Genomic DNA, 115,343 nt, shown 5'->3' with positions numbered 1-115,343 from the left:
TTGTCTTCGAGGTCTGCATGCCTGCGCGGTGCTGGATGGCACCGGAGATGCCCAGTGCGACGTAGAGCTGCGGAGAGACCGTCTTACCGGTCTGACCGACCTGGAACTGCCCCGGGTAGTAGCCGGAGTCGACGGCCGCGCGAGATGCGCCGACCGCTGCGCCGAGCGAATCGGCCAGTTCTTCGACGACGCTGAACTTGTCCGCGCTGCCGACGCCGCGTCCACCGGACACGACAACGGTGGCTTCGGTGAGCTCCGGGCGGTCTCCGCCGACGATCGGATCACGCGAGGTGACCTTGACGACGCCGTCTTCCTGAGCCGGAACGTCGACGGTTTCGCGGGTGCCCGCACCTGGCTTCGGCTCGGCCTCGACCGCGCCTGGACGCAGAGAGAAGACCGGTACGTCGCCGTTGGCCTTGGCCTCGACGGTGAACGCGCCACCGAAGATGGAGTAGGTGGCACTTCCGTCGCCCGCTACTGCGATGACGTCGTTGTGCAGTCCCGAACCCAACCGAGCAGCGAGGCGTCCCGCTACTTCCTTGCCCTCGATGCTGGCTGCCGTGATGATCGCGGCGGGCGAGACCGACTCGGCCAGGCTGGAGAGAACGTCGACCTTCGGGGTGATGATGAACCCGTCGATGTCGTCGGACTCTGCGGCGTAGATCTTTTCCGCACCCGCTTCGGTGAGTGCGTCGGCCAGCTTGTCGGTGGTTCCCGCCGGGCCGGTGACGACAGCGGACGGCTCGCCGAGAGCGCGTGCCGCGGTGATGAGCTCGGTGCTGACCTTCTTGAGTGTTCCTTCGACGTGCTCGACGAGCACGAGTACTTCTGCCATGGCTTGCTCTCCTTAAGTGGTCTGCGGCGCTGGTTGGGGCGGGATCAGATGATCTTCTGGCCTACGAGGTAGGTAGCGATCTTGTCGCCGCCGTCGCCCTCGTCGACAACCCGCTCGCCTGCAGTCTTGGGAGGCTTCGGCGTGGACGACGTCACGGTCGTACCCGCGTTCTCGACTCCGACGATTCCGTCCTCGACGCCGATATCGGCGAGAGTGATGGTCTGCACCGTCTTTTTCTTGGCGGCCATGATGCCCTTGAAGGACGGGAACCGCGGCTCGTTGATCTTCTCGGTGACGCTGACAATGGCGGGGAGAGGTGCTTCGAGTCCGAAGATGCCCTCGTCGGTCTCACGCTCGCCGGTGACCTTGCCATCTGCGACGCTCATCTTGCGCAGCTGCGTCAACGCGGGGATCTGCAGGTACTCGGCAATGATTGCCGGAACTGCACCGGTGCGACCGTCGGTCGCCTCGTTGCCCGCGATGATGAGATCGGCGGGCTCGTCGTTCTCGAACGCGACGTTGCCGAGTGCTGCGGCGAGTGCGTACGCGGTCTGGATCGCGTCCGAGCCGTGCAAGGAAGGATCGTTCAGGTGTACCGCGCTGTCGGCGCCCATGGAAAGCGCCTTGCGGATGGCGTCGGTGGCGCGATCGGGGCCTGCGGAGAGAACCTTCACCTCGCCGCCCTGGGACTCCTTGATGAGCAGAGCCTCTTCGACTGCACGCTCGTTGATCTCGTCGAGCACTGCATCGGCGGCTTCACGATCGAGCGTGAAGTCGCCGTCGGTGAGCTTGCGCTCGGACCACGTGTCGGGAACCTGCTTGATCAAAACAACGATGTTCGTCATGGGTCTGCGTCGACCTCCTGGTCATGTGCCGCTGATTCGTCGGGTAAATCGTGTGGCGCTTATGGGTTCTTGCTGTTCTAGGCCCTGCCGTAGATTACCCCATGTTTAGTTACTGGTGGGTAACTTACCGCATTTCCGATCTGACCATACATCCGCCCCGCCCCCTCCGACCGCACTGCCGATGGTTGTCGCGTCGCACGAGGCACTACCCTCTCGTCGGTGACCGATTCATCATCAGCCGAGCAGACTGGGATCCCCCAGTCCGAGCCACTCCCCCTCACCGGCGAGCGCACCGTTCCCGGAATCGCTGAGGAGAACTACTGGTTCCGCCGTCACGAGGTCGTGTACGAGCAGCTGCTCGCGCAGTGCGCTGGCCAGGTGGTGCTCGAAGCCGGTTCGGGAGAAGGCTACGGCGCCAACATGATTGCCGACGTAGCAGCCTCGGTCACCTGCGTCGATTACGACGCCTCAGCAGCCGCGCACGTGCGTGATCGTTACCCGCGGGTCGGCATGCTCCGGGGCAATCTGGCGCAGCTGCCTCTCGAGGACGCCTCCGTAGACGTCGTCGTCAATTTTCAGGTCATCGAGCATCTGTGGGATCAGGGACAATTCCTCGACGAGTGCTTCCGGGTGCTCAAACCTGGAGGTGTGCTGCTGATCAGCACCCCCAATCGCATCACGTTTTCACCGGGCCGCGACACGCCGCTCAATCCGTTCCACACTCGCGAACTCAACGCAGGCGAGCTCACCGAACTTCTCGTCGACAGCCAGTTCGAGGTGCAGACGATGACCGGCGTTCACCACGGAGAATCACTGCGTGCGCTCGACGCGAAACACGGTGGGTCGTTCATCGACGCACAGATCGAGCGCGCTCTCGCGGGCGAACCCTGGCCCGAGGAGCTGACGGCCGACGTAGCCGCGATCACCACCGCCGACTTCGACATCCACCCGGTCGACATGGATGCGAGCCTCGACCTCGTCGCCGTTGCGGTGAAGCCTTCTTCGAATTCGTCGGCGAGCCCGATCGCACCGGTGAGCGGGTGAGCACAACCCAGGCCCAGGTGACCGAACCAGGAATGTTCGCGCTGGTTCTGCATTCCCATCTCCCATGGCTCGCCAACCACGGTCGGTGGCCCGTCGGCGAGGAGTGGCTCTACCAGTCGTGGGCGGATTCTTATCTCCCGCTGACCGACATGCTGACCTCGCTTGCCGAGGAGGGCCGCACCAACTTGTTGTCGCTCGGCATCACGCCTGTACTCGCAGCCCAACTGGACGACCCGCATTGCTTGTCCGGGATGCATCATTGGCTCGCGAATTGGCAGCTGCGAGCACACGAGGCCGCAGATCGCGAACTGTCGATTCGTGAACACCGTTCTGCTGCAGCAGCACTCGAACTGTTCGAGAAACGTTGGCGACATGGCGGATCTCCGGTTCTGCGTCCGCTCGTCGACTCGGGAGCCGTCGAATTGCTCGGCGGCCCGCTGGCACATCCATTCCAACCATTGCTCGACCCGCGACTCCGAGAGTTCTCGCTTTCCCAGGGGTTGTCCGACGCGCACCTGCGGTGGGGTACGCGGCCACGCGGCATCTGGGCGCCCGAATGCGCGTACGACCCTGGAATGGAAATCGGTTATGCCGACGCGGGAATCACTCACTTCATGGTCGACGGTCCTGCACTACGCGGCGATACGTCGCTCGGTCGAACGGTGCGCGATTCCGATGTGGTCGCCTTCGGTCGCGATCTCGATGTCAGTTATCGAGTGTGGTCTCCGAAGTCCGGTTACCCCGGCCATGCGGCGTACCGAGATTTTCACACCTACGATCACGCGACCGGCCTCAAGGACAAGCGTGTGACGGGACGAACCGTCGACTCGGCCGACAAGGCGCCCTACGACCCGGCCGCGGCCTCCGCTGCGATCGACAAGCACGTGGCCGACTTCGTCGCTACCGTCCGTTCTCGACTGCGCAGTGAGTCCGCTCGCATCGGCCGCCCCGCACTTGTCGTCGCAGCCTTCGACACCGAACTCTTCGGTCACTGGTGGTTCGAAGGGCCGGTATGGCTCGAACGTGTCCTGCGCGCTCTGCCGGAGGCCGGCATCGATGTGGGAACCCTGGAGAACGCCCGATCGAGGGGGTATGTCGGCTCACCGGTCGAGTTGGAGAAATCTTCGTGGGGTTCGGGCAAGGACTGGCGCGTGTGGAACGGCGACGCCGTGTCGGATCTGGTCGCGCTGAACGCCGAAGTGGTCACGACCGCCATCGACACCGTGCACGCGAGCCGCAACGGGAACCCTGAGCCCGAATTGCGCAACCGGGTCAACGACCAGATTCTGCGTGAGACACTCAACTCGATCGCAAGCGACTGGGCCTTCATGGTCAGCAAGGACTCGGCCGCAGGTTATGCACGCCAGCGAGCGCACGTTCACGCGCACGCGCTCCGGGAGATCGCCGACGCGGCGACCGGCGGTCGGGCAGAACTCGCCACCGAGCTCGCGGATCGATGGAATCGGGCCGACGGGCTCTTTCCGTCGCTCGACGCCAGGCGGTTGCGCACGGATCGGCCGTTCGGAGGAGAGCGCTGAATGAAGATTCTGATGGTGTCGTGGGAATACCCGCCGGTCGTGGTCGGTGGGCTCGGTAGGCACGTTCATCACCTCGCGACCCAGCTCGTCCGCGGCGGCCACGAGGTCGTCGTCCTCGCGCGCCGGCCCACGGGCACCGATGCATCGACACACCCGACCCAGCATCGAATCGAGGACGGCGTTCTCGTCGTTGCGGTATCCGAGGATCCGGCGCACTTCGTGTTCGGCGAAGACATGCTGGCGTGGACTCTCGCCATGGGGCATGCGATGGTGCGTGCAGGAATCGCGCTCGGCAAACCGGGCCTCGGTGACGGCTGGCAGCCGGACGTGGTGCACGCACACGACTGGCTGGTGGCGCACCCGTCGATTGCACTCGCCGAGCACTACGACGTTCCTCTCGTCTCGACGATTCACGCCACCGAAGCCGGTCGCCACAGCGGATGGATCTCGGGCGCGGTCAACCGGCAGGTCCATTCGATCGAGTGGTGGCTTGCCAATGATTCCGACGCCCTCATCACCTGCTCTGCGTCCATGAAGGACGAGGTGACCAGGTTGTTCGGCGTCCGCGACGCCTCCGTCGCAGTGATCAGGAACGGCATCGACATCCGGACCTGGAGCTACCGACGCCGCGAGCCGCGGCAGGAGCCGGCGAAGTTGCTGTACGTCGGGCGCCTCGAGTACGAGAAGGGCATCCAGGATGCGATCGCAGCGCTCCCCCGGATTCGTCGCAGCCATCCCGGCACCACCTTGCACATAGCCGGGGAAGGCACCCAGTTCGCCTGGCTCGCGCAGTTGGCGCGCACCCACCGCGTGTCGCGCTCGGTGTCGTTTCTCGGCTCACTCGACCACGCCGAGTTGCTCGGATGGCTGCACGGAGCCGACGCTATCGTCCTCCCCAGTCGGTACGAGCCGTTCGGCATCATCGCACTCGAAGCGGCAGCGTCCGGAACGCCTCTCGTGGCGTCGACGGCGGGCGGCCTCGGCGAGGCCATCGTCGACGGCGTCACCGGTCTGTCGTTCGAGCCCGCCGACGTCGCCGGTCTCGCCGCAGCTGTGCGTCGGGTTCTCGACAACGTCGACGCCGCACAGGAGCGGGCAGCAGCAGCGCGCGACCGCCTCACCGTCGACTTCGACTGGAAGCACGTGGCCGACGAGACAGCCCAGGTCTACCTGGCGGCCAAGCGCAAGGTCCGCTACCCGCTGGCCCGTCCAGTCATCGTCGAACGAGCGCTACCCGAGCGAAGCTGAGTCACCCCTGGCCGCGTCCGCAGCCCGCAGAGCCTTCTTTCGCTCGATGTCCTCGAGGGCCGCGATGTACTTCGCGCGGTCTGCTGCACCGGCCTCCCAGTCCGCCTTGCGATTGCGCACGACCTTCGCGGGCGCGCCGACGGCAATGCTGTAGTCCGGGATGATGCCTTTGACGACGGCGTGCGCTCCCAGGACGCAACCGCGTCCGACGCTGGTCTCGCGCAACACGGTCACCTTCGCCGCGATCCAGGTGTCGGGCCCGATACGCACCGGTCCCTTGACAATTCCCTGATCTTTGATCGGCGTCGTCACGTCGTCCATCCGATGATCGAAATCGCAGATGTAGCACCAATCTGCGACGAGAGTCGACGCACCGATCTCGATGTCGAGATAGGTGTTGACGACGTTGTCCTTGCCGAAGACCACCTTGTCCCCGATACGCAAGGAACCTTCGTGACACCGGATGGCATTGCCGTCCCCGATATGCACCCAACGGCCGATCTCCAGCCTCGACAATTCCGGCGTCGAATGGATCTCGACGTTCTTGCCCAGGAACAGCATTCCTCGAAGAATTACGTGCGGATTGGCCGCTTTGAACTTCGCGAGTCGGTAGTACCTCACGAGGTACCAAGGCGTGTAGGCCTTGTTCTTCAGAACCCACCGAAGGGAGTCGAGTGTGAGGAAGCGTGCTTGATCCTCGTCGCGTCGTCTGGATCCTCGCCAGCGTGTACGCAGCGGCGCGTTCCACATGCTCGTCATACCGAGTCACCCTAGTTCGCCGGGAGTGGAGCCTGCGGAATGACCCAGGCAAGCCGGGAGTGGAGCCTGCGGAATGACCCAGGTATCAAGTTGCTCCCGGACCAACTTGCCGGTCGAGGCGCGTGCCCGTTGCCACGGGCGGGCGGGATAGTCTTCTCCCTTGACGCGTGTGGGCGAGTGAACGACGAGGGAGCGAGAAAAGGTGTTTGGCGGCAGAGCTGACTTCGTGCGCGCGGCCGGACTCGCAACGGTCGCTGCGCTGGCGGTCGTCGCGTGCGGCGGCAACTCCGGATCGATCGACGCGCTCGCGCCCGAGGGATGGCCGGCGGCTCACGGAGATGCCCGTAACAGCAACACCACCGAACACGAGGGTCTGTCGGAAGTCTCGCTCGACTGGTCGCGCCCACTGGGCGGCGCCGTCGTCTCGCCGGTGTCGATCGCGGCCAGCGGCCAGATGTTCGTCAGTTCGTACACCGAGTCGGGGTGCAACCTTTTCTCGTTCGAGATCGAATCGGGCAGGAAGCGTTGGTGCAATCGTGTCGGCCCGTCGGTGGCAACCGCGACGCCTCTCGTCGACTCGGTTGCGAATGTCTACATCGGCGACGACGGTGGATTCTCCTCGTTCAACGAGCACGGCCAATTACGGTGGCGCACTCCCACCCACGGGGTACCACGTTCGGCTCAGTTCCTCGGCGACGGAAGCGTTCTCGCGGTCACTCAGCTAGGCCAACTGAACGTGTTGGACACACAAACCGGGAAGACCGTCGTACCGATCCACGATCTCATCGGGCTGCCGGACTTTCTCGCCTCCCCCGACACCGATTTCCTTCCGCCCAACTCGGGTCTGGCCGAGTGTGGCACTGGTTCGCCGGCTTGCCCAATTGCGGCGGCGCCGGCGGTCGACCTCGATGCGTCGGACATTTTCCTCGTTCTCTGGCGCAACGGTGCAGTTGCGCCGCAGCTGGTCTCGCTCCATTACGACGCGACGGCAACGCCCGCGATCACCGAAAGGTGGTCCTCCGAACTACTCCCGGCAGCGGCGATCTCCAGTCCCGTTCTGTCGAGCGATGGCTCGACTGTGTACCTCGCCGACGTCGACGGACGGCTCACCGCGTTCGATACCTCCGACGGATCCTCCCGGTGGACGTTCGGTGCCGGATTCGGTGCGTCGGGCGCTCCGTCGGTCTCGTCCGACGGAACGATCGTCCCCTCGGGCGGCACAGGCATGCGCGCCGTGCAGGACGACGGTGACCGCGCCAGTGTGATCTGGGAGCGAAACGAGCTGCGGCAGTCGGGAACTCCGATTCAGACGCAGGACGGGTCAATCGTCACCGTGATCGGACGGGGCGACGAACTGGTGCTGACCTCGCTCGATTCCGCATCGGGCGACACCGAGTCGGAGCAACCGCTTCCGAGCGCAACTGGATTCACGGTCGGCACGTCCGTCGGACCCGACTCGCAAGTGGTCACTTCCAGCTATCTCGGCGAGATATACACCTACACACCGTGATCGGATCGTCCGGGTTCCCGGGCCGAGCACACGAACGCCACCGCCGATCGATCGATGCGGGTGATGATCACCGACAACGGAACCTCGCCCGTTAGCTTGAGTCGAGGTCGCAGGTTCGCGGGATCCACGTCGACTCCTCGAACGAGAATCTCGACCGATCCGCACCGATATGCTGCCAGCGCGAGGCGAAGCGCCTTCTCCGAGAACTTGATCCGTTCGAGGACGCGAAATCCGTTGACACCGTCGGGAACCGTGTCGCCGGTGAGGTAGGCAATTCGAGGGTCGAGTTGCCAGAGTCCATGCCGGGCCGCGTAATGGCGAACCAGGCCCGCGCGAACCACCGCGCCGTCCGGGTCCACGATCCACGCGCCGGGCTCGGCAACCTCGATGTCGTCCGGTTCGGCATCGGTCACCTCGAAGCTCGATCCGTTCGAGGACAGCACCGATGCCCGACGGGTTATCCCGGTGCCCGCGAGACCAGCCGACCACAGACACGCCTCGCGGACACCACCGTCGAGTGACACCAGTTCGATCTCACCGCTCCAGCCGAGCCGGTCGAAGTCCAGTCCCGGAGCGCATTTCACGACGAGATCCCGCCCCGCGTACTGCTGCAGCAACGATGGAAGCGGAGGTTCGAGCTGTGCCGGGTCGTGGGTACGACGTCCGCCCGTTCGCCGACCGGGGTCGGCGAGCACCACGGTGTCGCGACTCGTCGGAGTCAGTGCGTCCGCACGGAACACCGCCGCCGCCGGTACGTTGTGCGCGGCCATCCGTAACCGTACGAGGTCGAGATCGCTTCCGAGAACGGCCCCAGGCGTCTTTGCCAATGCCGCGAGCTCAGAGCCGACCGAACAGGTGACGTCGTGTACGTCTCGACCGGACAACCGTTCTGCACGACGTGCGGCAACGATCGACGGGGTCGCCTGCTGAACAGCCTCGTCGGTGAGCAACCACTCGTCTGCCTGCGCGAGTTTGGTGCGTGCTCGCCGCCTGAGTGTGGTCGTTTCCACCAACGGCGCCGCATGGTCGTCGTGGGAGCGACGGACGGCGGCGAGATCACTGATCATCGACGCTTTCGTCAGAGGCAGTTGGTCGACCCGGCGCAATGCTGCGACGCCGACATCGCTGATCAGAAAGTCGATGTCGGCGTCGGTGAACAGATAGGGCATCTAAGTGCCGAGGATCAGTCGGACTTCACTCCGGTGATCATCACGTTGTAGAAAAATCCTCGCGGGACCACGTGCTTGAGTACGTTCTCGTCCACCCAGCTCAAGGTCTTCCACCCGCCGAAGGCAAACTTCGCCCAGTTCCATCCGAGCTTGCCCGCGGGTACCGCTGCTTCGAACGTACGTACCGGCCATCCGAGCAGAGCGGCTGCAAATTCTTCGGTTTGTGCCTGAACCTCGACGGCACCGGCGCTACGCGCGATGTTCTCGAGGTCGCTCGGATCGAACGTGTGCAGATCTACGACGGCTTCGAGTGCTGCGGCGCGCGAGGACTCGTCCAGTTCTTCCTGCGGCTTGCGCCAACTCGCCAGGAACGGCAGCTTCGTGGTTCGCGTGGTCGCTTCCCAGGTGAGCCGCCCGAGCCATCGTGCGTAGAAGTTCCCGACCGTGGTGGGTTCGCCTGCGAAGACGAAACGTCCGCCGGGCTTGAGCACGCGAAGAACCTCACGAAGAGACTGCTCGACGTCCGGAATGTGGTGGAGCACGGCGTGGCCGACGACGAGGTCGAATGTGTTGTCCTCGTACGGGATGGTCTCGGCGTCCGCGACTCGGCCGTCGACATCGAGCTTCAGGTGCCCTGCGTTGCGGAGGGCGACCTTGACCATGCCCGGCGACAGGTCGGTCACCGAGCCCTTGTCGGCGATACCGGCTTGCATCAGGTTCAACAGGAAGAATCCGGTGCCGCAACCCAATTCGAGCGCGCGTCCGTACGGGAGTGCGTCGTGGGCACTCGGCTGACCGATGACCGCCTGATCGAAGCGTCCGCGCGCGTAGTCGATGCAACGCTCGTCGTACGAGATCGACCATTTGTCGTCGTACGTCTCCGCTTCCCAATCGTGGTATAGGACCTGCGCGAGCTTGGTGTCGCTTCGCGCCGCCTCGACCTGTTCAGCCGTGGCGTGCGGATTGGGTGCGGGGTCGGCGGGCGCATCCGGTACCACATGCAGCGTGGTGTCGGACTTGCCGTCGTGGGGGCTTGCAGTCATGAGGGCAGCCTACTATCCGGTAGAAAATGAACAAGTTCTAGTTTGGCGCGCGGTGCTCAGTTCCCGGTGAACTCGGCTTTGCCCGGTCCGTTCGCGATGAACGATTCCATGCCGATGGTCCGGTCCTTCGTCGCGAAGAGCGCTGCGAACTGTTGCGCCTCGATCTTCAATCCGGTGTTGAGGTCGGTGTCTAGCCCCTGATCGATCGACGCCTTGGCCGCGGCGAGTGCACGCGATGCGCCCTTCACGAACTGTGACGCCCACTTCTTGGCCGCGTCGAACACGTCGTCCGGCGCGACGACCTCGTCGACCAGTCCGATGCGTAGGGCTTCCTCGGCACCGACGAAACGGCCCGTGAACACCATGTCCTTCGCCTTGCTTGGACCGACGAGGCGAGCGAGGCGCTGCGTTCCGCCGCCGCCGGGAATGACTCCGAGTAGCGCTTCGGGAACGCCCAGCTTCGCGTTGTCGCCTGCGATGCGGCGGTCCGCGCCGAGCGCGACTTCCAAGCCACCGCCGAGGGCATACCCGGTGATCGCGGCAACGACCGGCTTCGGGATTGCCGCGAGCGAACCGAGGGCCGATTGGAGATCGCCGACGATGTCCGTCATCTGAGCCGTTGTCAGTTCGGCCATCTCCTTGATGTCCGCACCGGCCGCGAATACCTTCTCCCCGCCGTAGACGATGACTGCCTTCACGGAGGAATCGACGGTCGCCGCGCGCGCCGCAGACCTGATCTCTTCCTGCACCTGACGGTTCAACGCGTTCATCGGAGGGCGGTCGAGGCGAATGACGCCGATGCCGTCGGATACCTCTAACTTCACGAACTCAGCCATGTGCGCACACGCTACCGGTGCGGCGTCCGGCGATCGGTCCACGGGTGTGCGCTCCCGGCGTAGTACGCATCCTGGCCGGGGAAGTCGACACGCAGTTGACCGTCCACGTGGTAAAGGTCTGGCTGAATCGCCCGGATTTCGGGTGACGCCGCGAGGCAATCGGCGACATTTGCGTACTCCGTGAGCCCAGCAAGTTGACTCCACGTCGGCGGCAGGAGAATCGTGCGGCCGTCCTGCCACTCGCCGAGCGCAGCGTCGAGCGACCGCCACCCCACCGACGCAGCTTCGCTCGTCTGTCCGTCGGCGTGCTGGCCTGCCGGTTGCACTGCAACGAAGAATCTGGTGTCGTACCGGCGCTTCTCCCCCACCGGGGTGATCCAGTTCGACCATGGACGAAGAAGGTCGGCTCGAAGTACGAGCCCGTTCCGGGTGAGGAACTCACCGAACGTCTGCTCACGCCGCTCGAGCTTGCCGCGGTCGTCGGCGTAGCTGCTCGTGTCGGACACGACGCTGTCGGCAGTCGGTCCGGCGAGCAGAATGCCGCATTCCTCGAACGTTTCGCGGGCTGCAGCGCACACGAGCGCAGCAGCTTTGCGTTCGTCGACGCCGAACTTCTCTGCCCACCACGCTGGATCAGGTCCTGCCCAGGCGAGTTCCGAATCCGCGTCGGAAATGTCGACGCCTCCGCCGGGGAACACCGTCATTCCACCGGCGAAGGCCATACCGCCGACACGCTCGAGTAGGAAGACCTCGATGCCGTCGGCCGCGTCGCGCACGAGGATCACGGTCGACGCATCGCGGACTGGCGCCGGTTCGGGCCGCGGAACTTCGGTGGAGACCATCTTCGGAAACTACAACGCCGCTCCGCGGGGGTGTTCACCGGCGGTGCTGACCGGCCGCCCGTGTACGCCGTGCGAAGAATCGACCGTCCACGCGATCGAGAGTGATCGACTGGCTGAATGCCTCGGTGAGGTTCTTCGCGGTGATCACGTCCTCGACCAGTCCCTGCGCCACGACACCGCCTTCTTTCAACAGCAGCGCATGGCTGAAGCCGGGCGGGATCTCTTCGACGTGGTGGGTGATCAGGACGGTGGCGGGTGCGTCGGGATCGGCCGCGAGATCGGCGAGGCGGGCCACCAGTTCTTCGCGTCCACCCAGGTCGAGACCGGCGGCGGGTTCGTCCAGGAGGAGGAGCTCGGGGTCTGTCATCAAGGCGCGTGCGATGAGAACGCGCTTGCGCTCACCTTCGGACAACGTGCCGTACGTACGATTCGCGAGATGCTCGGCGCCGAGGCTTTCGAGCATCTCCACCGCCCGTTCGGTGTCCATGTCGTCGTACCGCTCACGCCAGCGGCCGAGGACGCTGTAACCCGCCGAGACCACGAGATCGCTGACGGTCTCGTCTGCCGGGATGCGGTGGGCAAGCGCGGAAGACGAAAGCCCGATGCGCGGCTTCAGATCGGCGACGATGGCCTTGCCGATCACTTCACCGAGAACATGGGCGACGCCGGACGTCGGATGCACCTCGGCAGCCGCGATACGCATCAAGGATGTCTTTCCTGCGCCGTTGGGTCCCAGCACCACCCATCGTTCGTCGAGTTCCACCTGCCAGGTGACGGGACCGACGAGGGTCACACCGCCTCGCCGAATGAGAACGTCCTTGAAGTCGATGAGCAAATCGGGATCCGGTTCAGACACGATGTCCATCTTGTCGCACATCCGAGCTGCTTACACGGCAGGATCTCCATGCGTGTCGTCGAATTTTCATCACACCGCCTCCGCCAGCAGACCAGCTCCTGGATCGCCGTTCCCTCTGGGCGCTACCGCCGTGGAAGGTGGTACTCAATTTGCGGTCCACTCGCCCGAGGCCGACGGCATCGAAATCTGCCTGATCGACGACGCCGGTGGCGAACAGCGTGTCGAGTTGCGCAGTCGGACCTTCGGAATCTGGCATGGATTCGTACCCGGTGTCGAGGCGGGCGCGACGTACGGCATCCGCGCGCACGGACCGTGGGATCCTTCTCGCGGCCGTCGTTTCAACGAGCACAAGATTCTCCTCGACCCGTCGGGGCGAAAGATCACCGGTCGTTTCGGAGACGCCGCAACTCTGCTTCCCTACGAAGACGAACCTTTCGGTAGACCGAGCTCCGTCGACTCGCTCGGCCACATGCCTCTGTCCGTGGTGACCTCAGGTTCACTGCCCGGGCTTGCCCAGCGCCGGCCCGCGGTCCCCTGGGATCGCACTGTGCTCTACGAACTCCATGTCGGTTCCTACACCGCTCGCCACCCGGAGGTTCCCGACGCACACCGAGGTACGTACCTGGGCATCGCAGCGCCCGCCGTACTCGACCATCTGACTCGCCTCGGCGTCACCACTGTCGAACTGCTTCCAGTGCAGGCGATGCTGACTGAACCCGATGTGCGAGCACGCGGAATGCGTAACCACTGGGGGTACTCCACGGGCGCATACTTCGCGGTCGATCCTCGGTTCGCGTCGGTACCCGGTGAAGAGATCACCGAATTCAGAACAATGGTCGACGCCCTGCACGCCGCCGGCATCGAGGTCGTCCTCGACGTGGTCTACAACCACACGTGCGAGTCGTCGGTCTCGGGGCCGTCGATCAGTTGGCGAGGGCTCGACGCACCCGGTTATTACCTGCTCGACGGTCGCGGATACGACGTGGACCTCACCGGATGCGGAAACACGTTGGACTCGGCATCTCCTGCCGTCGTACGCATGGTGTGCGACAGTCTCAGGTACTGGGTTCAGGAGATGGGCGTCGACGGCTTCCGCTTCGATCTCGCCAGTACGCTCGGCCGTCCGGGCGGATGGCGATTCGATTCACGTGCACCACTTCTCACCGCCATCACGACCGATCCGGTTCTCTCGCAGGCCAAACTGATCGCAGAACCGTGGGATGCGACGGGAGCTGGGTACCAGGTCGGTGGATTCGGCAGTATGTGGTCCGAATGGAACGACCGCTACCGCGACACCGTCCGTAGGTTCTGGTCGGGACAGACAGGGGTACGAGAATTGGCGTCGAGACTTGCGGGCTCCGAGGACATCTACGGCGGAGGAACCCGAAAGCCTTGGGCTTCGGTCAACTTCGTCACAGCGCACGACGGCTTCACCGCAGCTGATCTGGTGTCGTATTCACACAAGCACAACGAGGCCAACGGCGAAGAGAACCGCGACGGAACCGACAACAACATCTCGGTCAACCACGGTGTCGAGGGGACGACGGACGACCCGGACATCCTCGCAGCACGCGCACGGCATACGCGCGCACTTCTGGCAACGCTGACTTTGTCCACGGGCACTCCGATGCTGCTCGCGGGAGATGAGTTGGGCCACAGTCAGTTCGGAAACAACAACGCATACTGCGTTCGGGCCGACTCCCCGGCGGCGGAGTCGTGGGCGGTCGATTGGTCGACTGCGGACACCGAACTCGTCGCGTTCGTTTCCAGATTGCTCCGCATTCGCGCAAGCGCGCCGTCCCTCCGGCAGCAGGAGTTCTTCATCGGCCGCGACACTCCGACCGGCCGCCCGGATCTCGTGTGGTTCGACGCCACGGGCAACGAGCTGAGCACCGAATCGTGGAACGACGAATCCGTTCGGACGCTTCAGGCCTGGGTCGACGGCGGCGACGTGCGCTCCTACGAACCGGACGGCTTACCCGTCGACGACGCCAGCTCATTGTTGATCGTGCACTCCGGCGGGCCTACCGAGATATCACTGGCCTGCCCGGCCTGGGCTGCGCGCAGGTTCGTTCCCGTCTTCGATTCTTCCACTCCCGAGGGCGTTCCGGCCGATACATCGGCTGTGGAAGCAGGCTCGACGATTGCACTGACAGGTTCGACGGTGCTGGTCCTGCGGAGCGATGGAAAGTAGGTCATGAACACCTGCACCAGCGGACCGATACCGAATGCGTACAGCACCGTTCCCACTCCGACGTTGCCGCCCAGCAGCCATCCGGTGGCGACGACGGTGAGCTCGATCAGTGTTCGAACGAGCCTGACGGACAAACCAGTTCGCGCCACCAACCCCGTCATCAATCCGTCCCGGGGCCCCGGTCCCATGCCTGCGCCGATATAGAGGGCGGTCGCAAACGCGTTCATGACGATCCCTGTGACCAACAACGCTGCCCGCAGAGGCAGTGCGTCGACCTCGGGCAACCACGCAAGCGACACGTCGACTGCGATCGCGATGACGACCACGTTGCTCACCGTTCCGAGACCCGGCATCTGGCGCAAGGGGATCCACGCGAGGAGAACTGCAAGGCCGGTCAGCGCCGTGATTGCGCCGAAGCTCAACGGCAGATGCCGACTGACCCCCTGATGAAAGACATCCCAAGGATTCAGTCCCAGACTTGCGGTGACCATGAGCGCCATCGACAACCCGTAAAGCCACAGGCCGACGTAGAGCGCCGACAGACGGAGGGTCAATTCCCGGACTCGTTCGAACGATCGCATGCACCCAGTCTGGACCTCCACTGGCGCTCACAGAAACATCCAGTTTCGACTCAGTGGACCCCGACGAGAAGTGTCTCGTACTCAGGGTTCCAGAGCGGCGATGACGGTCATCGAACCTGGGGCCACCTCGGTGAAGCCCGCATCCCGAACTGCTACGGCCAAACCGGACTCCGCCGAGGTCCGTGCACGCCGCCATTGTGCCTCGTCGGCCTCGCGTACCGAGCACACGAAGCCGGCCGCTGCCCAGTGCGCACACTGCTGCTCGGTCATTGCTCCGGCAAGCAGCATGGACGCGTGACCGACCTGCGCGGCTGCTTTTCCGACGGTCATCTTCAACGCCGGATCGACCCAGAAGACCGGGACGCCGTCGAGCGCGGGCCCCGCATCGTCTGGTTCGAGGTCGGTGCCCCCGATCTGCAGTCGCTTGATCCGTGAGTCGAGATCCCCAACTCGTCCCGGCACCAGAGCCCTCGCCTGAGCACCGCCGACGTCGATCGTGATTCCTGGCACTTTCTGCGCGGCATCCCACTGCGCGCCACGCGCGCGACGGGCGACCTTTCTGATTCGTGCGCCGGTCCACGCCAGGAATTGGTCCTCCCAGGCGCCGCCAGTGCCGACCCGTTCGTCGAGGCACAGTGCCACTGCTGCAGATGCCGCGGCTTCGAGGAGTCGGCTTCGGGCGGGCGGATCGATCTTCGGGATATGCAGTACGACGGGCATCGCCAAAACGTCTGCCGGATCCGGTGGATCGGTGCGTCCTCCGTACCCGAGGGCAAGAACGGCATGCCGCTGGGCCAGTGTGCTCAGCGGACGCTCGTCTCCGAACTCGTCACTCACAGGATCGGTACGCGTCGGACACCACCGTCGATCGCGTCGGCTGCCTCGATTTCTCCGCGGGTAACTCCGAGCATGAACAGGACGGCATCGAGGTAGGGGGTCGAGATCGCCGTGTCCGCAATCTCCCGCAACGCGGGCTTGGCATTGAATGCCACGCCCAGGCCGGCGGCGGTGAGCATGTCGATGTCGTTCGCTCCGTCGCCGACGGCCACTGTCTGCTCCATGGGAACGCCGGACTGAGCAGCGAACTCGCGCAGAGCTGTCGCTTTGGCAGCGCGGTCGATGACCTCGCCGACGACGCGACCGGTCAGCTTTCCATCGATGATCTCGAGCGTGTTCGCCTTGACGAAATCCAACTCCAGTTCGTGGGCCAACCCCTCGATGACTTGACGGAAGCCGCCCGACACGACGCCACAGGAAAACCCGAGCCGACGGAGGGTACGGATGGTGGTGCGCGCGCCCGGAGTCAGTTCGAGTTCCTCGCCGACTTCGTCTATCACCGACGCGTCGAGGCCAGCCAGGGCTTGCACACGCTGATGCAGCGACTCGGTGAAATCGATCTCGCCGCGCATCGCGGATTCCGTCACCAGCCGAACTTCTTCTTCTCGGCCTGCTTTAGCCGCCAACATCTCGATCACCTCACCCTGGACGAGCGTCGAGTCGACGTCGAAGACGATGAGTCGCTTGGATCGTCTGGCAATTCCCGCGCGTTCGACAGCGACGTCCACCCCTACACCCGCAGCGATCTCGGACAGACCGGTCCGGAGCTGGCGATCGGCGTCCGGCGACGTATTGGTTGCCGTGACCTGTAGTTCGAGGCCCGTCACCGGATAGTCGGCGACCCCTCTGATCGAATCGATATTGGCGCCCTGCCTCGCCAACTCACGTGAGATGGTGCTGAACGCCCGTGCGGTGACCGGGCGCCCCAACACAACGACGACATGTGTCGCCAGGACGCGTTTGCCGACAGGATCAGCCCCGATCTCGACATCGACGTGAACGCCGACGGTGGACATCGCTTCTTCCAATTCCTCCTGAAGTGCCTCTGGATCGTTCGGACACGACAGGAGCACTCCGAGGGTGAGTCGGCCTCGGATCACGACCTGCTCGACGTCGAGCAAGCTGACCATATGGCGCGAGAGCGCCGCAAACAGCACCGAGGTGACGCCCGGCTTGTCCGGGCCTGTCACTGTCACGAGTACGACGGTGTCCGATGCCGGCACCGGTTCTCCCTTCCCTGTGCGAAGGCGTCCGCATACGGGCGCTCTCGAAGTCTGGTTCTTCTCGCCTGAGATTCTTGCAAGCGAAGAGCCCCGCCCGGGGACCGGGAGGGGCTCTTCGCGACTGTCGTATGTCTACTTCGGATCTGGATCGCCTGAATGTTCGTGGTCGCTGGTGGCGAGTGGTTCGCGTCGTGCCTTCTCGAGGACTTCGGTGGTGTGTCCGCCATGGCTACCAGGCCCGACGTGGGCTTCGGCGCGTAGGCGTTCGACCATGTGCGGGTAATGCAACTCGAACGCCGGCCGCTCCGAACGGATCCTGGGCAGTTCGGTGAAATTGTGCCGCGGCGGCGGGCAGGAGGTGGCCCACTCCAACGAATTGCCGTACCCCCACGGATCATCGACGGTGACGACCTCGCCGTACCGGTAGGACTTGAACACATTCCACACGAACGGCAACGTCGACGCACCGAGCACGAACGCACCGATCGTGGAAATGATGTTGAGCGTCGTGAACCCGTCCGAGGACAAGTAATCCGCGTACCGACGCGGCATACCTTCGTTACCGAGCCAATGCTGAACCAGGAACGTGCCGTGGAACCCGAAGAACGTCAACCAGAAATGCCACTTCCCGAGGGTCTCGTCCATCATCCGCCCCGTCATCTTCGGGAACCAGAAGTAGATACCCGCATACGTAGCGAACACCACCGTCCCGAACACCACGTAATGGAAGTGCGCGATCACGAAGTAGGTGTCGGTGACATGGAAATCGATCGGCGGACTGGCGAGCAACACACCGGACAGACCACCGAACAGGAACGTGATCAAAAACCCGATGGAGAACAACATCGGAGTCTCCAACGTCACCTGCCCACGCCACATCGTGCCGATCCAGTTGAAGATCTTCACACCCGTCGGCACCGCGATCAGGAACGTCATGAACGAGAAGAACGGAAGAAGCACCGCACCGGTGGCATACATGTGATGCGCCCACACCGCGATCGAGAGCGCCGCGATGGCGATCGTCGCGTAGATCAACGTGGTGTACCCGAACATCGGCTTACGCGAGAACACCGGGAAAATCTCCGACACGATCCCGAAGAACGGCAACGCGATGATGTACACCTCGGGATGACCGAAGAACCAGAACAAGTGCTGCCACAACAACACACCACCGGTCGCCGGATCGAACAGGTGCGCACCGAGATGACGATCCGCCGCCAACCCCAACAACGCCGCCGTCAACAACGGGAACGCAAGAAGAATCAGGATCGAAGTGACCAGAATGTTCCAGGTGAAGATCGGCATCCGGAACATCGTCATACCCGGAGCACGCAAACAGATGACCGTGGTGATCATGTTTACACCACCCAAAATGGTGCCCAAACCAGCAACCGCCAACCCCATGATCCACAGATCGGCACCCACACCCGGCGAATGCAACGCCGAGGTGAGCGGGGTGTACGCAGTCCACCCGAAATCAGCAGCACCACCAGGAGTGATGAACCCTGCAGTGGTGATCAACGCACCGAACAGATACAGCCAGTAGGAAAACGCATTCAACCGGGGGAACGCCACATCAGGAGCACCGATCTGCAACGGCAGAATGTAATTGGCGAACCCGAACACGATCGGCGTCGCATACAACAGCAACATGATCGTGCCGTGCATGGTGAATAACTGGTTGTACTGCTCGTTGGACAAGAACTGCATCCCCGGCACAGCCAACTCGGCGCGCATCAACAACGCCATCAACCCACCGACCAAGAAAAACGCGATCGACGTCGCGATGTACATGATCCCCAACACCTTGGGATCAGTCGTCGTCACCGCCTTGTGAAGAAAAGAACCCTTCGGTCCCATCCGCGGCGGAAAAGGCCTCACCGCCTCTACAGCGGGAGTTGGCCTAGGCGCTAGGGCAGTCACTGATCCTCCTGAAGATGCGTTCCGTCTCCACTTGGAGACAGCACGTCCTGGTGTCTTGCGCTCCTCGAATCCTAGACCGTGCGGATGCAGCACGCCGAACCGGTCCTACCGTGTGTCGTATTGGGGTGTCACGCCAGCATGGGGGCCAGATACGCAGTCTCCGAGTAAGGCTCCACTAATCTCGTCCGCGTTCGGTTGCGGGCGATTCCGCGGGCGTCGGACACGCTGGATAGGGTGTGACCGCATCCCACTCGCGTTAGGAACCTCACTGTTGACCGAAAAGTCGTCTGTGCATGCCATCGCCATCGCCATCGCAGTTGGCGCACTCGTGCTGACTTCTGGCTGTGCGGGCGCGTCCTCGACCGGAGACGATGCGTCGACGATCGTACGAAGCACCACCAACATCGCAGGCGCAGGCGTGGTCGGAAACGATCGCGAAACCGTCGGACTGTGTCCGGAAACCGCACCCCTCGACCCGACCGGCGTCGACGGCGACGTCCGACCCGTCGGCCACAGTGAAGGAATCACCGATGTGCCGGCCGATCCACTGCGAGTCGTGGCGCTGGGTTCTGCCGCACTGGACGCCACCTGCGCATTGGGCGTGTGGGAGCGAGTCGTAGGCGCATCGACGCTCGATCCGGCGTTCCGCGGAGACGGCGATCAGGAGCTGTATCTGGGTACCGGAATCGCCGAGATTCCTTCGGTGGGACCCGTCGGCACCCCTGACGTCGACGCGATCGCTCAACTTGCTCCCGACTTGATCCTCGGCGCCGACTCGCTGGGGCCCGATCTGTACAACTCGCTGACCGACATTGCACCCACTGTCTTCACCTCGACCGACGACGGATGGAAAGGCGCGTTTCTCCAAACCGCGGCTGCCCTCGGACGGGGCGGCACAGCCTTCGAGGAACTGGCAAGTTTCAGCGCGGACGCCGAGCAGGTCGGCCGCGACGTGAACGCCACCCAGACTCAAGCGTCGGTCGTCCGATTTCTTTCGGACTCTGCCGAAACCGACGGCCCCGAAACGTTCGCGAGTGAGGTGCTCGCCGAGGTAGGCGTCCAGCGACCCCCTTCGCAGCGCGACAACTCTGCCTCGGTGACGGCCGAGAACTTGTCTCCCGCCGAAGGTGACATCGTGTACGTCCGTTTCGACGGCGACGACGGCGAGACCTACGGAAAGTCCGTCATGACCAACGCAGCCTGGGAGGATCTCGGGTCGGCCAAGGACGGGCGCATCTTCGTAGTCGACGACACCGTGTGGTCGGGAAGCGGAATCGTCGCGGCCCGTGCAATCCTGGCGGATGTGTCGAACTCACTCAACGCGTACGTGTCCTGACGTGCCGATCCCCGAGTTCGTGCTCGCTCTGCGCGAGAAGGTCGGAACCTCACCCCTCTGGCTGTCGGGTGTGAGCGCAGTCGTGGTCGACGCCGACGGTCGCATTCTCCTCACTCGTCGACGGGACAACGGTCAATGGGCCGTCGTATCCGGCATTCTCGAACCCGGCGAGGAACCGGGACCCGCAGCCCTTCGCGAAATCCGCGAAGAAACAGGTGTCGACGCCGAACTGGTCCGACTCACGGGCGTCGACGTCACCGAGCAGATCACCTATCCGAACGGTGATGTCGCGCAGTACCTCGACATCACCTTTCTCGCTCGTCACATCGCAGGCGACGCCTACGTCGCCGACGACGAAAACCTTGCCGTCGAGTGGTTCACTCCCTCCGCTCTGCCCGAAAACCTAACGGGCACTTCGCGTCTGCGCATCGAGCACGCACTCAGCGGCACTCCCGAGGCGTGGTTTCGGCGCTGAAGCCGCTCCCCCGGGTGTGACCGAATGTCTGTTTCGGTCACTTTCACGGACCGAATGAGCCTTTCGGTCACTCAGAGTGTGCGAACGAGCCTTTCGGTCACCTCACGGGAGCGAACGAGCCTTTCGGTCACCTCACGTGAGCGAATGAGCCTTTCGGTCACTCAGAGTGTGCGAACGAGCCTTTCGGTCACTCAGAGTGCGCGAATGAGCCTTTCGGTCACCTCACGGGAGCGAACGAGCCTTTCGGTCACCCCAAGCGCGCGAAATGTGATATCACTTTAGTATCACCGAAGAAGGAGGGGTATTCATGACCGCACCCACGACCGTTGCCGAGAAGCCAACGGGAACACCGACGACCACCATTGCCGAACGACCAGGGTGGGATCTGCCCGGATGGTCGATGCTCGGCGTCGGTCTGGCCTTGTTCCTTGCAGGCGTAGCGGCATTCGCGCTCGGCATTGTGTTCACCGTTGTCGGACTGATCGTCGCCGGGGTCGTGCTGTTCGTCGTGTCACTGCCGGTACTGGCCGGACTGACACTGGTTCAGCCCAATCAAGCTCGTGTACTACAACTTCTGGGAAGCTCGTACAGCGGAACGCTCCGAACCCCGGGCCTACGCTGGACCAACCCGCTGACCTACCGCAGGGCGATCTCGACGCGGATCCGCAACCATGAGACCGGCCAGTCCAAGGTCAACGACGCGGATGGCAATCCGATCGAGATCTCTGCGATCGTCGTCTGGCAGGTCGCGGATACAGCGTTGGCGTCGTTCCAGGTCGACGACTACGAGGAATTCGTCGCAGTCCAGACCGAGTCCGCCGTCCGGCACATCGCCGGCAGCTACCCGTACGACGCCGAGGGCCGGATGTCGTTGCGGGAGAACGCCGACGAGATCACCGGCGCAATGTCCGAGGAAGTTCATGCCAGGGTCAGGTCGGCGGGCGTCGAGGTGATCGAGACCAGAATCAACAGGCTCGCGTACGCACCCGAGATCGCCCAAGCCATGCTGCGTCGCCAGCAAGCTGGTGCAGTCATCGCCGCCCGTCAGTTGATCGTCGAGGGGGCGGTTGGAATGGTCGAGATGGCGCTCACGAAGCTGGAGGACAAGCACGTCGTCGAGCTCGACGAAGAACGCAAGGCGTCCATGGTCTCGAACCTGCTCGTCGTGTTGTGCAGTGATCGTGACACACAGCCCGTGGTCAACACCGGATCGCTGTACCAGTGACTCATGGGCGTCGAACGTAAGAAAATCCTTCTTCGGCTCGATCCAGCGGTGCACGATGCACTGGCCCGCTGGGCCGGCGACGAGCTGCGCAGTACCAACGCGCAGATCGAGTTCCTGCTTCGCCGCGCACTGACCGAGCAGGGACGCATGCCGAAGAACGCGAACGACATCAGGAAACAAGGAAGGCCCCCCGGCTCGTAGCCGGAGGGCCTTCCTTGGCCGAGATGTTCAGAAGTCCCAGTCGTCGTCCTCGGTATTGACTGCCTTGCCGATGACGTACGAGGATCCCGACCCTGAGAAGAAGTCGTGGTTCTCGTCGGCATTGGGAGACAGTGCCGAGAGGATTGCCGGGTTCACGTCGGTCTCGTCCTTGGGGAACAAGCCTTCGTAGCCGAGGTTGTTGAGTGCCTTGTTCGCGTTGTAGCGCAAGAACTTCTTGACGTCCTCGGTGAGTCCGATTTCGTCGTAGAGGTCCTGGGTGTACTCGACCTCGTTGTCGTACAGCTCGAACAACAGCTCGAACGTGTAGTTCTTCAGCTCTTCGCGCTGTGCCTCGCTGACCTTCTCCAGGCCCTTCTGGTACTTGTATCCGATGTAGTACCCGTGCACGGCCTCATCGCGAATGATCAGACGAATGAGATCGGCCGTGTTGGTCAGCTTGGCCCGCGAGGACCAGTACATCGGCAGGTAGAAGCCGGAGTAGAACAGGAACGACTCCAGCAGGGTCGACGCCACCTTGCGCTTGAGCGGATCGTCACCCTTGTAGTAATCGAGGACGATCTCGGCTTTGCGCTGCAGGTTGACGTTCTCCTCCGACCAGCGGAACGCGTCGTCGATGTCGCGCGTCGAACTCAGGGTGGAGAAGATCGAGCTGTAGCTCTTGGCATGCACCGACTCCATGAACGCGATGTTCGTGTACACCGCTTCCTCGTGCGGTGTGATGGCGTCGGGAATGAGGCTGACCGCGCCGACTGTGCCCTGGATCGTGTCGAGCAGGGTCAGTCCCGTGAACACGCGCATCGTCAACTGCTTCTCGACGGCATTGAGGGTGCCCCACGAGGGAATGTCGTTGGATACAGGCACCTTCTCCGGAAGCCAGAAGTTGCTGGTGAGACGCTCCCAGACCTCGGAGTCCTTGTCGTCCTGAACGCGGTTCCAGTTGATGGCGGAGACGCGGTCGATCAGCTTGATCTTTGCCCCGTCCGCGGGCGAGTGCGGTGCAGCGGTCATGAGATGTCCTTGAATGAGTTCAGTTGGGAGTAGATCGGAGAGCGCCGCTCACAGCATGCACGAAACGCAACCCTCCACCTCGGTGCCTTCGAGAGCCATTTGACGCAGACGGATGTAGTAGAGCGTCTTGATGCCCTTGCGCCATGCGTAGATCTGCGCCTTGTTGATGTCACGTGTCGTCGCGGTGTCCTTGAAGAACAGCGTCAGCGACAGACCCTGGTCTACGTGCTGCGTTGCGGCGGCGTAGGTGTCGATGATCTTCTCGTACCCGATTTCGTACGCATCCTGGTAGTACTCGAGGTTGTCGTTGTCCAGGTACGGCGCCGGGTAGTAGACGCGTCCGATCTTGCCTTCTTTGCGGATCTCGATCTTCGACGCCACCGGGTGGATCGAGGAGGTCGAGTTGTTGATGTACGAGATCGAACCGGTCGGCGGAACGGCCTGCAGGTTCTGGTTGTAGATTCCGTGCTCCTGGACCGACGCCTTGAGCGTGGCCCAGTCAGCCTGCGTTGGGATGTGCACCCCGGCCGCGCTGAACAACGAAGCGACACGCGGTGTGCTCGGCTCCCACGTTTGATCGGTGTACTTGTCGAAGAACTCACCCGACGCGTACTTGGACTCGGGGAATCCCTTGAAATACGTTCCCCGGTCCTTGGCGAGCTGGTTCGACGCCTGAAGCGCATGGAACAGCACTGTGTAGAAATAGATGTTGGTGAAGTCGATGCCTTCGGTCGATCCGTAGTGAATGCGCTCGCGAGCAAGGTATCCGTGCAGGTTCATCTGACCGAGGCCGATGGCGTGAGAGTCGTTGTTGCCCTGCTCGATGGATGGAACCGAGTAGATGTGTGTTTGATCGGAGACGGCAGTCAGTCCACGAATCGCGACGGCAATGGTCTTGCCGAAGTCGGGCGAGTCCATCGTCTTCGCGATGTTGAGCGAACCGAGGTTGCAGGAGATGTCCTTGCCGACATGCGAGTAGGTGAGGTCGTCGTTGAACTCCGACGGTGTCGACACCTGCAGGATTTCCGAGCACAGGTTCGAGTGAGTGATCTTGCCCTTCACCGGGTTTGCCCGGTTCACGGTGTCCTCGAACATGATGTACGGGTAGCCCGACTCGAACTGCAACTCGGCGAGGGTCTGGAAGAACTCACGTGCCTTGATCTTCGTCTTACGGATCCGCTTGTCGTCGACCATCTCGTAGTACTTGTCCGAGACGTTGATGTCGGCGAACGGGACCCCGTAGATCCGTTCGACGTCGTACGGCGAGAACAGATACATGTCCTCGTTCTTCTTCGCCAGCTCGAACGTGATGTCCGGGATGACGATTCCGAGCGAGAGGGTCTTGATTCGGATCTTCTCGTCGGCGTTCTCGCGCTTGGTGTCGAGGAAACGGTAGACATCGGGGTGATGAGCGTGCAGGTACACCGCTCCCGCACCTTGACGAGCACCGAGCTGATTTGCGTACGAGAACGAGTCCTCGAGCAGTTTCATGATCGGAATGACGCCCGAGGACTGATTCTCGATGCGCTTGATGGGGGCACCGTGCTCACGAATGTTGCTCAGCAGCAACGCAACACCGCCACCGCGCTTGGACAGCTGCAGGGCCGAGTTGATGGAGCGACCGATGGACTCCATATTGTCCTCGATGCGCAGCAGGAAGCACGACACGGGTTCGCCGCGCTGCTTCTTACCGGAGTTGAGGAAGGTCGGAGTCGCCGGCTGGAAGCGTCCGGCGATGATCTCGTCCACGAGATCGGTAGCGAGTGCTTCGTCGCCCGCCGCGAGGGTCAGCGCAACCATGCACACACGATCCTCGAAGCGCTCGAGGTAACGCTTGCCGTCGAACGTCTTGAGAGTGTACGAGGTGTAGTACTTGAACGCGCCCAGGAACGTCGGGAACCGAAATTTCTTCGAGTACGCGTGGTTGATCAGAAACTTCACGAAGTCGCGCGAGTACTGGTTCAGAACCTCTGGCTCGTAGTAGTTCTCCTCGACCAAGTAGTCGAGTTTCTCGTCCAGGTCGTGGAAGAACACGGTGTTCTGGTTGACGTGCTGGAGAAAGTACTGGTTGGCCGCTTCGCGGTCTTTCTCGAACTGGATCTCGCCGTTCGGGCCGTACAGGTTGAGCATGGCGTTCAGCGCGTGATAGTCCAGATCACCGCCGGATCGAACGGAGTTGACAGGTTCTACCTCGGTGATGGTCGGTGCCACGGCTTTCGCTCCAGTTCCTCGTACGCTTCTGGTTACTTAATGTGTGTGCGCTGCTCGTCGCGACTCCCGCTCCCAGAAGTCCTCCAGACCCTCGCGGACCCGGGCGACATCTTCGGGAGTTCCCATCAGCTCGAATCTGTAGAGATACGGAACTGCGCACTTCTGTGAAATGACATCGCCTGCAAAGCAAAAGGAATCACCGAAATTGGTGTTGCCCGCAGCGATGACAGCCCTGATGAGGGACCGGTTGTGCTTCTGGTTGAGAAACTTGATTACTTGCTTGGGAACGTAGTTGGTGTCACGTCCAGCGAAAGTAGTTCCCCCGCCGTATGTGGGAAGTATCAACACATACGGCTGATCGACCAGGAAACTCGCTGGATCGCGTAGTGGGATACGACTCGCCGGCACATCGAGCTTGACGACGAATCTATGCGTGTTCTCGGACGCACTCGAGAAGTAGACCAACGGGTGCGTCGACTGCGGAGTGAGAGCAGAAGTCACGCGTGCTCATCTCCATCTTCTGTTCAAGCAACGCTGGCGGTGAGTGCCTTGATGCGATCGGGACGGAAACCCGACCAGTGGTCTTCACCGGCGACGACGACGGGCGCCTGCAGGTAGCCGAGCGCCATGACGTAATCGCGCGCCTCCGCATCCTGCGAGATGTCGATGACGTCGTACTCGATGCCCTCTTTGTCCAGGGCGCGGTAGGTGGCATTGCACTGAACGCAGGCGGGCTTGGTGTAAACGGTGATGCTCATGAGGGTTCCCTTCTCCCTACCGGCTGCGACCTACGAGTTCCGAGACTCTCGTGAGCGTTGCCCGGCTGTGACGTAGAGACCGGAACCGTCGGTTTTCACCTGTGTTCCGATGTGCGCTGCGTGGTTGATTCTCTTGCACGTTCCGACCCGAGCGGCGACCCGGATTCGAGCAGTACCTGGATGATCATCGGCGAGATTTCACCTGCTTTCAACCCGTTTTCGGGGCCGTCGGCTTGTGTCCTCTCGACTGCTCAGACACTACACCTTGTGTCCGACATATGCCTACAACACGAGATGTTGCGAACAACATCCGTGGTATTCGCTGGTCAGAGTCGTGCACACTCGAGAACGCGGTGGTCGCAACGGCGTGTCGCAGGTCACAGTCCATTCGTGTCGTGCGTCACATATAAGCCCTTGGGTAGCGGTGACCGATCACAGCAAGTCGACACGCCGATCAACCACGAGTGAAATAGTCGTCCACCCCCGAGATCGACGGCGTGCCCGAGACGCGAAAAGCCCCCGAGTCGATCGACTCGGGGGCTTTGGGCCGCTCGCCTCAGCGCTGTCGCGCTTTGAAACGTGGCTCCTTCTTGTTGATGACGAACACCGTGCCATGTCGACGCACAACCTGAGCGCCGGGCTTGTCCTTCAGGGATTTCAGAGAATTTCGTACTTTCATGCTTCGATGCTACATGAAAACGATTTCCATTTGCTATCGCCTGGATCACACCGCTTACGGCACACGAGCGAGCTCAGGCGCTGACGAGCTCGTCCGATGCCTTGACGAGTTCCGCGACGACGTTCGAAATATCGGCGGAGACCTCGACGTTCTCGCGTGGGTGCGCGGAGCCGAACTTGTCGATTGTGCCGCCGATAGTGAGCTCGACATCGTCGAGAACCTTGCCGCCGGCGATCCCGACGGCCTTGCGTGCGTCGTCATGAGCCCATTTCGCGCCGTTGCCACTGGGCGAGGCGCTGATGACTGCGACGGGCTTGCTGCTCACAGCGCCTGCACCGTACGGACGCGAGAGCCAGTCGATGGCGTTCTTGAGCACTGCGGGGATCGTGCCGTTGTATTCGGGTGTGACCAGCAAGAAGGCAGTGGCCTTCTCGGCAGCAGCACGCAGGTCGAGCGCAGCAGCGGGGACCTTGCCCTCGATGTCGATGTCCTCGTTGTAGAACGGGACCTCGGCGAGCGCGGGGTACACAACCGCCGTCGAGCCCTCCGGGGTGAGTGCGGCAGCGGTGTCGGCGATCTGCTTGTTCACGGAGTCGGCGCGGAGGCTTCCGACCAGTATCAGTACGTGTGCTTGCGACATGGCGAGTTCCTTAGAGTTCGAGTGACAGCCGGGGTCGACCAATTCTTACCATCCAAACGGACCGCGGTCCACTTTCATTCCTGAGCAGGTAGAGTGTCTGTTGTGACCGACTTCATGCTTCCCATCGCGGGCGAGGAGACCGAACGCTGCGATGCAGCTCGCAACCGCCGCCTGCTGCTGGACGCGGCGTCGGAACTGGTTGCCACCATCGGAGTCGACGCCGTCACGATGGACGGCCTTGCAGCCAAGGCGGGTGTGGGCAAGGGCACAGTTTTTCGGCGATTCGGCAGTCGATCGGGCCTGATGCAGGCGTTGCTCGACCACACCGAGAAAGAACTTCAACAAGCCTTCCTCTTCGGACCGCCGCCCCTCGGTCCGGGCGCCGACCCCATCGAGCGGCTCGTCGCTTTCGGACGTGCCCGCCTCGATCTGGTCGAAGTGCAGGGCGAAGTCATGCGCGCCGCAGAGAACTCACCCGAATTCCGGTACTCGGCGCCCGCGCACATGGTCAACCACACTCACGTCCTCACGTTGCTTCGTGCCGCGGGTGTCGAGGGCGACGTCGAACTGCTGGCGTACAACCTGCTCACCCCGCTCGAAGCCACGCTTGTTCTGCACCAGTTCCGCGACCTCGGTATGACCATGGAACGACTGGCCGACGGCTGGGAGTGCCTGATACGGCGGGCAACTCGCTAGAGCAGTCGTTCGACCGCGCGGGCGGCGCGGTGCAGCTCCGATCCGTAACTCGGCCCATGACCCGCGGCGTGGACGGCAAGCGGGTGCAGCTGGTGCAGCGGCACCCGTTCCTCCCATCCATCGCGGGGAGCTCGAGTCGCGCAGTAGCCCTGGAGAACCTCGGGGAGCAGCGGAAGACCGAAGAGGGCAAGCATCGCCAAGTCCGTTTCACGATGACCGCCGTGGGCTGCCGGGTCGATCATCACCGCTCCCCCGTGCGTCCAGACCACGTTCCCTGACCACAGATCGCCGTGGATTCGACTCGGCGGGTCGCCGTCGTCGAACGCTCCGTCACCCACCGCAGCGCAGACACGTTCGACGTCTGCGGCATCGCGTGCGGAGATGTTGCCCGCTTTCACAGCCAACCGCAGAAACGGCAGCACCCGCTCGGCAGCGTAGAACTCGCCCCACGAGTCGTATTCGACGCTCGACATCGGCCTCGATCCGATGAACATCTGCCCATCGAAACGGTCTGGCGGACAGCCGAATCGACGAGCACCTGCGTCGTGCATCACGGAAAGTTCGGACCCGAATCGGCGCGCGGCGCCGACTGTCGGCGAGGACGACGTGAGCCGAGCGAGATCGATACGGGTGGGCCCGACATCCACGACGTCGACGACCGTCGCACCCGCGTCTCGAAGCCAGGCCAATCCGGCGGCCTCCGCCGCGAAGAAGTCTGCGTGGGCCTGCGGATCGGTTTTGGAGAACAGGTCGTAGGACATTTCAAGCCCACTGTACGTGCGGCACATAAGATGGCCGGATGTCACTACTACGTTCGGAACTGCGCACACGCATACTGCGCGAGCTTGCGGTCCAGAGTTCGATCGACCCCGCTGCCGAGATCACCCGCCGCGTCGACTTCCTGAAGACCTACCTTCGGTCGACGCCCGCCACCGGGTTCGTCCTCGGCATCAGCGGTGGACAGGACAGCACTCTGACCGGCGCGCTGTGCCAGCGCGCCGCCGCCGAATTGCGCAGTGAAGGCGCCGAGGCGGAATTCCTCGCGGTCCGGCTTCCCTACGGCGTTCAGGCAGACGAGGACGACGCTGCGATCGCACTCGAGTTCATCGCTCCCGATCGGACGGTGACCGTGAACATCAAAGCCGCAGCCGACGCTTCGGCTGCGGCGACGGCCGACGCTCTGGGCACCGACGAAGTTCGAGACTTCGTGCGCGGCAACATCAAGGCCCGTCAACGCATGGTTGCGCAGTACGCCTTGGCCGGCGAACTGGGGTACGTGGTCGTCGGAACCGACCATGCCGCGGAGGCGATCACGGGATTCTTCACCAAGTTCGGCGACGGCGGCGTCGACATCACACCGCTCACCGGCCTCACCAAACGCCAAGGCGCCGCGCTACTCCGAGAGTTGCGGGCACCGGAGAGCACATGGAAGAAGGTGCCGACGGCCGACTTGGAGGACGACCGTCCGGCGCTCCCGGACGAGGAAGCACTCGGAGTAACCTACAGCCAGATCGACGACTACCTCGAGGGCAAGGAAGTGACCGACGACGTCGCCGACAAGCTCGAGCTCATGTATACGAACACGCGCCATAAGCGGGCGGTTCCAGTCACTCCGTTCGACGACTGGTGGACCACCGACAACTGAGCACTACGGAGAACTGAGTACTACCGAAATCTGAGTACTACCCACCGGCGAACGGCGGCAGGATGTCCACCCTGTCGCCGAGCGTCGTGCTCGGATCGCGGGTCAAGTTCTCCCCCACGAGAAATGCCGACACGCGCAGCACGTCCACGACTGCATCGCCGTGCCTGTGCAGCACTGCGGCTTTGAGCGCGGAAAGATCGCTGCCACGAGGCAGGTCGAACATCTCCTTCTCACAACCGGATGCGTCCGCGGCGCCTGCGAAATAACGAACCTCAACCACCGATCGCTCCCATACTCCTCGCCGGCGGTACGAAGTCCGCAGCGTCGATTTCATGGCCTGCCCATTTGTTCCACATCGCTCCGCGCCACAGGTCGGCGAGCTCGGCGTCGTTCGCGCCGCCGCGAAGCGCAGCGCGAAGATCCGTCTCCTCGTCACTGAACAGGCAGGAACGAACAGTGCCTTCGGCCGTGACGCGCGTGCGGTCACAGTCCGAGCAGAACGACCTGGTGACCGACGCGATGATCCCCACCGTGGCCGAGGTGCCGTCGACGGCCCACTCCTCTGCAGGCGCCGACGGGTCTGCTCGGCCGATCTCACGGAGGTCGAACCGGGCGGACAGGACGTCGAGGAGGCGTTGCGCGTCGAGCATGTTCGTACGCGCCCACTCCTGATCAGCGTCCAGGGGCATCTGCTCGATGAACCTGAGTGCAACACCCTCGCTCAAGCACCACTCCAACAGGTCCGCGGCCCCGTGCAACGTTTCGGGCATGAGCACGGCGTTGATCTTGACCGGTGACAGTCCCGCCCGCGTGGCCGCGCGAACCCCCGCCAGCACCGAGGGAAGACGATCCCGCCTGGTCAGCTCGGCGAAGTGCTCGCGATCGATCGTGTCGAGCGATACGTTCACCCTGCTGAGACCCGCAGCCACCAGCGCGTTAGCGCGGTGCTCCAGCCCGACCGCGTTGGTGGTCATGGCGAGCGGAATTCCCGGTGCAACGGTCGAGCAGAGGCGAAGAATGTCGGCGAGATCGGCCCGCATGAGCGGCTCCCCGCCGGTGAAGCGAACTTCCTCGACCCCGAGGCTGTGCACCGCCACCCCGACCACCCGCGCGATTTCCTGAGGGGTCAGCAGATCGGACGTCGGAATCGCGGGCAGTCCCTCTTCCGGCATGCAATACGTGCAGCGAAGCGAGCACTTCTCGGTAATGGACACGCGCAGGTCTCGTGCGACGCGACCGAACTTGTCGATAAGTACCGGAACGTCCGGGCGATCGTCGACCGCGATCGGCGAGATCCGGCTGATCGAGGGGATGCCGAGACCTACGATGCTGCTCGATGTCACGAACCCTCCTTCGACTCTTCGGTGATATGCACAACAACGAACTACGTTCCAGTATGCCGCCCATGGGAAATTCCGTGCGATCCGCCGAACATTGCGGCGTCACGGCGCGCATAGGATCGTGACATGACGAACCGATCTGCGGGGTCGAATCGAGCCGACAGCCCCGGCCTGGCAACGAAGGACCAGGGGCCGCGAACCCGACGCGCGGCGGCGTCGGTCGAGGAGCATCTCGAGCTCGTCACACGTCTACTGGAGCCGCTGCAGAACAGGCCGGCCGAGTCGGTGTCGGTGGCCGAGTCACTCGGACGCGTTGCACACTCCGACGTGCTGTCACCGGTGGACTTGCCGTTGTTTCGAAATTCGCAGATGGACGGCTATGCCGTTCTCGCAACAGACGTATCGACCGTGCCGGTGACACTGAAGGTGAGCGCCACGGTGCCCGCCGGTCCGTACGAGGAGATCCGGCTGGACGTCGGCTCAGCGGTCAAGATCATGACCGGGGCGCCGATCCCGCAGAACGCCGACGCAGTGGTACCCGTCGAGAACACAACGGCGGACGGCGGCTACGTCACCGTCGACGTTTCGCGCGCAGCAGGCGACTACATTCGCGAGCAAGGAAGCGACATCACCGCCGGGACCCTGCTGATCCGTGCCGGACAAATGTTGGAGCCCCGTCATATCGCGGTGCTCGCGGCAGTCGGTTTGTCCCAGGTCGATGTTCGACGCAGACCGAAGGTCGCGGTCATCACCACCGGAGCCGAGCTCGTCGATGCTGGGTCACAGCTGCGGCCGGGACAGATCTACGATTCCAACGGCGTCACGTTGGCGGCGCACCTCACGGCCAACGGTGCCGATGTCGTTGCCGTGAATCGCAGTTCCGACGATGCGGACGAGTTCCGCCGAATACTGCGCGAGTCCACCGCTGTAGCCGAACTCGTGATCACGTCCGGTGGGGTGTCGATGGGAGACTTCGAAGTGGTCAAGGACGTACTCGAACCCCTGGGCGGGCAATTCGGATCCGTGCGCATGCAGCCCGGTGGCCCACAGGGAACGGCAACGATCGACGGCGTTCCCGTTCTCGACTTTCCAGGTAACCCGGTGAGTACCGTCGTCTCGTTTCTCATGTTCGCGCGGGCCGCTCTTCGCCAGGCAGCCGGTTTGCCACCTATCTCCGCCCGCAGCGCGCCCTTGGCGCACTCCATAACCTCCGTCGCAGGCAAGCGGCAACTTCTCCGAGGAAGGCTGGGCAGCGCAGGCGTCGAGCTGATCGCCGGGCCCGGTTCACATCTCGTGGCCGCCATGGCATGGGCGGATGTCTTGGTCGACGTTCCGGAAGAGGCGACATCGCTGGATGCCGGCACCGACGTAAGGGTGATCCCGCTATGAGCGATCGCACCGTCCCAGCAGAATCGCACACTCGGTTCTCACACCTCGACTCCGAAGGACGTGCGCGGATGGTGGACGTCTCGCACAAAGCCGACACCGCGCGAATTGCCGTTGCAACAGGCGAATTCGCGACGACGGCCGAGGTGATCGCATTGGTGCGAGCAGACGGGATGCCCAAAGCCGATGTCCTGGCCACGGCGAGAATTGCAGGCATCACAGGCGCAAAGAAGACCTCGGAACTGATCCCGTTGTGTCACCAGCTGGCTTTGTCGAAGGTCGATGTGGTGTTCGGATTCACCGAGACCACCATCACCGTGGAAGCGACGGCCAAGACCACCGGTCCGACCGGAGTCGAGATGGAGGCGCTGACGGCGGTCGCGATTGCCGGACTCACGTTGCACGACATGGTGAAAGCGGTCGACCCTGCCGCGACCATGAACGGTGTGCGACTCGTGCGCAAGGACGGAGGCAAACGCGGCCGGTGGTCGCGCGAGCCTGACATGCACGTGGACAACACCACCGGGGACCGAACGGCCGCAGTTCTCGTCGCATCGACCGGTGGCGCCCGTGGCACACGGGAGGACACGACGGGTCCTCGTATCGCGCAATGGTTGACCGACCGAGGCTTCGTGGTGCGCGGTCCACTCGTGTACGCCGACGCCGACATCGCAGACGGGCTCCGTGACGCCTTGGCCGGCGGGCCGTCCTTGGTCGTCAGTACAGGGGGAACCGGTGTCTCCCCCACCGACGCGACACCGGAAGCGACGCGGTCGATACTCGACCGCGAACTGCCTGGCATCGCCGACGCGATCCGCCTCGAAGGAGCCAAAGTGACGCCACACGCGAGCCTGAGTCGCGGATTGACCGGCGTCGCCGGTCGTACCGTGGTAGTCAATCTCCCCGGTTCCCCCGGCGGAGTGAAAGATGGACTGTCGGTGCTGGCTCCGATCCTCGACCATCTGCTCGCGCAGGTTGCGGGAGACGGACTGCACGAAGAAGCCGAAGTGGAGAAGTGAGCACACGATGACGGACATACTCGCCCGGATCGACGGCGAACCCTTGGACACGTCTGCAGTCGAGCGCGCCGTCTCCGGGCCCGCGAACGGCGCAGTCGTGATCTTCAATGGCGTGGTGCGCGATCACGACGGCGGACAAGCGGTTTCCGCGCTCGAGTACCAAGCACACCCCGATGCCGAGCGGTTCCTCGAGCAGTGTTGCGCCGAGGTCTCCGCCGAATCGGGACTTCCCGTGGCCGCCGTACACCGCGTCGGTAGCTTGACCGTCGGCGACCTTGCTCTCGTCGCGGCCGTCGCGTCACCGCATCGCGCCGAGGCATTCGCGACGTGCGCTGTGCTCGTCGAACGCATCAAGAAAGAGGTCCCGATCTGGAAGCGCCAGCACTTTGCATCCGGCGCGTCGGAATGGGTCGGACTGTAGAAAGCGCTCAGCTGTAGCGGTGCACAGGCAGCATCGCCGACTCGTCGATCGGATCACCGGAACGTCGAACACAGTCGAGCAGCCTGATCTGGATGAGCTCTTCGTCGATGTCGGTTCCGATGGACACGATGGAAGTGGCGGGGATCTCTCCGGCGTCCCAGGACGCGGGCTGCAGGCTTATATGCCTGCCCACTGTGTTCAGCACGTACTTTCCATCGAATCCGTCGATTCCGAAATGGACGAACCCCTTGATCCGATAGACCTCGCCTGCAGGGTTCTCCAGCATGTCGACGAACCTTCTCGGATCCAGAGGTTCCTGACTTTCGAAGCTCGTCGCGGAGTACCCGGCGTGAATGTGTCGCGCGTGATCGTCGTCTTCGTACAGCAATTCGTCCAGTGACATCTGACGCGCTTCGGTGAGATTCTCGACCCGCTTGGGAACGTCGAACAACAACTCCGCATCGACCCGGCCGCGCTCGGTGGTCAGTATCGGAGTGTCGTCCACCAGCGCACGCACCGTGGTTCGAACGGAGTCGAGGTCGGAAGATTCGAGCAGATCGGATTTGTTCAACACGACAAGATCTGCGAGCTGAACGTGCTGATCGATCTCGGGGTGTTTCGACCGGGTGGCATCGAATTCGACCGCATCGATCATTCCCACGAGACCTCCGTAGTAGATTCTCGGGTTCTCGCTACCCAGCACCATTCGGATCAAGTTCCTGGGTTCGGCGAGTCCACTCGCCTCGACGACGACAACGTCGATGTTCGACGTGCTTCCGGCGAGCACATCGAACATCGAGTCCATGTCGCTGGCGTCGACCGCACAGCACAGGCAGCCGTTGCCGAGTGAGACCACCTCGTCGATCTGCCCTGCGACCATCATCGAATCGATGTTGATCGACCCGAAATCGTTGACCACCACGCCTATTCGGATACCCCGATTGTTTCGAAGCAGGTGGTTGAGCAGAGTCGTCTTACCCGACCCCAGGAAACCGGAGATCAATACGACGGGAATCGATCGGTGCTCTCGTGCTGCTGCCACGCAGCGAGGGTACTAGGAGGCCAGCAACTGTTTGAGTAGTCCCTGTGCGACATTCGACACCGACCGAACGCGGTCCTCCGTCACAAGATCCGACAGTCCGCCGACACCGACCGCCTCGACGTAGGGCGAGATGCCCGACAGCAACCGAGACAACGCGTTGCCGCCGGACTTGGCCGGCGCTGACGCTGTAGCGGCCGGAGCGGACGCCGTAATTGCCGGAGTGGATGCTGTCTCACCCGGGTCGGTCGAGGAGTCGGACTGCACATCCTCCTCGGTCGCCGTAACGGTGGTGTCCGGCCCGAGCAGGTAGTCGATGATGCCGGTGGAGAGAGCTATCGCATGCTGGAGCTGACCTTCCGGGCTTTCGAGCACCGCAGCGTCGTCTGGATTCGATCCGTTCCCCATTTCCACGAACACGAGAGGCACGCCGGTCAGCGCCGGACCTGCCACGTCCGAGCGTTCCTGCAGACCTTCTTCGACGCCCGCGTAGTTGGCTGGGGTGAACCCCGCACGCTGGTAGGCGTCCCGCATCAGCGTCGACGCAGATCGGCCGCCTTCGGACTGCGCTGCGTTCGCCGCGGCGTCGGGGATCGGGAGCGTCGGGATGATCAGGTGGAATCCGTGCTTGTCGGTGTCGGCACCCGCCGACGTCGAGTCCGCATGGATACTCACGGCAACATCTGCCCCCGACTCCGTCGCCGCTCGTGCGCGGTCGTCGACGCATCCACCCCATCCCGAGTCGTCGGCTCGCGAGGTGACGACGGTGGCGCCCAGACTCTCGAGGCTCGATTCGACGAGCTGCGACACCTTCCAGTTGATCGTGTGCTCGGCGACCCCGTCGAGGGTCGTCATTCCGGTGGTTTGACAGTTCTTGGTGCCGCCTCGACCGTCGTCGACCTGGGCATTCAGATCCTCGGAATGTCCAGTTCCTTGATGCCCCGGGTCGAGAAACACGGTTTTGGCGGACAGCTCACTTCCGTTCGCCGCCGTCTCGGCGGGCGCGGCAAGGGCTGTCGCCGGCAACGAGAGCGATACCGCGAGGGCTCCGGCAACCAACGCGCCGAAGGCAACTGATCTGTTCATCTACGGTGTTGGGCGCACCCACGTATCGGTCGGGCGGGCCGCTCCCCTTCCACATAGGTCTTCACGCGGCCCGCTGACCCCAACGGGCGGCAGGTCACACAGGCACCAACAGTCACATCAGCAACCAGTGAAGCAGAGAACGGTCCGAGTCACCACACGCAGCACAGTCGATAGTGAATCGTGAGCGCGCCGTGACCGAACCGTTGCACACCGTACGAAATCGACTTCCCGATCCCAGTCCCTGCCGCCCCGACGAGCGGTAGAACAGGTTATGACGTATTTGATTCTGCAGTCGTGTTGCAACGATGCGTCCTGCACGGAGGTCTGTCCCGTCGATTGCATTCACCCCACTCCCGACGAACCGCAGTTCATGAGCGCGGAGATGTTGCACATAGACCCGGATACCTGCATCGACTGCGGTGCATGTGTAGACGAGTGCCCAGTGGATGCCATTCGAGCAGATCACGAAGTAGGTGCGGGCCAGGACATCTACTTCGAACTCAATGCCGGCTACTTCGCTGACAATCCTCGCATCGGACCCGACTATTCGGATAACGGCCCGAGCAACGCCGGGTTCGATTTCAGCGGAACCCGGGTCGCAATCGTGGGAACTGGGCCTGCTGCGTTCTACACCGCACTAGAACTTGCGGCGGTACGCGGAATCGAGATCGATATGTACGACCGTGACACCACGCCGTACGGTCTCGTGCGTAGCGGAGTCGCACCGGATCATCCGACCACGAAGACCATCGCCGACGTGTTTCGAGCGGTCGCCGGAAAGAACTCCGTGCGTGTTCATCTTGGAGTCGAGATCGGCCGCGACGTCACACATGACGACCTGATGGAATACCACGATGCAGTCGTCTACGCGACTGGCGCGTCGGGAGCCAGGACGCTCGACATTCCGGGTGAGGACTTGCCGGGAAGTCACGCTGCGACAGAATTCGTCGGCTGGTACAACGGGCACCCCGATTTCCGACATCTCACGTTCGATCTGTCGTCACCTCGCGCAGTGGTAATCGGCAACGGCAACGTTGCGCTGGATGTCGCGCGAATCCTCACCACCGATCCGGAGACGCTGGCGCAGACCGATATTGCAGACCATGCACTGGAAACGCTGCGTAACAGCAGAATTCGCGAAGTTGTGGTGATCGGCAGGAGGGGCCCAGCTCAAGCTCGGTTCACAATGCCCGAGCTCGTCGAATTGTCCTCCCTGTCCGGAGTGGAACTGGTGTCGCTTCCGAACGAAGTCAACGCCGACGAAGACTCAGCGGCCGAATTGGGAGTCGAAGCCACCGCCAAGCTGGCTCTGATTCGCCGATCTGCCGAGCGGACACCGAGCAACGTCGACACCGATTCCGACAGCCGGAGGATCGTCCTGCGGTTCCATTTGTCGCCCGTAGCCATTCGCGGCGACGGAGCCGCCACGGGCATCGAGCTGGCTCGGACCGCGTCGATAGACGACGGGGGCGACACTGTCGGGGCAGAATCCACCGTGAGCGGCGAGACGATCGACTCCACTCTGATCGTGCGTTCGGTGGGGTACCGAGGACTCGAAATTCCCGGCGTGCCGTTCGACGACGGCCGCGGCGTGATACCGAATGTGGCAGGCAGGGTGGTCAACGACGTCCACGACGTAGTTTCAGGAGTGTATGCGGCCGGCTGGATCAAACGAGGCCCGAGCGGAGTGATCGGAAGTAACCGAAAGTGCGCAACGGACACGGTTCGCGCACTCCTCGACGACATTGCGACCGGCCGGATTCCTCGCGCACACCCCGGGCGGGACGAGCTCGACGCCTTCATAGCCGCACACGCGCCCTCTACGATCGACTTTTCCGAGTGGACCGTCGTGGATGCGGCAGAAATCGCTGCCGGAGCGCCGTCGGGAAGACCGCGGATCAAGTTCGTCGACCCAGATGCCATACGTGAGGTTGCGCGCCAGCGCGAAAGCTGATCGTTATCGATTCGCAATTGTTTTACCGTCGCGGTCTATGCTTTCGTCGATTACGGAGAAACAATGGTTACCGGAAATCGCTTACCTCTACCCACCCAGGCCACATGCGTGGATAATTATCGATGGTCGTCGTATAGTCGCCAGCAGTTGGATGCGCACGCAGCCCAAATGATCATTGGAGAACTGAGGAATGGCCAAGAAAGTTTACGTCCAACTTGTCGATGATATCGATGACAGGCCCATCGATTCCGGAGGCGAACACATCACCTTTTCGGTGAATGGTGCAAGCTACGAAATCGACCTCAGCGACAAGAACGCCAAAGAATTCCATCGCAAACTGAACTACTACATCGAGCACTCCGCTCGCGTCGGTGGCAAACGACCCAAGAAGTCCGCATCTTCGGTCGCGCCGGCATCGAAGCGTGACGCGAATCAGACCAAAGCGATCCGAGAATGGGCCAAGTCGAATGGGTACACCATTTCCGCCCGCGGTCGAATTCCAGCCGATGTGGAGCACGCTTTCGATGCAGCGCACTGACCTATCCGGCTGCGCGAAATAGCGTGAACGCACAAAGGGAATCACCTCGCGGTGATTCCCTTTGATCGTTACATGGTGGAGCTAAGGGGACTCGAACCCCTGACCCCCACACTGCCAGTGTGGTGCGCTACCAGCTGCGCCATAGCCCCGTACTTCACTCCCGCGTAACCACGCGGTTGCTTTGACGAAGTTACACCATCGCCGCTTGCAGCTACAAATCCGCTGGTCCCGCAGGGCCACAAGCTCAGGCGATCGACTGGACCCATTCCGAATTGCCGAGCGCGTCCACGAGTTCACCGTCGACGAGGACGCCTGGTGTGCCGGCTGCGCCGGCTGCCGCCAATGCTGCGCGGGCGGTGTCCGCGTCCGCAGCAGCTGCTGCGGATCGCTCCCCGGACGTTATGCACTCGGCCGCAGAGCTGTTGGCGCCGCTCTGCGTTGCCATGTCCGCCAGTTCGGCGTCGGTGTGGTCGGTGTCCGAATTCTCCTCAGGTTGGAACTCGGCGGAGAACAGCGTTGCGTGAAATGCGGAATACACAACGGCATTCGATGATGCGGCAACGCAGTGCGACGCAGCGACGGCTCGGCTCGAGTAATCCCCGCTGGCGGACGCCTGATTCAGTTGGGGCAGCACGACCATGTGGTACCGCAACGAGATCGTTCCCTCGTCGATCTTCTGAGCGAGCTCTTGGCCGTGCTTGACCTCGAGTTGCCCGCAGAACGGGCACATCGGATCCTCGAAGATGTCGACCGTCCGCCCAGCCCCAGGGACGCCGAGCTGTACTACGCCGTCGTCGAGGACGGCAAGTTCGACAGCCGAGTTCGAGACCGAGCCGTAACCGTCGTTCCGAGGCTCGTCTCCGCCTCGCTGCCACAGGATCGCAACGGTCACGACGACGATCACGACGACGACGGCAATTCCCGCCAGAACGTAGGTGAAAGTATTCGAGGTCGGCTGCGGTGTGTACTTCGCACCGGAGGTTCTCTTTTCGCTCACGCACTCATGATACGAAAGCACCGTTGCCGAGTTCGTTCGTCATGTCGATTCTTCGTGCTCACGTGCCCGAGGAGACGAGTCGGGAACGAGTAACCACCATGCTGCCGCGAGCAGGAGAATTGCACCGGACATCACGAATGCTGTTCCGTACGAGTAGCCCTCGACGATCTTTGCCGCGACGACGGGACCGAGGATGGCTCCGACGTCCGCAGACATCTGGAACGTGGAGAGCACTGGTCCGCCCCTGGCTCTCGATCCGATGATGTCGGCAATGGTCGCTTGCTGGGCGGGTGTCATCAGTCCCGATCCGACTCCCGCGACGAAGGAGAAGACCATGAAGATGACGAGGTTCTCGGTGAGGCCGAGTACGGCGGTGCCGACCCCGGATACGACGAGTCCGACTACCACGAACGGTTTGCGCCCACGGACGTCCGACAACCGGCCCGCGGTAGTGAGAACCAGTGCGTTCCCCACCGCGAACACCGCCAGCGACACCGCTGCCACGGCTGCTGACCGTTCGAGAATTGCGATCACGAACAACGGAATGAGCGCGACGCGCACCCCGAATATGACCCACCCGGTCGCGAAGTTCGATGCAAGCGCTGCCCGATATGCCGGTACGCGGAGCGCGGCCCGGAGCGTGAGTACCGTCACCGACGAATCACTCTCGACACCAGTTTCTTTCATGTCGCCGAGACTGAAGAAGACCACCGCTGCAGCGATAACGAGCGCTACTGCGTAGATGATGAACGGTGCACGCAGTCCGAGTCCGACGACAGCTCCACCGAGCAGCGGCCCGCCGATGGATCCGAGGAGAAAGCTCGTCGCGTAGAGACCCGAGACCCGACCCCGACTTCGGCTGGGGCTCATGCGGATCAGCAGACCGAGTGCCGAGACCGAGAACATCGTCGAACCGACACCGCCGAGTCCCCGGAAGACCAGAAGTTGCCAGTACGTCTGCGCGAACGCGCATGCACCGGTGGACAGAGCGACGATCAGCAACCCGGACAGATACACCGGACGCTCCCCCAGCCTCTGCACAAGAGTGCCGCTGGCCGGGGCAAAGATCAGGCGCATGAACGCAAACGTGCTGATGACCGCGGAGGCAGCGAAAACCCCGACCCCGAACTCCGTCGCGAACTGAGGCAGGGCGGGCGAGACTATCCCGAATCCCAGTGCGATGACGAAACTTGCCGAGATGAGGACCCAGATCTCGGAGGGAAGGGAGGAGTCGCTGCTGTCGGCGGGTGACGCCTTCGTCACGATTCGTTCAAGGCCTGCGACACCAGTTCTTTCGCTGCGGCCTGAACATCCGACAGATGTTCCTTACCGCGAAACGACTCGGCGTAGATCTTGTACACGTCCTCGGTTCCCGACGGTCTCGCAGCAAACCACGCACTTTCGGTGGTTACCTTCAGTCCGCCGATAGCCGCGCCGTTGCCGGGCGCCGACGTCAGAGTCGCCGTGATCTTCTCTCCCGCGAGCTCGGTGGCCTGAACCTGATCCGGCGACAGCTTGGCGAGTACCGCCTTCTGCTCACGCGTGGCGGGGGCGTCGACACGTGCGTAGGCCGGGCTTCCGAACCGGTCGGCGAACTCACCGTAGCGTTGTGAGGGCGTCTTACCCGTAACCGCGGTGATCTCCGATGCCAGCAGCGCGAGGATGATGCCGTCCTTGTCCGTCGTCCAGACTCGCCCGTCGTGCCGCAGGAACGACGCTCCTGCACTTTCCTCGCCGCCGAACCCGAGGTCGCCTTCGAGCAGCCCCGGAACGAACCACTTGAAGCCGACGGGGACCTCCAGTAGTTGTCGCCCGAGACCAGCGACGACTCGATCGATCATCGAGGACGACACGAGCGTCTTACCGACCTTCGTCGTGGGTGACCAGCCAGATCGGTGGGTGAACAGATAATCGATTGCGACAGCGAGAAAGTGATTGGGATTCATCAGGCCGCCGTCGGGTGTGACGATGCCGTGTCGGTCGGAGTCCGCGTCGTTGCCGGTCGCGATGTCGTAGGACTGCCGAGCTTCGATCAGCGACGCCATCGCATTGGGCGACGAGCAGTCCATCCGGATCTTCCCGTCGGTGTCGAGGGTCATGAAGCGGAACGTCGCATCGACGAGTGGATTGACGACTGTGAGGTCGAGATTGTGACGCTCGGCGATGGCGTCCCAGTAATCGACGCTCGCACCGCCGAGTGGATCGGCGCCGATGCGCACTCCGGCGGCGCGGATCGCGTCGAGATCGACCACGTTCGGTAGGTCGTCCACGTAGGTGCCCAGGTAGTCGTACGAATCGACGGTCGTGGCGACAGCACGGGCCAGCGACACACGCTTCACTCCCTGCAGTCCATCCCGAAGAAGCTCGTTGGCACGCGCAGCGATGACCGACGTTGCATCACTGTCCGCCGGACCACCGTGCGGTGGGTTGTATTTGAAGCCACCGTCACGGGGAGGGTTGTGCGACGGTGTGACGACGATGCCGTCCGCTCTCGCGGACGACCCCGACGCGTTGTACCGCAGGATCGCATGGCTGACCGCAGGCGTCGGCGTGTATCGGTTGCCCGAATCGACCATGACCGAGACATCGTTCGCTGCAAGCACTTCCAGCGCAGTGGTCCAGGCCGGCTCCGACAGTGCGTGGGTATCACGCCCGATGAACAACGGACCGGTGATACTTTGCGACGCTCGGTATTCGACGATCGCCTGCGTGGTCGCGAGGATGTGCTCTTCGTTGAACGCACCGTCCAGACTGGAACCACGGTGACCCGAGGTACCGAACGCTACCTGCTGGCTGGGATCGGAGACGTCGGGCTTACGCGCGTAATACGCTGTGATCAGCTGCGCAACGTCCACCAGATCCTCGGGTAGGGCAACCGTTCCTGCTCTGTCGTGCGCCACGATGCGCCTCCTTCTTCTCGCCCGACCAACACCGTCCACAACACTAGTTGGCGCGCCATGTCACCGTCAGTGGACCCGAGGGAACTGTGCTCACGTGTTTGTCGGTGGCATCGGAAGGAAATAACTCGTTCGTCGCTGATACTCGCGATAGCCAGGGCGCTCGGCCATCGAACGCTCGAGCAACCGAGCTCCGGTGGCGAACACGAGGAAGTACGTCATCGCGATCGGCGAGAGAAGGGTCGCCACTCCCGGCCACGCCGAGGCGCTCACCAGGAAAATCGCCCACCAGACCAACGCGTCACCGAAGTAGTTGGGATGGCGGGTCCACGACCACAGCCCGCGATCCATGATCTTGCCCTTGTTCGACGTATCCGCTTTGAAGGCATTCAGTTGAGCGTCCCCCACCGCCTCGAACGTGAGCCCTACAACCCACAGCAGGACGCCCACTGCCGCCACGACGCCGACCGAGTCACCCGCGACGGCGGACACCTGGATCGGTAGCGACACGAACCACAGTGCGACGGCCTGAGTCAGGTAGATCTTGCGCAACGCATAGAGCGTGGTGTTTCCGGTTGCTTTCGACAGCAATTCCTCGTATCGCGGGTCCTCCCCCTTCCCGAGCGATCGCCGGAACACGTGCCACGCCAGTCGAAGTCCCCAGATCCCGACGATCGCGAGCATCAACGTTCGCCGCCACGCTTCGCCGGTTCCGACCGTCGCCGAGACCAGTGCAATGAGGACGAAACCTCCACCCCACGTGACGTCGACGACGCTGTGCCTACCGACCCGGGCGCCGATGAGTGCGGTGACGACCATCAACACTGCGGTGGCCAGAAGCGACCCACCTGAAACAAGAAGAAAATCGGACCACTGAAACGACCTCATCGCGTCGGTCCGACCCATTGCGGTCTGACAGGTTCGAAGTCGACCCGGCCTTTCGAACCCGGCCGTACCGACAGGATTTGATCGACGCCCATTCGTCCATCACGAAATGCCATACCACCGCCGACGAGGTAGAGGCGCCACACTCTCGCGACTTCTTCCCCTACAAGGGCAACGACCTCGTCCCACCGTGCTTCGAAACGCTCGGTCCACACGTCCACCGTGCGAACGTAGTGCTCACGCATGGCGTGCACGTCCCGCACTTCGAGACCAGCTTCCTCGATCATCGCGACAGTGCGCCCCACTGGGCGCATGTACATGTCAGGCGCGATGAACTGTTCGATGAACGCGCCGCCGCCGGGATTGTCACCCTCTTTGCGGGACATCTGCTGAATCAACACTCGGCCACCGGGGCGGACGTTGGAGAACAACGCAGCCGTGTACGTCGGGTAGTTGCTCTCGCCTACGTGCTCACCCATCTCGATCGACGCCACCGCGTCGAACGGTCCGTCGGGTATCTCACGATAGTCCTGGATGCGAATCTCGACTCGATCCTGTAGTCCACGGTCGGCAATTCGCTTGTCGATGAACGCTTTCTGCGCCCGCGAGATGGTTACGCCGACCACCTGTGCGCCGTATTCCTGTGCTGCGTGCAGGCTCAACGAACCCCAACCACAACCGACATCGAGAAAACGCTGTCCTGGTCTGCGGTCGAGACCGATCTTCTTGCAGACCAGATCGAGCTTGTCGCGTTGCGCATGGTCGAGTGTGTACTCGGGCGATTTCGAGGTCCAGTACCCGGAGGAGTAGGCCATGTGCGAGTCGAGCACCAATTCGTAGAAGTCGTTCGAGAGGTCGTAGTGGTGACTGATCGCGGCTCTGTCCCGTATCAGAGAGTGCAGCCGACCCTTGACCACGGCCTGCGAGGCCGGTGCGGGAAGCGGACGGCCGAGGGCACCGAGTTCGCGGGCCAGTTTCGCCAAAGCAATCAATGCAGTGGGCTTCGGACGCACAGCAGTCAACCGCCGGGCACGTACCTCTCCCCACACGTGGTCGAGGGCATCGCCCACATCGCCGACGACGTCGAGCTCGCCGAGAACATACGCCTGCGCCGCGCCGAGTTCACCGGGGCTCCACAGCAGACGACGAAGAACGTTCGGCGAGTTCAGATGCACTTCGGGCGCATCCGGGTCGCCGGCGACGCTGCCGTCCCAAGCACGCAGTCGCACCGGTAGCACGCCGCCGACGTACGGTTGGAGAAGGTCTGCGATTCGGAGGGCTACCCCGGAGCTTCGGGTGGAAGTCACTTGTCGCCCCTTCGGTCGAGCACGATCTGCTGAACATCGAGGTAGCCGGACCGGAACCCGGCCTCGGAATAGCAGAGGTAGAAGTGCCACATCCTGGCGAAGACATCGTCGAACCCCAGTTCGGCGGTCGCGGCGGAGTGCGCCCGAAACTTCTCGTCCCAGCGGCGCAGCGTGCGCGCATAATGGTCGCCCATCGACAATCGCTCACGAACTCGTAGGTTCGTCTGAGTCTCGGTGACCTCCTCGATGGCACGCACCGACGGCAGAAATCCCCCGGGAAAGATGTACTTGTGCACCCACGTGTAGGTGTTTCGCGTGGCGAGCATTCGGTCGTGCGGCATCGTGATGGCCTGTATGGCTACCCGTCCACCCGGGGCCAAGACCTTGTCGATCGTCTGGAAGTAGGTGCCCCAGTACTGGTGTCCCACGGCTTCGATCATCTCGACCGACACGACGGCGTCGTATTCACCGTCGACGAGTCGGTAGTCCAGGAGGTCAACCTGGGCACGCTCCGAATATCCCGCCGCTGCAATGCGTTGTGCTGCCAGATCCTGCTGCTCGGTGGACAACGTCACCGAGCGAACAGTTGCACCTCGCGCAGCAGCTCTGATCGCCAGTTCCCCCCAGCCCGTTCCGATCTCGAGAACACGACTTCCTTCACGTACTCCCGCGCGATCGAGAAGCCGGTCGATCTTGCGGCGCTGCGCGTCCGCCAGCGGTTCGCCGTCGTCGACGCGGCCGGTCTCCGAGAACAACGCACTCGAGTAGGTCATCGTCTCGTCGAGAAACAGCTCGAACAACTCGTTCGACAGATCGTAGTGTCTGGAGATATTGGATCGGGTGTTCTTGGTCGTGTTTCTCTCCGCCCGCGGAGGTTTGGAGACGTACAGGCCACGCAGACGCTGAAGCGACTGCGGGATCAGGGTTGCCATTCGCGTTGCGAATATTTCCAGCACCGCTGTGAGATCCGCGGCGTCCCAGTCTCCGGCCATATACGCTTCGCCGAATCCGATGAGCCCGCTCTGGCCTACGCGTTCTGCGAAATCCGCGGGACGCTTGATCACCATCACCGGCGAACCGGTTCCTCCGCCGCCGATTTCGGTTCCGTCGTCGAATCGCGCGCGAACCGGAAGCATTCCCACCGCACGCCGGAACAGGAAGTCGGCCACGGGGGCTGCGATCCTCGTCTTGGTGCCGGCAGGCACGTACGCAATTCCCGGCCAGTTGCGAGTGTCCACATCGGACGTAGATCGAACAACGGTTGTCATCGTGCTGCCTTTCCTACAACGGGTACCTTCGGCCGCGGCTTGATGGGCAGACCCCGCGCCCACAACCGAATTCCTTGCCAGCGAATTTGTACGACCACACGCAGTGGCGCAAACGGAACGGCCACGGCGGATCTGATCACCGCACCGGCGGTCGCCTGCCTACGGGCACCTACGACCGTCGCGACGAACGGCGGCGAACCATCTCGTTCGAGAACGATCGAGAGCCTGAGTCTGTCCGTGGGTTCGGGCAGACGCATCGCGTACTCGCCGTCCACGTCGTTGAACGGCGAGACATAGAACTGCTTGGGTGTTCGCGCTACTCCACGGTCGTCGGCATCGAGTAGGTACGCGTACCGCTCGCCGTAGGTGTTGTGCACCTCGGCGACCACACAGACGAGCCGACCGCTCTCGTCGTGACACCAGAAGACGCTCAACGGATTGAAGGTATGGCCGAAGACTCGCGCGTTGGCGAGCATTGTGACCCGTCCACCGTTCAGATCGATGTCGTGTTCACCGAGGAACGTATCGATGTTTTGGCGAATCGATCGAGCTGGATCACCGATATGATCGCGAGCATCGAAACTCGCGAGGGGGCGAATCCACGGCGAATAACTGGGTAGGTCGTCGAGGTCGACAAACCAGTTGTAACTCTTGTATCGGAAGCGATTTCGGATGGGAGCTGCTCGAACATGCTCGATGGTGGTCGAGTAGATGGCGCCGGTCACGCCCACTGCCCGCCGACACGTTCTGCGGCGACCAACCCCGACTTGGCACCGTCCTCGTGGAAACCCCACCCATGGTAAGCACCCGCAAACGCGAGAGTGTCGCTATTCAATTCTGGTAAACGACGTTGCGCAGTCAGCGAATCGGGAGTGTATTGCGGATGCTCGTAGGTCATCTCGTCCAGCACGGTCGAGGAGTCCACCACATGAGCACCGCCGAGTGTGACCAGAAAACGCGTCCGGCCTCCAAGACGCTGCAATCGGGTCATGTCGTAGGTGACGAGGACATTCTCCGGTTCTGCCCCACACTGAGGAATGCGGTAGTTCCACGACGCCCGCGCCCTCTGCGTCGCGGGCAGTACCGACTCGTCGGTGTGCAGTTGTGTGTGATTGGTCGAATACGGCATCGCGCCGAGCACCCGATGCTCGTCCGCAGTAGGTTCGGCCAACATCTTCAATGCCTGCTGGGGATGTACGGCGATCACCGCGGCGTCGAACGATCGGACTCGGTCCGAGCCGTCGCGTATGTCGACACCGCCTTCGCGTCGGTATACCGCCCGCACGGGTGTGTCGGTGCGGATTTCGTCGATCTTCGCAGCCACGCGTCGAACGTATTCCACTGAGCCCCCCGTCACTGTTCGCCACACGGGAGAGCCTGTGACACTGAGCATTCCGTGATGATCGAGGAACGAGAAGAGGTAGCGTGCCGGATAGTTCAGCGCGGTTCCGGGATCGCACGACCACACAGCCGACACGACCGGCGCCATGAAATGAGAGGAGAAGTAGTCGGAAAACTTGTTCCTGCCGAGGAATTCGGCAAGAGTCTCGTCTTCGCTCGGTGCCGAGGTCTGCAGCAGCACCGTCGCCTCGCGGTGAAAGCGCTTGACCTCGAACAACATCGCCAAATACTTCGGCCGCGCCAGCGTCCGGAGAGACGGAACGATTCCGCCGATCCCCTGTCCGCCGGAATACTCCAGTCCACACCCGTCGCACCGAATCGACATGCTCATGTCCGACTCCTGCGTCGGAACGTTCAATTCGGCGAACAAGCGGAGCAGTGTCGGATACGTGCGGTCGTTGTGCACGATGAATCCAGTGTCGACAGAGGTGCCATGCACCTCATGGGTGTCTGCGTGGCCACCGAGCCTGGAGTCCGCCTCGAAGAGTGTGACGTGGTGACTCTTCGAGAGTACGTATGCAGCCGTCAAGCCGGCCACACCGCTTCCGACCACTGCGACCGATCTATGCGTCACGAAGACACTCGATTGCGTCGGAAGGGATTCGGTCTGCCGCCTCGAGGACGAAATTCGTTGTCTGCCGTATCCACGACCGGGGGCGCCGAATCATGAAATGACCGCCGCGCATGGTGAAGAAAAGTGCATCCAGGCCACGTGCGGCGGCACGATCGACCTCGGCACGAGACTTCTCCGAGTCGGTCCAGGTATCGGAGGCGCCGTGTGCCACGCGCACGATCTGGTCCGGCCTCACCGAATTCAACTCGCCTCCGTCCGGCCACCACGGCGCAAGCGCAACGACCCCGCTGACCAAAGGATCGTCTGCAACTGCAGACGCAGTCCGACCACCCATGGAATGGCCGACGACGACGACATGAACGCCGGGATACTCGCGGTGAAGTCGAATCAAGGCCCACCGCGCGTCACGGACAGGGCTCCGCTCGACGCCGTTCCACCCTCGAAACCGATACTGAAGCTGGCCTACGACGATCCCCCGCGAACGGCCTGCGCGGCGCAGTGACCAGGTGAACTGCCACATGCGTACCGCCGAGAGATGCCACGGCCTGCTGCGAGCGAAACTGTTCACTTTGCCGCCGTGGAGTACAAGGACCACACCTCGTACGGGCCCTTCGACCTTGGATCCAAGCCACAACTTCGGTGGGGCACTGTCGTTCATAACCACTATTCGTTACCACCGTTGGCTCGGGTTGGGTTCGTGCCAAGCCGCTCGACTGTGACGTGAATTACAGAGATGCCCGGCGCAAAGAAAGACCGGGCCGGCGAGCGTGTACTCGCCGACCCGGTCTTCGCGGTGGAGCTGCCGGGAATCGAACCCGGGTCCTCTGCTGCATTGCCAGGGCTTCTCCGTGTGCAGTCTGCTATGCCTCTACTTGGATCTCCTGATCTCGCAAACAAGCCAGGATGACGATCCCAGCCACTGTTTGATGTTCCTCATCACTCCGTGGCCGAGTGAATCGGTAAGCCCTCTAGCTGATGCCAGTACCCGACCCGAGGGCAAGATCGGACTGACAGACACGCAGTCGCTACTTAGGCAGCGAGTGCGTAGTCGCGCTGATTGGAATCGGCGCTTATATGTTTGCGATGACGCTTACGGTGGTCTCTCGCCTGCACCGACACGCTTCCCCTGACTCAACATACAAAGTCGAAACCGTTCAGCCCCGTATGTCCCGGACACGTTGTCCGGGCTTGTCAGTGTAACGCGTCCCTCGGGGAGAATCATCCCGATATTCAGGGAAGAGAATCATGCCGATAGCGGACGCGTTCTACGCGCGGTCGACTTGCGCCACAACCGCTCGGAGTTGACGTCCGGCGATCACCTTACGAGCAGGCAAGGATGCGTACCAGAAAGCACGTCCGGCGAGTCCACGCGGAAAGAAGTCGACGCGTTGCTCGAGCTTCGTTCCGCCGCCTGCAGATCCGACCGTGTACTGCACCCACGCATTGCCGGGCACCGCTACCGTGGATCGGAGTCTGACGTCGCCGGACTCACCGTCGTCGTCTATTCGCCAGTTCTTCGAACCGCCGGTCTTCACCGCGTCACGCAGACGGCGGCGGATTTCGTCCGGTCCACTGCCGAGATAGACGCTGCGGACGTCGGTGAACACCGTCTCACCCGCCCAGTCCGGATCGGACGGCAACGGATCGGACGGCGCGGACACCGTGCCGGACCAGGTCGACTCGGGCTCGCCGTCGTCGATCGTGCGTAAGGCCAACCTGACGGAGTCCCGGTACGGCGTCAGGCCCCCTTCCGGCTGCGCGACGATCGCGTCGATGTCGGTCTCGTGCGCGATGGCGTCGTACTGCAGCGATTCGATCAGCGGCATTGCCAGACCGCGGGGAATCGGCGTCACCAATCCGATCCAGTGACCGGCAAGACGCGGAGTGAGAACCGGAAGGACCACCATCTGTCGTTTGCGAAGACCTGCCACGTCCGCGTAGATGTTCATCATCTCGCCGTATTCCATGACGTCCGGGCCACCGACATCGTATGTGCGACTTTCCGGTAGCTCCGCTGTCGCAGATTCGATCAGGTAGTGCAAGATGTCGCGCACCGCGATCGGCTGAATCTTGTTGTGCACCCATCGCGGTGTCGTCATCACCGGCAGACGGTTCGTCAAGTGTCGAATCATTTCGAACGATGCAGAACCGGCGCCGATGACGACCCCGGCCTGGAGCACCAGGGTCGGCACGTCCGATTCGATCAGAATGCGTCCGACCTCGGCCCGCGATTCGAGATGCTCCGAGAGCTCACCGGACTCCGGATGCAACCCACCCAGATACACGATGCGAGACACTCCGACCTCGGACGCCACTGCAGCGACGTTCTCGGCGCTTTCGCGTTCGGTCTTCTTGAAGTCGTCGTGGCCACCAGACCCCATCGAGTGCACCAGGTAGTAGACGACGTCGACGTCCGCGAAGGCTTCCTTCAGGGAGTCCCGGTCACCCAGATCCCCACGGGCGATCTCGACGTCGTCCGCCCACGGAACTCCTTGCAACTTGTCGGGATTGCGGGCGAGAACCCGGACGGTGAAACCGGCGTCGAGCAGCCTTGGGGCAAGACGGCCGCCGAGGTATCCCGTCGCTCCGGTGACGAGGGCTCGGCGGGAGTGTGCATTGCTGTTGGCGGTCATCGGGTATTGATACCCCCGTTCGCCCTGTTCAACCCGCTCGTCAACCGAGTGCGATCAAACCCACCGCACCGAGCGCCAGCACCATGCCGGCCTGTTGCAGACGCCCCACTCGCTCACCCAACATCACCATCGCGAGCAGGACCGTCGCGGCCGGGTACAGCGACGCAATGACACTCACGAGCGAGAGCAGTCCACCCTGGTAGGCGTACAGCAACGCAGCGTTGGCCACAACGTCGAGAACTCCGACGAAGGCTGCCAGTTTGAGCACACTTCCGTGCGGCGGCGAGAAGTGGCCGGACGCGAGGGCGACACACCACACCACTGCGGTCGCGGACGCGCGAGACGCCGCCAGCGGCCACAGGCCCGATCCGTCGCCGATCCGATGCAGGCAAATGAACGCGACCGCGAAGGTCACCCCGGATCCCACGGTCAGCCACGCGACCGTCCTGGTGAATTTCATCTCTCGCCCACCCGAGACTTCACCCGTCGTCTCGTCCGGCGATTCCTTGCTGACCAGAACGACCGCTACCAAGGCGAGGCCGATTCCCACGAACGCGAGCGCACCCGGACGCTCGCCGAGCGCGAACCCCGCCAGGACTGGAATTCCCGCCACGAGCACTGCTGTCAACGGCGAGACGACGGCCATCGGACCCGACGCGAGGGCGAGGTAGAACCACCAGACTGCAAGGCCGCCCGCGACCCCCGAGGCCAGTCCCCACAAGATCGGCGTCAACGAGATCGTTCCGCCCACGAATGGCGCGATGAGCAACACGATCACCAGCGAGAAGGGGTAAGACACGATGACGACCCTCAGCGCGGCCACCCGCCGGGACGCCACTCCACCGACGAAATCGCTGACGCCGTAGCCCACTGCGGCGACGAGCGCCAGCAGAATCGCGGTCAGCGCACTCTCCTCATCGCATGCCCTTGATTCGCCGACCGAGTTCGCGTGTGACCTCGCGCTCGGCGGTGCGGCGCGCGAGATCCTGACGCTTGTCGTAGTCCTGCTTACCGCGTGCCAGCGCCAACTCGACCTTGACTTTGCCGTCGGAGAAGTACATCGACAGCGGAACGAGCGTATAGCTGCTGTCCTTCACCTTGGTCGCCAGTCGATCGATCTCTCGCCGGTGCAACAGCAGCTTGCGCGTACGGCGCGGAGCGTGGTTGGTCCAACTACCGAGCGTGTACTCCGCGATGTGAAGGCCACGCAACCACACCTCGCCGTCGTCGACCGTCGCGAACGCGTCGGCCAGCGATGCCTTGCCGTCGCGCAAGCTCTTGACCTCGGTTCCGACGAGCGCGACACCGGCCTCGACGACGTCGACCACTGAATAGTTGTGGCGCGCCTTTCGGTTGGTCGCGATGGCCTTGCGGCCCTTCTCTCTCACTTGATACGGGCCCTTTCTCGAGCGCTGCTACCGCGGTACGCGTCCGTCGCGCAATCGCTCAAGCATAGAACTGCGTCGCAACCGGATTTACTCCCGGACGTACAGCCTCAGGGTGATGTAGGCAGTTACGGCGGCCATTCCCACACCGACGAGAGCGAGGAACGGCGACACCAGCAATACGTCACTGTTGGAGATGCGGGCAAGAATATTGGCTTCGTACACGTCGGACAGGACGTCGTCGATGAAGAGGTTCTTGGCAGTGAAGAGCCCACCGATCGCAAGCGCAGACCCGATGAGGGCCGCGACGACTGCCTCGAGCAGGAACGGGAGCTGGGTGTACCAGCGGGTCGCGCCGACCAACCTCATGATTCCGACCTCGGTCCGTCTGGTGAACGCGGCGATCTGAACCATGTTGGCAATGAGCAGGACAGCGGCGACGGCCTGCACGATCGCTATGGCGAACGCTGCATTCCGGACACCGTTGAGCACGCTGAACAACCGCTCGACGAGATCGCGTTGATTGAGCACACTCTGTACGCCCGGCCGGCCTGCGAAGTTGTCGTTGATGACGCCGAACCGCTCGGGATCGCTGAGCTTGACCTTGAACGAAGCCGGGAAACTGTCCGGGCTCACCAATTCGGCAAGCTCAGGTTGATCCTTGAACACGCGTTCCGTCGCATCTTTCACAGCGTCGTCGCGGTTGAGGTACTGAACCGAGACGACGGACGGAGTCTGCTCGAGATCCGTTCGTATCGTTCGGCATGTCTCCTCGGCACAGTCGGCGTCGGTCGCCGAGATGTCGTCGGTCAGAAAGATCTGCACCTCGACACGGTCGAGGAATATCTGCTGCGTCTTGCCTGCCATCTGGACCACCAGGAGACCGCCGCCGAACAGGCCGAGCGAGATCGCCGTGGTCAGAATCATCGCGATGGTCATCGTGATGTTGCGTCGAAGTCCAGTGAGAACTTCGCTGAAGATGAAACTTGCGCGCATCGGAGAATCCGGGCCCTTCGGTGTCTACGAAAAAGGTCGAGGTGGGAGGCGGTACCGGCGGCACTACCTACCGACGCCGTAGACCCCGCGTGCCTCGTCACGCACCACGCGGCCGTTGTCCAATTCGATGACTCTGCGTCGCATGGAATCGACGATGTGGTTGTCGTGTGTTGCCATCAGAACGGTGGTTCCGGTGCGGTTGATCCGTTCGAGCAGCATCATGATGTCCTGACTGGTGTCAGGATCGAGGTTTCCTGTCGGCTCGTCGGCGAGCAGGACCAACGGCCGGTTGACGAAGGCCCTCGCGATGGCGACGCGCTGCTGCTCACCACCCGAGAGTTCGGTCGGCAGACGATCCGACTTGCCTCCGAGACCCACGAGATCGAGCACTTCCGGCACCGTCCGCTTGATCATCGAACGGGGCTTCCCGATGACCTCCAGCGCGAACGCGACGTTCTCCACGACGGTCTTCTGCTGCAGCAACCGGAAATCCTGGAACACGCAGCCCATGGACTGGCGTAATTTCGGGACTCGACGAGACGACAAACGGTTCACGTGAAAATCGGCGACATGAATGTCACCCGACGTCGGCGTCTCCTCCTTGAGCAGCAAACGCATGAACGTCGACTTGCCGGATCCCGACGGGCCGATGAGGAAGACGAAGTCTCCTTTTTCCACCGAGACAGTCACGTTGTCCAGGGCAGGCCTGGTCGAGGTCTTGTAGGACTTGGAGACATTCGTGGTGCTGATCACGGGTCGCCAGTGTAGCCCTTACCCGCCGGTAACCGACCCGGCGGAACATGTGTGTCGCCTGAGGATCTGCAGGGGCCGGCTTTGGGCAATGCGGTCGCGCTCAGGGAGTTCCGGAGACGCTCGGCGCCTGCGGAGCAGGTGGGAACAACGATCTCAGTTCCCGCGGAACCGTCAACCCCGGTAGGTACGTCGGATCCTGCGTGGTGGAGCTACCGGACCCACCCGAAGTGGAACCAGGCTCGCCGGAGGTCGATCCGGTACCGGACGGATCCTCGGTGGTCGTAAGGTCCTCGGTCGTGCTCGGCGTGGGTGTCGTCGACGGCTCGGTGTACTCCGGTTGATACGCCGGCTGTTGGGTGTACTGACTCGTGTCGATCGGTTGTGGACCAGTCTGCACCAGCTCGGGGTCTGGCCGAACCTGGTCGTACAGCAGAGCCGTAAGGACGAAGCAGATGCCGAGCAACACCGTCGACGTGCGGACGCGTCCGTAGATGCGGGCGGGAATCTTCCAGTTCCTTCTCGGACGGTCTGGATCGGAGTCCGATTCGGTCATAGCTCCCCCTCCCTGTCTCGCGACGCACCGTCCGGTGCGACACCTGCCGTCGATACGTCGGGACTGACGCTGATTCCTTCGGGCTGGAGAGCTGCAGCGACGCGAACACGCAGTTCACGGCCTACTTGGAATTGTTTGCCCGGCAGAGTTCGGGCAACGAGTCGGACGTTGACCACGTCGACCTCGATGCTTTCCACTCCCATCACCGTCGGCTCGTCCAGCAACAGTGGACGTAGACGCTCGTCATCGAACGCTGCGCGTCCGACCGTTCGCAGGATCTCGTTGACCCGATTGAGGTCCGCGATGGACGGGACCGGAACGTCGACCACAGCCCGAGCCCAATCCTTCGACAGGTTGATGGCCTTGACGATCTGGCCGTTGGGCACCGTGATCACTTCGCCGTCGACACTCCGCACCCGAGTGACGCGAAGGGTCACATCCTCGACCGTGCCTTCCGCGTCCTCCGCCGATCCGTTGACCGCAATCTGCACGGTGTCACCGAATCCGTACTGCCGCTCGGTGATGATGAAGAAGCCGGCGAGGATGTCCTGGACCACTCGCTGCGCACCGAAACCGAGTGCAGCGCCCAACACCGTCGCAGGTGCCACGAGGCTGGTGACCGCGAACCCGAACCGTCGTAACACTTCGATGGTTACGAGGACGTAGACGATGGTGACGGCGACCCACGTGATCACCTGGGCCAGCGCGTGACGGTGCTTCGCGGCCTCCGAGCGCACAAGCGCGTCGCTGTGCTGGTAGTTCGAATCGATTCGGTCGGTGATGCGCGAACCCAGGTAGGAGATCAACCGCGCAATCAACATCCCACCGAGGATGTACAGCACGATCTCCAGTCCACTGCCGGTCAGCCAACGTTCCAAGTCCGGCGGAACACCGAACGACAGTGCTGTGATCATGGTGATCTACTCGTCCCCCCGCATACGCCATCGAATTCCTGCCTCCAGGAAACCATCGATGTCGCCGTCGAGCACGGTGGAGGGATTGTTCACCTCGTACTCGGTCCGTAGATCCTTGACCATCTGGTACGGATGCAGCACGTACGAGCGCATCTGGTTGCCCCACGAACTGCCGCCGTCACCCTTGAGGGCATCCATCTCGGCACGCTCTTCCTTGCGCTTGACTTCGAGCAGCTTGGCCTGCAGCACACGCATCGCCGACACCTTGTTCTGCAGCTGAGACTTCTCGTTCTGGCAGGTCACCACGATGCCCGTCGGAATATGAGTCAGACGCACCGCAGAGTCGGTGGTGTTGACCGACTGTCCTCCCGGCCCGGACGACCGGTAGACGTCGACGCGAATGTCGCCCTCGGGAATCTCGATGTGGTCGGTGGTCTCGACCACCGGCAGCACCTCGACCTCGGCGAAGGACGTCTGACGACGCCCCTGGTTGTCGAACGGGCTGATGCGCACGAGCCGGTGGGTTCCCTGCTCGACCGACAGGGTGCCGTAGGTGTACGGGGCCTTGACGGCGAAGGTCGCGCTCTTGATGCCCGCTTCCTCCGCGTACGACGTGTCGTAGACCTCGACGCCGTAGCCGTGCTTCTCGGCCCAGCGGATGTACATCCGCATCAACATTTCTGCCCAGTCCGCTGCATCGATCCCGCCTGCACCGGATCGGATGTTGACGAGGGCGTCGCGCTGGTCGTACTCACCGGACAGGAGCGTGCGCACCTCGGCGGCGGCGATGTCTTCGCGCAACGAGAACCGCTCTGCGTCCGCATCCGCCGTCGCCGACACGGCGGCCTCGCCTTCCTCGCCCTCGGCGAGTTCGTAGAGGACAGGGAGGTCGTCGAGACGGCTGCGGAGCTCCTCCGCTCGGCGCAACTCCGCCTGCGCATGCGAGAGCTGGCTCGTCACTTGCTGCGCGTGTTCCTGGTCGTTCCACAAGTCCGGAGACGCGGCCTGATGTTCTAGCTCGTCGATGCGCCGACGCAGCTCCTCGACATCGAGAACCGACTCGATAGTCGTGAGGGTGATGTCGAGTTCGTTCAGGTCCGCGGATACGTCAGGATGCACGAGAGTCAAGGTTACCGGCAGTCGCCGAGGCAGCGGACCATCGAGCCGCCCCGCGTCGAACAATTCCCGACCGCATCGGACCCATCCACGGCGTGAGCAGGTTCGCCCGCGTCCTTCACCCACGGGTCTGCGGCTGCCCTCCACCGGGAAGTCGAACGAAGTCACCGCCTGATGCCGGGAGCGCCCAGGGTGACGGTGCCTCTGCCACCCTGGGCACTACTGTTGGTGCGTGACTTTCTCTGCCGCTGACCTGCAACTCGCCCTGTCGATCGCCGACCAGGCGGACGACATCACCCGTGACCGGTTCCTCGCTCTCGATCTGAAAGTAGACGACAAGCCGGATCTGAGTCCGGTCAGCGACGCCGACCTTGCGGTGGAGCGGAAAGTTCGGTCGATCGTTGCCGAGCAGCGCCCCGACGATGCGATTCTCGGGGAAGAATTCGGCGGCGACGCAGTGTTCGACGGGCGCCAATGGGTTGTCGATCCGATCGACGGAACCAAGAACTTCGTACGCGGTGTCCCCATCTGGGCAACCTTGATCGCATTGCTGGAGGACGGCGTGCCGGTCGTCGGAGTCATCAGCGCGCCCGCGCTCAACCGTCGCTGGTGGGCATCGAAGGACGGCGGAGCCTGGACGTCGTACGACGGCGGCGCACCTCGTCGGATCACCGTGTCATCGGTACGCCAACTCGCCTCGGCGAGTTTGAGTTTCGCCAGTCTGTCCGGGTGGAAGGAGCGCGGGATCCGCGACCGGTTCATCGACCTCACGGACTCCGTGTGGCGTGTACGGGGATACGGCGACTTCTTCTCGTATTGTCTGCTCGCCGAGGGCACCCTCGACATCGCGACCGAGCCGGAGGTCTCGCTGTGGGATCTGGCACCCCTCGACATTCTGGTCCGGGAGGCAGGCGGCCGATTCACCTCGCTCGACGGAGATGCAGGCCCGCACGGCGGAAGTGCAGTCGCGACCAACTCGATCCTGCATGAGGACGTGATTGGTCGGCTTCGCCGCCCGTGAGCGGAAATACATAACCCTCTAGATATTTCCGGTCACCTAGAGGGTCAGAGGAGAGCTGTGAGCACCAACGCGATCAGCGGGGTGATTCCCTGGACGATCGCCGGGCGGAAGTACTTCTTGCCGCCGGTGGCCAATACCAGCGCGGCTCCGACGATGCTCAGACACGCGAATACGACGATCGCATCTCCGGCCGCGCCACCGACGATCAAGCCGACCACGATTCCAACGGCCAGGAACAGGTTGTAGAAGCCCTGATTGAACGCCATCGGCTTCGTCACGTCAGCGTCCGACTGACTTGTGACACCGAACCTCTTCCACACGGCAGGCTTGCTCCAGGCAACACTTTCCAACACGAAGATCACGACGTGGAGGGCAGCCGCAGCGGCCGCAAAGATCTGAGCGATGACAGGCACGAACGCACATGCTGCCACATCCCGCAGGCCCGGCGATTGCGTTCACTTCTTACTCGGGAGTAGACAGCTAACTTACTCGGGAGTAAGATAGTGCAAGTCCGAGACCGACACCGAGAAACAGCTGGTGATCATGAGCAAGCAAGACAGTGTGATCGAGACGAAGCGCACAGCGCCTCGCGACACATCCGCGGTTGGCCTCAATCCGTACAAGCGTGATGCCATCGGCACCGCTATGCGCGTGCTCACGGCCATCACCGGATCCGACCTCGCGGAGAAGTACAACCTCCGCCAGACGATCGACCGCGTCACGTACGAGAGCACCAAGACGGGCTTCAAAACCCTCGGTGCTGCTACTCGGACCTTCGCGAAGGTCAGTGGCAACGAAAAGCCCAAGCGCCTCGACGACGCGTCCGTCAAGAATCTCGACTACTTCGATCTGACGCCCGACGACGAACAGCGCATGATCGTCGAGACGGTCAAGGAGTTCGCCGAAGAGATCATTCGGCCGGCAGCACACGACGCGGATGAGGCAGCAGCATCACCGGAGGATCTCGTCCGACGGTCTGCAGAGCTGGGCATCACCTTCATCAACGTTCCGGAAGAACTCGACGGAGCGGCGAGCGAACGCGGCGCCGTCACCAACGCGCTTGTCGCCGAGGCGCTCGCGCACGGCGACATGGGCCTGGCTCTTCCGATCCTCGCGCCGAGCGGTGTGGCGGTCGCACTTACCCAGTGGGGCACAGACGCTCAGCAGAAGACGTACCTTCCGGCTTTCGTGGGCGAAAAGGTGCCGGGTGCATCCGTCGTAGTCAACGAACCACGTGCGTTGTTCGATCCGTTCGTCTTGAAGACGAAAGCAGTGCGCTCCCCCAGCGGCTTCAAGCTCAACGGCGTCAAGAGCGTGGTTCCCGCTGCTGGAAGCTCCGAGTTGTTCATCGTCGCAGCCGAACTCGAAGGCCGCCCCTCGTTCTTCATCGTCGAGTCCGACACCAAGGGCCTCGTTGTCGAAGCCGATCCCAGCATGGGACTGCGCGCAGCGGGCCTAGGACGCCTGGTGCTGACGGATGTCGCGGTTCCCGAGTCGGCACTGCTGGGAGACGGTGATGCTGATCAGCGTGCGCTCGACTATGCAGACGCGATCAGTCTCGCGCGCCTCGGATGGTCGGCCTTGGCTGTCGGTACCGGACAAGCCGTGTTGGACTACGTCATCCCCTACGTGAACGAGCGCGAAGCCTTCGGTGAGCCGATCAGCAATCGCCAGGCGGTCGCCTTCATGGTCGCAAACATCGCAATCGAACTCGACGGACTGCGTCTGGTAACGCTGCGTGGCGCATCGAGGGCCGAGCAGGGCAAGTCCTTCGCCCGCGAAGCAGCACTTGCAAGGCGCCTCGCAGCCGAGAAGGGAATGCAGATCGGTTCCGACGGCGTTCAGCTGCTCGGCGGACACGGATTCACCAAGGAACACCCCGTGGAGCGCTGGTACCGCGATCTCCGCGCCGTCGGTGTCACCGAGGGCATCGTCCTCATCTGATTCGCTTCCCATTTCTCGAGAACCCCGCCAAGGAATCGACACACCATGATCAATCTCGAACTACCCAAGAAGCTCAGGGCGCAAGCGAATCAGGCACATCAGGTCGCGGCCGAGATCTTTCGCCCCATCTCCCGTAAGTACGATCTCGCCGAGCACGAGTACCCCGTCGAACTCGACACCATGGCCTCCATGGTCGAAGGAATGGCCGACGCGGGCAACGAGGTAGGCGGTGCATCGGGCGGCCGCGCCAAGGACAGCGAGAGCGCGCCGAAGCCGAGCAAGACGGCAAATGCCAACGGCGGCAACATGGCTGCACTGGTCAACGTCATCGAGACCTGCTGGGGCGACGTCGGTTTGACTCTCTCCATCCCCTACCAGGGACTCGGTAACTCGGCCATCGCCGCCGTCTCCACCGACGAGCAGCTCGAGCGCTTCGGCAAGGTGTGGGCCTCGATGGCTATCACCGAGCCCAGCTTCGGATCCGACTCGGCCGCCGTCACCACCACAGCCGTCCTCGACGGGGACGAGTGGGTTCTCAACGGCGAGAAGATCTACGTCACCGCAGGTGAGCGCTCGACGCACATCGTGGTGTGGGCAAGTGTCGACAAGTCGGCAGGCCGCGCCGCGATCAAGTCCTTCGTGGTTCCTCGTGACGCTCCTGGACTCAGTGTGGCCCGTCTGGAGCACAAGCTCGGCATCAAGGCGTCGGACACCGCCGCCCTTCTGCTCGAGGACTGCCGCATCCCGAAGGACAACCTTCTCGGATCGGCCGAGGTCAACACCGAAAAGGGATTCGCGGGCGTCATGCAGACGTTCGACAACACGCGGCCTCTGGTCGCGGGTATGGCCATCGGTGTTGCCCGCGCGGCGCTGGAAGAGCTTCGCTCGATTCTCGACGAAGCCGGTGTGGAGATCTCGTACACCACGCCTGCGTACAACCAGCACGCCGCTGCGGCTGAATTCCTGCGACTCGAAGCCGACTGGGAGGCCGCCCATCTCCTCGCTTTGCGTGCTGCGTGGATGGCCGACAACAAGGAGCCGAACTCGCTGCAGGCATCCATGGCAAAGGCGAAGGCGGGCCGTTCGGCTACCGACATCACCCTCAAGGCCGTCGAGCTCGCGGGTAGCTACGGCTACTCCGAACGACTGCTGCTCGAAAAGTGGAGCCGCGACTCGAAGATTCTCGACATCTTCGAGGGCACTCAGCAGATTCAGCAGCTGATCGTTGCTCGCCGCGTACTCGGAAAAACCTCGGCACAGTTGAAGTAATTTTCGGTCGACGCAATCCTCGACCGCCGAAACCCCGCGCACCCTCGGTTCGCGGGGTTTCGCCGTTCCCACAGAACTTTGTTTCGTCGTGTCGAAAGCGACGGTGCTCGTTCGTCGTCATCATGTAAAGCAACGAGACGATCGAACACGGGAGACCATCATGAAGTACATGCTGCTGATCAACGCACCGAGTGCCGATTTCGACAACGGCTGCACCGTGTCGGACTGGGTCCAGTACGGCAAGGAAATGCAGGACGCGGGCGTGTGGGTCACCGGTCACGCTTTGGCAGACCTCACGACCGCGACGACCGTACAGGTCGATTCGACGGGCGAGCGCAGCGTCACCGACGGACCGTTCGCCGAGGCTCGCGAAGTCCTGGGTGGTTTCGAGGTGATCGACGTCCCCGATCTCGACGCCGCACTCGACTGGGCCGCCCGCTGCCCGGGGTCTCGGGGCGGCGGTTCGGTCGTGGTTCGTCCCATCGCCGAATTCTGACCCGAGCGGACCGCGGATGAGCGACAGTGCGTCCACGTCGCTGGAGGCCGTGTTTCGGGAGGAGCGAGGATTACTCCTCGCGGCTCTCGTTCGTCGGTACGGCGATCTCGAGCTCGCGGAGGACGTGACGTCCGAGGCGATCGAGACCGCGCTGGTGCGCTGGCCTATCGACGGAGTCCCGACCAAACCCGGTGCCTGGCTGTTGACGACAGCCAGGCGCCGGGCTGTAGACCGCCTACGCCGCGACCAAGCGTACGCAGCACGGCTTGCGATCCTCCACGTGGAACAGGATCGAGCGGCCCCGGCCGTAGACGCGGCGTCGGGCGATTTCCCGGATGAACGCCTTCAGTTGTTCTTCACCTGCGCGCACCCGGCGTTGCATGCGGACGACCGAGTCGCCATCATGCTGCGCTGTCTCGCAGGCTTCACGACGTCCGAGGTCGCGCGCGCCTTCATGATTCCGCAATCCACAGCAGGCCAACGTATCTCGCGGGCCAAGAAAAAGATCGCGGGCACCCGAATTCCTTTTCGGGTACCCGACCACGACGAACTCGCACACCGCCTGCCCGGTGTACTGCAGGTGGTGTACTCGATCTTCACAGAGGGATATGCGGCATCGTCGGGCGATGATCTGGTCCGTCTGGATCTCGCCGAAGAAGCGCTTCGTCTCGGCAGAATACTGCACAAGTTGATGCCGAACGAACGCGAAGTAACGGGACTCCTTGCCCTGATGCTGCTGACCCATGCACGTCATCGAGCCAGGGAACGCGCAGGCGAACTCCTTCTCCTGGACGAGCAGGACCGAAGCCTCTGGGATCCAGGCGCCATATCGGAGGGCAGTGCGCTGGTCGTTCTCGCTCTCACCGGCGGAAACCCTGGCCCCTACGCTGTCCAGGCCGCGATCGCGGCAGTGCACGACGAAGCGCCGAGCGTCGCGGACACCGATTGGCCCCAGATAGTCGCGCTCTACGACGTTCTCGTCCGAACTGCGCCCTCGCCGATCGTGTCACTGAACCGAGCAGTCGCAATCGCGATGCGCGATGGTCCGTCCGCCGGACTTCGCCTCCTGGACACTCTGGCCCGGAACCCAGCAATGAGCAGCTACCACCCGTTCCACGCCGCGCGAGCGGATCTGTTGCACAGGATGGCCCGGTTCGACGAGGCTGCCGACGGGTTTCGTCGAGCCCTCGAGCTGGCCGGGTCCGAGCCGGAGCGCCGATACCTCCGGCGGCGTCTGGAGGAAACACAGAAGTCCGCTCTTGCGTGCCCTCATCGGGGCGGTGAGAGACCTGCAGATGGGAGTCGCCCTGGAGGGTCGCCGCCGAACTAGGCGCGGTCTCACGGCCGTCGACGAGACCGGCCGCTCCCGCACCGAGCGAACCTGGTAGAGAATGGGGTACACGTTTCAAGCGGAGGAGAGAGTCACCATGTCCGATTGGGCGAAGAAGATCAAGGACGAGGCGAAGGGTTTGATCGCCGAGGCAGAGCAGGAGTTGACGGTCCTCGAGGGCGGCGACACAGTCGACCTCACCGCGGACGACACCGAGCCGGATTCCGATCCTCCCCAGGATCGCGCGTAGTCGAAAAGCCCCCGCGTACCGAGCGTCCGGAGTGGTCATCGGCGACGGTGTCTTGGACGTTTGCCGCGCGACCGCGCTCTGAGCACAGCGGTCGAGAACACGAAAAAGCCAGCACCCGAAAGAGTGCTGGCTTTTTCGTTAGTAGCGGGGACAGGATTTGAACCTGCGACCTCTGGGTTATGAGCCCAGCGAGCTACCGAGCTGCTCCACCCCGCGCTGCGAGATATCAAGTTACCCGACGGCATCGCCTGGATGCAAATCGCGTGTACGGCAAGCGTCGGTCAGGTTCGATGATTCTTTGCCGCGCGAACTACCGCAGTCGACGCCAACCTACCAGTGCACCGAGTCACATTTTCTTGGTGATTCATCCCACATAACAGTGGTGTAACGAAGCGGAAACGAATGGGTCGCGAGCCCGTCCGACCTGCTGAAACAGCCCAGAACGTCTCAGCATGTGAGCGTTGCGGCTCCCAATTCTTAGTGTGACGTCACGAAAATCCTCCGCTACCTTCGCTGTCGGCCCTACAACGCAGGGTCAGTACCTCCCCCGCCGCTGCATCGCTCTGCCCCGCGGGAGATGGTTCCCCGATACGCACGGGGGCAGAGCCGCAACACGTACGACGCCGAACTCGCAATGTGGACGGCCACTCGTACACGGTGCCGGGACACAGGAGTACGACGTGTCTCACGGCTGGTTGCGCCGGCAAGCGCGGAGAGGATTCACCCCGCATGACCAAACAAACACAGTTCAGCAAGCGTGCACTCGGATGGGTCGCCGTCACCGGCGCCGTCGTTGCGATTCCGCTCGGCCTCTCCGTAGGCACCGCGAACGCTGCGGAGCACAACTGGGATGGCGTTGCACAGTGCGAGAGCGGCGGCAACTGGAGCATCAACACTGGAAACGGCTACTACGGCGGCCTGCAGTTCTCGCAGAGCACCTGGACCGCCAACGGCGGCACCGGGTCACCGCACGGCGCCTCCAAGGCCGAGCAGATCCGCGTCGCGGAGAACACCCTGCAGAGCCAGGGTGTTGGCGCATGGCCAGTGTGTGGCCAGCAGCTGACCACAGGTGCTTCGACTCCTGAGCCCGAGGCCGAAGCACCCGCACCGGCCGCGCCGGCCGCGCCCGCGCCCGTAGCACCGGCACTGCCGGTTGCTCCCGAGTACCAGGCACCGGCTCAGCAGGCCGTCACCGCCGCACAGCAGGGCTTCGACGCGGCATCCAAACTTGCCGACCAGTACGGCCTCGGCGCGCAGTTCGAGCAGCTCGTCAGCGCGAACTCGCCCGTACTTACCTCGATCGGTCGATAGACCCGGCTGGACACCAACCAGCACCGCATGCAACGAGGCGCCCGTCGCCACTTCAGGAAGAGAAGTGGCGACGGGCGCCTCGTTCTTGGCTTGCGTGAACTAGTTGCTGTTGTACGCGTCGATTGCCTGCTGAAGCGCATCGAACGCATCACCGAGTCGACCCAGGTCACCACTGGTCTGCGCGGACCTGACGTCGGCAAGAGCCGAATTCAGACGTTGAACCTCCGCCGCACTCGGCTGACCCTGCTGAGCCGGAGCCGGAGTCGCAGGAGGAGTAGTTACCGTGCCCTCCTGATTTCCGTTCTCGGGCTCGGTCGGCTGCGGATCCGCTGCGTCACCACCAGGAGCAGTCGCGGCCGTACCCGTGCCCGATCCGAAGACCTGGTCCAGCGCTTCGGACAGCGTCGCCGCATATCCGACGCGCACCCCGCCACCCGAACCTGGTTCGCGGTAGCTGACCAATACCCTCGTCAGCTGCGGGAACGTAGATGTCGACGCGGTATTTCGCTCCGTGTACAGCGGTTCGACGTACAGAATTCCGCCGTCCGCGATCGGCAACGTCAGTAGGTTGCCGTACTGAATGGTGTTGGACTGCTGCAGCAACGTCCTGTCCGACGCGACTCGCGAGTCGGACGTCATCGAGTTCTGTGCCTGCTGCGGACCCTGGGTCTGCGTATTCGTCGGCAGCTGCAGAATCGTGAACTTTCCGTAGTTCTCGGGATCGGATCGAACCGAGATGTACGCCGAGAGCAACTCGCGATTGAATCCGACCATCGCGCTGGTCAGCCTGAACGACGGCTCACCCGAATCCGGATCGCCGATGAGGACGTAGTACGGCGGCTGATTCAGATCGGTGCCACCGTCGACCGTCGGGTCGCTCGGAACGGACCAGAACGCGTTGTTGGTGAAGAACTCACCTGGGTTGTCGACGTGGTACTTGGCCAGCATCTCGCGCTGGATCTTGAACAGATCCTCCGGGTAGCGGAAGTGCGAACGCAGTTCCGGAGAAATGTCGGACTGCGGTTTCACCGAATCCGGGAACACACCCATCCACGCCTTCAGCACCGGGTCCTGTTCGTCGACCTGGTACAGCGTGACTTTGCCGTCGTACGCGTCGACGGTCGCCTTCACCGAGTTACGGATGTAGGAGACCTCTTCACGTGGGAGCGGCCGGCCCGTCGTCGGTTCGACGCTGTCGGCGGTGAGACCGTCCAGCGACGCGCGCTGGGCGTACGGGAATGATTCCAATGTGGTGTAACCGTCGACGATCCACACGATCTTGCCGTCGACCACGGCCGGGTAGGAATCCGTGTCGGTGGTCAGCCACGGCGCCACCTTCTGGACGCGGTCACGAGGATCGCGATTGAAGATGATCTTGGAATCGTCACTGATGGCGCCGGAGAACAGAATGTTGCGCTCGGCATACTTGGCAGCGAAGGCAAGGCGGTTGAACCAATTGCCGACGGATACACCGCCTGAACCCGTGTAGGTGTAGTTCGAGTCGTCGGTGTCGTACTCACGATCACCCGTGCCCGAGGCACCGACAATTGCGTAATCCGGATCGGCCTGCGCGATGACCTCGCCGTAGTAGATGCGCGGCTGGTCGACGGGAATGACCTGTTCGGTGCCCTGCGACGCGATGTCGCTGACGGTGTAGATCGGGTAACCGCTGTTGCTGTTGGCACCCTCGGCCGTCGGGTCCTGAACCGCTGCATTCACGCGATTGGCCGGTGCCGCGACGAACCCGTTTCCGTGGGTGTACACGGTGTGCCGGTTGATCCAGTCCGTCTGGTTGCCGGTCAAGGACTCCGGAGACAGCTCACGGGCAGCGACGATGTAGTCCTGCAGCTGGCCGTCGATCTCGTAACGATCGACATCGAGCGTCGACGGGAATCCGAAGAAGTTCTTCAGCTGCTGCTGCTGGGTGAACGTTCGGGACAACACGTTCGGATCGAGCAAGCGAGTGTTGGCGATGGTGGTGATGTCCGCCTGGCTTTCACGCGGATTCTGCGAGCCCTCGCCCGAGTAGTCCTGGTATTCGACGACATCGTCGCCGATGCCGTACGCATCGCGCGTCGCGTCGATGTTCCGCTCGATGTACGCCCGTTCCTTCTCGGCGGCGTTCGGCCGAACCGAGAACTGCTCCATCAGCAGAGGGAACACCGCGCCGACGAGAATCGAGGACAGGACGAGCAGTGCGGTGGCAAGAGCAGGCACCCTGAGATCGCGGAGGAAGATTGCAGCGAAGAACGCTGCGGCACAGATCAATGCGATCGCCAGCAAAATCAGCTTTGCCGGAAGCACGGCATTGATGTCTGTGAAGCCTGCACCGCTGAAGATCGGTTCCTTGCGACTGCTCGACAACAGCGAGTACCGGTCGAGCCAGTACGCGATGGCCTTGAACAACACGAACGACCCGGCAATAACTGCCAACTGGATGCGTGCGGCGCGGGTAAGTGCACCTTCGCGACCTGCCAGTCGAATTCCCCCGAACACGTACTGCGTCAACAGATTCGCGAAGAACGCGATCAGCGTGGCGACGAACAGCCAGTTGAGAACGAAGCGGAAGAACGGCAGGTCGAACGAGTAGAAACCGATATCCAACCCGAACTGCGGATCCGTGACGCCGAAATCTCCACCGTTCAAGAACAACTGAACCGTGGTCCAACTGGACTGCGCGATCAGACCCGAGATCAGACCGAACGCAACCGGAATTCCGATTCCGAACAGACGCAGCCGGCTCATGACCGTCGTTCGGTAGCGAGCGATCGGATCGTTCGGCCCTGCAACGGGTACGAAGACGGGGCGATTTCGATACGCCAGCAGCAGCGCCAGGAAGACGATGCCACCGACGACAGCGGCGATGATCAGGAAAATCACCAGTCGCGTCAAGAGCGTGGTGGTGAAGACCTGACGGAATCCGACTTCCCCGAACCACAACCAATTCGTGTAAGTGTCGATGAGGCGTGGACCGATTAGCAGCAATGCTGCGAGGACCAAGGCCAGAACAAGTAATACCCGGCCGCGCCGCGACAGCGACGGTAGACCGGTGGGGGCCCTCATGCCCACGTGCCACACTCCAAATTCGGGCGATACACCTAGGTATCGCTGATGGGTCGGCGACGCACTGTATGCGTCGCCATGTCCGATTTGAGGACCACTGTACGGAACGCAACACCCGAGTGCCGACAGCGCATCCGCTGCCTCCGCTCTTAGCTCTCACACGGCCGCGGGGTGCTCGGGTTCACGAAGGCCGTGACTTAGGCGAGGGCTCGTCAGTGAGAAGATGGCGGGGTGAGTGATTTCAGCGACGATCTGTTCCGCGACGGTGTCGACCCCGATCCGAACACCGAAGCGCTCGGTGACGCCCTGGCCCGATGCGCGCGAGAAGTGGTCGACTTCGTCGACGGCGAAGGCTGGGGTCAGCCGCCGCAACTCTTCGCGCTCGTACCGACGTCGTTGCTCGCCGCCGCAGAACCGGGACTTCTGGACGACCTTGCCGACGGCGCCCTGCTCACACCGATCCAGCAGCATTCGCTCCCCGAGGATCTCAGCGGCGCATCGCACGCGCTCGACGAATTCCTGGCCACCACGACGTGGCCGGAAGGCGTGATCGGATGCGCTCTCGTTCAGGAGATCGTCGTTCTGCCGCCTGCGGCCGAAACCGCCTTGGACGAAGCACTCGTCCCCCTCCTCGCGGACCGCGACGCAGCCGACGACGCAGCCCGCCGGGCCGCGCACACCCACCCCGACCGCAAGGACGGGCGACTCATCGCCGCCGTTCTGAAGGACGGGCCGTCGTTGACCCTGCTCCAGCTACGACCCGACGAGGACGCAGACCCGTTCGCGCCCGTCGAACTGCTGCTCTACGACGACTTGGCGCCCGGCATCGTCAGCGCCCTCCACGCCACCTTCGACGTGGTCGAGGACGACTAGCGGCGCTGCGCCTCAGCAACTAGGTGCGTCGCCGCCTGAGCCGAGGGCTTCCAACGAGTCGATCGCGCCGTCGAGCGAATCGACTTTGACCAGACGCAGTCCGTCCGGTGCGTTCGCGGCAGCTTCGTCGCAATTTTGGGACGGGACGAGGAATGTGGTCGCGCCCGCCTCGCGGGCTGCGATGAGCTTGTACGGAATTCCACCGATCGGACCGACGGTCCCACCTGAGTCGATCGTTCCTGTCCCCGCCACGAAATCACCGTTGCTCAGCTCCCCCGGACTGAGTTTGTCCACCACGGCCAAGCTGAACATGAGTCCAGCCGAAGGCCCTCCGACATCTGCGAGATTGAAGGTGACGGTGAACGGCACGTCGGGTTCCTCGGCAGGGGTGACACCGAGGTAGCCCTTCTCGGGCGCGTCTGGACGTGCGCCGAGCACCACACTCTCGGTTCGTTCGACGCCGTCCTTCGCGACCACGATGTCGATCGACTCGCCCGGCGTCCGGGCGCTGACCGACTCGCGCACTGCCGTGACCGAGTCCACGGCGACGCCTCCGACCGAGATCAGCCGTTCGCCGTCGTTGAGCAAGCCGGCCGCCGGCCCATCAGGCGCGACCGCACCGACTACGAGGACGATGGGTAGGCCCAGATGGTGGAGTGCGGCGAGTTGCGCACTGTTCTCGGACTGCTCGAAGTCTGCCTGGTTGCTCTCCTGGACCTCTTCTTTCGACTTGTCCGGCGGATACACCTCTTCGCGAGGGACGAGCCCTTGCCGTCCGCTTGCCCAGAAGCCGAGCGCCTCGAAGAGGTTGAGCTGGTCGCGCACCGCCACCGTCGTCATGTTCAGATGCCCCGTCGTGGGGTCGACACTGGTCCCGTCGATTTGGACGACTGGCTTACCGTCGGCATCACCGAGAGTGTTGTAGGTCGGTCCTGGGCCGAGGGCCGCGAAGGGCACGGTGATGACGGTGCCCACGACGCCCAGTACGACAACGGGCACGAGAGCGGCGACAAGAGTGGCAATCCGACGATTCACTCGACAAACATTAGAACCGTCGGCTGTGACCAACGTGTGAGACCCCTCCCGAGCAGGCCCACGCGGGAGCGTCGTGTTCGCCGTCAGCGTGATCACCGACGGTGCCAGGTGTCCGTACGCCTTGTACCGTTGGCCTATGAGCAATTTTGGTTTCCAGGGCTCCGACGAGGATCCGGACAAGAAGAAGGATCAGGGCGGCGATTCCTCCGGCGGGGTTCCCGGTGGGTTCGGGTTCGGCGGTGAGGGCTTCGACCCGGCAGCTCTCGGCCAGATGCTCACTCAGTTCGGCCAGATGCTCAGCGGGATGGGCGCTCCAGGTGCGGGTGGCAGCGCGGCGGGCCCGGTCAACTACGACCTGGCCAAACAGTTGGCCCGCCAGCAGATAGGAACGATCTCTCCCGTCGGCTCCGGTAAAGCCGAGGCGATTTCCGAGGCCGCCCATCTCGCCGAGCTGTGGATCGACGGCGCGACCACGCTGCCTGCAGGCGCGTCGAAGACTGCCGCGTGGAACCCAGGCGACTGGTTGGACAACACGATCGACACGTGGAAGCGCTTGTGCGATCCAGTCGCCGAACAGATTTCGGGCATGTGGACTGCCGGTTTGCCGCCGGAGGCCCAGCAGGCGGCGGGTCCGATGATGGGCATGCTCACGCAAATGGGCGGAATGGCTTTCGGCTCGCAGCTCGGTCAAGCTCTCGGCCAACTGTCCAAAGAAGTTCTCACTTCGACCGATATCGGCATCCCGCTCGGGCCGAGCGGCGTCTCCGCGCTCCTGCCAGAAGCGATTGCAGCATTCTCCGAGGGCTTGGAACAGCCCGAGCGGGAGGTCCTCGTCTTTCTCGCAGCACGTGAGGCGGCCCACCAACGGCTGTACAGCCACGTTCCGTGGTTGCGTCAGCGAGTACTTGCGACGGTGGAGGAATACGCCCGCGGAATTCGGATGGACTTCTCAGCGATAGAGGAAGCCGCATCCGGGCTCGATCCGTCCGCCCTCACGGACCCGTCCAAGATCGAGGAAATCCTGCAACAGGGAGCCTTCGAACCTCAGACGACGCCCGAGCAGAAGCAGGCGCTCGAACGCCTCGAGACGCTCCTCGCATTGGTCGAAGGGTGGGTCGAGACCGTCGTCGCGGAGGCGTTGGGTGACCGCCTGCCCGGCGCGAGCGCGCTCGGAGAAACTATTCGACGAAGAAGAGCTTCCGGCGGACCCGCGGAGCAGACGTTCGCGACACTCGTGGGTCTCGAACTGCGACCTCGCAAGGTCCGTGAGGCAGGCGCCCTCTGGCGAAGGCTCACCGAGGCCGCCGGGATCGATGGACGCGACGGTGTGTGGGCGCACCCGGATCTATTGCCCGTCTCGTCCGATCTCGACGATTCTGCGTCGTTCATCGACGGCGTCGTCGGCGGGGGTTCGAGCAATTTCGACGATCCCATCGCGCAACTCGAGGCCACCGAAGCACAGGAACGAATCGCTCGGGAGAACACCGAGCGAGAGGGAGACGACGGCAAGGACTCTCCAAGCTGACCGCTCGAAACCACGCGGTGACGCCGGTGCTACCGATTTTTTCGGTAGCACCGGCGTTTTTGGATATCAACACAGCTCAGCGCCTTGCGCGCCTGTGGATAACCTTCCGTCCAGGGCCCTGTCCACGAGCCTCGCCGTGCAATTGTTCACGCTGTGCGCACACAGATGATCCGCCGACCGAACCTTGCCGTGCCGGTCTTCTCCCAACGCGACGGAACCGTACGACTCGGCTGGAATCCGGATCGGTCGTTTTCGATCACCCCGCCGCCCCCGATCGGGCACGACGTCTTCATCGACCTGCTTCGCCGTCTGGACGGAGTCCATTCGCGGGCCCACATGATCTGGTACGCCGGAACTGTCGGCCTGTCGGCGAACTCGATGTCCACCCTTCTCGCCGAACTCTCCGAGGCCGGCTTGTTGGTCGAAGGAGTCCTCCGACCTGCCGACGAAGGCACTGCTGCCGCAGCGAGCACGGTCGTGAACATCTTGGGACGTGGCCCTCTGTCCGACGCCATCATCGCCGGGTCGACCCCGTCTGCCGCAATCACCTTCACGCGATCGGCCGTAGCGCCCACTCAACTCATCGTGTCCGAACGCGAGTGGGACTGCGACATGGTCGTTCTCACCGACGACATGACCCCCGACCCACGGGTGGTGACCGGACTTGTTCGTAGCAGGACACCGCACCTGCAGGTTCGGCTTCGAGATCACCTGGGGATCGTTGGTCCGTTCGTGCTGCCGGGAACGACCAGTTGTCTCCGGTGCGCGGACCTCGTGAGAGGTGGGTTGGACCGGCACTGGCCCCATCTGGCCGCGCAACTTCTCGGACGGGTCGGCGAGGCGGCGAAGCCGACTGTTCTCGCGACTGCCGCAGTTGCACTCGAATCGATCGCCGCTTACGTCGTCGATCGCCGCACTCCCCTGGCCGACACGACAGTGGAGATCGATCTACGTCGACACGTCATGAATCGCCGGAGGTGGGATCGCCACCCCGGATGTGATTGCGCAGCGTGACAAAACGGACGCGTGCACCTCTGTGGCCTGCGCTGTGGGCAGGATGGCCTCTGGTCCGACATGATGGAGATGTGCCAGACATTCCACGCCGGAGCTCAGCCCGAACCGCCAAGCTCGCTCGTATCCCCATCGGGATCGCGGGTAGAGCCGCCGTTGGCTTCGGGAAGAAGTTGGCCGGCGGCAACCGCAGCGAGATCGATTCCGAGCTCGCAGCCAAAGCCGCCGAACAACTCTTCTCGGTCCTGGGCGAACTCAAAGGCGGCGCAATGAAGTTCGGGCAGGCTCTGTCCGTGATGGAAGCCGCCGTACCGGAGGAGTTCGCGGAACCGTACCGAGAAGCGCTCACCAAGCTGCAAGCCGACGCGCCTCCCCTCCCCGCGGCCAAGGTTCACCGAGTGCTGGACCGCCAGCTCGGCACCGCCTGGCGTTCTCGATTCGATTCGTTCGAGGACACCCCGGTGGCGTCGGCCAGCATTGGTCAGGTTCATCGGGCAGTGTGGTCGGACGGACGCGACGTTGCGGTCAAGGTGCAATATCCGGGTGCCGACGATGCACTCCGTGCGGACCTCAAAACCATGTCTCGCTTCGCCAACACCTTCAGCGCCATCTTCACCGGTGCGGACGTCAAGCCCGTGCTCGACGAACTGATTGCGCGCACCGAGGACGAACTCGACTACCGCATCGAAGCCGCAAGCCAACGTGCGTTCGCAACTGCCTTCGAGAACGACCCCAAGTACTCCGTTCCACGTGTGGTCGCCAGTGCACCGAAAGTTCTCGTCACCGAGTGGATGAACGGTCGGCCGCTGTCCGCGGCGATCGCCGACGGGACCGCCGAGGAGCGCAACGCCGCCGGGGAACTATTGGTGCGCTTTGCATTCGAAGCTCCCGCTCGCGCTGGGTTTCTGCATGCCGACCCTCATCCGGGCAATTTCATGATCTTGCCCGACGGCCGCCTCGGCGTCATCGACTTCGGCGCAACCGCTCCGATGCCGCATGGACTCCCGCCGGTTCTCGGTCGTATGGTCAGGCTCGCGCGCGACGAGCAATTCGACGACTTGGTCGAATTGTGCACCAGCAACGGGTTTGTCATACCCGGGCGGACAGTCACGGCACAGGAGATCGCGGACTACCTTCGCCCGTTCACCGATCCGATCCGATCCGAGTCGTTTCACTTCACCCGTGCCTGGCTGCAGAAGGCCGCGGGCACGGCCGCCGAGTTCGACAGCGCACAGTTCCGGACCGTACGCGCACTGAACATGCCAGCGGAGTACGTGATGATATTCCGTGTATTGGGCGGCCTCGTCGGCATCTGTGCCCAACTCGACGCATACGCGCCGTACATGGCCATTCTGACGGAGTGGATGCCCGGATTCTCAGCCGAGGTCTGATCGACCTCGGCTGAGAAATCGGGCACCACCTTCTACGCGACCTGCTGTTGCTTACGAGGACGTCCACGCGGGCGTTTGCGCGCGATCACGACTCCTTGGTCGAGAATTTCGCCGCCCCACACGCCCCACGGTTCGGCGCGGTCGAGTGCCGCGCTCAGGCAGATCCGTCGGACGGGGCACTGAGCACACAGTGCCTTCGCCCGCTCGAGTTCACCCGGACTGTCGGCGAACCACAGATCGGGATCAGCTATGCGGCACGGCACTTCGCCTGCCGAGTTCTTCATTTCGCTCCCTGGAGCATCGTTCGGTGCGGACACTGTGGTGTCGACATCGGATTGCGTTTCGTATCGGCATGTCGTCCGGATCGTGGCGGTTGACACGTCGGTCTCCTCTACTTTTCGTTTCGGCGTGTTTACGGTTTTGCGGTGATTCTGCGAACCAAGTGGGACCGAAACGTTCGAATCCGAGGGGACTCATCGAACGAAAAAGGCCACGGTCCGCGTGAGCGGGTCCGTGGCCTTGGAGGCGAGTCGAGGATCTATCGAGAGTGTTCTCGATATCGATTCTCGATCACGGACATCGCTGGTGCGCGGCGATGACGTGCTGCTGGATTGGTCGCGGCGGACCACTGTGCTGCAAAGGGCTGTGCTGCGAAGGGCTGTGCTGCGAACAACGCTGCAGCCGTCTGTGCTGCAGGCGTGACCGCCGTCATCGCTTCCGCGCCGACCAGGGCGGCCGAAGCAGCGACAGCTCCCGCGGAGCCGAGCGAGCCGGCGGGGAGGGAGGCGGAGACGCCGCCGATCCGTACAGCCGACACGTCGGCTGCATAGCTCATGGGCACAGCAGCGTTGAACGCGGCGATATTCACCGACGTAGCGCTGAAGATTGAATTCTTCATTTCTCTCCACCTCCTTTTCGATAGCGATCTGCGGACAGTGTCTCGTGTGCTCGCGGTCTCCCGCGGGCGGTGAAAACAGACTAAACCCGACGGTCCGAACCGCACAAGTTATTTTCTACCTGGGGATATTCGGAAGACTCAGGCGCTCGACGACTCTCGTACTACTGCCAGCACGTCCTCGCCGAAGCGTTCGAGCTTCTTCGCCCCGATACCAGGGATCGCGACAAGCCCGCGCTCGTCTTGCGGCTGCTGTTCGGCAATAGCGGTCAGTGTCATATCACTGAAAACCACGTAGGCCGGAACCTTCAACTCGCGCGACATGTCGAGACGCCATGCCTTCAATGCGTCGAGCAGCGCGATGTCGACGTCACTGGGGTGGCTCTCACACCGTCCCAGCATCGTCGCCGCAGTACCGAGCAGCGCTTTGCCGCACAGTCTGCATTTCGGCCCGGACTTCTTCGTCGTGGGTGCTGCGATGCGCGACGCGGGCGAGTCCTCGGGTATCAGACCGCCGAGAAATCTCGACCGCCGCCTGGACTTGCGTCCGCCTTCGTTGCGCGCGAGAGCCCAGGACAGGTGCAGGTGCTCCCGCGCACGGGTGACACCGACGTACAACAGACGCCGCTCCTCCTCGATGGCAGCGTCGTTGTTGGCACTGGGATCGTTGCCGAGGGCGTGGGAAATCGGAAGTGTTCCGTCGACGAGGCCGACGATGAACACCGCGTCCCATTCCAATCCCTTTGCCGCGTGGAGCGACGCCAACGTCACACCCTGCACGACAGGTGGGTGACGAGCCTCTGCCCGGGCGGCCAACTCGCCGAGCAAACGGTCCAGGTTCAGATCGGGGTCCTGGGCGACCAACTCCTCGGCGACCTGAACGAGACCGCCCAACGACGCCCACTTCTCGCGCGCCTGCGCGCCGGTCGGCTCGGTCGCAGTCAAACCGAGCGGCGCCAGAACGGCCCTCACCAACGACGGAAGCCCTTGCCCCACCGTCGACTCTTCGGGGAGATCATCGCGCCCCGACGCGCTCCGCAGCGCCGAGATACCTTGCCGCACCTCGGGTCTGTTGAAGAACCCCTCGCCACCTCGCACCTGATAGGGAATCTGTAGTTCCGTCAGCGCTTGCTCGTGCACTTCCGATTGCGCGTTGATCCGGTAGAGCACCGCAATCTCGGCCGGCGCGACACCCTTCGAGATCAACCGCTTGATTGCCCGCGCAACGCCGTCGGCCTCGGCCGGTTCGTCGTCGTACTCGGAGAACTCGGGCTCCGGTCCCGCCGGCCGCTGGCCGATGAGCTGCAATCTGGTGCCCGCGATACGTCCTCGGGCTGCGCCGATCACCCGGTTTGCCAGCGACACAACCTCGGGCGTCGACCGATAGTCGCGTTCGAGCCGGACGACGGTGGCGTCGGGGAAACGGCGAGAGAAATCGAGCAGATAACGCGGCGTCGCGCCGGTGAAGGAGTAGATCGTCTGATTCGCGTCCCCCACGACGGTCAGATCGTCCCTCTCGCCCAGCCAGGCATCGAGAACCCGCTGTTGCAACGGTGTGACGTCCTGGTATTCGTCGACTACGAAGCAGCGATACCGCTCACGGAACTCCTGTGCGACTGCGGAATTCTCTTCCAGTGCAGCGGCTGTGTGCAACAACAGGTCGTCGAAGTCGAGCAGCATGCCGTCGCCGCCGTGCGATTTGAGATCCTCGTATCCTGCATAGACCGACGAGACCTTCGCTGCGTCCATGGGAACTTCTCGCCGTAGCTTCGCAGCGATTGCCGGGTAGTCCTCGGGAGCGATCAGGGAGCCCTTGGCCCATTCGATCTCGCCGGCGAGATCGCGCACCGCATCGGTCGACGTCGAGACACCGGCTCGGTGCGCTGCCTGGCTCACCAACGCGAACTTGCGGTCGAGCAACTGCCAACCGGTGTCGCCGACGACCTGAGGCCAGAAGTACTTGAGCTGACGAAGCGCGGCAGCGTGAAACGTGCGGGCCTGAACCGGCGGACCGTCTCCGCCCACCCCGAGCTCCCGCAAGCGGCCACGCATCTCACCCGCCGCGCGCGCCGTGAAGGTCACCGCGAGCACCTGGCCGGCCGACACGTGGCCAGCGGACACGAGGTGGGCGATTCGCCGCGTGATCGTGCGTGTCTTGCCGGTGCCGGCGCCGGCGAGTACACACACTGGCCCGCGGGGGGCTGCCACGGCAGCCGACTGTTCGGGATCCAACCCGGCGATCATCGAATCCACAGACATGGCGTCCATCATGTCAGGAGACCCCGACAGCACCCGATCGAAGTCGGGCGAGACCGATATTCGGCGGCACGGCCGGTGGGTACTGGAACAACCGATCCTGATGCCGTGTTGAATCGTTGCGTGACCACAACCGAGAACACCGCATCCGACAACGCCGCGGCGTTGACCGTCTACTCCACCACGTGGTGCGGGTACTGCCGCAGGCTCAAGACCCAGCTCGACGAGGCTGGTATCGAGTACGCCGAGATCGATATCGAGCAGGATCCGAAGTCGGCGGAGTTCGTCGGTAGCGTCAACAACGGAAATCACATCGTCCCGACGGTCCTTTTTGCGGACGGCTCGACTGCGACGAACCCGACGCTCGCCGCCGTGAAGCGCTCGCTCGGACTCTGACCTCTTTCAGTCGCCGCTCGCGGCCCAGGCTTCCAGCATGCCTCGTGCGATCGAGATCGATCCGGGTAGCAACAGCCGCGAGTCCGAATCGGCGGCCCAATCGCCGAGTTCGAGAGCGCCACGGACTTCCTCACGGTCGAACCAATGGGCCTCGGCAATCTCTCCGTCGAGGAATCGAAGCGGTACGTCGGGGTCGGCCACCGCTGAGAAGCCGATCATCACCGAACGGGGGAACGGCCACGGCTGACTCCCCAGGTATGTGATGTCGGACACCGTCAGTCCGACTTCTTCCTGAATTTCACGCACCACGCAGGTCTCGAGTGACTCCCCCGCCTCGACGAATCCTGCCAGTACGGAGAACCGACGCTCGGGCCATGCGGGCGCCCGGGCCAGCAGCACGCGGTCGCCGCCGTCGTGCACGAGGCAGATGACGGCGGGGTCTGTCCGGGGGAACTCTTCGTGCCCGTTCGAGGTGCTGGTTCGTGACCACCCTGCGGACGACGGGGTCGTGGCGGCGCCGTCGAGCGCGCTGAAGCTTGCGCTCGCGTGCCAGTTGAGAATCGCGAGAGCACTCGTCAGAATCGACAGCTGCGTCTCGTCCAGCGTTTCCCCGATAGTCCGCAGATCACCTAGTTCGCCGGTGAGCGCGCCGACACGCTTCGCCCACAGATGATGGCCGTCGTCGATGCCGAGAAACACCGCATCGACTGCGGGCTCCGCCCCGAGGTCGGTCGCCGGGGTGAACGTCAAACCATCAGGGCCCACCTGCAACCGACCACGATGATCGACTTGAAGCACCTTCGCGTCCGGCCAACCCGCACGCAGCGCGTCCGGGTCTTTTCTGAGTTCCTCGGCGCGATTGAGCGGTGATCGGGAAAGAAGCGGCGGCGAGGCAAGTTCGAATCGTGGCACAGCAAAGACCCTACTGTCGTTGCACGGTCTACAGACCTAGTGCCCGCCCATCATTCGCCGACGCGGCGGATGTAGAGCAAGCGATCGGTGGCCTCCACCGCGTCGACCTCGGGCGAGCCAACACGGAACAGCTTTCCACCGCGCACGACGCCCAGCACGATGTCGGCCAGGTGCCGTGGAGATCCGCCGACCTCGTCACGCTCGACTTCTCTCTCGGCGATCGCGAAGCCGGCCTCGGGCGTCAGAAGATCTTCGATCATCTCCACCACACTCGGTGTCGTGGTGGCAATACCGAGCAAACGACCTGCCGTCTCGGACGACACGACGACCGAATCCGCACCCGACTGCCGGAGGAGATGGGTGTTCTCCGCCTCACGGATAGCTGCGACGATCTTCGCCTTCGGTGCGATCTCGCGGGCTGTGAGCGTCACGAGAACCGCTGTGTCGTCGCGATTGGTGGCCACGATGATCGCAGACGCGTGCTGCGCACCTGTCAGCCTCAGCACGTCCGACTTGGTGGCCGAACCGTGCACCGTCACCAACCCCATGTTCGACGCCGAATCCAACACGGTCTGGTCGGTGTCGACGACGACGATCTCCGATGCCGGGACCCCGTCACCGAGCATGGCGTCGACGGCCGTACGGCCTTTGGTTCCGAAGCCGATGACCACGGTGTGATTGCGCACGCTGCGCCTCCATCGCTGAATTTTGAATGCCTGCCGGGACCGCTCGGTGAGAACGGCGAGCGTGGTTCCGACCAACAAGATGAGGAAGAAGATTCGAAGTGGCGTAATGACGAGGATGTTCACCAGACGCGCGGACGGCGCGATCGGGGTGATGTCGCCGTAGCCGGTAGTCGAGAGCGAGACCGTTGCGTAGTACAAGGCGTCGAGGAAGGACAGTTCGTTGTCCTGGGCGTCGCGATATCCGTCGCGGTCCAGGTAGACGATGAGCGCGGCCAACATCAACGCCCCCAGCGCGATGAGGATTCGTCGATAGATCGCCCTCCATGGGCTGCTCTGCAGTTCCGGCACACGCAGAACACCGACCAGAGCGAAGTCTGGTTTGTCGGTCAATGTGTCTCCCGCGCTCAATCGAGCGCGCAACCTACCTGCCACGTCGTCTACTCACCTCCGCCTTGTCGTCCACGGCTGGCAGCGTAACCCCAACGGAGAGATTCGCCCGCGCCGACGCGTCATCCGAATGTGGCACGGTATACCCATGACACAGCACAACAGTCAGGCCGCAGCGTTGAGATTGTCCGTGTTGCTGGGCGGTGCGGGCATTCTCCACTTCGTCACACCCCAGTTCTTCGACCTGCAGGTTCCGCGCGCACTGCCGGGCAAGGCGCGCACCTACACCCAGGTGTCGGGGATCGCCGAACTAGCCGTGGCGACCACTCTTGCGATACCGCGCACCCGCCGCGTCGGAGGCGCCCTCGCCGCTGCGTTGTTCGTCGCCGTGTTCCCCGCCAACATCGACCTCGCCCGTCGCTACGTCGGCAACCCGAAAACCTCGCCGGCCGTGAAAGCCGCTCTGATCGCCCGTCTTCCGCTCCAAATTCCGCTGGTCACCGAGGCGTTGAAAGCACGCCGAGACGCACCCTGACGGCGCTCGCGGAACACAGCACTCAGCTCACGGTTGGTCGAACTCGACTTCTGCGGTGCCGTCGATCAACGCAGCGAGCGCCTGCGCGTCGGGTAGATCTACGGGTGCAATGGTTCGCCCGCTCCGCACGTAGTGGAACGCGGCCCGAACCCGCTCGAGTGGAATCGGCTGGGGGGACGAGGCCGACATCAATTCCGCCCACGCGATCCGATAGGCCGCGAGCTGCATCACGACGGACTTCTCCTCCGTCGCAGAGGGTTCCTTGCCTGTCTTCCAGTCGATGACCGTCCAACCGCCGTCGGAGTCGGCGAACACCGCATCGATTCGACCTCGCAGTACCGTGCCTGCCACAGCGGTCTCGAACGGCACCTCGACCTCGATCGGACTGCGTAGTGACCAATCCGAAGCAAGGAACGCCTGCTGCAGCGTCTCGAGATCGACGTCGGCACTCGCGCCGGTGTCCGCGGATCCAGGCAGTTCGTCCAGGTCCAACAACCGGGTGGCTCCGAAGCGTCGCTCGATCCACGCGTGGAATGCGGTTCCTCGACGCGCCAACGGGTTCGGCGGGAACGGCAACGGACGACGAAGCCTTGACGCCAATGCATCGGGATCTGCGGCGAGATCGACGAGTTGACTCACCGAGAGGTTTTCCGGCAGAGCGACATTCACCTCTCGACGTGACCGCTCTTCTCGTTCGGCAAGCAATGCGTCGACGTCGGCAGCCCAGTTCTCCGGATCGTCGTCCGATGCGTCGTCCGGTCGGTCGAGCATGTTCAATACGGCCTGCGCCCCGAGTTCGACGGACGCCCGCCTGGCACCGAGCGGGTCGCGCGGCCACGATGCCGAGTGCGGCTCGGCGGCAAGCGGGTTGTCGGTTCCGTCCTCCGGCGCGGTAGCCCATTCGTCCACGACGGCGACCGGGCCGTCGCCACGTGCCGCAGTGGCATCTACCAGTGCCTTGATTTCCCCCAGAAATTCCGACGGCCCTCGGGGTTTGGCACTGGTCTCGTCCCAGTGGTGCCCCGACAGGAAGAGTGCGCGTTCGGTCCGCGTCAGCGCAACATAGAACAGTCGCCGGTCCTCGGCGAGCCTACGTCTCGCCAAGGCATCCTTGTGACGATCGATGGCCTCTTGCAGATCCTTTCTGTTGTAAACCCCGTCGAGGTCCAGAACCGGAACACCCTCGGACATACGGCCTTCCGCGTCCTGGACGGATCGATCGCCACGCAAAGTCGGAGGAAGTTCCGCCATCGCGCCCAACCACGTCGAGGACGCTGTCGACGACGGAAAGACGCCTTTCGAGACGTGCGGGACGGCGACGACTTCCCATTCGAGACCCTTCGCGGAGTGCACGGTGAGTACCTGCACTCGGTGCGGCGCCACCTCGACCTCACCGGGAGCGAGCCCGTTCTCCACCGTGTCGGCTGCCGCGAGAAAGGCCAGGAAACCGGTGACCGTAGCGGTCGGGTTGTCGGCGTAATCGGCGACGACGACCGCGAATTCGTCGAGGTGCTCGCGTCCCACTGCGCCGACGACGGACGCTGGTGTTCGCGCCTGCGCCTCGATTCCGATTCCCATGGATCGCTCGATGTCCGCGACCAACTCGGTCAGCGGCTGTCCGATCCGGTCTCGGAGCGAATGAAGTTCCGCGGCGAGGGCAGTGATTCGTTCATACCCGCGCGCCGAATAACGCTCGGCTGCACCAGGGTCCGCGATGGCGTCGGCCAGGCCCGCGTCCTCGGCGTGCTCGCCGGGTAACGAACTCTCCAGCGCGGCGTCGAGCGCCTCCGCATCATCGACTCGTCCTGCAGTTCCGTGTGTGCCCCCGATCCCCAGCTCACGCGACCTACGGGAGAGTGCTCTGAGGTCCGCCGCCCCGATCTGCCACCGCGACCCGGTCAGAACACGCATTGCCGCGCTGCCTGCCATCGGGTCGGCCACCAGTCGAAGCATCGCGATGACATCGGCGACCTCAGGGATGTGCAGGAGCCCGCCGAGTCCGACGACCTCGACCGGTAGACCTCTGGCCCGCAGGGCGTCTGCGATCGGCTCCGCGTCGGCGTTGCGTCGTACGAGCACGGCCGCGGTCGGCGGCGGCCGGTCCTCGTCCGACGCCGCACGGAACTCCGCTGCGATTCGATCGGCAACCCACTCTCGTTCACCGAGCACCGTGGCCGTCATTGCCATTCGGATATCGCCGGCCGTTGCACCAGGGCGAGCACGCAGGGTCGGCACCGGCACGCCTACTTCCTTGAGCGGTGCAGTGACGTGGTTGGCGAGGGCGAGCGCCTCGGGTGGGTTGCGCCAACTCGTCAGCAGTTCGAGCCGGGGCGCGGGCGCACCGCCTGCCTGCGGAAAGTCCGTGGCGAATCGCGGCAGATTCGCCGCCGATGCGCCGCGCCACCCGTAGATGGACTGCATCGGATCGCCTACCGCTGTGAGCGCCAGCGATGGATCGGTACCACCCCCGAACAAGGACGACAACAGAACCCGCTGCGCATGCCCGGTGTCCTGATACTCGTCGAGAAGAACGAGCCTGAAACGGTCACGCTCGGCGCGCCCGACGTCGTGATGGTCGGCCGCGACTCGGGCCGCCAGAGACATCTGGCTCCCGAAATCGAGCGCACCTTCACGCCGCAGTGTCTGAGCGAGACGCTCGACCAAGGGCAGCAAAGCAACTCGTTTGTGCTGCGCGTCGATCATGTCGAGCAACGACTTGGTCGGTCCCCCGCGCTGTCCGGGTCCGGGACCCAACGTGTGCACCAGTTGATCGAGGTCGCTATGAGCCACTCGCAGATCGTCCGGATCGACCAGATGCTCGGCGAGCTGACCGGACAGAGCGAGGACCGCCTCGGTGATGGACGTGGGATTGCGGTCGGTGTCGAGATCACCGTCCCATGTGCTGACGACGCGGTGAGCCAATTGCCACAGCTCGGTTTCGGACAGCAAGGACGCGGACGGTTCGATCGGCAGAAGCAACCCATGTTCGGTGAGCAGCCTGCCCGCGTACGAGTGGTAGGTACTCACCTCCGGCTCGCCGCTCAGAATCCGTTCGCGTAGAGCCAAGCTCGGATCGAGAGCACGCACCACATCGGAGCCTGCCAGGCGCGCCAACCTCGCCCTGATCCGGGACGTAAGTTGCTGAGCGGCCTTGCGCGTGAACGTCAGTCCGAGAACGCTGTCCGGATCGACGAACTGGTTCGCTACCATCCAGACCACGCGCGCCGCCATCGTTTCGGTCTTTCCCGCACCGGCGCCTGCAACGACGAGTGTCGGGCCGAGTGGGGCAGCGATCACCGCTGCCTGCTCGTCCGTGGGCGGGTGCTTCTGCCCCAGCGCGCGAGACAGCTCGACAGGATCGATCCGGGGTTCGAGAGTCTGGGGTTCGAGATTCTGGGGTTCGCGTTCGGGGCCAGTACGGCGTCGACCGGTGACCGTGGTGGTATTCAACTCTCGGTCACCTGCCTTCCTGTCTCGTGGGCCGGACAACTGGACTGCACCGGGCAATGTCTGCAGCCGTCGTTGACGTACGCCTGGAACTGCGGGCCTTGGGTTGCCGAGGCGGCCTGGTGCACGATATCTCTCCACTCCTGCAACTTCTCCGGCGTCGGGGCCTCCTGTACCCGCTGCGTCGCACCTTCTTTGTTGTGCGGCTTTGCCACGAACACCAGCCGTGCGCCACCCGGCTCGCCGGCCGGCTCACCCTCGATCGCACCTGCCGCGGCCGCCACCTGGTAGGTCGCAAGCTGATTGTGATTGCGTGCATCGTCCTTCGACATCACCGTCTTGGCGGTCTTGATGTCGATGATCACGGGTCGCCCGTCCAGGTCGTGCTCGAGTCGATCGATACGACCCCGCAACGCCACCGCAGGTTCTTCGTCGGTTCGTGCCTCGAGAACGCCCTCCACTTTGACTTCGACCCCGGCCTCGGTGAGCTCCCCCCGGGTGCCTACGAGCCACTTTTCGAAGGTGTCGAGCATGGCGCCGGTCCGATCCAGCTCGTGTCGCGAGTACCACTGCGACCCCAGATCTACTGCATCCCAAGCTGTTTCCAACGCTCGGCGTACCTGATCGGGCGGCATCTTTCCGGCGACGGCCTGCACGAGTGTGTGCACGAGCGTGCCGGTGATCGCGTGCGTGTTCGAGCCGTCGTTCCCGCCGTGTCGATCCAGCATCCACCGCAACGGGCAGGTGGTCAGCTGCTCGACCGTCGACGGCGACAGCGGGACAGGCCCGTCACCGCGAGTCCACAGGGGTTCACTGGTACTCACGCCTCCGATCCCGAACCACTGCCCCGGATGCGCTCCCTTGACCCCGGCTCGCGCGAGCCGGGCAAGCTGACGCGACGCGCGGGCGTGCCGATCCGGATCATGTTCTGCAACAGACTGATCACACACGACACTGCGGAGTTCTGCGACCAGCATGGGAAGCGCGAGGACACGCGCCGTCGGCTGCGGCTCGACCTCCGGACCCTGCTCGGGATCGTCACCGTTGTGGCCGCGTAATTCGTCGATGAATCGGGACCGGACCAGATCGGTATCGCCGGTGCTCGAATCGACAGCAGTCACCAGCAGCACCGAGCGCGCGCGACTACATGCGACCAGGAACAACCTGCGTTCGTCGGCGAGCAGCGGGGCGGTCTTGGACAGCGCCCCGTCGAGCAGCTTGCCCGCGTCCTCGACACCGGCTGCGAGGTCTACGAGGGTCTCCGTTCCCAACAGGCTTCCGCGCGCCCGTAGTCCCGGCCACAGACCTTCCTGGACTCCGGCGACGGCCACCAGCTCCCACTCCCGTCCTGCCGCGGAGTGCGCGCTCAGAAGCGTCACGGCTTCCTTGGGTACCGAGGAAGAACCGGCAGCGAGCGTCGGAATCTGTTGCTGTGATATGTATTCGACGAATCCCGCCAACCGTGCTTGCGGCAGTCGGTCGACGTAGGACGCGGCCGCATCGAACAGGGCGACGACGGCGTCCAGATCGCGATCCGCCTGAGCTCCAGCCGAACCTCCCCACGCCGACATCGACGACCATCGCTTCTCGAGTCCTGATGCCTGCCATGCAGCCCACAGAACGTCCTCGACTCCGCGGCCACGGCGAGCAACCGCGTGCGCTTTACGCACCACTCCGAGAACTCGCCGAAGTGGGGCGGATTCGACATCGGACAGTTGCGGAAGCCACGACCTGGATTTGGGAGCAGCCTGGTCGGTGACCGATGAACCGGCCGTCACGATCGCCTCACGCAGCAGTTCCGCGGAGTCCCGTTCGCCTCCCGCCCCCAGCTCGACCCGCCGAACACCACGTCGAAGCCGCCTCAATCCAACGGGATCGGCACCGCCGATGGGACCTGACAGAAGCGCCAGCGCATCCTCGCCGTCGAACTCCGGGTCGACGAGCGCGCGCAGAATCAACAGCAGACCTACTGCGCCGTGCTGACGATGCAGGGGGAGCTCCGATGCCGGAGTCACGATCGGCACCCCTGCACCCTGCATCGCTCGACGGAGCGGAGCGACGACCCTTGGCACCGAGCGGACGACGACCGCCATCTCCGACCACGGCATACCGTCCACGAGGTGTGCACGGCGCATCACATCTGCGATGAGCGCCGCTTCCTTGGCCGCCGACGTCAACACCGTCACCGTTGTTTCGGCCTCACCCCATCGGGGCTCTGCAGCTGCTTCGGCGCCGCGATGCCGCCCGACTCCTGGCAGCCTGCTTGCAATCGTCGCGTTGAGAGTCGCAACGGAGTCCGCGCTTCTGAAGTTGCGTTGCAACTCGATTCGTCGTTCGTCCCCCGGTTGCGCGAGATCGGCGACGAAACTGGGGTCGGCGCCACGGAAGGTGAACACCGCCTGGTCCGGGTCTCCTGCCACGACCGTCGACTCGGTTCTGCTGCCGATGAGTCTGATCAACTGCGCGGCCTGTGGATCGAGATGCTGAGCGTCGTCGACGATCACGTGCCGGATCCGAGCGCGTTCGGCGTGCAGCAGATCCGGATCGGTTGCGAACGCCATCAGCGCGCTGCCGATCAGTTCGGCGGCGTCCAGCCCCGGGGCGGACGCGCCTGCCGCTTCGACGCCCACTGCGCCGCGCAGCATCATCGCCTGCTCGTATCTGACGGCGAACTTGCCGACGGCCACCCATTCGGGGCGCGCGTGCTTGCGCCCGAGTTTGACGAGATCCTCGGGTCCGATACCGCGTTCGGCCGATCGAAGCATCAAGTCCCGCACTGCGGCCGCGAACCCTACGAGTCCGAGAGCCGGGCGAAGCCGCTCCGGCCAGTCGACGGCGCCGTCATCGATGTCGCCCCGGAGCATCTCTCGTACGACCGCATCCTGTTCTGCGCCGGTCAGCAGCCGCGGCGGTGGATTGCCGTAGATGGCAGCTTGCAGTCGCAGAACAGCGAAGGCATACGAGTGCACGGTGCGCACGAGTGGCTCACGTGTGGCACGCATCGCATGCTCGCCCGCGAACAATCCGGAGGTGATCTGCTCTCGCATTGCGGTGGCCGCACGTTTCGACTGTGTGAGCACCAGCACTGCTTCGGGATCGCCGTCGATAATGCGGGAGACGGCGTAATCCGCGACGAGAGAGGACTTGCCGGTTCCGGGACCGCCGATCACCTGCCATGGGCGCCAGGCGTCCGCGCCGCTTGCCGCCGCTGAGACCGAGTCCGTACGACGTGTGAGCAAACGTGCTGCCGATCCGGTCCACACACGGGAACGAGCGGCGACGCGGGGAGCTCGGACGAGTGTGACCGACGTGCCATGTCCACTGCCCCCGGCCGGTGCGGCCTGCGGGCCGTCGACGGGCTCGGGAGGAAGGTTCATGAGGCGATTGCATCACGACCCACCGACACTCCTGACTTCGTACAACGATTTTGTCAGTTCACAACGCCAATGTCGGTTGTAGGCAGGTATTCAGGTCGTAGGAACCAGTCGTACGGGCCTGATACTCGAATCGCGGGGATACGGCATAGTTGGACTCGTGCCAGAGCTGAAGCTACATACTTACGGTCCTGCCGACGGCCCCCAGGTCCTCGCTGTTCACGGAATGACGGGGCACGGCGCGCGCTGGGCCCACCTCGCCGAGAACCACCTCGCCGACGTGCGCGTGCTCGCCCCTGATCTCATCGGCCACGGACAGTCGCCGTGGACCCCGCCGTGGGACATCGCGGCTCAAGTCGAGGGACTGAAGTCGGTGCTCGACGCGAACGCCGCGGGACCCGTCGTCGTCGTCGGCCACTCCTACGGCGGGGCGCTCGCCGTGCACCTCGCGAAGTCGCACCCGGAGCTGGTCCGAGGCTTGCTCCTGCTCGACCCCGCGATCGAACTCGACGCAGGAGATCTGCTCGAAGTCGCAGGCCTGACAGCCAAGTATCCGGACTACACCGACGCAGCGGAAGCGAAGTCGGAGAAGGTGAACGGGGCGTGGGCGGACGTTCCGACCGAACTGCTCGAGGCAGAGGTCGCCGATCACCTGATCGAAACGGCGGACGGCCGTGTCGCGTGGCGTATCTCGACACCCGCCATCGTCGCATCATGGGGCGAGCTGGCACGTCCTCTCGTCGTGCCTCCGGCCGACGTCCCGACGATCGTGGTGCAGGCGATGCGCGTGCAACCGCCGTACGTCAGCGAGAGCTTTGCGGCGGCGCTGCACGACCGCCTCGGAGATCGACTGACGATGCTGGAGTTCGACTGCGATCACATGGTCGCCCAAGCCAAGCCCGTCGAGGTCGCCGAACTGGTGCGTCGGCTCCTGTAGATGGCCAAGATCACCGACGAGCAGGTCGAACGGGTCCGTGCGCTCGTCGCTTCGATCCCGGCCGGTCGCGCAAGCACGTACGGCGACATCGCCTCGGCAGCCGAGCTGTCCAGTCCTCGCATCGTTGGATGGATCATGCGTACCGACTCGGCCGACCTTCCCTGGCATCGTGTTGTGTCCGCGAGTGGGAAGCCGGCCGCACACCTGGCCACTCGTCAGCGCGAATTGTTGAGAGCGGAGGGGGTTCTCACACCCGACGGTCGCGTGAACCTCTCCGAGGTCCGCTTTTCGTTAGATCCGATCTAGACGACGAGTTCGGCCGGTTCGACGGGGTGCCCATCCCCCGCCGCCCCCGAGGATGTCTCGGCCAGTACGCGCACAGCCGCGGCGAGTTCCGACGCGGGCCTGGTGAACGGCAGCCGTAGCTTGTCGTCGAATGCGTATCCGGTACCGAACCGAGTGCCACCCGCGAGGAGCAGATTGCCCGTCGCCGCGCGACGAACCACGTCGTGCGAGGACATCCCTGCAGGCAGTGAACACCACAACGACAAGCCTCCTTCGGGTACGTGGAAGTTCCATTCGGGAAGTTCGGCGCGTACGTGCGAGACCAAGATGTCGCGCTGCCCTCGCAACCACTGCCTTCGCGCAACGAGAACGGCGTCGAATCGTTCGAGCAAGTGCACTGCTGTCGCCTGTTCGAGAATCGACACCGACAGCTGACGTCGCGCGTAGGTCCGCGCGAGTCGCGCAATCAGCTCTTTGTCCGATCGCACCCATCCCACCCGCAGTCCGCCCCACACGGACTTGCTCAGCGAACCGATCGAGATCGTCGCCGTCCCCGGCGTCGGGGCTCCGAAGGGTTCGTACGCGCCGGAATCGTCGAGCACGAGGTCCGCCGCGACCTCGTCGACAACTGTCAGAATCCCGTGGCGCGCCATCGTCGCCGACAATCTTCGGCGTCCCTCCACGCTCAGCCGCGCACCCGACGGATTCGAGAAGTCCGGCATGAGGTAGGCCAGAGTCGGTGCATTCTGGCGTGCCGACCGATCGGCGTCGTCGACGAAGGCGTCCGGGTCGGCCGCATCGATCGCGACCGGAATTGCTATGGCCCCTGCACTTTCCAGCCCCTCGATCGCACCGGGGTAGGTGGGGTGCTCGATGAGAACTCGATGACCAGGGCGCGCGAACGTCTGGAAGACCAGATGCGCTGCATCCCCCGCCCCGGATGTCACGACGATCTGATCCGGCGTGGTCGGCAGACCTCGCGCGGTGTAACGAGAGGCGATCGCAGTGCGCAGCGCGCGCGTGCCGGACGGCGCATAGCCGTGCCCCACGAGGGCCGCGCCGACCGTGGCAAGTGCACCTTCGAATGCCTCGGCGAGAAACGGTGATGCCTCGGGCGCGGCATTGACCAAGTCCAGCACGCCGGGTGATTCCGACCGCAGCATCGATCCCCACGACGTCTCCTCGGACGGCGACGAGACGAAGGTGCCCGCCCCATGCACTGCATCGGCCCATCCTTGCTCGCGCAACTCGCGATACGCAGAGGTGACGGTTACCCGGCTGACGTCCAAGGCAGTCGACAAGGCCCGCTCAGGCGGTAGCCGACTGCCGGCCGTGATGGACCCATCGGCGATGACACGACGGAGCGAATCGGCGATGGCCCGGTACAACGGCACACCGGTGGTCACCACCGGCCCCAGTAGCGCAGAGAGTGCCTTGGCGTCGATTTCGGCGGCGGGTCGGCGATCCTGTGACATCAGACCACTTTCCCACACAGGACTGAGAAATGGCGAACAAATGCAGTCCAATATAGGCGGATGTTGATTACAGGACTGATAGCTGCAGTCGGATTGGTCTCATTGGCCTGGCTACCATCGATCGTGCGTGGTGGAGGACGGTGCGGATCCTCGGGCCCGCCTCGTAGCCGTCGGGTACCGGACTGACACCACGCACTAACCTTGTCGGGTATGGACCTCGGACCGTTCGATCCCCGCCCCACCGCGAAGTACGCGCTGTCCAAGGCGAGTCCTTTCGTGGCGGCCGCGGGATTGGTCCTGGACGACGTGTCCGGCACGCGTGTGGTTGGCCACATCGAGTTGGACGAGCAGCACTTCACGCCATGGGGTGTGGTGCACGGCGGTGTCTACACCACCGCCGTCGAATCAGCAGCCAGCATCGGTGCAAGCGAGGCGGTCAAAGATCGTGGCGAGTTCGCAGTCGGCGTCCACAACGCGACGGACTTCCTGCGGGCGAGCAAGGGTGGGCGCGTCGATATCGTCGCAGAACCGTTGCAGCAAGGCCGTATTCAGCAGCTGTGGTTGGTGTCCATCACCGCAACCGACAGCGGCAAGGTCATCGCTCGGGGTCAGGTGCGCCTACAGAACGTGCCGCTCCCCACGTGAGAGAACACTGGGCCGAGCTCCGAATCGACGCGATCGTTCTCGCCGGCGGGTCGGCACGCCGGATGGGCGGAATCGACAAGCCCGCGCTGACCGTCGGCGGGACGAGCCTGGTACAGAAGGCAGTCGACGCCGTGTCGATGTCGCGCCGTGTAGTCGTCGTCGGCCCTCACCGCGGCGACCTTGCAACTCACATCGCACAGACACGCGAATCTCCCTCGGGGACAGGTCCGGTCGCGGCCATTTCGGCGGGTCTGAGCGCACTGCCGGACGCCGCCGCCGACATAGTGTTGATTCTCGCCGCCGACCTTCCTTTCGTCGATAGTCCTGCGGTCGAAACCCTCCTGTCGGAGCTGACATCGAACGATGCGGCATTCGCTGTCGACCGAAACGGAAGGGAACAATTTCTCTTCGGTGCCTGGAGGGGAGACACCCTTCGGCGACGTATCGCGGCCCTGTCCGATCCTGCAGGACTTGCGGTTCGATCCATCATTCCGGACGACTACGTCGTGATCGAGATCGACGGACTGGAGGATTGCGACACACCAGAAGACCTCGCTCGCGCCCGGGAATCGGCAGCCGCCTCACTTCCCGAAACCCCCATACCGACCGCCGAGCAGGCACGAGAGCTGGTCAGGCGTCGTATCGATCCTCTCGAACCGCGAACGATTCTTCCTGCCGCCGCACTCGGCTGCACTCTGAGCGACGCAATCATCGCCGCCGAACCCCTTCCACCCGTTGATATTTCCGCCATGGACGGATACGCGGTGCGAGGAGTCGGGCCGTGGACCGTACGCGAGGACGTTGCATACGCGGGAACGTCGTCGCACGTGGAGCTCGCACCGGGGGACGCGATGCGGATCGCCACCGGCGCCGCTGTCCCCACCGGCGCGAGCTCCGTGGTGCGCGACGAGCACGTCGCACGCGCGGGTGATGTCCTTTCTCTGCGCGATGACGCCCCCGCGCGCGACGACACCCGCCGAGCAGGAGCGGACTGGCAGGCAGGGACCGAACTGGTGCCACCGGGCACCAGCGTGTCGGCCGCGGTCGTGTCGGTTGCGCTGAGCGCCGAGGTCGCCGAGCTCGCCGTACGCGGGCCCGTCCGCGCACTACTTGTCGTCAGCGGCAACGAAATTCAACAGCACGGCCCGCTCGAACCCGGGCACACGAGAGACAGTATCGGCGCCGTTCTGCCGAACTACCTGGCGTCCTGTGGAGCTACCGTCGACCGCACCGAACATCTCCGGGACTCCCCTACCGCGTTCGCCGACCTCCTGGCGCGAACAGCCGACGTCGATGTCGTCGTCATCGTCGGCGCAACGGGACACGGCGCAGCCGACCAACTTCGGTCTGCACTTGTGCGCGCGGGCGCCGACATCGTCGTCCAGCGAACCCACGTCAGACCCGGCGGGTCGCAGATCACCGCAGTCCTGCCGAGCGGAACCATTGTCCTCGGGTTGCCGGGAAACCCACTCGCAGCAGTAGCAACCACGATGCTGATCACTCCGGCGATCGTCGACGCTCTGACGGCTCGACGCACGCCGCCGCCTCTGCTCGGCCAGCTGACACCCGACAGCTATCTCGACTCACCGGTCGGACGCATCGTGCCGGTACAGCGCGATGGAATGCAGTGGCGAGTGCACTCGAACGTGCACACCGCCCACCTGCTGAATCTCGTCGATCACGATGCGCTGGCGTTGATTCCGCCGAACGTCACACCCGGTGCGCCGGTCGAACTTCTGCCGCTGCCCCGCTGATCACGCGTACGCCGTCCTGGTAGCGCGACGCCACGAGATCGATGATCCGGGAGTGCAGGCCGAGCGGTTCGGCGACACCGTCACTTCCCGCATCCGCCAGGCGCGTATGGAACAGGCCGCGCGCCAACAGGTAGGACGCGACGAAGACAGTCCGATGGCCCTCGCGCCGCAGCTTTTCTACCGCGTCCGCAACCGAGGGGGTCGCGGTAGCGACGTAACCGATCCGAACGGCACCCCCGGTTACCTCCGCCAGCATGGCCGCCGCACGGCGATGCTCCGCCAGCGCGCGCCGGTCGGACGATCCCGCAGCTGCGAACACGACTGCATCACCCGGCGTCCACCCCGCCCCCACCAAGCGCTCGACCATCACCTGCGCGAATACCGGATCCGGACCGAGAGCTTTCGTCACGGTCACATCGGTGTGTTCGCTTTCCGTGACTTCCCGCGGCACGTCGGTGTGCACGTGGTAACCCGAGGCGAGAAACGCCGGTACGACGACAGCGGGTGTTTCGAGCTCGCGCAAGACTTCGGAGGGTGACGGCCCGAGGACGTCCACGAATGCCACGCGCGTCGATCCAACGCGGGCGCTGACGGATTCGGCGAGCGCCGCGATCATCTCCACACCTCGTGGATTGCGCGTGCCGTGGGCGACGAGAACGAGCGTCGGCTTCACGTCCATGGGATCGGTGTCCATGTCAGTACTTGCTCCCCTCGGGCAGATCGAATTCGGATGCGGACAACGGTGACGATGTATCGATTTCGTCGCACTCCTCCGCTACGTCCGTCGGCTCGACGGCGAGACGGTACCCGCGCTTGACGACGGTCTGCACCACTTTCGGCGCGCCGAGCGAGGAACGAAGTCTCGTCATCGCTGTCTCTACGGCGTGGGTGTCTCCTCCACCACCCGGCAGCGCTGCCAGAAGGTCGTCACGCGAGACGACCCTGCCCGGTCGGCTGGCCAACGTCTTGATCAGCGCCATTCCGGCCGGCGAGACGGGACGAACCTCACCGTCGACGACGACGCATCTACTGCGGACACTGAGCGCGTGCCCACCTGCATCCATGGGCCTCGACCGTCGCGGCAGCTCTTCCGCTATATGCCGCGCCAGCGCACCCAAGCGAGCGCGCGCAGGTTGAGTCGTCGGAACATTCAGCTGTTCTAACGGCGCAGCGGTCACGGGTCCGACGCACACCGGCAGCACCCGAGAGCGCATGGACTGCAGCACTGGTTCGAGCACTCCGTTCTCGTCGGCCCGCATGAGCAACGACGCCACCGCCGGGGCGCTGGTGAAGCTGATGGCATCGAGATCGCCTACGACGACTGCCTCGATCATGCGGTCCATGGGTGCACCGTCGTCCGGTGCAGTCCAGCGGTACACAGGCACGGGCACCACCTCCGCACCAGCATGGCGCAGCACCTCGCAGAAATCTGGTACGGGTTCCCATTCGGTTGTGGCGCCGTGCAATTGGACTGCAATTCGCTTGCCTTCGACGCCCTCGGCCAACAAATGCTCCAGCACTTCGGCAGAGGACTCGGACGCCGGACTCCATTCTTCGCGGAGATCGGCTGCTCGGATGGCACCCTTGGCTTTGGGACCACGCGCGAGAAGACGTGACGACGACAACGCCCTGGCCAGGTCCTCGGCCCGTCCCCATCCGTCCGCAGCCTCAACCCATCCCCGGAATCCGATTCCGGTAGTCGCAACGGTGATTTCGGGCGGACTCTCGATGATCGCGTCGGTGACGCGTTCCAGTTCGGCGTCGTCGGCCAGCGGGATGATGCGAATTGCGGGCGCGTGCATCACCGACGCGCCGCGCCGCACGAGAAGCGTGGCGAACTCCTCGGCCCGTCTCGACGCTGTGATTCCGACGGTGAATCCCGCTAGTGGCGTGTCTGCCCCGGCCCCGGCCCCGACCAGGTCGCTCACGTCGATTCGCCGCGCACGAACACGACCCCGTCGACGACCTTGGTCTGGAAGGACCCCACGCCCACCGTCTCGTCGTCGAGGCAGCGCCCGTCCACCAGGGAGAAGACCTGCTTGAGCAGAGGAGAGGCGACGGTGGGTTCGCCGCCGCGGTCGCCGACCAGACCCCGTGACATCACTGCTGCCCGACCGAACGGGTCGATGTTGCCGACTGCGTACGTGTCGCCACCTTCGAGCACGAACAGCGCAGCCTGTACACCGCCGCGCAGCAACACTGCGACCCCTCGGCCCGGCGTCAAGGAGTCGACGGTGCATGCCGCAGTCCATTCACGTGCTGTGCGGGTCGTGGCGGCGTGCGCGGTGGTGCCGGTGCGAGAATCGATGACAGTCATCTTGAAGTACCTCCTGGTGCTATTGCACGGTGCCGATGTTTCTGTGTCGTTAAGTGGCGATTACCCGGGTGTGCACATGCGGTCGGTTCCCGGCAGCCACGTGCGTCAGAGGTCAGGATCCGAACTTCGGCATGCCCATGAGCACGGGAACCTTGCGGTCGCCGCTCTCGTCGAACGCGATCGTCGGATCGGCTTCTTCCGGGGCGTTGACGAACGAGACGAACCGTCCGAGCTTGCTCTCGTCCTCCAGCACCCCGGCCCATTCGTCCTTGTAGCCGGCGACGTGGCGTTCCATGTCCGCTTCCAACTCTGCGCCGATTCCGAGACTGTCCTCGCACACGACGGCCTTCAGGTGCTCCAGCCCGCCGTCGAGCGAATCGAGCCAGGGTGCGGTGCGCTGCAACCGATCGGCGGTACGCACGTAGAACATGAGGTAGCGATCGATGTAACTCACGAGTGTCGAGTCGTCCAAATTGGAGGCCAGGAGTTGCGCGTGCTTGGGCGATTGTCCGCCGTTGCCGCCGACGTACAGGTTCCATCCACCCTCGGTGGCGATGACGCCGACGTCCTTGCCCCTGGCCTCGGCGCACTCACGGGCGCAACCGGACACTCCGAACTTGATCTTGTGCGGCGAGCGCAGACCGCGGTAACGGTTCTCGAGATCCACCGCCATCCCGACCGAGTCCTGCACACCGTAACGGCACCAGCTCGAACCGACACAACTCTTGACGGTACGCAGCGACTTGCCGTACGCCTGACCGGATTCCATGCCCGCGTCCACGAGCCGCTTCCAAATTGCAGGCAGCTGCTCGACGCGGGCACCGAACATGTCGATCCGCTGTCCACCGGTGACCTTGGTGTACAGCCCGTAGTCACGAGCGACCTCACCGATGACGATGAGCTGCTCCGGCGTGCACTCCCCTCCAGGCATCCGCGGCACGACCGAATACGTCCCGTTCTTCTGAATATTGGCGAGGAAGTGGTCGTTGGTGTCCTGCAGCGAAGCCTGTTCACCGTCGAGAATGTGATCCGAAGAGGTGGACGCGAGAATCGACGCGACGACCGGCTTGCAGATATCGCACCCACTGCCGGTGCCGTACTTGGCGATCAGCGAGGAAAAAGTACGGGTGTTCGTCGCACGGACGATCTCGAACAGTTCGGCACGTGACTGACCGAAGTGCTCGCACAATGCTTTCGACATCACGACGCCGGACGCTGCGAGAAGCGCTTTGATCGACGGGAGGCAGCCACCGCATGTCGTACCTGCGGTCGTGCAACTCTTCACCGACGCGACATCGCATGCGCCATCGTCGATTGCGCCGCAGATTGCGCCCTTGGTGACGCCGTTGCACGAGCAGATCTCCGCGTCGTCGGGCAGTGCACCGATGCCCACTTGCTCCGCGGCCGGGGATATCAGTGCCGCCGGATCACCGGGCAGTTCACGTCCCACCAGAGGACGCAGGAGTGAGTACGCAGTGGCGTCGCCGACGAGAATGCCGCCGAGCAGCGTCTTTGCGTCGTCCGATACGACGAGCTTGGCGTACGTCCCCTTCGGCGCATCACTGAACACGACTTCGAGAGCACCGGGGGTCGCAGCCATCGCGTCGCCGAAGCTGGCGACATCGACGCCCATGAGCTTGAGCTTGGTCGACATGTCAGCGCCAGGGAATTCGGCTGCGCCACCCAGCAACCGGTCGGCGACGACCTCGGCCGTGGAGTATCCCGGTGCGACCAACCCGTAGCAGCGGCCCTCGACCGCTGCGCACTCACCGATGGCGAAGACGGCTGGATCGGCTGTGCGGCAGCCGATGTCGACCATGATCCCGCCGCGCTCGCCCACGTCCAGCCCTGCCTCGCGGGCGAGTTGATCCTGTGGGCGAACTCCGGCCGAGAAGACCAGCAGGGCAGCATCGATGACACTGCCGTCCGACAATTCGACGGACAGCCCTGCGCCGTCGGTGTTCTCGGTGATGGACGACGTTCCGACGCCGGCGTGTACGTGCAATCCGAGGTCGGTGACCAGTCGCGCCAACAACGCGCCTCCGCCTTCGTCGACCTGAAGCGGCATCAGCCGAGGCGCGAATTCGACGACGTGCGGGGTCATTCCCATCTTCTTCAGCGCGTTGGCGGCTTCGAGACCGAGCAGACCGCCGCCGACGACGACTCCGACCGCGCCCGGACCTGCGGCGTCCGCACGGGCTCGGATCTTGTCCAGATCGTCGAGAGTCCTGTAGACGAAGCACTCAGGTCGGTCGTGACCGGGGATGGGGGGCACGAAAGGATAGGAGCCGGTGGCGAATACAAGCGCGTCGTAGTCGACGATGTCGCCACCGGATGTGGTGATCGTGCGGGCCGTCCGGTCCACACTGTCGGCCCGCACACCGATACGCATGTCGACGGCGTCGTCGCCCAGGTAGTCGTTGCCGGCGAGCGCGAGCTCCCGGTGGTCCCACGCTCCGACGTAGGACGAGAGCCCGACTCGGTCGTAGGCAGGGAGCGCCTCCTCGCACAGAACCGTCACCTTCCAGGCGCCGGCCTCGTCACGCGCCCGAAGCGCCTCGACGAACCTGTGACCGACCATTCCGTGACCTACGACCACCGCGTTCTTCATCTGACGGTTTCCTTCCCAAAATGTGTGCAGAGCAATGCTTGTGACACGAAACGTCCGTCAGACTGCGACCGAGGACTCGGTCTTCTCGTCAGCGATCACTCGGGGCTTGCGTAGGTAGACCGCGTATGTGAGCGCGCAGCAGACGACGTAGAAGGCGAGGAACACCCAGAAGGCCGTGGTGGCCGATTTCGCTTCACCCGAGTACGACGCCCGCAGAACCAGGTTGATGCCGACGCCACCGAGTGCGCCGATCGCACCTGCTATTCCGATGAGCGCACCGGACATTCTCCTGGACCAGTGCTGCTGCTGTTCGAGTGACATTCCCTGCAGCTCGGTCGATTTCGCGGCAAAAATGGCCGGGATCATCTTGTACACCGAACCGTTGCCGAGCCCCGACAACAGGAACAGCAGGATGAATCCGACGACGAACAGCGCCATCATCGTTCCGCTCGCTGCACCTGCGGTGTTGTCGTCCCACGTGCTGGCCGCAACGAGGATTCCGGTGGCGAACACCATCGCCACGAACGTGTACAGCGTGATCTTTCCGCCGCCGATCCTGTCGGCGAGCTTGCCACCGAACGGGCGAGAGATCGACCCGAGCAGCGGTCCGAGAAATGCAATCTGTGCGGCATGAAGCGATGCCTGAGCTTGCTGCGCCGCGGTTGCGGGAGCACCGTCGGTCAGCCCGGCGAGAAAGTTGATCTGCAAGACCTGGCCGAAGGCGAAGCTGAAGCCGATGAACGAGCCGAACGTGCCGATGTAGAGGAACGCGATCCACCACGAGTCCGCGAATTTCAGCACGTCGATCATGGAGCGACCGTTGGTCTTCTGGTTGTCGAGGTTGTCCATGAAGAGCGCGGCGCCGACAGCGGCGATCGCGATGAAGACCAGGTACACGGCGCAGACGAGCTCCGGTGCGGTGTTTCCGATCGTCGCGATGACGAGAAGTCCGATGAGCTGGATGACCGGCACACCGATGTTTCCACCGCCTGCGTTCAGGCCCAGAGCCCAGCCCTTCTCGCGTTGTGGGTAGAACGCATTGATGTTGGTCATCGACGACGCGAAGTTGCCGCCGCCGAGTCCCGCGAACGCAGCGACGATGATGTAGGTGGTGTACGACGCGGGATTCAGCATGAAGTACATCGTCAGCACGGTCGGGATCAACAGCACGAGTGCGCTGAAGATGGTCCAGTTGCGACCGCCGAACTTCGCCGTGGCGAAGGTGTACGGGATTCGCAGGATCGCACCGACCAGAGTCGGTACGGCGACGAGGAAGAACTTCCCTGCTGCATCGATGCCGTAGACCGATACGGGCATGAACAGCACCATCACCGACCAGATCGACCAGATCGAGAAACCGACGTGCTCGGCAACGACGGACCAGATGAGATTCCGTTTGGCGATCGCCTTACCGCCTGCTTCCCACGCCACGGTGTCCTCTGAGTTCCAGTGGCTGATGCGGTGCTTGATCGACACCGGGACCGTCCCCGGCGGGGTCGAAGTGGAAGCAGTCTCGGCTGATGGTGCCTCGGGAATGCTGGTCACGTGGGCCTCCTGATCGGGTGGGAGACCCAAAGATAGGAAAGCCATGTTGCGCGGGCGATGCCCGCGGTGACCCTAGGATTAACTATCTCTCACGTGGCCGCGTCGACCGAAGTGAGGGCTACCAGGTGTCTTCGAGCATGCGAGGCCTGCAGCACAGGTAGCCGGCGACGAGAAGCACACCGACACATCCGGTCAGCACGAGCATGGGCACGCCCCAGCCGCCCGACACAGTGTGCAGCAAACCGAACGACAACGGGCCCGTCGCCGACACGACGTATCCGAGACCCTGCGTGAACCCCGACAAGCCCGAGGACCCAGCGGGGGTCCTCGTGCGAAGGTTGATGAGTGTCAACGACATCGGGAAGGTCATCGTGCCGAGTCCGATAAGGCAGACCCAGGCGACGGTACCGCTGGTCGGTGAGAAGTGCAGGCCAGCAAAGCCGATCAGATAGCAGACCACCGCTCCGAGGACGAGGCCGTACGGGTTCGCCCAACGTGCGCACAACGACGGCGTCACCAGCGAAGAGATCAGTCCCATCGCTCCGAAGGCCGCCACCGACGCCCCCGCCGCTGCTTCGCTGATGCCGGCGTCGGTCAGGATTGTCGGAAGCCAGGTCAACATCGAGTACGTGATGAACGACGTCATGGCGAACATGCCCGCCATTCCCCAGGCCAGGGACGAACGCCAGATCCGACCCGTAGCCTCGGGCTGCACTACCGAGCTGCCTTCTTCACCGGACGCGTCGGCTCTGTCGTGTCCCCGCCGCGCCAGCACGACGCCGAGCCACGGCAACGCGGCCGCCACCCCGACGACTGCCCAGACGCCGATCGAGACGCGCCATCCGTGCGCCTCCGCCAACGGAACGGCAAGAAGCGGAGGAACCAAGGTGCCGACCTGCAACACGCAGATGTAGATGGTGCTGACGATCGCCAGCCGGTCGGAGAAGTAGCGCTTCACCAGTGGCGGGATCACGACGTTGCCGATTCCCATGCCCGCCAACGCGATCGCGGACAGCAGTAGAAGCGACACCGTCCCTGGAGCGAAAGCGCGGGCTCCCATCCCGAGAGTCGTCATGATCATCGCGATCAACGCTGCTCGTTCGAGACCCGTTCTCTTGGCAATGACCGGCGTGAGCAGGCCGAACACCGCGAACATGGCCGGGGGCAGCATGCCGACGATGCCGATGACGGTCGAGCCGAAGTGAAGGTCTGCGCCGACGCGGCCGAAAAGTGGGCTGATGGATGTGACCGCGGCTCGCAACGTAAGCGCAGAGAGCACGATCGCAGTGAACACGAGCAGGCGTCCCCGCAGCAGAGTCGATGCGTTCTCGCGCTCGTCCGTCTCGTTCTTCGCAGCAACACTCACCGCAAAATCATAGGATGACCGGATCATCTGGCGCAAAGCACTAAAATCGCCGACGACCATCAGAGCACGGGAGTTCACGATGCAACACGTTCAACGTTCCAGCCTGATCACCCAGGTGACGGCGCAACTTCGCGAGGAGATTGTCACCGAACGATGGCCCGTCGGCACGCGGATTCCTACCGAGACCGAGCTCTGTGCGCTTACCGGAACGGGCAGGAACACCGTGCGTGAGGCCGTTCAGGCGCTGGTTCACGCCGGAATGGTCGAACGACGCCAAGGCTCGGGGACATTCGTCATGGCCACGTCCGACCTCGGCGGGACGCTCGGCAAGTACTTCGCCGACGCACAGGACCGCGACGTGACCGAACTACGACGCGCCCTCGAAGTCACCGCCGCCGCACTCGCGGCCGATCGCCGAGACGCCGAGGACATTCGCGTGCTGAGCGAGAAGCTCACAGCGCGAAACGCCGCATGGGCTACCGACGACATCGACGGCGCCATCGCCGTCGACGCCGCGTTTCATCGCGCGATCGTCGCAGCCAGTCACAACGCCATCTACCTCGAGTTCTACGACTCTCTGGTGCCGATCATCCGCTCGACCATGCACCACCACGTGACCGCACACGGGAACGATTACGACGAGGAACACGCGGCCGTGGTCGACGCAATCATTCGTGGCGATGCCGAGGCAGCCCGAGTCACTTCGCTGGCCTTCTTCGCCGAACTCGGCGCCACCGAACCGGCCCCTGCTCCGGCGCCGACCGACCTGTAGCCCACCTGGCAGGCGCAGTCGACGGTGCTAGAGAAGGAGCCGTACGAGGTCGGCCGTCCGCGCCAAGCCGGGAAACGCCTCCGGCGTCGACCGCGGGTGGAGTGCGTGAACCGAGAAACGGAAGATCAAGGCACGCAACAACATCTGCGGCCATTCCGGTAGGTCCTCCCACCGCCCGATCAGCGCATCGTCAGCGCCTCCCCACGAAATGGCATCGACGACGGTCACCGCCGCCGCCCAGGACGCCGGACGCCAATACGGTGCAATGTCGGTGATGCCCGGCGCCTCGCTACCGTCGAACAGGACGGTGCCGAACAAGTCACCGTGCACCAGCTGATCCGTCGATTGCACCGGCTTACGCAGGCTGGCGAGCTGTTTGACCAGTTCGAGACTCTGCTTGCCGTCGACCGACGTCACCTCGGGCGCGCCCGCCGCTCGAGCCGCTCGAAGAGGCGTCGCCTCCCACGCTGCGCGATCAGCGGCGACGAACACGTCGGCGTCCGCCCACGGCGCGACCGGCGGCGCCGCGAGGAAGCGTGGACGCTCCAACCCCGCCGTCGCTGCGTGAAGTCGAACCGACAGCGATACGACTTCGTCGTGCCGGGGTTCGGGTGAACCGAAGATGAACGTGTCCGCGCGCCAACTACTGACGACGTATCGGCCGTCCGTCGATCGCACGGGTCTGGCCAGACGGACACCGTCGACGGCCAACGATTCGCGTACCTTCGCCGACCAGGCAGCACGCGCGTGGTCCGCGACCGGCGACAGGACGACGTCGCCGAGTCGCCACCCACCGTCCCAGTCCGCGCCGAGCGGAACCGGAGGTACGTCGCGCAGCCCGAACGTGGAGATCACGTGTTGAGGGGGTTCCACTGAGCTCACAGCCGCCACGCTACCGCCGAGCGCGCACGGGTGGCCGCAGGCGCGCTAGTACATCGGGAGCGACGGATCCACCTGTTTCGCCCACGCGACGATCCCGCCCTGCAAGTGAACCGCGTCCGAGAACCCCGCAGCATGGACCAGGGCTAGCACTTCGGCGGACCGGATGCCGGTCTTGCAGTGCAGCACAATGCGGCGATCGGAAGGCAGGTCGACCATGGCCTCGCCGGATAGAAATCGCCCCTTCGGAACGAGTGTGGCCCCGTCGATTCGCGCGATGTCCCATTCGACGGGTTCACGAACGTCGATCAGAGCAACCTCCTCGGGACCTTTCAACAATGCTGCGAGCTCGGCCGGGGTGATCGTCGATCCCTCGGCCGCAGCAACTCCGTCCTCCGAGACGACTCCGCAGAACGCGTCGTAGTCGATCAGTTCGGTCACCGGGATGCGATCGGGATCACGCCCCACCTTGATGGTCCGGTAGGACATGGCCAGGGCGTCGTAGACCAGGAGTCGGCCCAGCAGGGTGTCACCGATTCCGGTGATCAACTTGATCGCTTCGGTGACCATGACCGAACCGATCGACGCGCACAACACGCCGAGCACACCGCCTTCGGCGCACGACGGCACCATGCCGGGCGGTGGGGCCTCGGGATACAGGTCGCGGTAGTTGAGGCCGACCCCTCCCGGCGCGTCCTCCCAGAACACCGAGACCTGGCCCTCGAAACGGTAGATCGAACCCCACACGTACGGCTTCCCTGCCAACACCGCGGCGTCGTTGACCAGGTACCGGGTGGCGAAGTTGTCCGTCCCGTCCAGAATCAGGTCGTACTGCGCGAACAGAGCCACCGCGTTGTCGCGGTCGAGTCTGGTTTCGTGGAGGCGGACGTCGACACCGTCGTTGACCTCCCTGATCGAATCACGAGCGCTGGCCGCCTTGGACCGACCGACGTCGCTCCGTCCGTGAATGATCTGGCGCTGAAGGTTGGACAGTTCGACATCGTCGAATTCGACGATTCCGAGTGTCCCGACACCCGCCGCAGCGAGGTAGAGCAAAGCGGGAGAACCCAGTCCCCCGGCTCCGATGACGAGAACCTTCGCTGCACGCAGTCGACGTTGGCCGACGGTTCCCACAGCGGGAATGATGAGGTGCCTGCTGTACCGCGCGACCTCGTCGTACGACAGCGGGCCCGACGGTTCCACCAACGGCGGCAGCACGGTCATGGAGGTTTCGCACCTTTCCTCGACTGCTAAGCGATCAGCTACGAGGGTACGGCCACGGATTGAACCTGCATGTCTTGCCGTCCATCGGTACCACCCCTTCGGGATCGAGGCGGGCGATGTCGTCGTTCGACGTGCCGAAGGTCTGCTGCATCATGACGGGCGCAAGTCCGCCCTCGGTCTCGCACGGCTGGTGTTGCTGATACCCGATCGCGTGGCCGACCTCGTGATTGATCTGATACTGACGGTAGGACCCGATGTCGCCTTGGAACGCGATCGCACCCCGGACCCATCGGGGCTCGTTGAGGACGACTCGACCGATCCCGGGGTTGTAACAGGACACTTCGAGTTGAATGTCGTATCCGCAGGCCTGGCGAATACTCATCTGGGAAGTCAGCGAGATTCGGAAGTCCGGTTCGCCCTGATCGATGCGTCGGAATGCGAATCGTGGATCGTTGGTCCAGCTCTTCGGGTTGCCGAGCGTCTGATCGACCAATCGACCGAAGGATTCGTCACCGCCGAACCCGACGGTGTCGACACCGTCCTCCACTTCGACGGTGTACGTGAACACCCGCTCTGTTCCCTGCCCTACCTGCTCGGTGGACCCAGGGACCGAATGCCAGGTACCAGCGCCCTGCACCGCGAACGAACCACCGTCCGGCAATTCGCCCGAAGGTACCGACTCGGCGAAATTGCCGTCGGCGGCGGGAGGTACCCCGATCACACCGGTCGTGTCGGATGTACTCGGGCTCAGGGCCCCGAAACCGGGATCGGCAGGCTGCGAATCGACGGCCGCGGCCGGAGTGGACGGATCACCGGTTCTCACCGCGTCGAACACCACGAGAGAAGTCACCACGAGCAGGATCGGAATCGCGTAGGCACGCCAGCCGTACACGGAGGTGAACTTGCCCAGCTTGGATTGTTTTCGCACCTGCCGGTCAGGGCGCGGCGAGCGCGTCCGACGGGATTCGCTGCGCTCCGTCGGATCCCACTGCGCACGAAGAGGTTGGTGCGATCCGCGGCCGCCGACTCCGCGCGGCAGATCCTCGGGCGGCAGATCCCCAGGCGCACCGTCGTCGAAGCCGTATCCGTAACCACTGTCCGCGTATTCACTCGCGTCCGACCATGCCCTTCCGCTGCGCCGCGGCCCGCCTCGGTCAGTCACCCCGCCAGAATCTCACAGTCGATTCGATACGCCCGTCGCCGCGCCGATGTTTGTGTCTTGAAACAAACCAGGGGACGGCAATCGCCGCCCGACAGCGGCATAGCTCGAACCGAACTGGTACCCCTCACGGACACAGGCGCCCCGCCATCCCATCTCCGCCAGGCGCGGCAGGTATCGTTGCTCTTCGATCTGCACTACAGATGCCTGACGGCTATTTCGGCAGCACATTGCCGTCCAGGTTCCCGACAACGGGTGCAGTGACGATGCGGATGGGAACTACCACAATGACAGATCTTGCAGATCGGATGTCCTCGGACCGTCCGGCCTCACCGGCGAACCGTCGCAGCGCACGTCTGCCACGTGATGCCCGACGGGCGCAGCTCCTTGCCGCTGCCAGCGAGGTGTTCGTGAACCGCGGCTACCACGCGTCCGGCATGGACGAAATCGCCGAATGCGCCGGCGTCAGCAAGCCGGTTCTCTACCAGCACTTCCCCGGAAAACTCGAGTTGTACCTGGCGGTCCTTCAAAGCTACGTCGACACCCTGATCTCCGGTGTCCGCCAAGCTCTGCGCTCGACGACCGACAACCGCAAGCGTGTACGTGCAGCAGTCCTCGCGTTCTACGATTTCGTCGACACCGACACCCAAGGGTTTCGCCTGGTGTTCGAATCGGACCTCATGGGCGACCCGCAGGTGAACGCCCGCGTCGAGCAAGCAACCGAAGCGTGCGTCGACGCCGTGTTCGACCTCGTCGCCCACGACTCGGGACTCGATCCGTACCGCGCCCGCGTTCTGGCCGTCGGCCTGGTCGGTGCCAGCCAGTTCACCGCACGCTACTGGTTGAGCGCAGACCGGCCGATCTCCAAGGAAGATGCCGTCGACACGACGGTCTCGCTCGCGTGGGGCGGACTTTCGCACGTTCCCCTTCAGGCACCCTGAGCGCAACATTCACGCGAATGGCCCCGTATCGAACAATTCGATACGGGGCCATTCGTCTGTAGTTCCGCGGTACGCGAGACTGCGCGGGGTCGCACCCCCGCCGCCGGGTCAGGCGGTGGCGAAGCCGACCTTGCGTGCATCGGCCGGGCCGATCTCCACGTACGACACCTTGGCCGACTGAACGAGGTACTTGCGGCCCTTGTCGTCGACGAGGGAGAGTACGTCCTTCTTGCCCGCGAGCGCCTCGGCCACCAGGGTCTCGACCTCCTCGGGAGACTGCGCACTGTTCACCACGAGCTCACGAGAGCTTTCCGACACACCGATCTTGACCTCCACGGCCAACCTCCGAACTCATAGATTGAACTTTTGCTGCTCCGCCCAGGCTAGTGCAGTGAGCGACCGCCGGGTGCGTCCCAGGGTGTGCTGTCAGCGAACACCGCGCTCTCACACCAACCCGAGAACTCGCATCCGCTCCGCGTGCTGCTCCTGCATTCGATCGAACAACGCAGCAACACCATTGAGATCGCCCGACGCGCTGATGACCAAATCGGTCAGGCTCTCGCGCTGAGCGAGGACGTACTGCGCCTGCGTAATCGCCTCACCCAGGAGGCGGCGGCCCCACAGCATCAGACGGGCCTTGTCCTGCGTGCTCGCGCCGACCCGGGTGGACACCTCGTGTACGACGAATTCCGAGTGGCCGGTCTCGGCGAGAACCTCGCGGACCGTCGCGGCGACGGCCGGATCGAGCGTGTGCGCGATCTCGCGATAGAAATCGGCGGCCAAACCGTCGCCGACGTACGCTTTGACCAGCACTTCCAGCCACGTCGACGGATTCGTCGACGCGTGGTAGTCGTCGAGTGCTCGGACGAACGGGTCCATGGCCGAATACACGTCGACATCGCGATCGGACAGTGCACCGACCAGGGTTTCGAAGTGGTTCATCTCGGCGGCGGCCATACTCGCCAGAGCAACTCGGCCCTGCATGGACGGCGCCGACTTCGCGTCCTCGGCGAGCCGGTAGAACGCTGAGATCTCGCCGTACGCGAGCACCGCGTACAACTCGGACACCCCGGGATGGTCGAACGGAATGCGCACTTCGCCGCCACCGTTCGGGTCGAGTGTCGGCGCATCTTCGGTGAACGATTCCGGCGAGTGGGCTCCCATGGGTGTCGATCGTAGTCTCGCTCGTGGCACCCGCGCGCCGCCGAAGCGGGTGCGAGAATTCTCACGCCGCTGAGGACGCCGACACCACCGCGTCCGAGTAGCGATACGTGCTTTGAGCGCTCGGCGAGCTATCATGGTGGTCGGATCACCGCCCGGACCGATTAGACGGACCGAACATTTCGACAACGGTGATCCGACTGACAATGTGTGCGCACCTGATCCGGGTCGCTACGACTGCTTCGCCGACTGTCGAGTACCACCCGTTCCACCGACACGGCTGAGGCTCGATGCGATATCACAGCCGGGATCGAGGGCATCGACTTCGGCCGGCAATAGGCCTGTGTCCTTCCTTGTGCGTACGTGTGAACACGAGGAAGGCCAGAACACTGAGCAAAATAGTTATCGACCAAGAGCCCGAGACCGGCGACACCACGCTGTCCGCACAGCTCGACGACACTCACGTGCCCCCCACGTTCGCCGAACTGGGCGTGCGCGAGGACATCGTCCGCTCCCTGAAGGACATCGGGATCGAGCGAACCTTCGCCATCCAGGAGCTGACCCTTCCGCTCGCGCTTGCCGGCGACGATCTCATTGGCCAGGCACGCACGGGTATGGGCAAGACCTTCGGTTTCGGCGTTCCCCTGCTCCATCGAATCTCCACCACCGACTCCGGCACAACGACGCTGGACGGCACACCTCGCGCGCTGATCATCGTGCCGACTCGCGAGCTGTGCGTACAGGTGAGCTCCGACCTCGCAAACGCTTCGAAGCACCTCAAGTCGAACGGCACGCCGGTCAAGGTCCTGTCGATCTACGGGGGCCGTCCGTACGAGGCCCAGATCAGTGCCTTGCAGAACGGCGTCGACGTGGTCGTCGGTACTCCGGGTCGCCTGCTCGACCTGGCCAAGCAGGGCCATCTGATCCTCGGCAAGATCGGCGTCCTCGTTCTCGACGAGGCCGACGAGATGCTCGATCTGGGTTTCCTCCCGGACATCGAGCGAATTCTCGGCATGGTGCCCGCGAAACGACAGACGATGCTGTTCTCGGCGACGATGCCGGGGCCGATCATCACGCTCGCGCGTACGTTCCTCACCCAGCCGACGCACATTCGCGCCGAAGAGGCCGAGTCCTCCGCAGTGCACGACCGCACCGCCCAGCACATCTACCGCGCACATGCGCTCGACAAAGTCGAGCTGGTGTCGAAGGTGCTCCAAGCCAACGGCCGCGGAGCAACGATGATCTTCACGCGCACCAAGCGCACAGCGCAGAAGGTCGCCGACGAATTGCTCGAACGGGGATTCGCGGTCGGCGCAGTGCACGGTGACCTCGGTCAGATCCAGCGTGAGAAAGCACTGAAGAAGTTCCGCACCGGTGGAATCGACGTACTGGTCGCCACCGATGTGGCCGCACGAGGTATCGACATCGACGATGTCACTCACGTCATCAACTACCAGTGCCCCGAGGACGAGAAGACCTACGTGCACCGCATCGGTCGTACCGGCCGCGCTGGACGCACCGGCATCGCGGTCACACTGGTGGACTGGGACGACATGCCTCGCTGGCAGCTGATCGACAAAGCTCTCGGTCTCGCACTTGCCGAACCGATCGAGACCTACTCGAGTTCACCGCATCTCTTCGCCGAGCTCGACATCCCCGTCGGCGTCTCCGGTTCCGTGAAGAAGGCACCCGAAAAGTCCGCAGAACCGGCACCCTCGGTAGCCACGTCCACCGACGATGCGCCGGCGGACTCCTCGGACACGCCGTCCAAGCCTCGTCGAACCCGTTCACGTCGACGCACTCGTGCAGGAGAGGCTCCAACCGGTCAGGCGGACGGCGGCGCGGAAACATCTGCCGCGCCCGACCGCACGGCAACGCCCGCTCCGGACGCCTCGGGCTCGGACACTGCTGCCGCAACTCCTCGGCGTCGCCGCCGGCGTCGCTCGCCCGCGGCCGCATCCTCCGGTCAGCCGAGCGCCGAGTAACCTTTTCTCGTGCTTGCACCCGAACGTCGCCGACGGTCGGACCTCGTCGCCGCGGCAACCCTTGTGGTCGTCGCGGCGCTCGTACTTTCGGTGATCTGGTTCTTCAGCGATGCACGAGGGACGACATCCGAACCCGCGCAGGCGCCACTCCCCCAGGCCGCTACGGCCTCGGCCGTTCCCGACACGCTGTCGGAGCTGTGGCGCGAGCCCAGCCCAGCCACCTCGACGCCCGTGGTGACCGGAAGCACTGCGGTCACCGGTGACGGCGGAAGTGTCGCCGGCATCGATCCGCTCACCGGGGAGACGGTGTGGAGCTATCGCCGAGACGTTCCCCTGTGCGGGCTCACGAGTGCGTGGAACACCGTAGTGGCGGTCTTCACCGACGACCGCGGATGTTCCCAGGTCACCGAGCTCGACGGTGCGAGCGGCACCCGCAAGGCGCAGCGAACCTCGGACGCCGACCCTGCGGTCACACTTGCGGACGACGGAACGTATGTAACCTCGCGCGGCGACACACGTCTGGAGCTCTGGCGTTCGGACCTGGTGCGCACGCTCGAGTACGGCCGTGTCGACGCCCCGGTCAATCCGAACAGCCAGCCGCGGACGGGGTGCACGCTGCTGTCCTCTGCATCCAACAGTTCACGGCTCGCTGTCCTGGAGAAGTGCCCTGGCGAGTCCGCTGCCCGGCTGACCACTCTGAACCCGGCTCCGAAGGACGCTGGGGAACCCGAAGAGTACGGATCGAGTGTCGTGGCAGCGTTGATCGGATCGGACGGTCCAATCGAGGGCGCATCGATCCTCGTTGCCTCGGGAGATCGCGTCGCAGTGGCAATCCCCGAGCATTCAGGACTCCCCGCGCGAGTGGCGGTATTCGACGGCAACGCTCAGCCACTGTCCGACTTCGAACTGCCGAACGGATCGACGACCGACTTCGCCCCAGCCCTGTCACCTGTGGTGACGAAGGCCGCGAACGTATTCAGTTGGTGGACCGGTTCGAGTGCTGTGGCGCTCGGGTTGACCGATCTCGCGCCGCAATGGACGCTACCCGGCGCGCTCGGACCGGGCACCCTGATGGCGGGACGGCTACTGGTCCCGGTGCCGGACGGAATCGCCGTGATCGACCTGGCGACAGGAACTCCCGAGAGAACGATCGCCGTCGATCGCGACGGCTACGTAGGACCTGTCGGCACCTCGGTGGTCGGTGATGTCGTGCTGGAGCAACGTGGAAGCGACATCATCGCCCTGTCCGGCTGATTGGTCGGGGCCGCTGACGTGAAGACCGTCAGTTCAGCGCTTCCGGAACGTAGGTCTTGACCGGATCGCCACTACGCCAGTGGTCGAGCAGGTTGGTCGCGAGCTCGCGATATGCCTGCGCGCCCTTGTTCTTTCGACCCGACAACACGGTGACACCCGACGCCGATGCCTCCGCGAAGCGCACTGTGCGTGGGATCGGCGGCGCCAACACCGGTAGGTCGTACCGGTCGGATACATCGCTGAGCACGTCACGACTGTGAGTGGTACGCGCGTCGAACAGGGTCGGGAGGGCGCCGAGGAGAGTCAGGGCAGGGTTGGTGATCTGCTGCACCTCGGTCACGGTCCGCAGAAGCTGCCCGACGCCGCGATGCGCAAGGGTCTCGCACTGGAGCGGCACGAGTACCGAATCCGCCGCCGTCAGCCCGTTGAGTGTCAGCACACCGAGTGACGGCGGGCAGTCGATGATGACGACGTCGAAATCTTCGAGGACCGGCGCGAGAGCTCGCTTGAGCGCGAATTCCCGGCCCGCCCGCATCAACAACAACGCCTCGGCGCCCGCCAAGTCGATGGTGGCAGGCAACAACGCGATACCCTCGTCGGTATCGACCAGCACGTCGGCGACGGACGCATCCCCGGTGAGCACGTCGTGAACCGAGGATTCGAGTTTGTCCGGATTGTGTCCGAGCGAGAACGTCAGACATCCCTGCGGATCGAGATCGACCACGAGAACTCGTCGATCCTGAGCGTGCAGCGCTGCCGCAAGAGATGCCACCGTGGTGGTCTTTGCGACTCCGCCCTTCTGGTTGGCAACCGCTAGTACTGTCGTCACACCCTTGATCCTTGCCTACTCGGACTTCACGGGGCGAGAAGCGGCGTGTGGTGGGCGCGTCGGTGAGACGAGCACTTCGCACCTCTCCCGACGCGCGTCAACGCGGAATCAGTGCAGCAGAATCGGTTTGGATGCGTCGACACCCTCGGACGGTGCGATCTTCTTGCGGGGGAGGAAGTACGCAGGAACGAACGTCAGCACGATGAGTACCAGCGCAACCATGAACGTGGTCCCGAAAGCACTAGCCGAGATGTCGAGCGCCTCGGTAGGCGAGGACGCCTGGGCGACGTTCTTCATCTGGTTGGTCAGAACGACCGACATCACCGCGGTACCGATGGATCCAGCCGTCTGCTGGACGATGTTCATCAAGGTCGAACCACGTGCCACATTGTGATCGGTGAGCGTTTGCAGCGCCGCGGTCATGATCGGCATCATCGTCGAACCGAGGCCCATCCCCATGACGAACAGCGCACCCAGCAAGACCACGTAGGACGTCTCGGCGCCGACCTGTGTGAAGACGGCCATGCCTGCCGTGATGAAGACCATCCCTGCCAGCACGATCTTGCCCGGCCCGATCTTGTCCGCGAGAGCCCCTGCGATCGGCATCGTCAGCATCGCGCCGATGCCCTGCGGCGCGAGGAGCAGTCCGGCGGCAAGAGTCGTCTCTCCGCGGATCTGCAGAAAGTAGCTCGGAAACAGCAGCCCGGCGCCCATGAACGCAACCATGAACAGCACCGTCGTGAGTACCGCGATGGTCAGCGCACGGTTTGCGAAGAGCCGGAGGTCGATGAGGGGGTGCTCGGTCCGCAGAGCGTGGAACACGAACAGCACGATCAGCACCAGTCCCAGGATCGCCGACGCCAACACACGCGTGGAGAAAACCGTCCCGGTCTCCGGAATCGACGACACGCCGAACAGGAACAGCGCGAGACCTGGCGAGAGCATCAGCATGCCGAGGAAATCGAACGACTCCGACGGCGTCGGATCGTCCTTCGGGAAGATCACGATGGCGGCGATCAGCGCGATGGCGCCGATGGGCACGTTGATGAGGAAGATCCAGTGCCAGCTGGCCGCCTCGATCAGCCAGCCACCCAGGATCGGGCCACTGATCGGACCGAGCAGCATCGGCACACCCAGGACCGCCATGACGCGGCCGATTCGTTCCGGGCCGGCAGCGCGGGTCATGATCGTCATTCCCAGGGGCATCAGCATGCCGCCGCCGAGGCCCTGCAGAACTCGGAAAGCGATAAGCGTGGTGATGTCCCACGCGAAGCTGCACAGCACCGAACCGAGGACGAACAACACGAGTGCGGTGATGTACAGACGTTTGGTACCGAAGCGATCCGCTGCCCAGCCGGTCAACGGAATGACCGTGGCGAGCGCGAGCGTGTACCCCGTCATGGTCCACGCGACCGTGGCGTAGGTCGCGTCGAATACCTCCATGAACGTCGGCAAGGCAACGCTGACGACGGTGACGTCGAGAATGGACATGATGGCGCCGAGGACGACGACACCTGCGACTTTCAGCACGGCCGAGTCCAATTTGTCCGGCTTAGCGGAGGCCGGCGGCGACGTCGATGGTGACGTTCCAGGCTCTGTCATGGTGAAAGTCCTTCTGGTCACGGCAAACAGGGCCTGCGCCCCGCGCCATCGGTTCTTTTTCCGCGCCGTCGCGCGAGTGCTGCCGTCGTTCTTCGGTCCGGCTCGAAGTACATACCTCACGTCGGAGGCGCGGACACGGCTGCGCGGGCATGTTCCGGCGCGGCCGTTCGACTCGACACAGTATTCCCCTACGGGCGGCCGGACTCAATGCAATAACTGAAGCTACCTAGCTGATCGGCTGTGACAACCGACACGGCATCATTGCGTCCCATGACCACAACTTCGTCCGACACCGCGCAATCCTCCGGCAGTTCGGGCAGGGTAGTCCTGTTGCGACACGGACAGACCGAGTGGGCAGCGACGGGACGCCACACCGGGGCCACCGACGTTCCGCTCACCGAAGTGGGTGAGCAGCAGGCGGTGTCGGCCGGCGAACTGGTCGGCGAACTCCAACTGCGGTCGCCGCTGGTCATCTGTAGCCCTCGCACCCGCGCGCTACGGACGGCAGCACTGGCGGGGCTGGCGGTCGATCGTGAATGGGACGCCTTGTCGGAGTGGGATTACGGCGACTACGAGGGACTGACCACGCCCGAGATCAGAGAGACGGTCGCACACTGGACCGTGTGGACCCACCCGTGCCCAGGCGGTGAATCGATCGACGACATCAGCACTCGTGCCGATCTGGTCCTGTCGGTCGTGCTGCCCGCGCTCGCCGATCGAGACGTAGTCCTCGTCGGGCACGGACACTTCTCACGGGCCCTTCTGACTCGATGGCTCGAACTACCGATATCCGAAGGCAAACGATTTGCGATGTCTCCGGCCGCGTACTCGGTTCTGGGGTTCGAACATTCCTACCGGCAGGTCGTGGTGCACAACATCCATCCCTCGGTACGAACCGGACCCGAAGAGAAGGCAGTGCCATGATTTCTCGCCACCGCTAGCTCTCAGTTCCCGTCGTCGTCGACGTGGGCGTATTCGGCCGCCATCCATCTCGAGGAGGGTGGACTGAACAGCAACACCAGGATCGCGAGGACGACAGACCCCAGCAGCACGCCGTAAAACGGCTGGTGGGAGTCGGTGAGCAGAGACCACACCACCGGCAAGAGCAGCAGCTGCACCACCAGGGCAACGGCCCGACCCCACCGTTTGCCCAGTACCAATGCCACGCCCGCCGCGCCGACCACGGCGCCCGCCACGGCGAACCATCCCGCTGTCCCGTATCCATTGGCGACTGTGTCTTCCACTCCCCCCACTGCACGGATCAGCAGCACCACCGCCGCCACCAAGGCCGTCGCACCTTCGAGGGCGACCAGCGCACCTGCAGCTCTGAAGGTCGAAGGTGGCACTGTGGGCAGGGAGGGCGTCGACACGAGGTCAGCCTAGAACACACGGTGGCCGGCAACGGTTCACCAGTCGCCCGCCGACAACGGTGCGTGCGGAGGGACTCCGATAGGCTCATGCCCCGTGCGCGCGCTGCTGATCGTCAATCCGAATGCGACGTCGACGACCCCGGCCGCCAGGGACCTGTTGGCCCACGCGTTGTCCAGTCGAGTACGCGTCACGGTGGCACACACGACCCATCGAGACCACGCTGCGGAATTGGCCCGCCAGGCACGCGAGGACGGCATCGGTCTCGTGATCGTCCACGGCGGTGACGGAACGGTCAACGAGGTCATAAACGGCCTACTCGGAGTTCCGCTGCCGACGTCGATGAGCGCAGTCACCATCGGTGCCATTCCTGCGCTCGCCGTGGTGCCCGGCGGCAGCGCGAACGTGTTCGCCCGGTCGTTGGGGATCCATGCCGACCCGGTAGCCGCCACCAACCAGTTGATCGATCTCCTCGCCGCCCGATCGCGACGGACGATCGGACTGGGACACTGCGACAACCGGTGGTTCACATTCAACGCGGGACTGGGTCTGGACGCAGAAGTGTGCCAGGCAATCGACGCAAGCCGTAAGGACGGGCGGCCGGTGTCGCCGACCCGATACGTCCGCGCGGCAATCCACGCCTTCTTCCGCAACAAGCGTCGCGATCCGGCTCTCACCGTGCACGTCGACGATCACGATTCGATAACGGGAGTTCATTACGCTTTCGTTTCCAACTCGAGTCCGTGGACCTACTTGGACGAACGTCCCGTGCACACCAATCCAGGCACATCCTTCGATACGGGGCTCGGCCTGTTCGCCATGAGGACAACGCGAGTGCTGACGACGTTGAACGTGTCGCGGCAGTTGCTGTCCCCAGCGTCCGAACCTAAGTCGCGCAAGCTGTTTCGGGTGGACGATGTTCCGCACGTCCGCATCACCAGCTCCGAACCGATCGGGCTACAGATGGATGGGGACTACCTCGGAACGCGCACGGAAGCGGATTTCTACTCGACCCCCGCCGCACTGGAAGTCATTGCCCCGAACGAGGCTTGATACTGCCTGTCCAGGCGGAATTCGCTGACCCTGAGAGCACTGGCCACACACCTCGGCAGGCCTACCGGCATCGTCCATGCTGGGAAAACCTCTGCGTGAACTCGAATCAACGGGTACAAAGGAGCGCAGGAGGCTTACGGCAGCCTAACAGAGTGAGCTTGACCACGGACACACGGCTATCTCTTGACTTCCCCCTAGTTCGTGAAAGCATTCACAAGCAACAGTGCGGAAACATTGAATACGCACGAGTGAACATCTGTTGAAAATATGACAACAGCAATCGAAACGGCGCTACGGCGCCCGGTAAGGAGCAGAGGATGGACTGGCGCCACAACGCAATCTGTCGCGACGAAGACCCGGAACTGTTTTTCCCAGTAGGAAACAGCGGCCCGGCACTCGCTCAGATTGCCGATGCCAAGGTCGTCTGCACGCGGTGCCCTGTCACTGCCGAGTGCCTGTCCTGGGCACTCGAGTCCGGTCAGGACGCCGGTGTGTGGGGTGGCATGAGCGAAGACGAGCGTCGCGCGCTCAAGCGTCGTAACGCACGCACGAGGGCTCGCAGCTCCGTCTGACGATACTCGGACGGCGGGTCCCTTCAGTACGCTGAGAACGCGCCGCCGACACAGCAGAACCCGGCTTCTCCACTTCGGAGGCCGGGTTCTTTGCTGTCGTCACTACGGCCGAGTCTCGTGCTGTTCACCCGCGCACACCCTGGGCACCGACGCCTCAGGTACCCCGTGCGCGCCGACCCAGCGGAACGCGAAGCGACGCATCCGTTCCACCCCCGTCTGCCGGATGAAGCCCGAGCGAGCCGTTGAGTTCTACCGATACCAATGTTCGTACGATCTGAAGTCCGAGACCCTCCGACTTCTCCAGCGAGAACCCTGGCGGCAGTCCTCGGCCGTCGTCGTGGATGACGACGTCGAGCCACCTCGCCGACCGATCTGCAGAAATCCTCACGACACCGGCGGAACCGGCGTCGAACGCGTGTTCCATTGCGTTCTGAACCAGCTCGGTCAACACCATGACGAGAGGAGTCGCACGTTCGGCCGAGAACACACCGAGCGTGCCCTCCCGCGTGACGCGAACCCGAGGGTTGACCGTTGCCACGTCGAGCATGATCGGCACGAGGCGGTCGACGATCTCGTCGAGATCGATCTCCTCGTCGACCGACATCGACAGCATCTCGTGCACGAGTGCGATGGACGTCACTCGCCGCACGGACTCCGACAGCGCGACGCGCGCTTCTTCGTTCTCCAATCGCCTCGACTGAAGCCTCAGTAGAGCCGCAACCGTCTGCAAGTTGTTCTTCACCCGATGATGAATCTCGCGAATCGTCGCGTCTTTGCTCAACAGTGCACGATCGCGACGTTTCACCTCGGTGACGTCTCGCACCAGAACGATGGCGCCGACCGAATTTCCCTTCGGACGGAGTGAGAGCGTTCTGATCAGTACCGTCGCTCCCCTCGCCTCGGCCTCCATGCGGTGCCCTTCGCTCCCCGTCAGCGAGGCGCGGATGTGATCGGCTACTTCTTGGGAATCGAACGGATCGGTGACCAACGACCTGGTGACCGACGCCAGATCCCGGCCCGACAGCTCGGCGGTCAGCCCCATCCGGTGGTAGGCCGACAATGCGTTGGGGCTTGCGTAGACCACGCGCCCTTCGGTGTCCACGCGAATGAATCCGTCGCCGGCACGCGGAGAAGAGTTGACATCGGTTCGCTCGGCGGGCGTCGGGAATGTGCCCTCGCTGATCATCGCGCACAGGTCGTCGGCGCAATCCCTGTACGCGATCTCCAGCGCGCTGGCGGTGCGTTGTCGCGTTGGATTGGCGTCACGGGTCAGGACGGCGATGACGTGCTCGCCGCAGCGCACCGGAACACTCTCGGTATCGGTATCGGTGCCGTTTCCGCCGACTATCGACCGGCTGATCAGCGAATCGATGACGCCGGGGTGCTGAGACTCCGACACGAGCGCACCGACCATGTCCTCGGTGAATACCGTCGAGGCTGTCGTGGGGCGGCATTGTGCGACACACAGGACACGGGCATCCGGACCGTCCTCGACGTCGTCGAGCCCGACCCAGAGAAGGAGATCGGCGAACGACAGATCGGCGAGCAATTGCCATTCACCG

105 protein-coding genes, 2 tRNA genes, 1 other RNA gene and 1 pseudogene (2 of these 109 only partly in view) are annotated in these 115,343 nt (G+C 63.7%); 40 read left to right on the top strand and 69 right to left on the bottom strand.

Features of this window, described 5'->3' with window-relative positions:
- Together D8W71_RS14600 and D8W71_RS14595 are read right to left on the bottom strand one after the other, a co-directional pair.
- A protein-coding gene (locus tag D8W71_RS14600; protein ID WP_121114266.1) for an electron transfer flavoprotein subunit alpha/FixB family protein crosses the window boundary here: on the bottom strand, positions 1-835 show its 5' portion. 122 nt of this gene lie to the left of the window's left edge; the window shows 835 of its 957 coding nt (coding positions 1-835); it begins with the start codon at positions 833-835; its stop codon lies off the left edge, out of view.
- Between the two features lie 44 nt (positions 836-879).
- Positions 880-1,680, bottom strand: coding sequence for an electron transfer flavoprotein subunit beta/FixA family protein (locus D8W71_RS14595; protein ID WP_121114265.1), 801 nt, complete (start codon positions 1,678-1,680; stop codon positions 880-882).
- Between the two features lie 219 nt (positions 1,681-1,899).
- Here D8W71_RS14595 and D8W71_RS14590 point away from each other — a divergent pair, with 219 nt between their 5' ends.
- The 3 genes from D8W71_RS14590 to D8W71_RS14580 are packed head-to-tail and all read left to right on the top strand — an operon-like array spanning position 1,900 to position 5,510.
- Positions 1,900-2,724, top strand: coding sequence for a class I SAM-dependent methyltransferase (locus D8W71_RS14590; protein ID WP_201265075.1), 825 nt, complete (start codon positions 1,900-1,902; stop codon positions 2,722-2,724).
- A gap of 32 nt (positions 2,725-2,756) precedes the next feature.
- Positions 2,757-4,262, top strand: a complete 1,506-nt coding sequence (locus D8W71_RS14585) for a 1,4-alpha-glucan branching protein domain-containing protein (RefSeq protein ID WP_121119218.1) — start codon at positions 2,757-2,759, stop codon at positions 4,260-4,262.
- The gene (locus D8W71_RS14580; RefSeq protein WP_121114264.1) at positions 4,263-5,510 is read left to right on the top strand and encodes a glycosyltransferase family 4 protein; all 1,248 of its coding nucleotides are present in this window, start codon (positions 4,263-4,265) and stop codon (positions 5,508-5,510) included.
- Here D8W71_RS14580 and D8W71_RS14575 read toward each other — a convergent pair.
- On the bottom strand, positions 5,493-6,269 hold the full coding sequence (locus tag D8W71_RS14575) for an acyltransferase (RefSeq protein WP_121114263.1): 777 nt from the start codon (positions 6,267-6,269) through the stop codon (positions 5,493-5,495). The two genes, D8W71_RS14580 and D8W71_RS14575, sit on opposite strands and share 18 nt — an antisense overlap.
- Positions 6,270-6,471: 202 nt before the next feature.
- Here D8W71_RS14575 and D8W71_RS14570 point away from each other — a divergent pair, with 202 nt between their 5' ends.
- On the top strand, positions 6,472-7,779 hold the full coding sequence (locus tag D8W71_RS14570; protein WP_236077436.1) for an outer membrane protein assembly factor BamB family protein: 1,308 nt from the start codon (positions 6,472-6,474) through the stop codon (positions 7,777-7,779).
- On the opposite strand, the gene D8W71_RS14565 is transcribed toward D8W71_RS14570, so the two are convergent.
- From D8W71_RS14565 to D8W71_RS14545, 5 genes are read right to left on the bottom strand one after another with little or no spacing between them, the layout of a single operon-like run.
- A complete protein-coding gene (locus D8W71_RS14565) occupies positions 7,767-8,948 on the bottom strand; it encodes a THUMP-like domain-containing protein (protein WP_121114262.1) in 1,182 nt (393 codons plus the stop codon). The two genes, D8W71_RS14570 and D8W71_RS14565, sit on opposite strands and share 13 nt — an antisense overlap.
- A 14-nt stretch (positions 8,949-8,962) precedes the next feature.
- On the bottom strand, positions 8,963-9,991 hold the full coding sequence (locus D8W71_RS14560) for a class I SAM-dependent methyltransferase (protein ID WP_121114261.1): 1,029 nt from the start codon (positions 9,989-9,991) through the stop codon (positions 8,963-8,965).
- A 56-nt stretch (positions 9,992-10,047) separates the two neighbouring features.
- Positions 10,048-10,827, bottom strand: coding sequence for an enoyl-CoA hydratase/isomerase family protein (locus tag D8W71_RS14555; protein WP_121114260.1), 780 nt, complete (start codon positions 10,825-10,827; stop codon positions 10,048-10,050).
- Positions 10,828-10,838: 11 nt separating this feature from the next.
- Positions 10,839-11,669 (bottom strand): NUDIX hydrolase, encoded by an 831-nt coding sequence (locus tag D8W71_RS14550; protein WP_121114259.1) that lies wholly within the window; start codon positions 11,667-11,669, stop codon positions 10,839-10,841.
- Positions 11,670-11,703: 34 nt separating this feature from the next.
- A complete protein-coding gene (locus D8W71_RS14545) occupies positions 11,704-12,534 on the bottom strand; it encodes an ABC transporter ATP-binding protein (RefSeq protein ID WP_121119214.1) in 831 nt (276 codons plus the stop codon).
- Positions 12,535-12,577: 43 nt separating this feature from the next.
- Here D8W71_RS14545 and glgX point away from each other — a divergent pair, with 43 nt between their 5' ends.
- Positions 12,578-14,719 (top strand): glycogen debranching protein GlgX, encoded by a 2,142-nt coding sequence (gene glgX / locus D8W71_RS14540; RefSeq protein WP_236077435.1) that lies wholly within the window; start codon positions 12,578-12,580, stop codon positions 14,717-14,719.
- A gap of 59 nt (positions 14,720-14,778) precedes the next feature.
- Here glgX and yczE read toward each other — a convergent pair.
- The 4 genes and pseudogenes from yczE to ctaD form a co-directional block, all read right to left on the bottom strand.
- A pseudogene (gene yczE, locus D8W71_RS28425) lies at positions 14,779-15,210 on the bottom strand (membrane protein YczE); the annotation flags it as partial.
- 171 nt (positions 15,211-15,381) lie between these two features.
- Positions 15,382-16,137, bottom strand: coding sequence for an aminoacyl-tRNA hydrolase (locus D8W71_RS14530; RefSeq protein WP_236077434.1), 756 nt, complete (start codon positions 16,135-16,137; stop codon positions 15,382-15,384).
- Positions 16,134-17,360 carry a phosphoserine phosphatase SerB gene (serB, locus tag D8W71_RS14525; protein WP_121114258.1) on the bottom strand — a complete coding sequence of 409 codons (1,227 nt, stop codon included), beginning with the start codon at positions 17,358-17,360 and terminating at the stop codon, positions 16,134-16,136. Before serB ends, D8W71_RS14530 begins: the two co-directional genes overlap by 4 nt.
- A gap of 132 nt (positions 17,361-17,492) precedes the next feature.
- Positions 17,493-19,283 (bottom strand): aa3-type cytochrome oxidase subunit I, encoded by a 1,791-nt coding sequence (gene ctaD / locus D8W71_RS14520; RefSeq protein WP_121114257.1) that lies wholly within the window; start codon positions 19,281-19,283, stop codon positions 17,493-17,495.
- A gap of 271 nt (positions 19,284-19,554) precedes the next feature.
- Between ctaD and D8W71_RS14515 the strand changes: the two genes are divergently transcribed.
- The 4 genes from D8W71_RS14515 (at position 19,555) to D8W71_RS14500 (ending at position 22,520) form a co-directional block, all read left to right on the top strand.
- Positions 19,555-20,619, top strand: a complete 1,065-nt coding sequence (locus D8W71_RS14515) for an ABC transporter substrate-binding protein (protein WP_121114256.1) — start codon at positions 19,555-19,557, stop codon at positions 20,617-20,619.
- Position 20,620: 1 nt separating this feature from the next.
- Entirely contained in the window at positions 20,621-21,094 is a 474-nt protein-coding gene (locus D8W71_RS14510; RefSeq protein ID WP_121114255.1) for an NUDIX hydrolase, read from the top strand.
- Positions 21,095-21,401: 307 nt separating this feature from the next.
- Positions 21,402-22,319 carry an SPFH domain-containing protein gene (locus D8W71_RS14505; RefSeq protein WP_201265074.1) on the top strand — a complete coding sequence of 306 codons (918 nt, stop codon included), beginning with the start codon at positions 21,402-21,404 and terminating at the stop codon, positions 22,317-22,319.
- Between the two features lie 3 nt (positions 22,320-22,322).
- Positions 22,323-22,520 (top strand): hypothetical protein, encoded by a 198-nt coding sequence (locus tag D8W71_RS14500; RefSeq protein WP_121114254.1) that lies wholly within the window; start codon positions 22,323-22,325, stop codon positions 22,518-22,520.
- 27 nt (positions 22,521-22,547) lie between these two features.
- On the opposite strand, the gene nrdF is transcribed toward D8W71_RS14500, so the two are convergent.
- The 6 genes from nrdF to D8W71_RS14470 form a co-directional block, all read right to left on the bottom strand.
- Positions 22,548-23,549, bottom strand: a complete 1,002-nt coding sequence (gene nrdF, locus D8W71_RS14495) for a class 1b ribonucleoside-diphosphate reductase subunit beta (RefSeq protein WP_121114253.1) — start codon at positions 23,547-23,549, stop codon at positions 22,548-22,550.
- A gap of 48 nt (positions 23,550-23,597) precedes the next feature.
- On the bottom strand, positions 23,598-25,760 hold the full coding sequence (gene nrdE, locus D8W71_RS14490) for a class 1b ribonucleoside-diphosphate reductase subunit alpha (RefSeq protein ID WP_121114252.1): 2,163 nt from the start codon (positions 25,758-25,760) through the stop codon (positions 23,598-23,600).
- A gap of 36 nt (positions 25,761-25,796) precedes the next feature.
- On the bottom strand, positions 25,797-26,261 hold the full coding sequence (gene nrdI, locus D8W71_RS14485) for a class Ib ribonucleoside-diphosphate reductase assembly flavoprotein NrdI (protein ID WP_201265073.1): 465 nt from the start codon (positions 26,259-26,261) through the stop codon (positions 25,797-25,799).
- A gap of 23 nt (positions 26,262-26,284) precedes the next feature.
- The gene (gene nrdH / locus D8W71_RS14480; RefSeq protein WP_121114251.1) at positions 26,285-26,518 is read right to left on the bottom strand and encodes a glutaredoxin-like protein NrdH; all 234 of its coding nucleotides are present in this window, start codon (positions 26,516-26,518) and stop codon (positions 26,285-26,287) included.
- A gap of 556 nt (positions 26,519-27,074) precedes the next feature.
- Positions 27,075-27,197, bottom strand: a complete 123-nt coding sequence (gene ykgO / locus D8W71_RS14475) for a type B 50S ribosomal protein L36 (RefSeq protein WP_121114250.1) — start codon at positions 27,195-27,197, stop codon at positions 27,075-27,077.
- Between the two features lie 73 nt (positions 27,198-27,270).
- The gene (locus D8W71_RS14470) at positions 27,271-27,837 is read right to left on the bottom strand and encodes an NAD(P)H-dependent oxidoreductase (RefSeq protein ID WP_121114249.1); all 567 of its coding nucleotides are present in this window, start codon (positions 27,835-27,837) and stop codon (positions 27,271-27,273) included.
- 114 nt (positions 27,838-27,951) lie between these two features.
- Here D8W71_RS14470 and D8W71_RS14465 point away from each other — a divergent pair, with 114 nt between their 5' ends.
- On the top strand, positions 27,952-28,533 hold the full coding sequence (locus D8W71_RS14465; protein ID WP_442972051.1) for a TetR/AcrR family transcriptional regulator: 582 nt from the start codon (positions 27,952-27,954) through the stop codon (positions 28,531-28,533).
- On the opposite strand, the gene D8W71_RS14460 is transcribed toward D8W71_RS14465, so the two are convergent.
- Complete coding sequence (locus D8W71_RS14460; protein WP_121114248.1) at positions 28,530-29,294, bottom strand: fructosamine kinase family protein; 765 nt, start codon at positions 29,292-29,294, stop codon at positions 28,530-28,532. The two genes, D8W71_RS14465 and D8W71_RS14460, sit on opposite strands and share 4 nt — an antisense overlap.
- Before the next feature lie 38 nt (positions 29,295-29,332).
- Between D8W71_RS14460 and nadE the strand changes: the two genes are divergently transcribed.
- Positions 29,333-30,178: an ammonia-dependent NAD(+) synthetase gene (nadE, locus tag D8W71_RS14455; protein WP_121114247.1), complete on the top strand. Its 846-nt coding sequence runs from the start codon at positions 29,333-29,335 to the stop codon at positions 30,176-30,178.
- A 37-nt stretch (positions 30,179-30,215) separates the two neighbouring features.
- Here the strand turns inward: nadE and D8W71_RS14450 are convergent, their stop codons facing one another.
- Positions 30,216-30,512 (bottom strand): MoaD/ThiS family protein, encoded by a 297-nt coding sequence (locus D8W71_RS14450; RefSeq protein ID WP_201265072.1) that lies wholly within the window; start codon positions 30,510-30,512, stop codon positions 30,216-30,218.
- Positions 30,451-31,521, bottom strand: coding sequence for a GTP 3',8-cyclase MoaA (moaA, locus tag D8W71_RS14445; protein ID WP_121114245.1), 1,071 nt, complete (start codon positions 31,519-31,521; stop codon positions 30,451-30,453). Before moaA ends, D8W71_RS14450 begins: the two co-directional genes overlap by 62 nt.
- Positions 31,522-31,644: 123 nt before the next feature.
- On the opposite strand from moaA, the gene D8W71_RS14440 reads away from it, so the two are divergent.
- Genes D8W71_RS14440 through D8W71_RS14430 form a run of 3 tightly spaced genes read left to right on the top strand, consistent with a single transcriptional unit; the run spans position 31,645 to position 34,344 of the window.
- Positions 31,645-32,907: a molybdopterin molybdotransferase MoeA gene (locus tag D8W71_RS14440; protein WP_201265071.1), complete on the top strand. Its 1,263-nt coding sequence runs from the start codon at positions 31,645-31,647 to the stop codon at positions 32,905-32,907.
- Positions 32,904-33,923 (top strand): bifunctional molybdenum cofactor biosynthesis protein MoaC/MoaB, encoded by a 1,020-nt coding sequence (gene moaCB, locus D8W71_RS14435; RefSeq protein ID WP_121114244.1) that lies wholly within the window; start codon positions 32,904-32,906, stop codon positions 33,921-33,923. Before D8W71_RS14440 ends, moaCB begins: the two co-directional genes overlap by 4 nt.
- 7 nt (positions 33,924-33,930) lie before the next feature.
- Positions 33,931-34,344 (top strand): molybdenum cofactor biosynthesis protein MoaE, encoded by a 414-nt coding sequence (locus tag D8W71_RS14430; protein WP_121114243.1) that lies wholly within the window; start codon positions 33,931-33,933, stop codon positions 34,342-34,344.
- Between the two features lie 7 nt (positions 34,345-34,351).
- Here D8W71_RS14430 and D8W71_RS14425 read toward each other — a convergent pair whose 3' ends face one another.
- Positions 34,352-35,386, bottom strand: a complete 1,035-nt coding sequence (locus tag D8W71_RS14425) for a CobW family GTP-binding protein (RefSeq protein WP_121114242.1) — start codon at positions 35,384-35,386, stop codon at positions 34,352-34,354.
- A 12-nt stretch (positions 35,387-35,398) separates the two neighbouring features.
- Positions 35,399-36,469, bottom strand: a complete 1,071-nt coding sequence (locus tag D8W71_RS14420) for an N-acetylmuramoyl-L-alanine amidase (protein WP_121114241.1) — start codon at positions 36,467-36,469, stop codon at positions 35,399-35,401.
- 271 nt (positions 36,470-36,740) lie between these two features.
- Here D8W71_RS14420 and D8W71_RS14415 point away from each other — a divergent pair, with 271 nt between their 5' ends.
- Together D8W71_RS14415 and D8W71_RS14410 are read left to right on the top strand one after the other, a co-directional pair.
- Positions 36,741-38,423: an FAD-dependent oxidoreductase gene (locus D8W71_RS14415; protein ID WP_121114240.1), complete on the top strand. Its 1,683-nt coding sequence runs from the start codon at positions 36,741-36,743 to the stop codon at positions 38,421-38,423.
- 190 nt (positions 38,424-38,613) lie between these two features.
- Entirely contained in the window at positions 38,614-38,961 is a 348-nt protein-coding gene (locus D8W71_RS14410) for a histone-like nucleoid-structuring protein Lsr2 (RefSeq protein ID WP_121114239.1), read from the top strand.
- Between the two features lie 73 nt (positions 38,962-39,034).
- On the opposite strand, the gene D8W71_RS14405 is transcribed toward D8W71_RS14410, so the two are convergent.
- From D8W71_RS14405 to prfB, 19 genes are all read right to left on the bottom strand, one after another.
- Positions 39,035-39,110, bottom strand: a tRNA-Ala gene (locus tag D8W71_RS14405).
- Between the two features lie 95 nt (positions 39,111-39,205).
- The gene (locus tag D8W71_RS14400; protein ID WP_121114238.1) at positions 39,206-39,958 is read right to left on the bottom strand and encodes a DsbA family protein; all 753 of its coding nucleotides are present in this window, start codon (positions 39,956-39,958) and stop codon (positions 39,206-39,208) included.
- A gap of 39 nt (positions 39,959-39,997) precedes the next feature.
- Positions 39,998-41,221, bottom strand: coding sequence for an MFS transporter (locus D8W71_RS14395; RefSeq protein ID WP_121114237.1), 1,224 nt, complete (start codon positions 41,219-41,221; stop codon positions 39,998-40,000).
- Entirely contained in the window at positions 41,218-42,858 is a 1,641-nt protein-coding gene (gene pgm, locus D8W71_RS14390; protein WP_121114236.1) for a phosphoglucomutase (alpha-D-glucose-1,6-bisphosphate-dependent), read from the bottom strand. Before pgm ends, D8W71_RS14395 begins: the two co-directional genes overlap by 4 nt.
- Before the next feature lie 90 nt (positions 42,859-42,948).
- The gene (locus tag D8W71_RS14385) at positions 42,949-43,743 is read right to left on the bottom strand and encodes a DUF1295 domain-containing protein (RefSeq protein ID WP_121119203.1); all 795 of its coding nucleotides are present in this window, start codon (positions 43,741-43,743) and stop codon (positions 42,949-42,951) included.
- Positions 43,740-45,047 (bottom strand): SAM-dependent methyltransferase, encoded by a 1,308-nt coding sequence (locus D8W71_RS14380; RefSeq protein ID WP_121114235.1) that lies wholly within the window; start codon positions 45,045-45,047, stop codon positions 43,740-43,742. Before D8W71_RS14380 ends, D8W71_RS14385 begins: the two co-directional genes overlap by 4 nt.
- The gene (locus tag D8W71_RS14375) at positions 45,044-46,315 is read right to left on the bottom strand and encodes an SAM-dependent methyltransferase (RefSeq protein WP_121114234.1); all 1,272 of its coding nucleotides are present in this window, start codon (positions 46,313-46,315) and stop codon (positions 45,044-45,046) included. Before D8W71_RS14375 ends, D8W71_RS14380 begins: the two co-directional genes overlap by 4 nt.
- Complete coding sequence (locus tag D8W71_RS14370; RefSeq protein WP_121119201.1) at positions 46,312-47,040, bottom strand: DUF1365 domain-containing protein; 729 nt, start codon at positions 47,038-47,040, stop codon at positions 46,312-46,314. Before D8W71_RS14370 ends, D8W71_RS14375 begins: the two co-directional genes overlap by 4 nt.
- Positions 47,037-48,290, bottom strand: coding sequence for an NAD(P)/FAD-dependent oxidoreductase (locus tag D8W71_RS14365; RefSeq protein WP_121114233.1), 1,254 nt, complete (start codon positions 48,288-48,290; stop codon positions 47,037-47,039). The genes D8W71_RS14370 and D8W71_RS14365 overlap by 4 nt, the downstream gene beginning before the upstream one ends.
- Positions 48,280-48,948, bottom strand: a complete 669-nt coding sequence (locus D8W71_RS14360; protein WP_201265069.1) for an alpha/beta fold hydrolase — start codon at positions 48,946-48,948, stop codon at positions 48,280-48,282. The genes D8W71_RS14365 and D8W71_RS14360 overlap by 11 nt, the downstream gene beginning before the upstream one ends.
- Positions 48,949-49,081: 133 nt before the next feature.
- Positions 49,082-49,452, bottom strand: a transfer-messenger RNA (tmRNA) gene (ssrA, locus tag D8W71_RS14355).
- A 103-nt stretch (positions 49,453-49,555) separates the two neighbouring features.
- Entirely contained in the window at positions 49,556-50,923 is a 1,368-nt protein-coding gene (locus D8W71_RS14350; protein ID WP_121114231.1) for an NAD(P)H-binding protein, read from the bottom strand.
- Positions 50,924-50,963: 40 nt separating this feature from the next.
- Positions 50,964-51,815, bottom strand: a complete 852-nt coding sequence (locus D8W71_RS14345) for a DMT family transporter (protein ID WP_121114230.1) — start codon at positions 51,813-51,815, stop codon at positions 50,964-50,966.
- A 22-nt stretch (positions 51,816-51,837) separates the two neighbouring features.
- Complete coding sequence (smpB, locus tag D8W71_RS14340) at positions 51,838-52,311, bottom strand: SsrA-binding protein SmpB (RefSeq protein WP_121114229.1); 474 nt, start codon at positions 52,309-52,311, stop codon at positions 51,838-51,840.
- A gap of 87 nt (positions 52,312-52,398) precedes the next feature.
- A complete protein-coding gene (gene ftsX, locus D8W71_RS14335) occupies positions 52,399-53,304 on the bottom strand; it encodes a permease-like cell division protein FtsX (RefSeq protein ID WP_121114228.1) in 906 nt (301 codons plus the stop codon).
- Positions 53,305-53,367: 63 nt separating this feature from the next.
- Positions 53,368-54,057 carry a cell division ATP-binding protein FtsE gene (gene ftsE, locus D8W71_RS14330; RefSeq protein ID WP_121114227.1) on the bottom strand — a complete coding sequence of 230 codons (690 nt, stop codon included), beginning with the start codon at positions 54,055-54,057 and terminating at the stop codon, positions 53,368-53,370.
- 100 nt (positions 54,058-54,157) lie between these two features.
- The gene (locus tag D8W71_RS14325; protein WP_121114226.1) at positions 54,158-54,610 is read right to left on the bottom strand and encodes a hypothetical protein; all 453 of its coding nucleotides are present in this window, start codon (positions 54,608-54,610) and stop codon (positions 54,158-54,160) included.
- Complete coding sequence (locus D8W71_RS14320; protein WP_121114225.1) at positions 54,607-55,524, bottom strand: mechanosensitive ion channel family protein; 918 nt, start codon at positions 55,522-55,524, stop codon at positions 54,607-54,609. The genes D8W71_RS14325 and D8W71_RS14320 overlap by 4 nt, the downstream gene beginning before the upstream one ends.
- 6 nt (positions 55,525-55,530) lie before the next feature.
- Positions 55,531-56,643 carry a peptide chain release factor 2 gene (gene prfB, locus D8W71_RS14315; RefSeq protein WP_121119199.1) on the bottom strand — a complete coding sequence of 371 codons (1,113 nt, stop codon included), beginning with the start codon at positions 56,641-56,643 and terminating at the stop codon, positions 55,531-55,533.
- A 229-nt stretch (positions 56,644-56,872) separates the two neighbouring features.
- On the opposite strand from prfB, the gene hisN reads away from it, so the two are divergent.
- Entirely contained in the window at positions 56,873-57,661 is a 789-nt protein-coding gene (gene hisN, locus D8W71_RS14310) for a histidinol-phosphatase (RefSeq protein WP_121114224.1), read from the top strand.
- Positions 57,662-57,705: 44 nt separating this feature from the next.
- On the opposite strand, the gene D8W71_RS14305 is transcribed toward hisN, so the two are convergent.
- Complete coding sequence (locus D8W71_RS14305) at positions 57,706-58,074, bottom strand: DUF1304 domain-containing protein (protein WP_121119197.1); 369 nt, start codon at positions 58,072-58,074, stop codon at positions 57,706-57,708.
- A gap of 124 nt (positions 58,075-58,198) precedes the next feature.
- Between D8W71_RS14305 and D8W71_RS14300 the strand changes: the two genes are divergently transcribed.
- From D8W71_RS14300 to D8W71_RS27625, 5 genes are all read left to right on the top strand, one after another.
- Positions 58,199-59,605 (top strand): acyl-CoA dehydrogenase family protein, encoded by a 1,407-nt coding sequence (locus tag D8W71_RS14300; protein WP_121114223.1) that lies wholly within the window; start codon positions 58,199-58,201, stop codon positions 59,603-59,605.
- Positions 59,606-59,650: 45 nt separating this feature from the next.
- Positions 59,651-60,874: an acyl-CoA dehydrogenase family protein gene (locus D8W71_RS14295; RefSeq protein ID WP_121114222.1), complete on the top strand. Its 1,224-nt coding sequence runs from the start codon at positions 59,651-59,653 to the stop codon at positions 60,872-60,874.
- A gap of 160 nt (positions 60,875-61,034) precedes the next feature.
- Complete coding sequence (locus tag D8W71_RS14290) at positions 61,035-61,370, top strand: YciI family protein (RefSeq protein ID WP_121114221.1); 336 nt, start codon at positions 61,035-61,037, stop codon at positions 61,368-61,370.
- Between the two features lie 16 nt (positions 61,371-61,386).
- The gene (locus D8W71_RS14285; protein ID WP_121114220.1) at positions 61,387-62,700 is read left to right on the top strand and encodes an RNA polymerase sigma factor; all 1,314 of its coding nucleotides are present in this window, start codon (positions 61,387-61,389) and stop codon (positions 62,698-62,700) included.
- A gap of 97 nt (positions 62,701-62,797) precedes the next feature.
- Positions 62,798-62,950 carry a hypothetical protein gene (locus D8W71_RS27625; protein WP_201265068.1) on the top strand — a complete coding sequence of 51 codons (153 nt, stop codon included), beginning with the start codon at positions 62,798-62,800 and terminating at the stop codon, positions 62,948-62,950.
- A 142-nt stretch (positions 62,951-63,092) separates the two neighbouring features.
- Here the strand turns inward: D8W71_RS27625 and D8W71_RS14275 are convergent.
- Positions 63,093-63,166 (bottom strand) — tRNA-Met (locus D8W71_RS14275).
- Between the two features lie 513 nt (positions 63,167-63,679).
- Between D8W71_RS14275 and D8W71_RS14270 the strand changes: the two genes are divergently transcribed.
- Positions 63,680-64,261, top strand: coding sequence for a transglycosylase family protein (locus D8W71_RS14270; protein ID WP_121114218.1), 582 nt, complete (start codon positions 63,680-63,682; stop codon positions 64,259-64,261).
- 99 nt (positions 64,262-64,360) lie between these two features.
- Here D8W71_RS14270 and D8W71_RS14265 read toward each other — a convergent pair whose 3' ends face one another.
- The gene (locus tag D8W71_RS14265; RefSeq protein WP_201265067.1) at positions 64,361-67,330 is read right to left on the bottom strand and encodes a UPF0182 family protein; all 2,970 of its coding nucleotides are present in this window, start codon (positions 67,328-67,330) and stop codon (positions 64,361-64,363) included.
- A 246-nt stretch (positions 67,331-67,576) separates the two neighbouring features.
- Here D8W71_RS14265 and D8W71_RS14260 point away from each other — a divergent pair, with 246 nt between their 5' ends.
- A complete protein-coding gene (locus D8W71_RS14260; RefSeq protein WP_201265396.1) occupies positions 67,577-68,197 on the top strand; it encodes a PPA1309 family protein in 621 nt (206 codons plus the stop codon).
- 12 nt (positions 68,198-68,209) lie between these two features.
- Here the strand turns inward: D8W71_RS14260 and D8W71_RS14255 are convergent, their stop codons facing one another.
- Positions 68,210-69,232 (bottom strand): YlbL family protein, encoded by a 1,023-nt coding sequence (locus D8W71_RS14255; RefSeq protein WP_121114215.1) that lies wholly within the window; start codon positions 69,230-69,232, stop codon positions 68,210-68,212.
- A 136-nt stretch (positions 69,233-69,368) separates the two neighbouring features.
- Between D8W71_RS14255 and D8W71_RS14250 the strand changes: the two genes are divergently transcribed.
- The 3 genes from D8W71_RS14250 to D8W71_RS14240 all read left to right on the top strand — a co-directional run bounded on the left by D8W71_RS14250 (position 69,369) and on the right by D8W71_RS14240 (position 73,159).
- Positions 69,369-70,757, top strand: a complete 1,389-nt coding sequence (locus D8W71_RS14250; protein ID WP_121119195.1) for a zinc-dependent metalloprotease — start codon at positions 69,369-69,371, stop codon at positions 70,755-70,757.
- 153 nt (positions 70,758-70,910) lie between these two features.
- Positions 70,911-71,771: a hypothetical protein gene (locus D8W71_RS14245; RefSeq protein ID WP_236077432.1), complete on the top strand. Its 861-nt coding sequence runs from the start codon at positions 70,911-70,913 to the stop codon at positions 71,769-71,771.
- Positions 71,772-71,842: 71 nt separating this feature from the next.
- Positions 71,843-73,159 carry an ABC1 kinase family protein gene (locus D8W71_RS14240; RefSeq protein WP_121114214.1) on the top strand — a complete coding sequence of 439 codons (1,317 nt, stop codon included), beginning with the start codon at positions 71,843-71,845 and terminating at the stop codon, positions 73,157-73,159.
- A gap of 32 nt (positions 73,160-73,191) precedes the next feature.
- Here D8W71_RS14240 and D8W71_RS14235 read toward each other — a convergent pair whose 3' ends face one another.
- The 3 genes from D8W71_RS14235 to D8W71_RS14225 form a co-directional block, all read right to left on the bottom strand.
- Complete coding sequence (locus D8W71_RS14235; protein WP_121119191.1) at positions 73,192-73,443, bottom strand: WhiB family transcriptional regulator; 252 nt, start codon at positions 73,441-73,443, stop codon at positions 73,192-73,194.
- A gap of 254 nt (positions 73,444-73,697) precedes the next feature.
- Positions 73,698-74,057 (bottom strand): hypothetical protein, encoded by a 360-nt coding sequence (locus D8W71_RS14230; RefSeq protein WP_121114213.1) that lies wholly within the window; start codon positions 74,055-74,057, stop codon positions 73,698-73,700.
- 138 nt (positions 74,058-74,195) lie between these two features.
- On the bottom strand, positions 74,196-76,325 hold the full coding sequence (locus D8W71_RS14225) for an ATP-dependent DNA helicase UvrD2 (RefSeq protein WP_442971972.1): 2,130 nt from the start codon (positions 76,323-76,325) through the stop codon (positions 74,196-74,198).
- Positions 76,326-76,433: 108 nt separating this feature from the next.
- On the opposite strand from D8W71_RS14225, the gene D8W71_RS14220 reads away from it, so the two are divergent.
- Complete coding sequence (locus tag D8W71_RS14220; RefSeq protein ID WP_121119189.1) at positions 76,434-76,706, top strand: mycoredoxin; 273 nt, start codon at positions 76,434-76,436, stop codon at positions 76,704-76,706.
- A 6-nt stretch (positions 76,707-76,712) separates the two neighbouring features.
- On the opposite strand, the gene nudC is transcribed toward D8W71_RS14220, so the two are convergent.
- Together nudC and D8W71_RS14210 are read right to left on the bottom strand one after the other, a co-directional pair.
- Positions 76,713-77,618 carry an NAD(+) diphosphatase gene (gene nudC / locus D8W71_RS14215; RefSeq protein WP_121114212.1) on the bottom strand — a complete coding sequence of 302 codons (906 nt, stop codon included), beginning with the start codon at positions 77,616-77,618 and terminating at the stop codon, positions 76,713-76,715.
- A 50-nt stretch (positions 77,619-77,668) separates the two neighbouring features.
- Positions 77,669-78,736 (bottom strand): potassium channel family protein, encoded by a 1,068-nt coding sequence (locus D8W71_RS14210; RefSeq protein WP_121114211.1) that lies wholly within the window; start codon positions 78,734-78,736, stop codon positions 77,669-77,671.
- Positions 78,737-78,839: 103 nt separating this feature from the next.
- Between D8W71_RS14210 and D8W71_RS14205 the strand changes: the two genes are divergently transcribed.
- A complete protein-coding gene (locus tag D8W71_RS14205) occupies positions 78,840-79,226 on the top strand; it encodes a DoxX family protein (protein WP_121114210.1) in 387 nt (128 codons plus the stop codon).
- A 27-nt stretch (positions 79,227-79,253) separates the two neighbouring features.
- Here D8W71_RS14205 and D8W71_RS14200 read toward each other — a convergent pair whose 3' ends face one another.
- A complete protein-coding gene (locus D8W71_RS14200; protein WP_236077984.1) occupies positions 79,254-82,589 on the bottom strand; it encodes an ATP-dependent helicase in 3,336 nt (1,111 codons plus the stop codon).
- Between the two features lie 83 nt (positions 82,590-82,672).
- On the bottom strand, positions 82,673-86,050 hold the full coding sequence (locus tag D8W71_RS14195) for an ATP-dependent helicase (protein ID WP_121119183.1): 3,378 nt from the start codon (positions 86,048-86,050) through the stop codon (positions 82,673-82,675).
- Positions 86,051-86,207: 157 nt separating this feature from the next.
- On the opposite strand from D8W71_RS14195, the gene D8W71_RS14190 reads away from it, so the two are divergent.
- Entirely contained in the window at positions 86,208-86,984 is a 777-nt protein-coding gene (locus tag D8W71_RS14190) for an alpha/beta fold hydrolase (protein WP_121114209.1), read from the top strand.
- Positions 86,985-87,290: an MGMT family protein gene (locus D8W71_RS14185; RefSeq protein WP_121114208.1), complete on the top strand. Its 306-nt coding sequence runs from the start codon at positions 86,985-86,987 to the stop codon at positions 87,288-87,290.
- On the opposite strand, the gene yczR is transcribed toward D8W71_RS14185, so the two are convergent.
- Positions 87,287-88,744, bottom strand: a complete 1,458-nt coding sequence (yczR, locus tag D8W71_RS14180; RefSeq protein WP_121114207.1) for a MocR-like transcription factor YczR — start codon at positions 88,742-88,744, stop codon at positions 87,287-87,289. The two genes, D8W71_RS14185 and yczR, sit on opposite strands and share 4 nt — an antisense overlap.
- A gap of 210 nt (positions 88,745-88,954) precedes the next feature.
- Here yczR and D8W71_RS14175 point away from each other — a divergent pair, with 210 nt between their 5' ends.
- Together D8W71_RS14175 and D8W71_RS14170 are read left to right on the top strand one after the other, a co-directional pair.
- Positions 88,955-89,389 carry a PaaI family thioesterase gene (locus D8W71_RS14175; RefSeq protein WP_121114206.1) on the top strand — a complete coding sequence of 145 codons (435 nt, stop codon included), beginning with the start codon at positions 88,955-88,957 and terminating at the stop codon, positions 89,387-89,389.
- A complete protein-coding gene (locus D8W71_RS14170) occupies positions 89,386-91,143 on the top strand; it encodes an NTP transferase domain-containing protein (protein ID WP_268959736.1) in 1,758 nt (585 codons plus the stop codon). Before D8W71_RS14175 ends, D8W71_RS14170 begins: the two co-directional genes overlap by 4 nt.
- On the opposite strand, the gene D8W71_RS14165 is transcribed toward D8W71_RS14170, so the two are convergent.
- The 6 genes from D8W71_RS14165 to D8W71_RS14140 form a co-directional block, all read right to left on the bottom strand.
- On the bottom strand, positions 91,100-91,837 hold the full coding sequence (locus D8W71_RS14165) for a sirohydrochlorin chelatase (protein ID WP_442971971.1): 738 nt from the start codon (positions 91,835-91,837) through the stop codon (positions 91,100-91,102). The two genes, D8W71_RS14170 and D8W71_RS14165, sit on opposite strands and share 44 nt — an antisense overlap.
- 1 nt (position 91,838) lies before the next feature.
- Positions 91,839-93,071 (bottom strand): uroporphyrinogen-III synthase, encoded by a 1,233-nt coding sequence (locus D8W71_RS14160; protein WP_121114205.1) that lies wholly within the window; start codon positions 93,069-93,071, stop codon positions 91,839-91,841.
- Positions 93,068-93,460, bottom strand: coding sequence for a nitrite reductase small subunit NirD (gene nirD, locus D8W71_RS14155; protein ID WP_121114204.1), 393 nt, complete (start codon positions 93,458-93,460; stop codon positions 93,068-93,070). Before nirD ends, D8W71_RS14160 begins: the two co-directional genes overlap by 4 nt.
- Before the next feature lie 112 nt (positions 93,461-93,572).
- On the bottom strand, positions 93,573-96,071 hold the full coding sequence (gene nirB, locus D8W71_RS14150) for a nitrite reductase large subunit NirB (protein WP_121114203.1): 2,499 nt from the start codon (positions 96,069-96,071) through the stop codon (positions 93,573-93,575).
- 57 nt (positions 96,072-96,128) lie between these two features.
- Complete coding sequence (locus tag D8W71_RS14145; protein WP_121119177.1) at positions 96,129-97,541, bottom strand: nitrate/nitrite transporter; 1,413 nt, start codon at positions 97,539-97,541, stop codon at positions 96,129-96,131.
- Positions 97,542-97,734: 193 nt separating this feature from the next.
- On the bottom strand, positions 97,735-98,982 hold the full coding sequence (locus D8W71_RS14140) for an MFS transporter (protein WP_236077431.1): 1,248 nt from the start codon (positions 98,980-98,982) through the stop codon (positions 97,735-97,737).
- Between the two features lie 79 nt (positions 98,983-99,061).
- Here D8W71_RS14140 and D8W71_RS14135 point away from each other — a divergent pair, with 79 nt between their 5' ends.
- Positions 99,062-99,754 (top strand): FadR/GntR family transcriptional regulator, encoded by a 693-nt coding sequence (locus tag D8W71_RS14135; protein ID WP_121114202.1) that lies wholly within the window; start codon positions 99,062-99,064, stop codon positions 99,752-99,754.
- A gap of 27 nt (positions 99,755-99,781) precedes the next feature.
- Here the strand turns inward: D8W71_RS14135 and D8W71_RS14130 are convergent, their stop codons facing one another.
- Genes D8W71_RS14130 through D8W71_RS14120 form a run of 3 tightly spaced genes read right to left on the bottom strand, consistent with a single transcriptional unit; the run spans position 99,782 to position 102,911 of the window.
- On the bottom strand, positions 99,782-100,636 hold the full coding sequence (locus D8W71_RS14130) for a TIGR02569 family protein (RefSeq protein WP_121114201.1): 855 nt from the start codon (positions 100,634-100,636) through the stop codon (positions 99,782-99,784).
- A 45-nt stretch (positions 100,637-100,681) separates the two neighbouring features.
- Positions 100,682-101,857: an adenylyltransferase/sulfurtransferase MoeZ gene (moeZ, locus tag D8W71_RS14125; protein ID WP_121114200.1), complete on the bottom strand. Its 1,176-nt coding sequence runs from the start codon at positions 101,855-101,857 to the stop codon at positions 100,682-100,684.
- A gap of 34 nt (positions 101,858-101,891) precedes the next feature.
- The gene (locus D8W71_RS14120; RefSeq protein ID WP_442972050.1) at positions 101,892-102,911 is read right to left on the bottom strand and encodes a DUF3152 domain-containing protein; all 1,020 of its coding nucleotides are present in this window, start codon (positions 102,909-102,911) and stop codon (positions 101,892-101,894) included.
- A 392-nt stretch (positions 102,912-103,303) separates the two neighbouring features.
- Between D8W71_RS14120 and D8W71_RS14115 the strand changes: the two genes are divergently transcribed.
- A complete protein-coding gene (locus D8W71_RS14115; RefSeq protein WP_121119173.1) occupies positions 103,304-103,957 on the top strand; it encodes a TetR/AcrR family transcriptional regulator in 654 nt (217 codons plus the stop codon).
- A 108-nt stretch (positions 103,958-104,065) separates the two neighbouring features.
- On the opposite strand, the gene D8W71_RS14110 is transcribed toward D8W71_RS14115, so the two are convergent.
- On the bottom strand, positions 104,066-104,293 hold the full coding sequence (locus D8W71_RS14110) for a DUF3107 domain-containing protein (protein WP_201265065.1): 228 nt from the start codon (positions 104,291-104,293) through the stop codon (positions 104,066-104,068).
- Positions 104,294-104,401: 108 nt separating this feature from the next.
- Entirely contained in the window at positions 104,402-105,121 is a 720-nt protein-coding gene (locus D8W71_RS14105; RefSeq protein WP_236077430.1) for a ferritin-like fold-containing protein, read from the bottom strand.
- A 362-nt stretch (positions 105,122-105,483) separates the two neighbouring features.
- Between D8W71_RS14105 and D8W71_RS14100 the strand changes: the two genes are divergently transcribed.
- Positions 105,484-107,103, top strand: coding sequence for a DEAD/DEAH box helicase (locus D8W71_RS14100; protein WP_236077429.1), 1,620 nt, complete (start codon positions 105,484-105,486; stop codon positions 107,101-107,103).
- Between the two features lie 9 nt (positions 107,104-107,112).
- On the top strand, positions 107,113-108,357 hold the full coding sequence (locus tag D8W71_RS14095) for an Rv3212 family protein (RefSeq protein ID WP_121114196.1): 1,245 nt from the start codon (positions 107,113-107,115) through the stop codon (positions 108,355-108,357).
- A 28-nt stretch (positions 108,358-108,385) separates the two neighbouring features.
- On the opposite strand, the gene D8W71_RS14090 is transcribed toward D8W71_RS14095, so the two are convergent.
- Positions 108,386-109,186 (bottom strand): ParA family protein, encoded by an 801-nt coding sequence (locus D8W71_RS14090; protein ID WP_121114195.1) that lies wholly within the window; start codon positions 109,184-109,186, stop codon positions 108,386-108,388.
- 108 nt (positions 109,187-109,294) lie between these two features.
- Positions 109,295-110,788, bottom strand: a complete 1,494-nt coding sequence (locus tag D8W71_RS14085; RefSeq protein ID WP_121119169.1) for a DHA2 family efflux MFS transporter permease subunit — start codon at positions 110,786-110,788, stop codon at positions 109,295-109,297.
- Positions 110,789-111,058: 270 nt separating this feature from the next.
- On the opposite strand from D8W71_RS14085, the gene D8W71_RS14080 reads away from it, so the two are divergent.
- The gene (locus tag D8W71_RS14080) at positions 111,059-111,712 is read left to right on the top strand and encodes an acid phosphatase (protein WP_201265063.1); all 654 of its coding nucleotides are present in this window, start codon (positions 111,059-111,061) and stop codon (positions 111,710-111,712) included.
- A gap of 20 nt (positions 111,713-111,732) precedes the next feature.
- On the opposite strand, the gene D8W71_RS14075 is transcribed toward D8W71_RS14080, so the two are convergent.
- Entirely contained in the window at positions 111,733-112,158 is a 426-nt protein-coding gene (locus tag D8W71_RS14075) for a hypothetical protein (protein WP_121114194.1), read from the bottom strand.
- Between the two features lie 94 nt (positions 112,159-112,252).
- On the opposite strand from D8W71_RS14075, the gene D8W71_RS14070 reads away from it, so the two are divergent.
- Entirely contained in the window at positions 112,253-113,209 is a 957-nt protein-coding gene (locus D8W71_RS14070; RefSeq protein WP_121114193.1) for a diacylglycerol/lipid kinase family protein, read from the top strand.
- Between the two features lie 317 nt (positions 113,210-113,526).
- Positions 113,527-113,781, top strand: a complete 255-nt coding sequence (locus D8W71_RS14065) for a WhiB family transcriptional regulator (protein WP_084346872.1) — start codon at positions 113,527-113,529, stop codon at positions 113,779-113,781.
- Between the two features lie 154 nt (positions 113,782-113,935).
- Here D8W71_RS14065 and D8W71_RS14060 read toward each other — a convergent pair whose 3' ends face one another.
- Positions 113,936-115,343, bottom strand: the 3' portion of a protein-coding gene (locus tag D8W71_RS14060; protein ID WP_121114192.1) for a sensor histidine kinase. The gene runs 77 nt beyond the window's last position; the window shows 1,408 of its 1,485 coding nt (coding positions 78-1,485); its start codon lies beyond the right edge, outside the window; its stop codon occupies positions 113,936-113,938.

It is taken from the genome of Rhodococcus sp. P1Y (genome assembly GCF_003641205.1).
GTDB lineage: Bacteria > Actinomycetota > Actinomycetes > Mycobacteriales > Mycobacteriaceae > Rhodococcoides.
The sequence above is the reverse complement of the archived record's forward strand: the minus strand, read 5'-3'. Positions and strand labels throughout refer to the sequence as shown.

Bases quoted from the DNA above. Each gene is read 5' to 3' on its own strand.
- D8W71_RS14595 (WP_121114265.1), bottom strand. From the start codon at position 1,680: ATGACGAACATCGTTGTTTTGATCAAGCAGGTTCCCGACACGTGGTCC.
- D8W71_RS14585 (WP_121119218.1), top strand. From the start codon at position 2,757: ATGTTCGCGCTGGTTCTGCATTCCCATCTCCCATGGCTCGCCAACCAC.
- D8W71_RS14580 (WP_121114264.1), top strand. From the start codon at position 4,263: ATGAAGATTCTGATGGTGTCGTGGGAATACCCGCCGGTCGTGGTCGGT.
- D8W71_RS14575 (WP_121114263.1), bottom strand. From the start codon at position 6,269: ATGACGAGCATGTGGAACGCGCCGCTGCGTACACGCTGGCGAGGATCC.
- D8W71_RS14565 (WP_121114262.1), bottom strand. From the start codon at position 8,948: ATGCCCTATCTGTTCACCGACGCCGACATCGACTTTCTGATCAGCGAT.
- D8W71_RS14560 (WP_121114261.1), bottom strand. From the start codon at position 9,991: ATGACTGCAAGCCCCCACGACGGCAAGTCCGACACCACGCTGCATGTG.
- D8W71_RS14555 (WP_121114260.1), bottom strand. From the start codon at position 10,827: ATGGCTGAGTTCGTGAAGTTAGAGGTATCCGACGGCATCGGCGTCATT.
- D8W71_RS14550 (WP_121114259.1), bottom strand. From the start codon at position 11,669: ATGGTCTCCACCGAAGTTCCGCGGCCCGAACCGGCGCCAGTCCGCGAT.
- D8W71_RS14545 (WP_121119214.1), bottom strand. From the start codon at position 12,534: ATGGACATCGTGTCTGAACCGGATCCCGATTTGCTCATCGACTTCAAG.
- D8W71_RS14505 (WP_201265074.1), top strand. From the start codon at position 21,402: ATGACCGCACCCACGACCGTTGCCGAGAAGCCAACGGGAACACCGACG.
- D8W71_RS14500 (WP_121114254.1), top strand. From the start codon at position 22,323: ATGGGCGTCGAACGTAAGAAAATCCTTCTTCGGCTCGATCCAGCGGTG.
- nrdF (WP_121114253.1), bottom strand. From the start codon at position 23,549: ATGACCGCTGCACCGCACTCGCCCGCGGACGGGGCAAAGATCAAGCTG.
- nrdH (WP_121114251.1), bottom strand. From the start codon at position 26,518: ATGAGCATCACCGTTTACACCAAGCCCGCCTGCGTTCAGTGCAATGCC.
- ykgO (WP_121114250.1), bottom strand. From the start codon at position 27,197: ATGAAAGTACGAAATTCTCTGAAATCCCTGAAGGACAAGCCCGGCGCT.
- D8W71_RS14470 (WP_121114249.1), bottom strand. From the start codon at position 27,837: ATGTCGCAAGCACACGTACTGATACTGGTCGGAAGCCTCCGCGCCGAC.
- D8W71_RS14465 (WP_442972051.1), top strand. From the start codon at position 27,952: ATGCTTCCCATCGCGGGCGAGGAGACCGAACGCTGCGATGCAGCTCGC.
- D8W71_RS14460 (WP_121114248.1), bottom strand. From the start codon at position 29,294: ATGTCCTACGACCTGTTCTCCAAAACCGATCCGCAGGCCCACGCAGAC.
- nadE (WP_121114247.1), top strand. From the start codon at position 29,333: ATGTCACTACTACGTTCGGAACTGCGCACACGCATACTGCGCGAGCTT.
- D8W71_RS14450 (WP_201265072.1), bottom strand. From the start codon at position 30,512: ATGAAATCGACGCTGCGGACTTCGTACCGCCGGCGAGGAGTATGGGAG.
- D8W71_RS14440 (WP_201265071.1), top strand. From the start codon at position 31,645: ATGACGAACCGATCTGCGGGGTCGAATCGAGCCGACAGCCCCGGCCTG.
- moaCB (WP_121114244.1), top strand. From the start codon at position 32,904: ATGAGCGATCGCACCGTCCCAGCAGAATCGCACACTCGGTTCTCACAC.
- D8W71_RS14430 (WP_121114243.1), top strand. From the start codon at position 33,931: ATGACGGACATACTCGCCCGGATCGACGGCGAACCCTTGGACACGTCT.
- D8W71_RS14420 (WP_121114241.1), bottom strand. From the start codon at position 36,469: ATGAACAGATCAGTTGCCTTCGGCGCGTTGGTTGCCGGAGCCCTCGCG.
- D8W71_RS14415 (WP_121114240.1), top strand. From the start codon at position 36,741: ATGACGTATTTGATTCTGCAGTCGTGTTGCAACGATGCGTCCTGCACG.
- D8W71_RS14410 (WP_121114239.1), top strand. From the start codon at position 38,614: ATGGCCAAGAAAGTTTACGTCCAACTTGTCGATGATATCGATGACAGG.
- D8W71_RS14385 (WP_121119203.1), bottom strand. From the start codon at position 43,743: ATGAGGTCGTTTCAGTGGTCCGATTTTCTTCTTGTTTCAGGTGGGTCG.
- D8W71_RS14375 (WP_121114234.1), bottom strand. From the start codon at position 46,315: ATGACAACCGTTGTTCGATCTACGTCCGATGTGGACACTCGCAACTGG.
- D8W71_RS14360 (WP_201265069.1), bottom strand. From the start codon at position 48,948: ATGAACGACAGTGCCCCACCGAAGTTGTGGCTTGGATCCAAGGTCGAA.
- D8W71_RS14350 (WP_121114231.1), bottom strand. From the start codon at position 50,923: ATGACCGCCAACAGCAATGCACACTCCCGCCGAGCCCTCGTCACCGGA.
- ftsX (WP_121114228.1), bottom strand. From the start codon at position 53,304: ATGCGCGCAAGTTTCATCTTCAGCGAAGTTCTCACTGGACTTCGACGC.
- D8W71_RS14325 (WP_121114226.1), bottom strand. From the start codon at position 54,610: ATGACCGAATCGGACTCCGATCCAGACCGTCCGAGAAGGAACTGGAAG.
- D8W71_RS14320 (WP_121114225.1), bottom strand. From the start codon at position 55,524: ATGATCACAGCACTGTCGTTCGGTGTTCCGCCGGACTTGGAACGTTGG.
- D8W71_RS14295 (WP_121114222.1), top strand. From the start codon at position 59,651: ATGATCAATCTCGAACTACCCAAGAAGCTCAGGGCGCAAGCGAATCAG.
- D8W71_RS14290 (WP_121114221.1), top strand. From the start codon at position 61,035: ATGAAGTACATGCTGCTGATCAACGCACCGAGTGCCGATTTCGACAAC.
- D8W71_RS14285 (WP_121114220.1), top strand. From the start codon at position 61,387: ATGAGCGACAGTGCGTCCACGTCGCTGGAGGCCGTGTTTCGGGAGGAG.
- D8W71_RS27625 (WP_201265068.1), top strand. From the start codon at position 62,798: ATGTCCGATTGGGCGAAGAAGATCAAGGACGAGGCGAAGGGTTTGATC.
- D8W71_RS14270 (WP_121114218.1), top strand. From the start codon at position 63,680: ATGACCAAACAAACACAGTTCAGCAAGCGTGCACTCGGATGGGTCGCC.
- D8W71_RS14250 (WP_121119195.1), top strand. From the start codon at position 69,369: ATGAGCAATTTTGGTTTCCAGGGCTCCGACGAGGATCCGGACAAGAAG.
- D8W71_RS14235 (WP_121119191.1), bottom strand. From the start codon at position 73,443: ATGAAGAACTCGGCAGGCGAAGTGCCGTGCCGCATAGCTGATCCCGAT.
- D8W71_RS14230 (WP_121114213.1), bottom strand. From the start codon at position 74,057: ATGAAGAATTCAATCTTCAGCGCTACGTCGGTGAATATCGCCGCGTTC.
- D8W71_RS14225 (WP_442971972.1), bottom strand. From the start codon at position 76,325: ATGATGGACGCCATGTCTGTGGATTCGATGATCGCCGGGTTGGATCCC.
- D8W71_RS14205 (WP_121114210.1), top strand. From the start codon at position 78,840: ATGACACAGCACAACAGTCAGGCCGCAGCGTTGAGATTGTCCGTGTTG.
- D8W71_RS14195 (WP_121119183.1), bottom strand. From the start codon at position 86,050: ATGAACCTTCCTCCCGAGCCCGTCGACGGCCCGCAGGCCGCACCGGCC.
- D8W71_RS14185 (WP_121114208.1), top strand. From the start codon at position 86,985: ATGGCCAAGATCACCGACGAGCAGGTCGAACGGGTCCGTGCGCTCGTC.
- yczR (WP_121114207.1), bottom strand. From the start codon at position 88,744: ATGTCACAGGATCGCCGACCCGCCGCCGAAATCGACGCCAAGGCACTC.
- D8W71_RS14175 (WP_121114206.1), top strand. From the start codon at position 88,955: ATGGACCTCGGACCGTTCGATCCCCGCCCCACCGCGAAGTACGCGCTG.
- D8W71_RS14165 (WP_442971971.1), bottom strand. From the start codon at position 91,837: ATGGACACCGATCCCATGGACGTGAAGCCGACGCTCGTTCTCGTCGCC.
- nirD (WP_121114204.1), bottom strand. From the start codon at position 93,460: ATGACTGTCATCGATTCTCGCACCGGCACCACCGCGCACGCCGCCACG.
- nirB (WP_121114203.1), bottom strand. From the start codon at position 96,071: ATGAAGAACGCGGTGGTCGTAGGTCACGGAATGGTCGGTCACAGGTTC.
- D8W71_RS14135 (WP_121114202.1), top strand. From the start codon at position 99,062: ATGCAACACGTTCAACGTTCCAGCCTGATCACCCAGGTGACGGCGCAA.
- moeZ (WP_121114200.1), bottom strand. From the start codon at position 101,857: ATGACCGTGCTGCCGCCGTTGGTGGAACCGTCGGGCCCGCTGTCGTAC.
- D8W71_RS14115 (WP_121119173.1), top strand. From the start codon at position 103,304: ATGACAGATCTTGCAGATCGGATGTCCTCGGACCGTCCGGCCTCACCG.
- D8W71_RS14105 (WP_236077430.1), bottom strand. From the start codon at position 105,121: ATGGGAGCCCACTCGCCGGAATCGTTCACCGAAGATGCGCCGACACTC.
- D8W71_RS14085 (WP_121119169.1), bottom strand. From the start codon at position 110,788: ATGACAGAGCCTGGAACGTCACCATCGACGTCGCCGCCGGCCTCCGCT.
- D8W71_RS14080 (WP_201265063.1), top strand. From the start codon at position 111,059: ATGACCACAACTTCGTCCGACACCGCGCAATCCTCCGGCAGTTCGGGC.
- D8W71_RS14065 (WP_084346872.1), top strand. From the start codon at position 113,527: ATGGACTGGCGCCACAACGCAATCTGTCGCGACGAAGACCCGGAACTG.